Annotated in this window: 94 protein-coding genes, 1 tRNA gene and 2 pseudogenes (2 of these 97 cut by a window edge); 50 read left to right on the top strand and 47 right to left on the bottom strand. The window is 55.8% G+C overall.

Features of this window, described 5'->3' with window-relative positions:
• Positions 1–154, top strand: the 3' portion of a protein-coding gene (locus Q0Y21_RS17350; protein ID WP_297798142.1) for a hypothetical protein. It extends 212 nt beyond the left edge of the window; the window shows 154 of its 366 coding nt (coding positions 213–366); its start codon lies beyond the left edge, outside the window; the stop codon is at positions 152–154.
• Between the two features lie 8 nt (positions 155–162).
• On the opposite strand, the gene Q0Y21_RS17355 is transcribed toward Q0Y21_RS17350, so the two are convergent.
• Positions 163–2,919, bottom strand: a complete 2,757-nt coding sequence (locus Q0Y21_RS17355) for a transporter substrate-binding domain-containing protein (RefSeq protein ID WP_297798511.1) — start codon at positions 2,917–2,919, stop codon at positions 163–165.
• A 138-nt stretch (positions 2,920–3,057) separates the two neighbouring features.
• Between Q0Y21_RS17355 and Q0Y21_RS17360 the strand changes: the two genes are divergently transcribed.
• A complete protein-coding gene (locus Q0Y21_RS17360) occupies positions 3,058–3,291 on the top strand; it encodes a DUF2789 domain-containing protein (protein WP_297798144.1) in 234 nt (77 codons plus the stop codon).
• Here the strand turns inward: Q0Y21_RS17360 and Q0Y21_RS17365 are convergent.
• The 7 genes from Q0Y21_RS17365 to Q0Y21_RS17395 all read right to left on the bottom strand — a co-directional run bounded on the left by Q0Y21_RS17365 (position 3,257) and on the right by Q0Y21_RS17395 (position 11,862).
• Positions 3,257–4,744, bottom strand: a complete 1,488-nt coding sequence (locus Q0Y21_RS17365; protein ID WP_297798146.1) for a GGDEF domain-containing protein — start codon at positions 4,742–4,744, stop codon at positions 3,257–3,259. The genes Q0Y21_RS17360 and Q0Y21_RS17365 overlap by 35 nt on opposite strands.
• Before the next feature lie 33 nt (positions 4,745–4,777).
• Positions 4,778–5,731, bottom strand: a complete 954-nt coding sequence (xerC, locus tag Q0Y21_RS17370; protein WP_297798512.1) for a tyrosine recombinase XerC — start codon at positions 5,729–5,731, stop codon at positions 4,778–4,780.
• 20 nt (positions 5,732–5,751) lie between these two features.
• On the bottom strand, positions 5,752–6,498 hold the full coding sequence (locus Q0Y21_RS17375) for a DUF484 family protein (RefSeq protein WP_297798148.1): 747 nt from the start codon (positions 6,496–6,498) through the stop codon (positions 5,752–5,754).
• Between the two features lie 16 nt (positions 6,499–6,514).
• Positions 6,515–7,447 carry a diaminopimelate epimerase gene (gene dapF / locus Q0Y21_RS17380; protein WP_297798149.1) on the bottom strand — a complete coding sequence of 311 codons (933 nt, stop codon included), beginning with the start codon at positions 7,445–7,447 and terminating at the stop codon, positions 6,515–6,517.
• Positions 7,448–7,455: 8 nt separating this feature from the next.
• Positions 7,456–8,706, bottom strand: a complete 1,251-nt coding sequence (lysA, locus tag Q0Y21_RS17385; RefSeq protein WP_297798151.1) for a diaminopimelate decarboxylase — start codon at positions 8,704–8,706, stop codon at positions 7,456–7,458.
• 32 nt (positions 8,707–8,738) lie between these two features.
• Positions 8,739–8,915: a lipoprotein gene (locus Q0Y21_RS17390; protein ID WP_297798153.1), complete on the bottom strand. Its 177-nt coding sequence runs from the start codon at positions 8,913–8,915 to the stop codon at positions 8,739–8,741.
• A gap of 88 nt (positions 8,916–9,003) precedes the next feature.
• Positions 9,004–11,862 (bottom strand): class I adenylate cyclase, encoded by a 2,859-nt coding sequence (locus Q0Y21_RS17395; protein ID WP_297798155.1) that lies wholly within the window; start codon positions 11,860–11,862, stop codon positions 9,004–9,006.
• A gap of 132 nt (positions 11,863–11,994) precedes the next feature.
• Between Q0Y21_RS17395 and Q0Y21_RS17400 the strand changes: the two genes are divergently transcribed.
• A complete protein-coding gene (locus Q0Y21_RS17400; RefSeq protein WP_297798157.1) occupies positions 11,995–14,442 on the top strand; it encodes an EAL domain-containing protein in 2,448 nt (815 codons plus the stop codon).
• Between the two features lie 25 nt (positions 14,443–14,467).
• On the opposite strand, the gene argH is transcribed toward Q0Y21_RS17400, so the two are convergent.
• A complete protein-coding gene (gene argH / locus Q0Y21_RS17405) occupies positions 14,468–15,874 on the bottom strand; it encodes an argininosuccinate lyase (protein WP_297798159.1) in 1,407 nt (468 codons plus the stop codon).
• A 126-nt stretch (positions 15,875–16,000) separates the two neighbouring features.
• Here argH and Q0Y21_RS17410 point away from each other — a divergent pair, with 126 nt between their 5' ends.
• The 6 genes from Q0Y21_RS17410 (at position 16,001) to Q0Y21_RS17435 (ending at position 22,023) form a co-directional block, all read left to right on the top strand.
• Complete coding sequence (locus Q0Y21_RS17410) at positions 16,001–17,074, top strand: sensor histidine kinase (RefSeq protein ID WP_297798161.1); 1,074 nt, start codon at positions 16,001–16,003, stop codon at positions 17,072–17,074.
• Positions 17,071–17,832, top strand: a complete 762-nt coding sequence (locus tag Q0Y21_RS17415) for a LytTR family DNA-binding domain-containing protein (protein ID WP_297798163.1) — start codon at positions 17,071–17,073, stop codon at positions 17,830–17,832. Before Q0Y21_RS17410 ends, Q0Y21_RS17415 begins: the two co-directional genes overlap by 4 nt.
• A gap of 105 nt (positions 17,833–17,937) precedes the next feature.
• Positions 17,938–18,879, top strand: a complete 942-nt coding sequence (gene hemC / locus Q0Y21_RS17420; RefSeq protein WP_297798165.1) for a hydroxymethylbilane synthase — start codon at positions 17,938–17,940, stop codon at positions 18,877–18,879.
• Positions 18,860–19,645 carry a uroporphyrinogen-III synthase gene (locus Q0Y21_RS17425; RefSeq protein ID WP_297798167.1) on the top strand — a complete coding sequence of 262 codons (786 nt, stop codon included), beginning with the start codon at positions 18,860–18,862 and terminating at the stop codon, positions 19,643–19,645. The genes hemC and Q0Y21_RS17425 overlap by 20 nt, the downstream gene beginning before the upstream one ends.
• A gap of 27 nt (positions 19,646–19,672) precedes the next feature.
• Entirely contained in the window at positions 19,673–20,788 is a 1,116-nt protein-coding gene (locus tag Q0Y21_RS17430) for a uroporphyrinogen-III C-methyltransferase (RefSeq protein ID WP_297798169.1), read from the top strand.
• Positions 20,785–22,023 (top strand): heme biosynthesis HemY N-terminal domain-containing protein, encoded by a 1,239-nt coding sequence (locus Q0Y21_RS17435; protein WP_297798171.1) that lies wholly within the window; start codon positions 20,785–20,787, stop codon positions 22,021–22,023. Before Q0Y21_RS17430 ends, Q0Y21_RS17435 begins: the two co-directional genes overlap by 4 nt.
• A gap of 2 nt (positions 22,024–22,025) precedes the next feature.
• Here Q0Y21_RS17435 and Q0Y21_RS17440 read toward each other — a convergent pair whose 3' ends face one another.
• From Q0Y21_RS17440 to rho, 3 genes are all read right to left on the bottom strand, one after another.
• Complete coding sequence (locus Q0Y21_RS17440; RefSeq protein WP_297798173.1) at positions 22,026–23,018, bottom strand: 2Fe-2S iron-sulfur cluster-binding protein; 993 nt, start codon at positions 23,016–23,018, stop codon at positions 22,026–22,028.
• A gap of 13 nt (positions 23,019–23,031) precedes the next feature.
• A complete protein-coding gene (gene ubiD, locus Q0Y21_RS17445) occupies positions 23,032–24,519 on the bottom strand; it encodes a 4-hydroxy-3-polyprenylbenzoate decarboxylase (RefSeq protein ID WP_297798175.1) in 1,488 nt (495 codons plus the stop codon).
• Between the two features lie 203 nt (positions 24,520–24,722).
• Entirely contained in the window at positions 24,723–25,985 is a 1,263-nt protein-coding gene (gene rho / locus Q0Y21_RS17450; RefSeq protein WP_297798177.1) for a transcription termination factor Rho, read from the bottom strand.
• A 366-nt stretch (positions 25,986–26,351) separates the two neighbouring features.
• Between rho and moaB the strand changes: the two genes are divergently transcribed.
• From moaB to Q0Y21_RS17470, 4 genes are read left to right on the top strand one after another with little or no spacing between them, the layout of a single operon-like run.
• Complete coding sequence (moaB, locus tag Q0Y21_RS17455; protein ID WP_297798179.1) at positions 26,352–26,924, top strand: molybdenum cofactor biosynthesis protein B; 573 nt, start codon at positions 26,352–26,354, stop codon at positions 26,922–26,924.
• Positions 26,925–26,926: 2 nt separating this feature from the next.
• A complete protein-coding gene (gene glp, locus Q0Y21_RS17460) occupies positions 26,927–28,141 on the top strand; it encodes a gephyrin-like molybdotransferase Glp (RefSeq protein ID WP_297798181.1) in 1,215 nt (404 codons plus the stop codon).
• Between the two features lie 2 nt (positions 28,142–28,143).
• Positions 28,144–28,407, top strand: a complete 264-nt coding sequence (gene moaD / locus Q0Y21_RS17465) for a molybdopterin converting factor subunit 1 (protein ID WP_297798183.1) — start codon at positions 28,144–28,146, stop codon at positions 28,405–28,407.
• A 1-nt stretch (position 28,408) separates the two neighbouring features.
• Positions 28,409–28,867 (top strand): molybdenum cofactor biosynthesis protein MoaE, encoded by a 459-nt coding sequence (locus Q0Y21_RS17470; protein WP_297798185.1) that lies wholly within the window; start codon positions 28,409–28,411, stop codon positions 28,865–28,867.
• Between the two features lie 141 nt (positions 28,868–29,008).
• On the opposite strand, the gene mobA is transcribed toward Q0Y21_RS17470, so the two are convergent.
• Both mobA and trxA read right to left on the bottom strand, forming a co-directional pair.
• Entirely contained in the window at positions 29,009–29,632 is a 624-nt protein-coding gene (gene mobA / locus Q0Y21_RS17475) for a molybdenum cofactor guanylyltransferase MobA (RefSeq protein ID WP_297798187.1), read from the bottom strand.
• Positions 29,633–29,687: 55 nt separating this feature from the next.
• Positions 29,688–30,014 (bottom strand): thioredoxin TrxA, encoded by a 327-nt coding sequence (gene trxA / locus Q0Y21_RS17480; protein ID WP_297798189.1) that lies wholly within the window; start codon positions 30,012–30,014, stop codon positions 29,688–29,690.
• A 319-nt stretch (positions 30,015–30,333) separates the two neighbouring features.
• Between trxA and ppx the strand changes: the two genes are divergently transcribed.
• Positions 30,334–31,863, top strand: coding sequence for an exopolyphosphatase (gene ppx / locus Q0Y21_RS17485; RefSeq protein ID WP_297798191.1), 1,530 nt, complete (start codon positions 30,334–30,336; stop codon positions 31,861–31,863).
• Here the strand turns inward: ppx and Q0Y21_RS17490 are convergent.
• Complete coding sequence (locus tag Q0Y21_RS17490) at positions 31,860–33,824, bottom strand: ATP-binding cassette domain-containing protein (RefSeq protein WP_297798193.1); 1,965 nt, start codon at positions 33,822–33,824, stop codon at positions 31,860–31,862. The two genes, ppx and Q0Y21_RS17490, sit on opposite strands and share 4 nt — an antisense overlap.
• Positions 33,825–33,872: 48 nt before the next feature.
• Here Q0Y21_RS17490 and Q0Y21_RS17495 point away from each other — a divergent pair, with 48 nt between their 5' ends.
• From Q0Y21_RS17495 to Q0Y21_RS17505, 3 genes are all read left to right on the top strand, one after another.
• On the top strand, positions 33,873–34,400 hold the full coding sequence (locus Q0Y21_RS17495) for a TIGR02444 family protein (protein WP_297798195.1): 528 nt from the start codon (positions 33,873–33,875) through the stop codon (positions 34,398–34,400).
• Entirely contained in the window at positions 34,397–34,789 is a 393-nt protein-coding gene (locus Q0Y21_RS17500; RefSeq protein WP_297798197.1) for a DUF4124 domain-containing protein, read from the top strand. Before Q0Y21_RS17495 ends, Q0Y21_RS17500 begins: the two co-directional genes overlap by 4 nt.
• Positions 34,790–34,916: 127 nt before the next feature.
• Positions 34,917–35,624 (top strand): FKBP-type peptidyl-prolyl cis-trans isomerase, encoded by a 708-nt coding sequence (locus Q0Y21_RS17505; RefSeq protein WP_297798199.1) that lies wholly within the window; start codon positions 34,917–34,919, stop codon positions 35,622–35,624.
• A 74-nt stretch (positions 35,625–35,698) separates the two neighbouring features.
• Here the strand turns inward: Q0Y21_RS17505 and rsd are convergent, their stop codons facing one another.
• Together rsd and Q0Y21_RS17515 are read right to left on the bottom strand one after the other, a co-directional pair.
• Entirely contained in the window at positions 35,699–36,181 is a 483-nt protein-coding gene (gene rsd, locus Q0Y21_RS17510; protein WP_297798201.1) for a sigma D regulator, read from the bottom strand.
• 99 nt (positions 36,182–36,280) lie between these two features.
• Positions 36,281–36,787, bottom strand: a complete 507-nt coding sequence (locus Q0Y21_RS17515; protein WP_297798203.1) for a disulfide bond formation protein B — start codon at positions 36,785–36,787, stop codon at positions 36,281–36,283.
• A 164-nt stretch (positions 36,788–36,951) separates the two neighbouring features.
• Here Q0Y21_RS17515 and Q0Y21_RS17520 point away from each other — a divergent pair, with 164 nt between their 5' ends.
• Positions 36,952–37,395 (top strand): flagellar basal body-associated FliL family protein, encoded by a 444-nt coding sequence (locus Q0Y21_RS17520; protein ID WP_297798205.1) that lies wholly within the window; start codon positions 36,952–36,954, stop codon positions 37,393–37,395.
• A gap of 22 nt (positions 37,396–37,417) precedes the next feature.
• Here the strand turns inward: Q0Y21_RS17520 and Q0Y21_RS17525 are convergent, their stop codons facing one another.
• From Q0Y21_RS17525 to Q0Y21_RS17540, 4 genes are all read right to left on the bottom strand, one after another.
• Complete coding sequence (locus tag Q0Y21_RS17525) at positions 37,418–37,633, bottom strand: hypothetical protein (RefSeq protein WP_297798207.1); 216 nt, start codon at positions 37,631–37,633, stop codon at positions 37,418–37,420.
• 182 nt (positions 37,634–37,815) lie between these two features.
• Positions 37,816–39,369, bottom strand: a complete 1,554-nt coding sequence (gshA, locus tag Q0Y21_RS17530) for a glutamate--cysteine ligase (protein ID WP_297798209.1) — start codon at positions 39,367–39,369, stop codon at positions 37,816–37,818.
• 73 nt (positions 39,370–39,442) lie between these two features.
• Positions 39,443–41,785, bottom strand: coding sequence for a Tex family protein (locus tag Q0Y21_RS17535; protein ID WP_297798211.1), 2,343 nt, complete (start codon positions 41,783–41,785; stop codon positions 39,443–39,445).
• Positions 41,786–41,832: 47 nt separating this feature from the next.
• The gene (locus Q0Y21_RS17540; protein WP_366517699.1) at positions 41,833–43,569 is read right to left on the bottom strand and encodes an EAL domain-containing protein; all 1,737 of its coding nucleotides are present in this window, start codon (positions 43,567–43,569) and stop codon (positions 41,833–41,835) included.
• A gap of 99 nt (positions 43,570–43,668) precedes the next feature.
• Between Q0Y21_RS17540 and rep the strand changes: the two genes are divergently transcribed.
• From rep to Q0Y21_RS17565, 5 genes are all read left to right on the top strand, one after another.
• Entirely contained in the window at positions 43,669–45,687 is a 2,019-nt protein-coding gene (rep, locus tag Q0Y21_RS17545; RefSeq protein WP_297798214.1) for a DNA helicase Rep, read from the top strand.
• Between the two features lie 108 nt (positions 45,688–45,795).
• A complete protein-coding gene (locus Q0Y21_RS17550) occupies positions 45,796–48,027 on the top strand; it encodes a galactose oxidase early set domain-containing protein (protein WP_297798216.1) in 2,232 nt (743 codons plus the stop codon).
• 50 nt (positions 48,028–48,077) lie between these two features.
• Complete coding sequence (locus Q0Y21_RS17555) at positions 48,078–48,611, top strand: hypothetical protein (protein WP_297798218.1); 534 nt, start codon at positions 48,078–48,080, stop codon at positions 48,609–48,611.
• Between the two features lie 210 nt (positions 48,612–48,821).
• Entirely contained in the window at positions 48,822–51,119 is a 2,298-nt protein-coding gene (locus tag Q0Y21_RS17560) for a galactose oxidase-like domain-containing protein (RefSeq protein WP_297798219.1), read from the top strand.
• 10 nt (positions 51,120–51,129) lie between these two features.
• Positions 51,130–51,693: a hypothetical protein gene (locus tag Q0Y21_RS17565; RefSeq protein WP_297798221.1), complete on the top strand. Its 564-nt coding sequence runs from the start codon at positions 51,130–51,132 to the stop codon at positions 51,691–51,693.
• Positions 51,694–51,749: 56 nt separating this feature from the next.
• Here Q0Y21_RS17565 and Q0Y21_RS17570 read toward each other — a convergent pair whose 3' ends face one another.
• Complete coding sequence (locus tag Q0Y21_RS17570; RefSeq protein WP_297798223.1) at positions 51,750–52,163, bottom strand: c-type cytochrome; 414 nt, start codon at positions 52,161–52,163, stop codon at positions 51,750–51,752.
• Positions 52,164–52,360: 197 nt separating this feature from the next.
• On the opposite strand from Q0Y21_RS17570, the gene Q0Y21_RS17575 reads away from it, so the two are divergent.
• Positions 52,361–52,693: a hypothetical protein gene (locus Q0Y21_RS17575; RefSeq protein ID WP_297798225.1), complete on the top strand. Its 333-nt coding sequence runs from the start codon at positions 52,361–52,363 to the stop codon at positions 52,691–52,693.
• 15 nt (positions 52,694–52,708) lie between these two features.
• A complete protein-coding gene (locus Q0Y21_RS17580) occupies positions 52,709–53,845 on the top strand; it encodes a phospholipase A (RefSeq protein WP_297798227.1) in 1,137 nt (378 codons plus the stop codon).
• Positions 53,846–54,023: 178 nt separating this feature from the next.
• Here Q0Y21_RS17580 and Q0Y21_RS17585 read toward each other — a convergent pair whose 3' ends face one another.
• The 3 genes from Q0Y21_RS17585 to Q0Y21_RS17595 form a co-directional block, all read right to left on the bottom strand.
• Positions 54,024–55,382, bottom strand: a complete 1,359-nt coding sequence (locus tag Q0Y21_RS17585) for a phosphomannomutase (RefSeq protein ID WP_297798229.1) — start codon at positions 55,380–55,382, stop codon at positions 54,024–54,026.
• 9 nt (positions 55,383–55,391) lie between these two features.
• The gene (bfr, locus tag Q0Y21_RS17590; RefSeq protein WP_297798231.1) at positions 55,392–55,868 is read right to left on the bottom strand and encodes a bacterioferritin; all 477 of its coding nucleotides are present in this window, start codon (positions 55,866–55,868) and stop codon (positions 55,392–55,394) included.
• A 98-nt stretch (positions 55,869–55,966) separates the two neighbouring features.
• Positions 55,967–56,173, bottom strand: coding sequence for a bacterioferritin-associated ferredoxin (locus Q0Y21_RS17595; RefSeq protein WP_012139146.1), 207 nt, complete (start codon positions 56,171–56,173; stop codon positions 55,967–55,969).
• Positions 56,174–56,348: 175 nt separating this feature from the next.
• Between Q0Y21_RS17595 and Q0Y21_RS17600 the strand changes: the two genes are divergently transcribed.
• From Q0Y21_RS17600 to Q0Y21_RS17635, 8 genes are all read left to right on the top strand, one after another.
• Positions 56,349–56,891, top strand: coding sequence for a YaeQ family protein (locus Q0Y21_RS17600; RefSeq protein ID WP_297798233.1), 543 nt, complete (start codon positions 56,349–56,351; stop codon positions 56,889–56,891).
• A 203-nt stretch (positions 56,892–57,094) separates the two neighbouring features.
• On the top strand, positions 57,095–58,279 hold the full coding sequence (locus Q0Y21_RS17605) for a thiamine pyrophosphate-dependent dehydrogenase E1 component subunit alpha (RefSeq protein ID WP_297798235.1): 1,185 nt from the start codon (positions 57,095–57,097) through the stop codon (positions 58,277–58,279).
• 1 nt (position 58,280) lies between these two features.
• Positions 58,281–59,258: a transketolase C-terminal domain-containing protein gene (locus Q0Y21_RS17610; RefSeq protein ID WP_297798237.1), complete on the top strand. Its 978-nt coding sequence runs from the start codon at positions 58,281–58,283 to the stop codon at positions 59,256–59,258.
• A gap of 26 nt (positions 59,259–59,284) precedes the next feature.
• The gene (locus tag Q0Y21_RS17615) at positions 59,285–60,883 is read left to right on the top strand and encodes a dihydrolipoyllysine-residue acetyltransferase (protein WP_297798238.1); all 1,599 of its coding nucleotides are present in this window, start codon (positions 59,285–59,287) and stop codon (positions 60,881–60,883) included.
• A gap of 9 nt (positions 60,884–60,892) precedes the next feature.
• The gene (locus tag Q0Y21_RS17620) at positions 60,893–62,737 is read left to right on the top strand and encodes a protein kinase (protein ID WP_297798240.1); all 1,845 of its coding nucleotides are present in this window, start codon (positions 60,893–60,895) and stop codon (positions 62,735–62,737) included.
• 206 nt (positions 62,738–62,943) lie between these two features.
• Positions 62,944–63,020, top strand: a tRNA-Arg gene (locus Q0Y21_RS17625).
• Positions 63,021–63,536: 516 nt separating this feature from the next.
• Positions 63,537–64,160, top strand: coding sequence for a hypothetical protein (locus tag Q0Y21_RS17630; protein ID WP_297798242.1), 624 nt, complete (start codon positions 63,537–63,539; stop codon positions 64,158–64,160).
• A 1-nt stretch (position 64,161) separates the two neighbouring features.
• Positions 64,162–65,325, top strand: coding sequence for an XRE family transcriptional regulator (locus tag Q0Y21_RS17635; protein ID WP_297798244.1), 1,164 nt, complete (start codon positions 64,162–64,164; stop codon positions 65,323–65,325).
• A 305-nt stretch (positions 65,326–65,630) separates the two neighbouring features.
• On the opposite strand, the gene Q0Y21_RS17640 is transcribed toward Q0Y21_RS17635, so the two are convergent.
• The 8 genes from Q0Y21_RS17640 to Q0Y21_RS17675 all read right to left on the bottom strand — a co-directional run bounded on the left by Q0Y21_RS17640 (position 65,631) and on the right by Q0Y21_RS17675 (position 78,698).
• Positions 65,631–66,539, bottom strand: a complete 909-nt coding sequence (locus tag Q0Y21_RS17640) for a type II toxin-antitoxin system PemK/MazF family toxin (RefSeq protein ID WP_297798246.1) — start codon at positions 66,537–66,539, stop codon at positions 65,631–65,633.
• 310 nt (positions 66,540–66,849) lie between these two features.
• Positions 66,850–69,870 (bottom strand): type I restriction endonuclease subunit R, encoded by a 3,021-nt coding sequence (locus Q0Y21_RS17645; protein ID WP_297798249.1) that lies wholly within the window; start codon positions 69,868–69,870, stop codon positions 66,850–66,852.
• A 7-nt stretch (positions 69,871–69,877) separates the two neighbouring features.
• Positions 69,878–71,977 carry a DUF262 domain-containing protein gene (locus Q0Y21_RS17650; RefSeq protein WP_297798251.1) on the bottom strand — a complete coding sequence of 700 codons (2,100 nt, stop codon included), beginning with the start codon at positions 71,975–71,977 and terminating at the stop codon, positions 69,878–69,880.
• Positions 71,974–73,836 carry a DUF262 domain-containing protein gene (locus Q0Y21_RS17655; RefSeq protein ID WP_297798253.1) on the bottom strand — a complete coding sequence of 621 codons (1,863 nt, stop codon included), beginning with the start codon at positions 73,834–73,836 and terminating at the stop codon, positions 71,974–71,976. The genes Q0Y21_RS17650 and Q0Y21_RS17655 overlap by 4 nt, the downstream gene beginning before the upstream one ends.
• The gene (locus tag Q0Y21_RS17660) at positions 73,796–75,037 is read right to left on the bottom strand and encodes a restriction endonuclease subunit S (RefSeq protein WP_297798255.1); all 1,242 of its coding nucleotides are present in this window, start codon (positions 75,035–75,037) and stop codon (positions 73,796–73,798) included. Before Q0Y21_RS17660 ends, Q0Y21_RS17655 begins: the two co-directional genes overlap by 41 nt.
• On the bottom strand, positions 75,030–77,429 hold the full coding sequence (locus tag Q0Y21_RS17665; RefSeq protein WP_297798257.1) for a class I SAM-dependent DNA methyltransferase: 2,400 nt from the start codon (positions 77,427–77,429) through the stop codon (positions 75,030–75,032). Before Q0Y21_RS17665 ends, Q0Y21_RS17660 begins: the two co-directional genes overlap by 8 nt.
• Positions 77,430–77,546: 117 nt before the next feature.
• Positions 77,547–78,461, bottom strand: a complete 915-nt coding sequence (locus tag Q0Y21_RS17670) for a restriction endonuclease (RefSeq protein ID WP_297798259.1) — start codon at positions 78,459–78,461, stop codon at positions 77,547–77,549.
• Positions 78,462–78,491: 30 nt separating this feature from the next.
• Positions 78,492–78,698 (bottom strand): helix-turn-helix transcriptional regulator, encoded by a 207-nt coding sequence (locus Q0Y21_RS17675; protein WP_064229038.1) that lies wholly within the window; start codon positions 78,696–78,698, stop codon positions 78,492–78,494.
• 151 nt (positions 78,699–78,849) lie between these two features.
• Between Q0Y21_RS17675 and Q0Y21_RS17680 the strand changes: the two genes are divergently transcribed.
• From Q0Y21_RS17680 to Q0Y21_RS17690, 3 genes are read left to right on the top strand one after another with little or no spacing between them, the layout of a single operon-like run.
• Positions 78,850–79,086, top strand: coding sequence for a hypothetical protein (locus Q0Y21_RS17680; RefSeq protein WP_035232406.1), 237 nt, complete (start codon positions 78,850–78,852; stop codon positions 79,084–79,086).
• On the top strand, positions 79,079–80,287 hold the full coding sequence (locus tag Q0Y21_RS17685; RefSeq protein WP_297798263.1) for a DUF3596 domain-containing protein: 1,209 nt from the start codon (positions 79,079–79,081) through the stop codon (positions 80,285–80,287). The genes Q0Y21_RS17680 and Q0Y21_RS17685 overlap by 8 nt, the downstream gene beginning before the upstream one ends.
• Entirely contained in the window at positions 80,277–80,570 is a 294-nt protein-coding gene (locus tag Q0Y21_RS17690; protein WP_035232409.1) for a hypothetical protein, read from the top strand. Before Q0Y21_RS17685 ends, Q0Y21_RS17690 begins: the two co-directional genes overlap by 11 nt.
• A 303-nt stretch (positions 80,571–80,873) precedes the next feature.
• Here Q0Y21_RS17690 and Q0Y21_RS17695 read toward each other — a convergent pair whose 3' ends face one another.
• From Q0Y21_RS17695 to Q0Y21_RS17705, 3 genes are all read right to left on the bottom strand, one after another.
• The gene (locus Q0Y21_RS17695; protein WP_297798268.1) at positions 80,874–83,825 is read right to left on the bottom strand and encodes a hypothetical protein; all 2,952 of its coding nucleotides are present in this window, start codon (positions 83,823–83,825) and stop codon (positions 80,874–80,876) included.
• Between the two features lie 403 nt (positions 83,826–84,228).
• Positions 84,229–86,586: a hypothetical protein gene (locus Q0Y21_RS17700; protein WP_297798270.1), complete on the bottom strand. Its 2,358-nt coding sequence runs from the start codon at positions 86,584–86,586 to the stop codon at positions 84,229–84,231.
• Positions 86,586–87,830 (bottom strand): hypothetical protein, encoded by a 1,245-nt coding sequence (locus Q0Y21_RS17705; protein WP_297798272.1) that lies wholly within the window; start codon positions 87,828–87,830, stop codon positions 86,586–86,588. The genes Q0Y21_RS17700 and Q0Y21_RS17705 overlap by 1 nt, the downstream gene beginning before the upstream one ends.
• 538 nt (positions 87,831–88,368) lie before the next feature.
• On the opposite strand from Q0Y21_RS17705, the gene Q0Y21_RS17710 reads away from it, so the two are divergent.
• Genes Q0Y21_RS17710 through Q0Y21_RS17725 form a run of 4 tightly spaced genes read left to right on the top strand, consistent with a single transcriptional unit; the run spans position 88,369 to position 90,346 of the window.
• Entirely contained in the window at positions 88,369–88,974 is a 606-nt protein-coding gene (locus Q0Y21_RS17710) for a 3'-5' exonuclease (RefSeq protein WP_297798274.1), read from the top strand.
• A complete protein-coding gene (locus Q0Y21_RS17715; protein WP_248185267.1) occupies positions 88,971–89,603 on the top strand; it encodes a metallophosphatase domain-containing protein in 633 nt (210 codons plus the stop codon). Before Q0Y21_RS17710 ends, Q0Y21_RS17715 begins: the two co-directional genes overlap by 4 nt.
• Before the next feature lie 28 nt (positions 89,604–89,631).
• Complete coding sequence (locus Q0Y21_RS17720) at positions 89,632–89,871, top strand: hypothetical protein (RefSeq protein WP_058091254.1); 240 nt, start codon at positions 89,632–89,634, stop codon at positions 89,869–89,871.
• A 4-nt stretch (positions 89,872–89,875) separates the two neighbouring features.
• On the top strand, positions 89,876–90,346 hold the full coding sequence (locus tag Q0Y21_RS17725; protein ID WP_082780611.1) for a nucleotidyltransferase domain-containing protein: 471 nt from the start codon (positions 89,876–89,878) through the stop codon (positions 90,344–90,346).
• A gap of 39 nt (positions 90,347–90,385) precedes the next feature.
• Here Q0Y21_RS17725 and Q0Y21_RS17730 read toward each other — a convergent pair whose 3' ends face one another.
• The 4 genes from Q0Y21_RS17730 to Q0Y21_RS17745 all read right to left on the bottom strand — a co-directional run bounded on the left by Q0Y21_RS17730 (position 90,386) and on the right by Q0Y21_RS17745 (position 92,622).
• Positions 90,386–91,087: a metallophosphoesterase gene (locus Q0Y21_RS17730; protein WP_058091253.1), complete on the bottom strand. Its 702-nt coding sequence runs from the start codon at positions 91,085–91,087 to the stop codon at positions 90,386–90,388.
• A gap of 27 nt (positions 91,088–91,114) precedes the next feature.
• A complete protein-coding gene (locus Q0Y21_RS17735; protein ID WP_058091252.1) occupies positions 91,115–91,912 on the bottom strand; it encodes a metallophosphoesterase in 798 nt (265 codons plus the stop codon).
• A 93-nt stretch (positions 91,913–92,005) separates the two neighbouring features.
• Positions 92,006–92,383, bottom strand: a complete 378-nt coding sequence (locus tag Q0Y21_RS17740; protein ID WP_058091251.1) for an antitoxin Xre-like helix-turn-helix domain-containing protein — start codon at positions 92,381–92,383, stop codon at positions 92,006–92,008.
• Positions 92,383–92,622: a hypothetical protein gene (locus Q0Y21_RS17745; RefSeq protein ID WP_022990735.1), complete on the bottom strand. Its 240-nt coding sequence runs from the start codon at positions 92,620–92,622 to the stop codon at positions 92,383–92,385. Before Q0Y21_RS17745 ends, Q0Y21_RS17740 begins: the two co-directional genes overlap by 1 nt.
• Before the next feature lie 593 nt (positions 92,623–93,215).
• On the opposite strand from Q0Y21_RS17745, the gene Q0Y21_RS17750 reads away from it, so the two are divergent.
• The 3 genes and pseudogenes from Q0Y21_RS17750 to secD all read left to right on the top strand — a co-directional run bounded on the left by Q0Y21_RS17750 (position 93,216) and on the right by secD (position 97,773).
• On the top strand, positions 93,216–94,148 hold the full coding sequence (locus Q0Y21_RS17750) for a calcium/sodium antiporter (protein WP_197463860.1): 933 nt from the start codon (positions 93,216–93,218) through the stop codon (positions 94,146–94,148).
• A 333-nt stretch (positions 94,149–94,481) separates the two neighbouring features.
• A pseudogene (locus Q0Y21_RS17755) lies at positions 94,482–94,733 on the top strand (transposase domain-containing protein); the annotation flags it as partial.
• A 517-nt stretch (positions 94,734–95,250) separates the two neighbouring features.
• Positions 95,251–97,773, top strand: coding sequence for a protein translocase subunit SecD (gene secD / locus Q0Y21_RS17760; protein ID WP_058091248.1), 2,523 nt, complete (start codon positions 95,251–95,253; stop codon positions 97,771–97,773).
• Between the two features lie 168 nt (positions 97,774–97,941).
• On the opposite strand, the gene Q0Y21_RS17765 is transcribed toward secD, so the two are convergent.
• From Q0Y21_RS17765 to Q0Y21_RS17775, 3 genes are all read right to left on the bottom strand, one after another.
• Positions 97,942–98,208: an EAL domain-containing protein gene (locus tag Q0Y21_RS17765; protein ID WP_081496573.1), complete on the bottom strand. Its 267-nt coding sequence runs from the start codon at positions 98,206–98,208 to the stop codon at positions 97,942–97,944.
• A 133-nt stretch (positions 98,209–98,341) separates the two neighbouring features.
• Positions 98,342–99,502: an FAD-dependent oxidoreductase gene (locus Q0Y21_RS17770; RefSeq protein ID WP_041654924.1), complete on the bottom strand. Its 1,161-nt coding sequence runs from the start codon at positions 99,500–99,502 to the stop codon at positions 98,342–98,344.
• 32 nt (positions 99,503–99,534) lie between these two features.
• On the bottom strand, positions 99,535–102,153 hold the full coding sequence (locus Q0Y21_RS17775) for a LuxR C-terminal-related transcriptional regulator (protein WP_058091247.1): 2,619 nt from the start codon (positions 102,151–102,153) through the stop codon (positions 99,535–99,537).
• Between the two features lie 222 nt (positions 102,154–102,375).
• Here Q0Y21_RS17775 and Q0Y21_RS17780 point away from each other — a divergent pair, with 222 nt between their 5' ends.
• From Q0Y21_RS17780 to Q0Y21_RS17810, 7 genes and pseudogenes are all read left to right on the top strand, one after another.
• Positions 102,376–103,599 (top strand): alkane 1-monooxygenase, encoded by a 1,224-nt coding sequence (locus Q0Y21_RS17780; protein ID WP_197463861.1) that lies wholly within the window; start codon positions 102,376–102,378, stop codon positions 103,597–103,599.
• A gap of 137 nt (positions 103,600–103,736) precedes the next feature.
• Positions 103,737–103,886 (top strand): annotated as a pseudogene (locus tag Q0Y21_RS17785) (rubredoxin); the annotation flags it as partial.
• Positions 103,887–103,919: 33 nt separating this feature from the next.
• Positions 103,920–104,255 carry a rubredoxin gene (locus tag Q0Y21_RS18500; protein ID WP_345799565.1) on the top strand — a complete coding sequence of 112 codons (336 nt, stop codon included), beginning with the start codon at positions 103,920–103,922 and terminating at the stop codon, positions 104,253–104,255.
• A gap of 51 nt (positions 104,256–104,306) precedes the next feature.
• Positions 104,307–105,761: an aldehyde dehydrogenase family protein gene (locus tag Q0Y21_RS17795; RefSeq protein WP_058091245.1), complete on the top strand. Its 1,455-nt coding sequence runs from the start codon at positions 104,307–104,309 to the stop codon at positions 105,759–105,761.
• Between the two features lie 27 nt (positions 105,762–105,788).
• The gene (locus Q0Y21_RS17800; RefSeq protein ID WP_058091244.1) at positions 105,789–107,387 is read left to right on the top strand and encodes a choline dehydrogenase; all 1,599 of its coding nucleotides are present in this window, start codon (positions 105,789–105,791) and stop codon (positions 107,385–107,387) included.
• 37 nt (positions 107,388–107,424) lie between these two features.
• Positions 107,425–109,110 (top strand): long-chain fatty acid--CoA ligase, encoded by a 1,686-nt coding sequence (locus Q0Y21_RS17805; RefSeq protein WP_236040830.1) that lies wholly within the window; start codon positions 107,425–107,427, stop codon positions 109,108–109,110.
• An 84-nt stretch (positions 109,111–109,194) separates the two neighbouring features.
• Positions 109,195–109,866: an OmpW family outer membrane protein gene (locus Q0Y21_RS17810; protein ID WP_008170303.1), complete on the top strand. Its 672-nt coding sequence runs from the start codon at positions 109,195–109,197 to the stop codon at positions 109,864–109,866.
• An 832-nt stretch (positions 109,867–110,698) separates the two neighbouring features.
• Here the strand turns inward: Q0Y21_RS17810 and Q0Y21_RS17815 are convergent.
• The 4 genes from Q0Y21_RS17815 to Q0Y21_RS17830 form a co-directional block, all read right to left on the bottom strand.
• Positions 110,699–111,949, bottom strand: coding sequence for an FAD-dependent oxidoreductase (locus tag Q0Y21_RS17815; protein WP_091642696.1), 1,251 nt, complete (start codon positions 111,947–111,949; stop codon positions 110,699–110,701).
• Between the two features lie 88 nt (positions 111,950–112,037).
• Positions 112,038–113,675: a choline dehydrogenase gene (locus Q0Y21_RS17820; RefSeq protein ID WP_227663913.1), complete on the bottom strand. Its 1,638-nt coding sequence runs from the start codon at positions 113,673–113,675 to the stop codon at positions 112,038–112,040.
• Between the two features lie 17 nt (positions 113,676–113,692).
• Positions 113,693–115,105, bottom strand: a complete 1,413-nt coding sequence (locus Q0Y21_RS17825; protein WP_297798297.1) for a cytochrome P450 — start codon at positions 115,103–115,105, stop codon at positions 113,693–113,695.
• A 14-nt stretch (positions 115,106–115,119) separates the two neighbouring features.
• A protein-coding gene (locus Q0Y21_RS17830; RefSeq protein ID WP_008170311.1) for a 2Fe-2S iron-sulfur cluster-binding protein crosses the window boundary here: on the bottom strand, positions 115,120–115,343 show its 3' portion. The gene runs 97 nt beyond the window's last position; only the last 224 of its 321 coding nucleotides appear in the window; the start codon falls outside the window, past its right edge — the gene reads right to left on this strand; it ends in the stop codon at positions 115,120–115,122.

Below are 115,343 nucleotides of genomic sequence, written 5' to 3' on the forward strand. Positions count from 1 at the left end.
CAGTCCCGCTAACGACGAGCAACTTCAGGCAAGTGTTCACAAGGTGTGCATGACGTTGCTGAAGAACCGGGACCTGATTCAGAACTTGTCCGACTCAGGCTACGACATGGTCTCCGTCGCCTTTGATCGCCGTTCACAGTTTGACTGCCTGTAACCGAAAACCTACTCCCGGCCCAGCAGCCTGGGAAATGCCTCCAGTGCGCTGTTCACTGCATCAAGGTTGAAAGCTTCGACATCGGCCAGCAACTTTTCGCCGTAACGGGTTACCGACGGTGAACGGAAACGTTCGCCCCACGCCAGGACACGCTTGGCAAAGTCGCGCATCTGCTCGGGGTCGCCACTCTCCCTGACCGCTTCCCACTCATCGCCAAAATCGCGGGCCAACTGCTCCCGCAACCAGCCTCGCTCCTGCATGCTCAGGGTCTGGGCCAGCAAGCGCTCGGACTCTTCCGGCTCACTCTCATCATCAGCCTGCTCAACCGTCGCCTCAACACGGGGCAGTGTCACCGTGAATGTGGAGCCTTTGTCCGGCTCACTCTCCACAGTAAGCTCTCCCCCCATCATCCGCGCCAGTTTGCGGCTGATGGCCAGGCCCAGCCCGGTACCACCATAGCGGCGACTGTTCTGCCCCTCCTGTTGTTCGAACGCATCAAAAATCCGTTCCAGCTGGTCCGCCGGAATACCGATCCCGGTATCCCGGACTGTGACCTCCAGCCGATACACCTTTCTGCCTTCCTCGCCGGTTCCTGACTTTTGCCGGGCATCGGATACCGGGATCGCCGTGGCGCGCACGGTCACCCCACCTTCGTGCGTAAACTTGATGGCATTACCTACCAGGTTGAACAACACCTGGCGCAGGCGGGTTTCATCCAGCATCATGGCCGCGGGCATCTTTGAATCCACACTGACTTCCAGGGTAATGCCCTGTTCCCGTGCCCTTAGATCGAATATGTGACGGACATCGCCCAATAGCCGGCGTACCGATACCGCAGAATAATCCAGGCGCATTTTCCCGGCCTCGATTCTGGACAGATCCAGAATGTCATTGATCAGCATCAGCAGGCTCCTGCTGCCGGCACGGATGGCATCCAGGTAATTCCGCTGCTGCGGGTCTTTCACGCTGTCGCTCAGCAGGTCGCTGTATCCGATGACGGCATTCATCGGGGTACGAATTTCATGGGACATATTGGCCAGGAACTCACTCTTGGCCAGGCTGGCAGTCTCGGCTTCCCGCGCCAGCCGCTCCGCCTCGAGCTTGGCCGCGCGTAACTCGTCCTCACTGCGGCGCAGCGCATTCTCGGAGCGTATCCGCTCGTCCACCTCCCGCGAGAGTTTGCGGTTCCAGTAGAGGAAAATCAGCACCACCACCAGTGCAATACCGACCACCCGCCGTACCACCGTGTAATCCGTTGCCTGCTCAATATCCAGATGAATCCAGCGGTTGTAGATGGCTTCGGTCTCCGCCGCGTCCAGGCTGCCCAGAGCTTTATTGAGAATGCGCTGCAGCTCCGGTCGGTCCTTGCTGACCGCCAGGCTCAACTCATACTGATACGGGGTGATACTGGTGATTCGCAGGTTCGACAGTCCCAGACGCGCGACCGTGTAGCTCACGGCCGGGATGTGGGTCACCATGACATCCAGATCGCCATTGGACAGCGACAGCAGACCATCCTCCACGTTGTCCATCGGGTACAGGTCGAGATCCGGATGGTTGATCAACAGAAAGTCGTGGGCGGCATGACGGTTGACCACCCCCACCCTTTCCGATCGAAGCTCCCGAAGATCGCCGATAAAGCGTCCATCGTCACGAATGACGAGGGCGACGGGTACGGTGAGGTAGGTGCGGGTAAACAGGAAATCGTTACTACGCCGGGGCGTGCGGTTGAAGGCAGGCAGTATGTCCACCTCGCCATCCTGAAGCTGTTTTTCCGCCTCGATTATGTCCGACGTTTCCTCGCGCTGAAAACGGACATTCAACTGGCTCTCCAGCCGGGATACCAGGTCCGGCACCAGCCCCGAGGACCGGCCATCCTGGGTAAACTCGAACGGCGGCCAGTCGTCACGAAAGGCGACTCGCAAATTGGGGTTTCGCTTCAGCCAGTCCTTCTCGTTACTGGACAGCGCAATGCCGTCTTTGATCGCAACTGGCAGATCGGTCTGCAACCATGACTGGCGAATGGTGCGATGCTCATTATGGCTGATAGCCGCCACAGCGCGATTGAGAACCCTCAGCAATTGCTCGTTGTCCGAGTCAACCTCGAGTACAACATCAACCGGCTTCTGATCCAGCAGCAGGGCAAGTCCGATGCCGTTGATCATTGCCGATTGCAGATAATCGGATACGACCGGAACCGGGCCAAGAAAGGCATCGGCCTGACCAGACAGCACCATGCTGACGGCTTCGCCGATACTCGCCACGGGAACCGGAGTGAAGCTGTCCACCGGGTCCAGTAACAGGTACTGGTTACTGTCTTCCGCAATCAGGGCGATCCGACTGTCCTCCAGATCCGACAGCGTTCGGATACCGGCATCCCCGGCACTGACAAACAAACCGTAAGTCAGGCTCATCAGCGGTGCAGTTACGGATCGACCTTCAGGGTCGGGCTGCCTCGGACTGCGGGCCACCAGTCGCGCGTCCAGACTGCCAGCGTCAAACTGCGCCGCTATCGCCGTCGTACTGGCGGAGACCGGTACCATCTCCACCCCTAACTTGTCTGACAGCCGCTCCAGATAATCAATGTAGATGCCCGCCAGCACCCCATCGCCGGTGTCAAAGACCAGGGGGATCTGGCCACCGGACAGCCCCACCTGGAACTGATCCTGCGTCGACAGCCATTCCAGGTCCTTGGCCCCGAGAACAGGAGCCGGCGATTGCTGCGGAGGGTCCGCCAGCAATGGCGTCGCCGCCCAAAGACACATTAAAAACAACAAACCCTGCAAGGCGGCCTTCACTGGATATCCTCAACGGTTCCGCTAAAGTTTAAAGGAGCCTCAGAACAATACCTGCAAATCTCCCGGATTTCATTCAAGCGTAAGCAATGCAAGGAGACGACAGAGATGGATACCAGCAAGCACACATTCAGCACACTGTTCGAACAGCTTGGACTAGCCTCTGACAGCGCCAGCATTGAGGATTTTATCTCCAGGTATTCGCCCCTGCCCTCGGAAGTTGCGCTGCAGGATGCACCGTTCTGGTCGGAGAGTCAGGCCCAGTTTCTGGAGGAAGGGCTGGAAGACGATTCTGACTGGGCCGAAATCATTGACGAGCTTGATGCCCGGATGCGGCACTGACACCCTCAACCTCAATCGCAAGGCGGACCTGGTTTCTCCCTGCGTCTTTCGCGGCGTACAATGCCCTGTCCGCCCGATCAAATAACGTTTCTTCAGTATCGCCATCTTCAAGGGTGGCGACGCCAGCCGAGAAGGTGATTGTTACGGGCTCACCCTGGAAATGAAATGGCAGCGCAGCAATGTAGCCTCGCAGATCGTCAAGCACACGTTTGGCATCTTCCGCTGAGGTTTCCGGTAACAGCAAAACAAACTCTTCGCCACCAAAACGGGAAATGAAATCTGTGGTTCTGAGCCGCTTCTGACACTCCCTCGCCACCATCTGAAGGACCCTGTCACCGGCCTTGTGACCGAATGAATCATTCACCCGTTTGAACAGGTCGATATCCAGCACCGCAATCCTCACCGGTTGACGGTAACGCTGCCAGCGGCTGTATTCAAAGCCCAGGCGCTCCTGCCAGGCCTCACGGTTGGGCAATTGGGTTAACAGATCGGTGAGCGCTCTTGCCCGCTCTTCCCGAATCTGCTCCCTCATTTGCTCTGAATTTGCCTCCACCGCAGCCAGCTTTTCCTGCATCACCTCCAATTGCTGCGAATAACTCTTCTCCCGCTCCGACTCCTGTTCCCGGAAACGCTCGACCACACCGCCGATCGTCTCCAGGTGCATCGTCACGGAAAGTTTCAGTTCCTTGAAGTCGGCGAAGGAATCGATCTTTCGACCGAAAGTTTCCAGCTCCCGCCGGATTTCGCGATCCAGTTCCCTGGAGGCGTCCATACGCCCTTCCTGGGCGTTTGACTGATTCTGGAAATGCTGACGCAGGGATACCAGCCGCTCATCGAGCTTCTTGAGAAAGGCCTCAAACTCCCTTTGACTGCGGGTAATCGCGGCAATAACCAGATCAGCCACACTGTTGAGCCCCTCCCTCAACACGTCCCAGCTTTCACTTTCCAACAAGGACTTCTGAAGCTGGCGGGCCCGGGCTTCAGCGGCCGGCTCAAGGGTGACCTGGTATATCATCTGCCCCAACAGCTGCCCGACCCGCCGGGCAATCCGTAGCCTCTGGGCGTGAATGGTTGCCAGATCGTTTTCATCGCCAACAGTGACGGTCGGGGAAGGTTCAGAATCAGAAGGTACATCAACAGTCTTCCGGGATTGATAAAACCGGCCGTTGCCAGACCTGGCTTTCGGTGAATCATCATCCAGAAGCGTGACCTGGCGATCAATCTGCTCCTGAAGGGAACGCCATTTCTCAAGGTCCAGGTTACCTTTACGCAGATCCTTGCGCACCCGAATCAGCAATCGGTCAAGCTCGGGGGTCTGACCCTCTGAGGCAAGACAGGTGCGCACCAGCATCCGCTCAAGGGAATTCCTTTCCGCTTTCCACAGTTGCTCCCGTTGTTCTGATGATTCAAGTTCCTGAAGGTACTTGTCCTTCCAGGACCGATCCGAAGCCATTGGGCTCTCCTGAATAGTGAACGTTCAAACCTTTCAAGGGTCTGCGTGAGCTGGCCAGGCATCATCCCTGTCTGGCCCATCACGACGACGGGCCCGGGGGTGACTCTGGTCATACACGCGAGCCAAATGCTGGAAATCAAGATGAGTATAGACCTGTGTGGTGGAGATGTCCGCATGGCCCAGCAATTCCTGAACCGCACGCAGATCGCCACTGGATTCCAGCAGATGACTGGCAAACGAATGGCGTAGCATATGCGGATTCAGCCGCTGCTCAGCACCCTTGACCAGGCCCCAGCGACTCAGGCGGGACTGAATGCTGCGGTTGCTGAGTCGCCCACCCCGCTGACTGACAAACAGGGCCGGCTCCGACTCCGCGGCAAGCCCGGCGCGAACCGACAGCCATGCACGCAAGGCCGTCAGGGCCTTACGACCAACCGGCAAGACACGTTCCTTGCTGCCCTTCCCCAGCACACGGATTTCCCCACCCTGATGATCCACAGAGCTCAGGTCCAGTCCGGCAAGCTCGGACAATCGCAAACCCGAGGAGTACATCAACTCGAACATGCACAGATCACGGACTTCCAGAGGGTCGTCGGGATTGGCGTCCAACAGATGGTTAAGCTGATCCACATCGGCCACCTTCGGCAGCCGGCGGCCGGATTTTGGCGCACGGATATCAACCGCCGGATTATCCCGAACCTTTTTTTCCCGCAGAAGATACTGGTAGCAGCGACGGATCGCCGAAAGATGCCGGGCAATACTGCGGCCACTCAGCCCCCCGCGACTGAGCCATGCCACATAACGGCGCATGTCGTGGCTGGTGACGTCAGCCCAATCATCAACCTGATGCGTCATTAACCAGGCGCCAAAACGTGTCATGTCCTGCTGGTAACTGTCACAGGTGCGGGGAGAATGTCGCGTTTCCGAAGACAGATGACGAAGGAAGTCCGCGAGCGGCGCGGACAGGGAATCAGATAAATCCACCAACTCCCCGGAAACGGTCACGGTCAGCGCGACTCCGCAACCACACCGGCCACTGGGGGCGCACTGGTGTGACGCTGCACGATCGGTGGCAACAGACGACTCAGGGTGTCACTGATGTAGGTAAGGAAGAGCGATCCCATGCTCTGGTCAAAGTAGCCCTGTTCACAACTGCCTACCGCAAAGACACCCAGCAGTTCATCGTGACGCAGCGGCACCAGGGCCACCGAGGCAATGGGCTCCTCCCGGTCGGGGAACAGGAAATTCCGCTCGGATTCGCGGAACTGGCCACACACCGCACGCTCGCCATCCAGCAGGCTACCCAGACGCTCCTTGGCCTGTGCCGGTGGCACCACATGCAAGGCCCCCTGAGACGCGAGCGACAATTCCGAATCGGTAAACAGGATCACCGACGCCGCATCAAGACCGAAGTCACCCCGGATGCTGTCATCAATGGCGGAAGCCATATCATTGAGGTTACGAGCCTCAATCACCTGCATCAGCAGGCGCTTGCTCTTTTCAAACAGGCGGTCGTTGTGGCGGGCGATAGAGACCAGTTCCACCAGCTCCCGCCTCAGCGTATCCCGCTGTTCACGAAACAGGTGAACCTGGCGTTCCACCAGTGAAATGGCTCGACCACTGTCGTGGGGCAGGGTCAGGCTGCGCAGGAGCTCATCCTGTTCAACAAAAAAGTCGGGATGGGCACGAAGGTACTCCGCGACCTGTTCCCCGGTGAGCTCCTCGGCCTTCTGCTGGGCCGTTTGTTCTGTCATGCTGATCTCCTGATCGTCAGGACCTTGGTTTTGCCGGTCGACTACCTTTACGACGCCGCCCGGAACTGTCTCCGGGCAGACGAATCTGGCCTTCAAACACACTGGCCGCAGGGCCTTCCATCATAACAGGGGTCCCCTCCCCCTGCCATTCGATGATCAGCTTGCCCCCACGTAACTCGATCTCCACCCGGGAATCCAGCAGCCCCCGCAAGCACCCGACAACGACCGCTGCACATGCCCCGCTACCGCATGCCAGGGTTTCACCTGAACCACGCTCGAACACCCGCAAGCGGGCGTGGCTGCGATCAATGACCTGCAGAAAACCAATATTGGCGCGGGCCGGAAAGCGGGGATGATTCTCCAGCTTCGGCCCGAGGGTTTCCACCGGTGCGCTGTCGACATCGTCCACCACCAGGACGCCATGGGGATTGCCCAGGGAAACGGCACTGAGCTCGACAATCTGGCCATCCACCTCAACCGTGTAGATGTCCTTACGGCGATCAGCGGCGAACGGGATGGCAGGCGGATTCAGCTCAGGCACCCCCATATTGACCATCACCAGGCCATCACGACCAACCCTCAGCTCAATCACGCCTTTGGCGGTCTGGACCCGGATTACCCGCTTGTTGGTCAGGCGCTGATCGCGGACAAAACGGGCAAAACAACGGGCGCCATTGCCACACTGTTCCACTTCCGAGCCGTCGCTGTTAAAGATCCGATAGCGAAAATCCACGTCCGGCAACCCCGGGGGTTCGACGACCAGCAGTTGGTCAAAACCAATCCCGAAATTGCGGTCCGCCAGCTCCCGAATCATGTCCGGACGCAGCCGGAACGGCTGGCTGATGGCATCCACGACCATGAAGTCGTTACCCAAACCGTGCATTTTGGTAAATCGCATCAATGGCCCCTGCCCACGGCGGGTATGATTCGTATCATCACGCTTGCCCATCGCCGCATTCATCCTGGCAGACAGCTTTCAGGAGCGAGCTGGTCTTCAAGGGTTTCGCGGCGACGAACGACATGCACCTGATCGCCATCCACCATGATTTCCGGTGGCCGGTTGCGGCTATTGTAGTTGGAGCTCATCACAAAGCCGTAGGCACCCGCGGATCGAACCGCCAGCAAGTCTCCCGCCTGCAGACGCAGTTTGCGGTCCTTGCCGAGGAAATCACCCGTCTCACAGACAGGGCCAACCAGATCCCAGGCTTTTTCCTCGCCGTCCTGGCGGGGCACCGCCGGGATGATTGCCTGCCAGGCACTGTAGAGTGCCGGACGGATCAGGTCGTTCATGGCGGCATCGATGATGGCAAAATTACGATGATCTGTGCATTTCAGGAATTCCACCCGGGCCAGCATGATACCGGCATTGGCCGCAATTGAACGGCCGGGTTCCAGTACCAGCTCGAGATCACGGTCGCCCAGGCGCTCGGCCAGTGCCTTAACGTAATCCGACGGCTGCGGTGGCTGCTCCTGGTCGTAGGTAACCCCCAGGCCGCCGCCCATATCGAGGTGACGAATGGCAATGCCCTGCTCCGCCAGCGCATCAATCAGCGAAAGCACCCGGTCCAGCGCATCCAGGAACGGCGACACCGTGGTCAGCTGTGACCCGATGTGGCAATCCACGCCAATCACATTCAGGTTGGGCATGGCCGCAGCGCGAGCATAAACCTCGGGCGCCTCGGTAATATCAATACCGAACTTGTTTTCCTTCAGGCCCGTCGAGATGTAGGGATGGGTGCCGGCGTCCACATCCGGATTCACCCGCAAAGAAACCGGCGCCTGCTTGCCCAGCTCTCCCGCCACCGTGTTGAGGCGGTCCAGCTCGGTATCCGACTCCACGTTGAAACAGCGCACGCCAACCTCCAGCGCCCGCCTCATTTCCCATTCCTGCTTACCCACGCCAGAGAACACCACGTTGGCCGGGTCACCTCCGGCGTGAATCACCCGCTCCAGCTCACCAGCCGAAACTATGTCAAAACCGGCACCGAGGCGGGCCAATACGTTCAGCACAGCCAGATTGCTGTTGGCCTTTACCGCATAACACACCAGATGCGGGCGACCCTTGAGCGCATCGTCGTAGGCCCGGTAATGGCGCTCGAGTGTGGCGCGGGAATACACATACGTCGGGGTCCCGAAACGCTCTGCAATTTCGCTGACCGGTACGTCCTCGGCGTAAAGCTCGCCGTTGCGATAGTTAAAATGGTCCATGAAAGTCCTGATTCTGTTGACGGGGCAATGGGTCAGCGGGCCGACGGCTTTTCATCCTGACGGCTGTCCGGGCCATTGTTCCGGCCTTCCCCGACGGCCTCCGCCGCCGCTTCATCCGGCACTTCCCGGTACAATGGTCCTTTCTGGCCACAACCGGCCATTACGCTGACCAGTACCAGCCCGACACTCACTGTTTTCCATGTCTGCACGGAACTTGCCCCTGTTTGAGATATGCGCGCAGTATACCTGACTCAGCTACCAACGGGCGAGACTGCCCGGGGCGCCTCGGTATAACTTCTAAGCCATCAAATGACGATTGAGGGATGCTTCCAGTGACGACCGGTAATACAAATACTGCGTGGTCTGTATGTCCTGCTGATACAGGTGCGGATCCAGATCATGGGGCAGGTGCACATCCGTCAGGTAAACCGGGTAGGTTTCACCGGTCTGGCGTAACGAACGAATATAGTGAGCCACCGCGGGAATCAGCTGGTCCCCGTATTCCTGTACGCTGAACTCCTGATCGCCACAGAAGATATCGAACCGCAGGTGCTGGTCACCTTCCTGAACGCCAATCGCCTGCACCTCGAGCCCGGGCAGGGTCACACTGGTATCTTCGTCGAACCGTCTTTCCGCTTTCCACTGCCCATCCCGGTACACCACCTCGTAACAGTGGATGCCGGCGATCCCTACCGGACTGTCCAGTTGGCGCAGTTGGCGTCGCTCCACGAGATTGTCCAGAAACCGTAACAGCGGCACCAGCAGGTAACGCCGATTGCTGTAGCCCTGATCCCAGATGAAAATCGAGCCCCGCTCGTCCACCACCCACAGCTTTGCGCGATTGCCGACCACCCGGAAGAAAACCTGAATACTTGCCGGCTCACTGGCCTGACACACAGCACGCAGGGGCTGATCATCCAGCATCGCATGGCGGTCAAACACTACCGGCACGTACCGCTCCTGCGGTCGGGCCAACTGCTCTATCAACGCTTCCGCGCTGCCCAGTGCGACAAAACCGGGTTCGATGCCGCTGAACTGCAGCAGGAAATAGCGCCGGTCCATCTCAATGACGTATCGCAGCGGGTGGGGCCCGACGCCTCCGGCGAAGAAATGGCGCAGAACGTCGGAAAAAAGCTCCTGAACCCGGCGAGCAATAGCCGCCCCGTGCCCACTTTTATAACTGTGCACCTGGATCTCTGGCAGATCCGCCGGCGCAGACGCCACTGACGCCAGCACGTTCTTGAGGCACTGGATCAGGGTGTCACCGGAAGCGTAGTGCTGCAAACTGACTTCGTGCCAGCTGTTCAGGGCCACCTGGTCAATAGTCGCCACCAGATTGTCACGACCCCCGCTGAAGCCGAGGGAATCGTGGCGGGCACTGAGCTTGTGCAACCCCCGCTCGGTCAGGTGAGCCTGGGGATCCACGCCCACATTGACAAACAACAGGTTCCGCAGGGGTTTGACGCCACGGGACAACGCCTCCCGGCTGGCGGGTGCCAGGGGAAACGGAATAAAGGCTGCCAGTGCATCCAGCATCTCCCTCAGCTCGGCCACTGACGCGGTACTGGTACCCGACCTCACATTCAGCCGGGTTGTTCGTGTCAGCAAACCGTTACAGTAACACCACAACATCAGCTCAGTGAGATTACCGGTGCGGCGGATCACCGGTTGCCAGAAGGCATCGGACGGATCCTCCAGGTCCCGGTAAAGCAGCCAACCGTCCTGCCCCGGCATCTCCCCCTGCCCGGACTGATGATGAAACGCCAGATTCTCCTCCCCCAGGGACGGTGCCAGCCCGGGGTTGATCAGTTCGATCTTGCCGGCCTTGCGCTGAAACGCAGCGTAGAGCTTACGACCCAGCAGGTTCATATCGTTGCTGCTGATCGCCGCTCGGGTGCCGTGCTCCCGGGCCAGTCGCGATAGCAGACGGTAACTGTGAGTCAGCTCGGACACGATGGTTCGCCGCAACGTCATGACGTCCTCGGCACGCCATTGGTGACGATTATCCAGGTTTCTCAATACCGCCGGGGACCAGCCCCATTCATCCACCAGTTGCTGCAGCAGTCTTACCCGCCAGTTGTCTACGCCCTGCTCGGTGCGTGATAACGGCAGGCCGGCTTTGAGGTACAAGCTGCGGCGCACCAGATCCAGTCTCTGGGGCGCTTCCATGGCTAACAGCCAGCGCTCCAGACGCTGATACAGCAATATATATGGATCCAGTCGGTCAGCTCTGGCTTCACCGTCATACACGGCGGCTTTGAACACCCGCGACAACAGGGGCTGCTCACTGTCCAGGGCATAACATTCCGTCAGCAACAGTTTGAGGATCGATTTCCAGGGAGCATCCATCCCCTTGTACAGCTGCCATACCCCGGCGCCCAGAAACTCTTCCGGGGGAACCGACGGCACGGCCCCGAAATCGATGTAGTCGCTCCCCTTGATGAAACGACAATCAACCAGTTGCCGGGCACACGCTTCGTAGTTCTCCTCTTCACTGGCCGGAATCAGCCACCACAGCGGGTAACAGCCACCCAAGTGGATACTGGTGCGGTAAAACTCATCCAGCAGCAGGTAATGCTGGGCACTGCCACAGTTCTCCCCCGTCACTTCTGCGCGTTGCCGCCCGGCTCGCCAGTCTTCTACAGAGAACACGAACACATGCAACTCCACACCGAAGCTGGCAGCCCAGGCCGAAAGCTTGTCCGCCTTGCGCTCCAGACACTGCACATTCCGCGCTGACAGATCACTGCGATGACACAGCCAGACGTCCAGATCACTGGCCACCGAATGCCCCAGGGTCCCGGGGCTGCCCATCAAGAACAACGCTTCCAGGTCCGGTTTCCTTTTTCCTTCGTCCTTCAGGGAGAATGCTCGCGCCAGTCGGCGGGCGGCGTTCAGTGTCGGCGCGGACGGTTTATAGTGGCTGAGGCCATAGGGGCAATCCCTGTCCAGGTACCCGGGCAGGGAAGGATGATTAAGGTGGAACACCAACGGCAACACATCCAGCACCACCTGCTGTCGATAGGTCAGGGCCGAGTGCGCCCGCTCCCAGCGTTGTTGATTGAGCGCGATGAACCGATCCCTCAGCCGTCGCAGAGTTTTTCGGTCAATACCCTCTTCAAAATCCAGGGTGATAGGGGGATTGTGGGTGCTCAAGGCGGCTCCGCGAGAGAGGTTCTTTCCGTTGTCATTATCAGTATGATGGACGCATCGTGGCAAAACCGGCAAAAAAATAAAAGCGGGTGTTTCTGTACACTCCCGTAGCAAAACTGGCTGAGGCTCCCCGTCGTGAAAGAATTCTTTATCCGTCGTTATCGCTCAGACAATCCCCTGGCAGCGGATCGTCGCACCCTGGTCCGCATAGACGACGAGGGTGTGGTGACGTCAGCAGACCAGAGCGCAGAAGTGGTGCTCGGTTACGATTCCAGCGAGCTCGAGGGCCAGCCGGTGCATCGCATTCTTGCCGCGCGGCAGGACGATCCTTTTGCCCCAGCCAACCGGCACCGCATGGAAAGCGGGGAACCGGTGCTGATCACCTTCCGTCACAAGGAAGGTTTCTTTTTTACCGCAAGCCTCAGTCTCCGGATCGACGTCAAGGACTCGGACCAGGCCGCCAGCGCCTATATCTCACTGCGAGACACCGCGCCCATGGACCATCAGTTGATGCGTCTGGCGGAATCCTCCGCTGACTTCGGTATCTGGGAGCTGGATATCCGCAACAACAACCTGACCTGGACCGACGGACTCTACACCCTGCTCGAACTCCGTCCCGGCGCCGACATCACCCCGGAGCAGGCCCTGTTCTACTGCCAGACCGGCCAGAACCGTATACGCGCCCTGTTCCGACGCTGCATTCGCTGCGGGCAGCCGTTTTCCGCCAGCTTCGACCTGCTGACAGCGAAACAGCAGTACCGCCGGGTAGAGATCACCGGCAAAGCCATCGTGCGAGAACATGGGCGCATCCACAAGATCGGCGGCACAGTGGTTGACCACACCAGTACGATGCGCAAAGAGCAGGCTCGCCGGCAGTCAGAGCAGCTTTTGGCGGCCACTGCCAACGCCACCAACGATCTGGTCGCCAGCGTGGACCGGCAGTTGAATCTCGTTTACTTCAACCAGGCCTTCAGCCGTCAGTTCGCGTATACCTTCGGCCAGCTGCCTCGCCCCGGCGGAAACCTGATCAAACTGCTGCAGGAGTATCCCAACGAGCGTCGATTGATTGAACGGCTGTGGAACCGCGCACTGGAGCGGGACGGCTTTGTGGTGGAAATGCCCCTGGCCCAACAAAACCGTGACCTCCCGGTTTATGAATTTCATTTCCAGCGGGTGGTCAACGAACACGGCGAAGTGACCGGCGCGGTGCACGTGGGCAAGGACATCAGTTCCAGGCTCAACCAGGCGTCCAGCCGGGAATACCGCATTCACCATGACCCGATCACCGGCCTGATGAATCGCAAGGCCTTTACTGAGCGACTCGGACGACTGATCAGGCCGCCGCGGCGCGAAAATACCATTGACTCGCTGCTGTATCTCGATCTGGATGACTTTGAACTCATCAACAAAGAGGCAGGCGGCGGCACTTGTGACCGCTACCTGCGAGAGCTCGCCAGCAACCTCGGCGTCAGAGTGCGCCAGCGTGATGCCCTGGCGCGGCTGTCCGGGGACACCTTCGCCCTACTGATTGAAAGCTGCCCCGAAGCCCAGGCCCGCAAGATTGCCGACAGCATTCTGGAACTGATCGGCAGCTTCAACTTCGACTGGCAGGGCAATCAGTTACAAACCACCGCCAGCGGCGGACTGTTGATCCTGGCCGAAGACACGCCCGACGATCCGGAGCAGTTGCTGAGTCAGGCCGCGGACCTGTGCCACACGGCCAAAACCTCCGGGCGCAATCGTATACACGCCGCCCAGGCCATCGCCCCTGGTCCGGAAGACGGTGTTGCCAGCCAACGGGTGGCGCAGATTCGCAGCGCCCTGGACAACAAACAGCTGATTCTCGAGTACCAGGCACTTCGGCCCGTGGCCAGTGCAACCTGGGGCGAGCACATTGAAATCCTGTCACGGATTCCGGGGAAAACATCAGATCAACCTGCCCTGCAACCGGCGGAGTTCCTGCCGGTTGCGGAACGCTTTGACCTGACCAAGCAGCTGGACCGCCAGGTCATTCAACAGACCATGCAGTGGCTTGCCGACCATCAGCTGCTGGAACCCCGGCTGAAATACTGTGGCTTCAACCTCTCCCTGGCCAGCGTGCTGGACGACACGTTCGCCGATTTCATGACATCGATCCTGACCGGCTCACCCTTCGCCGCAGAGTGCTTCTGCCTGGAAATCCGCGAATCCCACGCCACTCAATACCCGGACGATGTAGCGGTCTTGTGCGATGCCCTGCACCGGGTCGGCTGCCGGGTGGCACTGGATGGCGCTGGCGCGTCAGTGGAAAGCTATAGTCTGGCGGCAAAGCTGCCGGTGGATATCATCAAACTGGATCGCAAGATGATGCAGCACCTTCACGATGATCCGGTGCAGCAGGTGATGGTGGAGGCCTTGCACAAGATCGCCGAAGCGGCTGGCAAGACCACCGTCGCCACGTTTATCGAGAGCGACGACACGCTACGCAAGGTGCGCACACTGGGCATTCACTACGGGCAGGGTTTCCGGCTATACCCGCCACGACCTCTAGATGAGCTGAAACCCGCCACCGTGGATCTGAGTACCGGGCGAATCGGCGGCTGATCCACCGATTCCTCCCGATACCGGATTACCCTTGCTTGCGGGCCCTCGCGACGGCCGCACGGACCTGATCCGGCGCGGTACCACCCAGGTGATCCCGGGCCTGCACCGAACCCTCCAGGGTCAGCACATCGAACACATCCTCGCCGATGACGTCCGAGAAACGCGCCAGTTCTTCCAGGGTCATATCCGACAGGTCGCGGTTTTCGGCGACACCAAAGGCGACTGCCTTGCCGACGATTTCGTGGGCATCGCGGAACGCCACGCCTTTCTTGACCAGATAATCCGCCAGATCGGTGGCCGTGGAGAATCCACGCTTGGCCGCTACCCGCATGTTGTCGGCCTTGGCACGAATGGCCGGAATCATGTCGGCGTAGGCCTTGAGACAGCCCTTGATGGTATCGACAGTATCGAACAGCGGTTCCTTGTCTTCCTGGTTGTCCTTGTTGTAGGCCAGAGGCTGGCTCTTCATCAGGGTCAGCAGGCTAATCAGGTGACCATTGACCCGACCGGTCTTGCCACGGACCAGCTCCGGCACGTCCGGATTCTTCTTCTGGGGCATGATGGAAGAACCAGTACAAAAACGATCCGGCAGGTCGATGAAGTCGAACTGGGCGGAGGTCCACAGCACCAGTTCCTCGCTGAAGCGGGACAGGTGGGTCATCAGCAACGCCGCAAAGCTGCAGAACTCGATGGCAAAATCCCGGTCACTGACCGAATCCAGGGAGTTCTCGGTCGGGCGATCAAAGCCCAGCAGTCGCGCAGTCATGGCACGGTCGATCGGGTAGGTGGTGCCGGCCAGCGCGGCGGCGCCCAGCGGCATGACATTGACCCGCTTGCGGCAGTCCTGCAGACGCTCGCCATCCCGTACCAGCATTTCGTACCAGGCCAGCAAGTGGTGGCCGAAGGTCACCGGCTGAGCGGTTTGCAGGTGGGTAAACCCGGGCATGATGGTGTCGGCCTCGCGCTCAGCCAGGTCCAGCAGGCCGGTTTTCAGCCGGGTAAGTTCCTCGGCGATTACATCAATCTCGTCGCGCAGGTACAGGCGGATGTCCGTGGCAACCTGGTCGTTGCGGCTGCGGCCGGTGTGGAGCTTCTTGCCGGTAATACCAATCCGGTCGGTCAGGCGTGCCTCAATGTTCATGTGCACATCTTCCAGGCTGACGGACCATTCAAAGGTGCCCGCCTCGATATCGGCCTTGACGCCCTTCAGTCCCTCAATGATGCTGTCCCGCTCTTCCACGGTCAGCACACCCACCTCCGCCAGCATGGTGGCGTGGGCAATGGAGCCGGTGATGTCGTGATGGTAAAGGCGCTGGTCAAAGCCAACGGACGCGGTGAAGCGCTCAACAAAGGCGTCGGTCGGCTCACTGAAGCGACCGCCCCAGGGTTTTTCGGAGCTTGTGCTCTGGTCAGACTTTTTCTGATCCGTCATGGTCTATCTTTCCTGCTGACAGCCCGGCATTATTTCGCGGGGTGAATGAAGAGGTGAATAAGTTGGTCGCGGGATTATAACATTCCGGTGCGTTCTGTTGCGCGCCCTGTTCAGGAAAGAGGTTTGATGGCAGCACCACGCAAAAGCAGCGAATTCTATGTGCCGGACCTGTGCCGTGTGCGGGCCGTGTTCATGCTGCTGATTACCAGCGAACTGATGGTGCTGGTACTTTCCATTGTGCAGGCGAAAGCAGACTGGATTGACTGGAACTACTTTGGCCTCCTGTCCCTCTTCGTGCAATGGACGGTACTCACCAGTGCCGCGCTTATCTGCCTGCTGCGCAGCTGGCTGGCACAACTGAGTGTTACCCGTGCCACCCTCGCGATGGTCATTATTGTCTTGCTGGACGTGCTTGCGTTTGGCCTGTTCGCCGACGGAGTTCTCTACCCGCAACCCGGCGTCAGTGGCTGGCAGGGGATTGCCAAGAAGCTGTTGCTGGCGCTGCTCATTACGCTGATGGTACTGCGCTATTTCTACCTGCAGCATCAGTGGCAGCAGCAGCGGGAAGCGGAAATGCAGGCGCGCCTGGCCGCCCTGCAGGCGCGGATACACCCCCACTTCCTGTTCAACAGCATGAACACCATTGCCAGTCTGATTGCCGTTAACCCGGACCGGGCCGAGGACGCAGTGCTGGACCTGTCGGAACTGTTTCGCGCCAGCCTGCGGGCCGGTGACCGCCTGATTCCGCTGAAAGACGAGCTGGATCTGTGTCGGCGCTACCTGGATATTGAGGGTTTACGACTCGGCGACAGGCTGACAATGCAATGGGATATTGCACCGGACCTGGAGAAGCAGGCCATCCCGCCCCTGACGTTGCAGCCATTGCTGGAGAACGCCATCTACCATGGCATCCAGCCACGCCCCGACGGCGGCACCGTGACGCTGGAAGCGTCCAGCCGTGGACCCTTCGTCTATATCATGGTGCAAAACCCGCGGCCCGAATCCGCCATCAGCAAGCACGATGGCAACCGCATGGCCCTTGCCAATATCCAGTCGAGGCTGCAGGCTCTGTTTGGTGACGAGGCGGTACTGAAACACAGCCAGCAGAACGACGTATACACGGTTACCCTGAGGCTGCCCCGCAGGAGCGCCAACCACTCTGCCGGGCCAGACATCGAAGGATCACGAAAAGGATCATGACTGCCACAGCCCCAACCATTCGCAAGGTACTCATCGCCGACGACGAGCCCCTGGCCCGTGACCGGCTGCGGCGACTGATTCAGGACATTCCCGGCTACACGGTATGCGGCGAGGCTGCGGACGGCGACAGCACCCTGCGCCAGGTCGCGGAGCTGGACCCGGACATCCTGTTACTGGACATCCGTATGCCGGGCACCGATGGCATGGATGCGGCAACCGCTATCAATCAACTGGACCAGCCGCCTGCCATCATTTTCTGCACCGCCTACGACCATTACGCCATCAAGGCCTTCGATGTCAGCGCTGCGGCGTACCTGCTCAAACCCGTCCGCCGCGAAGCGCTGAGTGAAGCCCTTGCCCGTTCCGGCCAGGTCAATCGCGTCCAGCAGCAAACCCTTGCTGCCCGCGATGCCGAGGATAGTGGCCAACTCGCCATCAAAACCCATCGCGGCACCGAGCTTATCGATATCGGGGCAATCCTCTACTGCGAGGCGGACCAGAAATACGTCACCATTCACCACACCAGGGGCGAGATCGTCTCCGACTACACCCTGAAAGAACTGGAGCAAAGCCACCCGAAGTCATTGCTGCGCATTCACCGTCATACCCTGGTGGGGGTTGGCTTCATCCAGGCCCTGACCCGCGATGGGCATGGCCACAGCTCGGTTGTTTTACGGGACGGGCTGGGGCAATTGCCAGTCAGCCGCCGCCATACCAGCGCGGTCCGGCAATGGTTGCAGGAGCATCAACCCGGTTGATGCTGACCACGAACACAGGTCAGGGCAGCACGGTGCCGTGGCGGGACTTTTTCGTCGCTTCAAGGTAACCTTGAGCAACATTTTTTCAAACCGGCAACGTTCATCATGTCAAAACGAACTCTGCGTATCGCGACCCGCAGCAGTGCCCTGGCACTGTGGCAGGCCGAATTCATCAAATCCGAACTGGAACGGCTCCACGACAACATTTCCGTGGAACTGATCAAGATAAAAACCCAGGGCGACAAGATCCTCGACGTCCCCCTGGCCAAGATCGGCGGCAAGGGCCTGTTCGTAAAGGAACTGGAAGAGGCCATGCTCGATGGCCGGGCAGACCTGGCGGTGCATTCCATGAAGGATGTCCCCATGGAGTTTCCGGAAGGCCTCGATCTGGTCGCCATTTGCGAACGGGAAGACCCGACCGACGCGTTTGTCAGCAACCACCACGACAACGTCGACGCCCTGCCCCAGGCTGCCGTGGTGGGCACTGCCAGCCTGCGCCGCGAAGCCCAGTTGCGGGCCTATCGCCCTGATCTGCAAATCCGCGTTTTGCGGGGCAACGTCAACACCCGGCTGGCTAAACTGGACGCCGGCGAGTACGACGCCATTGTCCTGGCGAGCTCGGGCCTGAAGCGCCTGGGTTTCCACGACCGCATCCGCTACTGCCTGCCGGATTCCGTGTCACTGCCCGCCGTCGGGCAGGGCGCCCTGGGCATCGAGTGCCGCGTGAGTGATTCCGAACTGCTGGCCATGCTGGCGCCGCTGAACCATCAGGACACTTCGGATCGTGTCAGAGCCGAACGGGCCCTTAACCGGCGCCTGCAAGGCGGCTGCCAGGTGCCCATCGCGGCCTATGCCTTGCTGGAAGACAAGGACACAGTCTGGCTGAGAGGTCTGGTCGGGGCTGTTGATGGCACCCGGGTTTTCCGCGTTGAAGGGCGGGCCCCAAGGGCCGAGGGCGAACGCCTTGGCCGGGAACTGGCCGAGGATCTCCTGGCCATGGGCGCTGACAAGGTACTGGCTGAGATCTATGGCCACACGCCAACCTGATCCCCGCTCCCTGGCCGGCCGGCGAATCCTGATTTGCCGGCCGGAGCCCGAAGCCTCCCGGCTGGCCCAGTGCTTCCGCGAAGCCGGTGCCGATGTCCGGGTACTGCCGTTAATCGGGCGGGAACCTTTACCGGAAACCCCGGAAACCCGCACCCTCATCCAGAATCTCGATCACTACTCCCACGTTATCGCTGTGAGCCCCTATGCCGCCTCCCTGTTCATGGCGCTGGCCGACAACTGGTGGCCCCAGCTTCCCATGGGGATTCGCTGGTACGGCGTGGGTCGGGGTACCGCAGCGGTGCTGGCCCGCCACGGTCTCAGCCCCCGCATGCCAAGTAATGGCTGGACCAGCGAGGCACTGCTGGCACTGCCCTCGCTACAACGAATCAGCGAAGAAAGGGTCCTGCTGGTGCGGGGCGAGGAAGGGCGAGAACTGATCCACCAGACGCTCAGTGATCGGGGTGCCAGAGTTGACGTATTACCCTTGTATCGGCGGTATCAGCCACACCACGATGCCACCACACTGGACAAAGCCCTGCTATGCTTCTTACCGGAGGCTGTGATCACGCTGTCAGGGGAGACATTGAACAATCTCATCGCACTGAGTAAGAATACCGGCCATAATCTGAATAAAACATTGCTGGTGGTCCCTGCCAGCCGGGTCGCTGAACAGGCCCGTCAGGCCGGGCTGAACAGAACCTGTATACCGGAAAGCCTTGCCGACAACGACATCGTGGCAACCGTCGCAGAAGAACTCGACGGCTGAGGGTTGCCCCGTAAATACCAAGTAAGGATGCCTGTGACTGAATCAAATACACAACTGCCTGCCGCCATCCCTCAGGATAAGCCCGCTCAGAAGAAGCTCTGGCCCCTGTGGCTGATATCACTGATTGCCCTTGCCCTGATCATCGCACTCGCCCTCTGGAGCTGGCAGCAATGGAATGACGGCCAGGCATTGCAGCAGAGGCTGGAGAATTTGAGTAGCGACGTGTCCCGGCTCGACAGCCAGTATGGCGCACGGGGCAGCGAACAGAGCCAGAGGATCCAGGCACTGGAAGACAAGCTGGCCGATCAGCGGGAGCTGCTTGCGACTCAGCAGCGCCAGATTGATCATAACGCCAGGGAACTGCTGGAAGCCGGTAACCGCACCCGTACCGACTGGCTGCTGGCCGAAGCCGAATACCTGCTGAGGGTTGCCAACCAGAGACTGCTTATCGAAAAAGACATCCGGGGCGCGCTGGCGGCACTGGAAGCCGGCGACGATGTGCTCAAGGAATCAGACGACATCGGCGTCTACCCGGTACGGCAGCAACTGGCCAAAGAAATCCTCGCCCTCAAGGGCATCGCCGATGTGGATCGCACTGGCCTCTACCTGACCCTGGAAGCCGCCATCGACAGCGTTAACCGACTGACAGACGATGCTCTGGTCAATGAACGGGCGCCAGGATTTGTCACCACTGCAGATGCAGCCCTTGGCGACAATCGCGAAGGCGAACCCGGCCTGCTCAGCCAGGGCTGGACCAAGGTCAAGAACACGCTGGCGAACGTGGTTGTCGTTCGCCGCCTGGACGAGCCCGTCAAGCCCCTGCTCTCTCCCGATCAGAGCGCCTACGCCCGCCTCAACCTGCAACTGATGCTGGAGGAAGCGGAGATGGCCGTACTTCGGGGCCACCAGGAGCTCTACGACCGCGCACTAACCAAAGCCGGTAACGCTATTACCGACTGGTACGACAACACCAACCCGCAGGTAGCTGCGCTCACCCAGACCCTGGGCGAACTTCAGGCCCGGAACATCGACCCGCAGCTGCCAGACATCAGCCGTTCACTGGAGCTGCTGAAAGCCCGGCTGGAAGGACGCCAGAGCACGCTCCCCAACGCCGCCGATGAGGAAGAGGAGAGCGAATCATGATTCGCCTCCTGCTGATCGTACTTGTTGCACTGCTGATCGGTACCGCCCTGTCCATGGGGCTCGAATACGACCTTGGCTATATCCGCATCAGCCTGGGGCATTACCTGATCGAGACCAATTTCTGGGTTGGGCTGGCCCTGCTCGTGGCGCTGGTGGTGCTTTCGGTACTCACCATCAATCTGATACGCCGTTTCCGCCAGGGGACAGGCCTGATGGCTGGCTGGCTTGCCCGCGGCAACCAGCGACGGGCCCGTCGCCGCACCACCCAGGGACTGCTGGCGCTGGCCGAGGGCAACTGGCCCCGGGCCCGCAAGCTGCTGACATCCTCCGCCAATCATGCCGACACCCCGCTGATCAACTATCTGGCGGCGGCACAGGCCGCGTTCGAGTCGGGCGACCATGACGCCGTCGATGAGCTGCTGCGGGCAGCATTCGAAAGCACCCCGGGTTCAGACATGGCCGTGGGAATTACCCAGGCCCAACTGCAACTGGCGGGCAACCGGCTTGAGCAGGCACTCGCGACCCTGGTCCGTCTCCGCAAACAGGCGCCGAATCACCCCTTCGTGCTGAAACTGCTGAAAAACACCTACCTGCGACTGGAGGACTGGCGCGAACTGTCAAAGCTGCTGCCGGAAATGCGCAAGCGCAACCTCCTCGCCTCGGACGAAGTGGAAACACTGGAACGCAGGGTCTGGCAAAACCTGCTGCAACGGGCCGCGGAAGACTGCCGCCGCCAGACCGGCGCGGACTCGGCATCACTCGAACCCCTGACCCGGCTGTGGGACGAGTTACCCGGCGTGCTGCGTCGGGATGAGCACACCATTCGCGAATACGCCCGCCTGCTTGCCGCCCTCGGTGACGAGGCCCAGTCGGAGACTCTTCTGAGGAAGGTGCTGCGCAATCACTGGAGTGACGAACTGATCAACCTGTACGGTCGCGTGAAGGGCAAAAAGCCCGACGAACAGCTGCTAATCGCCGAACAGTGGCTGAAAGACCGGCCCAACAACGCCGAGCTGCTGCTGGCACTGGGGCGCCTGAGCCTGAGAAACGAACTGTGGGGCAAAGCCAGGGAGTATTTCGAGACCAGTCTGCATTTGCGCCGCAGTCGCGAGACCCTGGCGGAACTGAGCCGGCTCAATGCCCATATGGGCGAAGAGGACACCAGTGTGAAGCTGTTGATGCAGGGGCTGCTGAAGGACAACGAATTGCCCGATCTGCCGATGCCGAAGGCCTGACATCAGGCCCTCGGCGCGTACTCCAAGACATCGGAGAAAAACGCCGCTTCCGGCAAACCCGCTTCAATCAGCGCGTCCATTAGCGTATACACCATCGTCGGTGACCCGCTGGCATGCACTTCCACGTTCTTCCAGTCCATGCCCGACGCGAGAACCGCCCGCACCAGCTGGTCGTGATGGCCGGCCCAATCGTTATCCTCGTCATCGCCCACTACGGGAAGAAACGTAAACGGCGGCCACTCCTGCTCCCATTTCTGGGCCAGACCGCGCAGGTACATGTCTTCGTGGCGGCGCACGCCCCAGTAGAGCTTGACCGGTTGCCCGTAGCTGGTGGTCCTGAGATAGTCCACCAGACTTTTCATCTGGGCAAACCCGGTGCCGGCCGCTACCAGCAGCAACGGTTTCTCCGGAGCCGCTGCCAGGCAAGCCTTACCGTGGGGAAGTTCCACCGTGACATCGTTACCCGAGGTCAGCGCCTCAATCACCTTTTGCGCCGACACCCAGTCCGGCGAGGCCTGGATATGCAGCTCAATGTTCGCTTCGGACGGGCTGCTGGCGATGGAGAAGTAGCAGGGCTCGGCATCCGGCAGATTCACGGACAGGTACTGACCGGCGTGAAATGAGAGTTCTCGACGGCGAGGCAGCTGAAGCTCGACCCGGTAGACGTCGTGGCTGATGGAACGAACGTCCACCACCTTTGCCTGGTACTTGCGAGGCTGATTGGTTCCTGCTGCCATAACGGCGTTAATCTCCAGTTCCAGGTCCCCGAGCGCGAGGGTTCTGCACATCATCAGTCGCTCGTTGACCGTAATCGTCTGTTGGTTGCGGGTGTTCAGTGCGCTGCCAGCCAGTAGCCGGGCTTCGCAGATTTCACACACCCCATTGCGGCAGGCGGCGGGCACGGCAATGCCCGCATCGGCTGCGGCATCGAGCAAGTTTGTCTCCGGACTGACCGAATAGACCAGTCCGGACGGTTTCAGGACAACCCGATACACATCGTTGTTCCTATCACTCGGGGCGATCCGGCGCAGTTTCAATCCCCAGGCTGTCCCAGAGGTCATCCACCCGCTGTTTGACCTCGTCGGTCATGGTGATCGGCGTGCCCCACTCACGATCGGTTTCACCGGGCCACTTATTGGTCGCATCCATGCCCATCTTCGAGCCAAGGCCGGACACCGGCGATGCGAAGTCCAGATAATCAATCGGCGTGCTCTCTACCATCGTGGTGTCACGGGCCGGGTCCATCCGGGTAGTCATCGCCCAGATAACATCCTTCCAGTCACGGGCATTCACATCATCGTCCGTGACAATCACGAACTTGGTGTACATGAACTGCCGCAAAAAGGACCATACCCCCATCATCACCCGTTTGGCATGGCCTGGGTACTGTTTCTTCATGGTCACCACTGCAAGGCGGTAGGAACAGCCTTCCGGGGGCAGATAGAAGTCCACAATCTCCGGAAACTGCTTCTGCAGAATCGGGATAAACACTTCGTTCAGTGCCACCCCGAGAATCGCCGGCTCATCGGGCGGGCGACCGGTGTAGGTACTGTGATAGATCGGATCCTTGCGGTGGGTAATCCGCTCCACGGTAAACACCGGGAACTGGTCCACTTCGTTATAGTAGCCGGTGTGATCCCCGAACGGCCCTTCCGGCGCCATGTCGTCCGGATAGATAAACCCTTCCAGCACGATCTCGGCACTGGCCGGCACCTGCAGGTCACTGAGACCACACTTGACCAGCTCGGTGCGGCTGCCCCGCAACAGGCCCGCAAAGGCGTATTCGGACAGGCTATCGGGCACCGGGGTCACAGCGCCCAGAATGGTGGCCGGATCGGCGCCCAGCGCAACCGCCACAGGATAGGGCTGGCCCGGATTGGCTTTCTGGAACTCCTGAAAGTCCAGCGCCCCACCGCGATGACTGAGCCAACGCATAATCAGCCGGTTACGACCAATCACCTGCTGACGGTAGATCCCAAGATTCTGGCGCTCCTTATGGGGGCCACGGGTGATCACCAGCGGCCAGGTCACCAACGGACCGGCATCCCCGGGCCAGCAGTGCTGAACCGGAATCTGGTAAAGGTCCACCTGATCCTTCTCGACCACCACATCCTGACAGGGCGCGGAACGCAGCACCTTGGGACTCATACGCATGACCTGCCGGAACAACGGCAGTTTTTCAATGGCGTCCTTGAATCCCTTGGGAGGATCCGGCTCCTTCAGAAAGGCCAGAAGTTTGCCAATCTCCCTAAGCGCGGTGACATCGTCCTGCCCCATGCCCAACGCCACCCGCTTCGGCGTGCCAAACAGGTTGGCCAGCACCGGCATGTCGTAACCTTTCGGGTTTTCGAACAACAACGCCGGACCGCCCGCCCGCAGGGTGCGGTCACAGATTTCAGTCATTTCCAGATGGGGATCAACTTCAACGCTGATGCGTTTTAGCTCGCCCAGCTTTTCCAGCTGACCGATAAAATCTCTAAGATCGTTGTATTTCATTCGGTGCTCCGTTCGCGCTTCTGATACTACGGAGGTAAGCTCCTGGCGGACTATTATTCGGAGGCCGGAACGAGGTGTGGGACAGGCGGGGCCAAAACATTCAAGGAAACCACGTTTCCCCGTTTTGGCCCCGCCTGTCCCACACCTCATCCCTCAAGCTTAAAGGACTACACCGGGCAATGGTGTGAGCCTTAAGACCGTAATCAACGACGCTTCATGGACTGGAAGAACTCATCGTTGGTCTTGGTGTCTCTCAGCTTATCCAGCAGGAACTCGATGGCAGCTGTATCGTCGTCCATCGAGTGCAGCAGCTTGCGCAGAATCCAGACACGTTGGATATCCGCTTCAGACATCAGCAGGTCTTCGCGACGGGTGCCGGAGCTGCGGATATTAATGGCAGGATAGGTACGCTTCTCGGCAATTTTGCGATCCAGATGGATCTCCATGTTGCCGGTGCCCTTGAACTCCTCGTAGATCACCTCGTCCATCTTGGAACCGGTGTTTACCAGTGCCGTGGCAAGGATAGTCAGGCTGCCGCCCTCTTCCACGTTACGGGCCGCACCGAAGAAACGCTTGGGCTTCTCGAGAGCGTGGGCGTCCACACCACCGGTCAGTACCTTACCGGAGGACGGGATCACGGTATTGTAGGCACGGGCCAGACGGGTAATGGAGTCCAGCAGGATCACCACGTCTTTCTTGTGCTCGACCAGGCGCTTGGCCTTTTCGATCACCATTTCTGCCACCTGCACGTGACGGGCCGGCGGCTCGTCAAAGGTGGAAGCAATGACCTCACCGCGCACGGTACGCTGCATTTCCGTCACTTCCTCCGGGCGCTCGTCGATGAGCAGTACCATGACATGGCACTCCGGGTTGTTACGGGTGATGGACTGGGCAATGCTTTGCATCAGCAGCGTCTTACCCGCCTTGGGCGGGGACACGATCAGGCCACGCTGGCCCTTGCCGATCGGTGCCACCAGGTCCAGAACCCGGGAAGAGAGATCCTCGGTGCTGCCGTTACCGGCTTCAAGCATGAGGCGTTCGTCCGGGAACAGCGGCGTCAGGTTCTCGAACAGAATCTTGTTGCGGGCATTGTCCGGCTTGTCGAAGTTAATCTCGTTAACTTTCAGCAGGGCAAAGTAGCGCTCGCCGTCTTTGGGCGGGCGAATCTTGCCGGCAACGGTGTCACCAGTCCGCAGGTTGAAGCGGCGAATCTGGCTCGGCGACACGTAGATATCGTCGGGTCCGGCAAGGTATGAGGCATCGGCGGAACGGAGGAAGCCGAAACCATCCTGCAGAATCTCCAGTACGCCATCACCATAGATGTCTTCGCCGCTTTTGGCATGCTTCTTCAGGATCGTGAAGATGACATCCTGTTTGCGCGAACGAGCCAGGTTATCGAGGCCCATCTCTTGCGCAATATCGAGCAATTCGGGCACGGATTTCTGCTTGAGTTCAGTAAGGTTCATAGGTTGTTAGATTTTCGGAATGGAAGTAAACGAATATTGGAATGACAGGAATGCCCCTGAACGAGTTGGTCGGATGCTAGTTGAACTTGGTGCTGGCCAGATGGAGCAACCGGTATAGATGAAAGCCGGAAAAGTACTGAAGCCAGAGACAGGAAGAACAACCGTTCGCCGGGCAACAGGGATAATCGACCACCTGACCCGTGTATGTCAAGTGATGCTGACCAAATTTACGCCAATTGCCATGCCCGGAACGGAAAAATACCACCTTAATCACCCTTCTCCCTCTGAAGGAATACCCCCCTTCCATTCACCTGCTGCTCCGGGGATACTGGCCACAATCAGTGATTTAACCTGCGGAGTAACACCATGAGCAGCGAGAAAACCAGCGAACTCAAACCCCTGAACATTGCCATCCTGACAGTATCCGATACCCGTGGTGCCAATGAGGATACGTCCGGCCAGTTTCTGGAGGACTGCGTTGTTGAGGCAGGACACCAATTGATCGCGCGCCGCATTCTCCCGGACGATGTCTATCTGGTTCGTGCGCTGATGTCCGGCTGGATTGCCGACCCGGAGGTGCATGCCATTATCATTACCGGCGGGACCGGTTTCCATGAACGCGACAGCACCCCCGAAGCCGTGATGCCATTACTGGACAAGACCATAGATGGCTTTGGCGAGGAGTTCCGCCGGCTGTCGGCGGCGGAGATCGGCACCTCTACCATTCAGTCCCGCGCCTTTGGCGGACTGGCCAACCATACGGTCATTTTCTGCCTGCCCGGATCGACCGGCGCTTGTCGCACCGGCTGGAACGGCATCCTGAGCACCCAACTGGACAGTCGTCACGGCCCCTGCAACTTCTCGGCACTGACCCTGCGCAAACCGGACCGCCCTCATCATCGGCTGCATGAAAAAATTGGCGAGCGGGGGCAACGATAACTATGGCGGTTCAACACTTAACGCCAGTCGAAGACGCGATTTCGCAAATATTGGACCAGGCAACGGCGCTGACCGGATCGGAACCCGTACCGTTGGCCGATAGCCTTGGCAGGGTGCTGGCAGACGATCACTACGTGCCGGCGGATGTGCCGCCCGCAGACAACAGTGCAGTGGATGGTTACGCCCTGAGAACACAGGATTTCGTGGCCGATCAGCCTTTACCGCTGTCAGCCCGTGTTCCTGCGGGGCAGGCCCCGGAGGCCATTGCCCCCGGCACCGCCGTTCGCATCTTTACCGGCTCGGAGATTCCACAGGGCGCCAACGCGGTGGTTATGCAGGAGCGGGTGGAGGTGACCGATGCCGGCGTTGTCATTGGCGCCGATGTCAGCGACGGCCAGAACATTCGCCGCCGTGGACAGGATTTGACTCAGGGTGACCTGGCGCTGGCACGGGGCACCCGCATCCGTCCCCAGGAGATGGGGCTGCTGGCTTCCATGGGCGTCGCCCGTGTGCCGGTACTGCCCCGCCTGAAAGTGGCCATCCTGAGCACGGGCGATGAACTGGTTGAACCGGGAGTCCCTCTCAAGCCCGGACAGATCTACAACACCAACCGCTTCACCCTCCTAGGCTTGCTGGCTGAAACCGGTTGTGACGTAGTGTTGTGTGAAACGCTCCGGGACACCCGGGAAGCCACGCAGGCAACCCTGAAGCGCGCGGCCAGCGAAGCCGACCTGGTAATTACCAGCGGTGGCGTCTCGGTGGGCGAGGAAGACCACGTGCGGGCGGTACTGGAAGAATCCGGCGAGCTGTCCCTTTGGCGCATGGCCATCAAACCGGGCAAGCCACTGGCCTTTGGTTCGATCGAGGGCACGCCGGTTCTGGGCCTTCCGGGCAACCCGGCGGCGGTGCTGGTCACTTTCCTGGTGGTGGGGATTCCCTATATCCGCAAACGCCAGGGCGTCACGGATTATCGTGTTTCCGGTGAACAGCTGCCAGCGGCTTTCAAGGTGGACTCTGCCTCCATTCGCAAGGAGTTTGTCCGGGCGCGAAAGGAGGTCCATGGGCAGCGGGTGGAAGTGGCGGCCTACCCGAACCAGAGTTCCGGCATGCTGAGTTCCGCCTGCTGGGCTGACGGGCTGGCGGTGGTGCCAGAGAACACAACCGTCACCCCCGGTGATATGATAACTTATTATTCCTTTGCAGAACTTCTGGGGTGACCATGGGAAACGAAAACACACTGACCGTTCGTTTCTTCGCCCGCCTGCGGGAGGAGCTGGCGACCGACAGCCTTACGCTGCCGGTACGCCCCGACACCTCAGCCGGCCAGGTGCTGTCTGAACTGGCAGCGAAAGGCGGACCGTGGGCTCAGCTGGATGGCAGGCAACCGGTGATGATTGCCGTTAACCAGGCGATGGCCAAACCGGAAACACGGCTCAAGGCGGGGGATGAGGTGGCTTTTTTCCCGCCGGTGACAGGAGGCTGACATGGATCATTCCGTCTCTGTGCAACAGGAGGATTTCGACGCTGCCACGGAGTACCAGGCGCTACGGGGCAGCGATGCTGGCACGGGTGCGATTGCGACGTTTACCGGTCTGGTGCGGGATAGTGGCGATCTGCAAGGCGTGACGGGGCTGTTTCTGGAGCATTACCCGGGGATGACGGAGCGGGTGATCGAGGATCTGATCGAGCAGGCGGCCGAGCGCTGGGATGTGCGCAAGGCCCGGGTGGTTCATCGGGTGGGTGAGCTGGCGCTGTGCGATCAGATTGTGTTTGTGGGGGTGTGCAGTGCCCACCGGAGCGATGCCTTTGCGGCCTGCGCGTTCATTATGGATGCCTTGAAGACGTCGGCGCCGTTCTGGAAGAAGGAGATGACGGAATCCGGGGAGCACTGGGTTGAGCAGAAGGACGCTGATCTGGCTCGTAGTCAGAGTTGGGAATTGTAGGTTCCTGCAGGCCTCATATTGGAGTGCGTCGACCGGTAACTAATGCGGGTGGGTGGTTCCGAAAAACGCTTTGAATACGTCCGTGTACGCTTGGGCTCCGCCATCCATGGCTCCGCACATTTTCGGAACCACCCACCCGCATTAGCGCCCTACTTCTGAGTTATCTTCAAGATCTTCCGGGCGGTTTCTGTTCTTGAACGCCTGGGCCGCATCGTCGCATTTCACTTTTACCGCTCCAGCCAGCTCGGCGAAAACCATCACTCTGCGGTTGCCTTCCTGCAACTGCTTTTCCAGTAACGGCGCCAACGTTACCGGGTAGACGCCGTGCAGCGGATGCGCCCTGCCCTCGCATTCGGCGACGACGGGATGTTTCGGAGCTTTCTGCCAGGCATCCACCAGGCAGGACAGGACCTCGGGAGTGATTTGCGGCGTGTCACAGGGGCAGACCAGTACGGCGTCAGCATCTATGGCTGCGGCTTGTTTCAGGCCGGTTAGCAGGCCTGCCAGGGGGCCCTGGCCACGAATGGAGTCGTCATCTTCGAAGACCTGATCCGGGGCAAGCTGTCGGTAGTCTTCCAGGGAGCGGTTGGCGCTGATCAAGACGGGGCTGGCGACGGCTGTGAGGACATCGTATACCCAGGCGGCCATGGGGCGGCCGTTCCAGGGGATCATGCCTTTGTCGCGGCCTCCGAGGCGGCGGCCTTCGCCTCCGGCCAGGAGCAGGCCGGCGATATGTTTGCGGTCACTGTGTTTTGTCATGGCCATAAAAAACCGCCCGTGAACGCTGGTTCAGGGGCGGCTTCGGGCGTCCGGTCAGCAATCAGAGGTTGCTGTCCAGGAAGGCCGCCAGCTGGGACTTGGACAGTGCGCCCACTTTGGTGGCGTCCACGTTGCCGTTCTTGAACAGCATCAGGGTGGGAATACCGCGGATGTTGAACTTGGGCGGAGTCTGTTCGTTTTCGTCGATGTTCAGCTTGCAGATTTTCAGCTTGCCGTCGTACTCTTCGGCGATCTCTTCCAGTACCGGAGCGATCATTTTGCAAGGGCCGCACCACTCTGCCCAGTAATCCACCAGTACAGGTACGTCAGACTGCAGGACGTCCTGCTCAAAAGATGCGTCAGTTACGTTTACGATATTTCCGCTCATTACCATTTCCTGATTCAGGCACGTCTCGCTCTCAATACCAGGTGACTACCACCTGGATACCATACGGCCCATGCCGCGGCGATCGGTGCTGTTGAACGTTGCTGAAGGCTGCAATCTGTTCAAATAGCAGCCGTTCACCCTCATCTCAATACGCCATACTTTACGCGATTGATCAGCTGTCTGTGAAGCGGTTCTGCCCCTCTCTCGGTTTCCCGCTATACTGACGGGGACTAAAATTCGATGGCGACCATTACTGACAGGTCCGCCGGAATTCGCTTATAGTACCGGCACCGGTAACGCCTAGAGGAATTCTTCACACGTGACGGCTACCCCCTCTGCCGAATCCAACACCACGTCGCCCGAGTTGCTCGCGGCTATCGACATGGGCTCCAACAGTTTCCATATGGTGGTTGCCCGGCTGGTCCACGGTGAGATACGTACCCTGGAGAAAATGGGCGAGAAGGTTCAGCTCGGCGCTGGCCTTGATGAGCGCAATCGTTTGACCGAGGAAGCCCAGCAACGTGCGCTGGCCTGTCTGGGCCGGTTTGCCCAGCGTCTTCGGGGCATGCCGCCCGAGGCGGTGCAGGTTGTCGGCACCAATGCACTTCGGGTCGCTCGCAATGCCCACGAATTCATGACCCGCGCGGAGGATGCCCTGGGCTATCCGGTGGAGATTATCGCCGGGCGTGAAGAGGCCCGCCTGATTTACCTTGGCGTATCCCACACCCTGTCTGACGATGCAGGCCGGCGGCTGGTGATTGATATCGGCGGCGGTAGCACTGAATTTATTATCGGCGAGCGGTTTGAACCCCAGGAACTGGAAAGCCTTCACATGGGCTGTGTATCCTTTCGCAACCGTTACTTTGCGGACGGCAAAATCACCCGGCGCCAGATGGACAAAGCCATCACCCATGCTGAACAGGAATTGCTGAACATTCGCCAGCATTTCCGCACTGTGGGCTGGCAGAGTTCCGTTGGTTCCTCCGGCTCGATCAAGGCGATTGCCAGCGTGCTGGCGACCCTGAAGATCACCAATGGCACGATTACCCTGGATGCGATGAATGAATTACGTCAGCGCCTGATCGACATGGGAAAGGTCGAGAAGCTGGCGGACCTGGGGGTGCGCAGCGACCGCCAGAGCATTTTCCCGGCCGGCTTCGCGATTCTGATGGGGGCCTTCCAGTCGTTGAAGATTGAGGAAATGACGTTTGCCGAGGGCGCCCTCCGGGAAGGACTGCTTTACGACATCGTCGGGCGTATCCAGCATGAGGACGTGCGAGAGCGAACGATTGCCGCGCTGCAGGAGCGTTATCACGTGGACCAGGCCCATGGTCGTGCTGTGGAAGACACCACCATTGCAGCCTGGGATCAGGTCGCGGACGCCTGGGCACTCCGCACTGCACCGGACGAAGAGGTGCTGCGGTGGGCCTGCCGCCTGCATGAGATCGGCCTGACCATCTCCCACAGCCAGTACCACAAACACGGTGCCTACCTGTTGCGCTACTCGGATCTGCCCGGTTTCAGCCAGCAATTCCAGCGGGATCTGGCCACTCTGGTCAGGGGCCATCGCCGCAAGTTCTCCAGCGCCATTTTCGAGGGGCTCGACCCCGAGGACATTCCGCGACTGCGTTATCTCTGTGTGCTTGTGCGTCTCGGGGTATTGCTCCAGCATCCCAGGAACATGGAAGCGCCACCGGCCTTCCAACTCCACGCCGGCGAGAACCGGCTGACAATCGAGTTTCCCGAGGACTGGTTCAGGGAGCGCCCGCTCACCCTGGCCGATCTGGAAAATGAACGGGACTACCTGGCGAAGCAGGGGTTCAAGCTGGAACTGGTTTCCGACGCCTAGGCAACCAGTTCCGCTTCCAGGCTCTCCACGGTTTCACTGATCTCCAGCCACTGGGCTTCCACGTCTTCCAGGCGATCCTTGAACTGTGCCTGTTGCCCCAAAAGCTCCTTCAGCTTCTGTTTGCCCCCGTCCTGATACAGGTCCGGCGCCGACAGGTCGGCCTCCAGAGTCGAGAGTTTCTGGTGAAGCTGCTCCATTTCCTTTTCCAGCACGGACTGCTGCTTGCGGTAGGGACTCAGCTTCTGCCGGATCGCGGCCTCGGCGCGCTTCCGCGCCTTGCGGTCCTCGGCACTCTCTCCAGCCACTCCAGCCCCATTCCCACCGACCCCATCTGCCGGTGCCGCAGCTCCGCTCTGTTGCGGTTCCCGTCTGGGCGGCTCGGATTCATCCTTGCGACGATCCGCCAGCCAGCGCTCATAGTCTTCCAGATCGCCGTCGTATTCCGCCACCCGGCCATCATTAACCAGCCAGAACTCATCCACGGTGTTTCGCAGCAGGTGACGGTCGTGAGACACCACCACAATCGCGCCAGAAAAATTCTGCAACGCCATGGTCAGCGCCTGACGCATCTCCAGATCCAGATGGTTGGTGGGCTCATCCAACAGCAACAGGTTCGGCTTCTGCCACGCGATCACCGCCAGGGCGACACGAGCCTTCTCGCCACCAGAAAAAGAGCGAATAGCGCTCAGTGCTTCGTCCCCATGGAAGTCAAAACCACCGAGAAAGTTACGGATACTCTGCTCGGACGCTTTTGGTGACAACCTCTGGAGATGCAGGAACGGGCTGGCGTTCAGGTCCAGAGATTCCAACTGGTGCTGGGCAAAATAACCAACAGCCAGGTTCTCACCGGCGGTACGCTCACCCGCCAGCAGGGTGGCCTGCCCCCGCAGCGCATCCATCAGGGTCGATTTACCGGCACCGTTGGGACCAAGTAAACCGATCCGGCTTCCGGGCAGCAGCGACAGATTAATACCGTTCAGAATCACCGTGTCTCCGTAGCCGGCGGCACCATGACGAATCGACAGCAACGGGCTGGACACCTTATCCGCTACCGGAAACTCGAAGCTGAACGGTGAATCGACATGCGCCGGTGCAATTTTCTCCATGCGCTCAAGCGCCTTGACCCGGCTCTGGGCCTGACGGGCCTTGGTGGCCTTGGCCTTGAACCGGTCGATAAAACGCTGAATCTCGGCAATCCTGGCCTGCTGGCGCTCAAAACCGGCCTGCTGTTGCGCCAGGCGCTCACTACGCTGCCCCTCGAATGCTGAGTAATTACCCGTATAGAGTTCCAGTTTACGGCGGTCAAAATGAACCACATGGGTCGCAACCCGATCCATGAAATCGCGGTCATGGGAGATAAAAAGCAAAGTGCCACTGTACCTGCGCAGCCAGTTCTCGAGCCACAGGCAGGCATCCAGATCCAGGTGGTTGGTGGGCTCGTCCAGCAACAACAGATCGGACGGCCTCATCAGTGCCTGGGCCAGGTTCAGACGGATTCGCCAACCGCCGGAAAACGCCGACACTGGCCGCTCGGTGTCGGCATCGGAGAAACCCAGCCCTCGCAGCAGAATGTCCGCCCGGCGTGGTGCAGACCAGGCCTCGTGCACATCAAGCTCACCGTGGATACGGGCCTGGGCATGGTCATCCCCATTGCGTTCTGCCTCGGCGAGCTCCCGCTCCATCCGGCGCAGGTCGTGGTCACCATCCAGCACGAAATCACGGGCACTTCGCCCGGATGCCTCAACCTCCTGGGCCATATGGGCAATGCGACACCCACCGGGGAGTGACACACTTCCCTGCTCGGGGGAAAGTTGCCCCAGCAAAAGCTGGAACAGACTGGATTTGCCCGCGCCGTTGGCACCTACGATGGCAACCCGCTGGCCAGGCTGAATGGTGAGGCTGACGGTGTCTAGCAACCAGACACCGCCTCGTTGTAGACTGAGATCGGTTATCGTTAGCATGTGCTCATTTTATCAGGGTACGCTTTACAAGGAAGACACAGGGCCACAATGCAGGACAAGCGGGTACAGCTGCCATCAGAAATGGAACCGGATACCCCACTTTGGCGTTTTGCCTTGGTATTCTGGAAATATCCGGGCATTGAATCGACGTGCCTGGCCTTACAAGGCAAAGGGTGGAACGTTACACAGATTCTGGGCGCCTGCTGGCTTACCATTACGGGCCATAAATACAGTGGCTATGAGAGCGATACGGTAACAGAGTGGCGCAGCCATGTAACCGAGCCGTTGCGCTCAGCCCGGAAATTTATGCCCCGACATAACCCGGTGACTGAAAGCCTGCGCGCCAGTATCGCCACAAACGAGCTGGAAGCGGAGCGGATTGAGCTGGCATTGACTTATCAAAGCCTTGCCAATACTCAATCAGAGAGCGCCGGCGCGTATGAAACTGAACACCTGGCCCGCACCAATCTTGAAGCGGCAGCACCGGAGACGGTTATGGATATGGAAACCGGACAATTGCTCGACGCCCTTACCCGCAGTTTGATGGCCTTTTCAGCCGGAGCACAAGGGGAATGATGATGAAATGGCTCATCCGTCTCGCCTTTCCGGCGCTTGGCGTTCTGCTCGTGCTGATGTTTTTCGGGCTTAACGAGCCTGAACCACAGACCGTCGAGAGCGCCCCCGAGCAAGCATCCAACGCAGAGATTCCGGCTTTTGAGGGCTTGGTACCGTCCCCGATTCCTGTTGAAGGCCCCGACATTGTCTTCAAGTGGCAGGACAGTGATGGTAGCTGGCACTATGCAGACCAGCCTCCCGAGAATGGCCCGTGGAATGCTCTGGCGATTGAGCGTCAAAGCAATGGCGACGCGCACCCGACCGAGCCAGCGCCGGAAACCGACTGGCAGTCCCCCTACAGCGCCCCCTTCTCCCTGGCGCCGTCCACACCGAGCAATAGCGGCAGCTGAGTTTTCGGCCACTTTCTTAACACATGTTCAGTGGCATCTGACTACAGAACCCGTTACCTTTCCCAATTTCAGATAAACACAATACGGGGAGCCTCAAGACTCCCCACCCACAAAATAGGACTCTGCAATGAAGAAAATGCTGCTCGCACTGGCAGTGACCGGCATCGTCGCCGGCTGCTCCACGCAAACCGAATCAAAGAAAGACCCGAGCCTGGACTCCACCGACCAGAAGGTCAGTTATGGCATGGGGCTGGTGCTCGGTGAGCGCATGAAGAACGACCTGCCGGACCTGCAAATGGAACAGTTCCTCCAGGGGATTGAGCACGGCCATCAAGGTGATGAGGAAGCGAACCGGATGAGCCGTGAAGAAATCCAGGAGGCGCTGATGGCTTATCAGCAGCAACTCCAGGAACGGCAAAATGAACAGCAGGAAGAGCTGGCCCAGAAGAACAGCGAAGCCGGTGAAGCGTTTCTCGCGGAGAATGCACAGCGGGAAGGTGTTGAAACCACGGATTCCGGCCTGCAGTACGAAATCCTGGAAGAAGGCGATGGCGACAAGCCAGGCGAAAATGACCGGGTGAAAGTTCACTACACCGGTGAACTGCTGTCTGGAGAGGTCTTTGACAGTTCCCGCGAGCGTGGCGAGCCGGTCACCTTTGGCCTGAATCAGGTGATTCCAGGCTGGACCGAGGGTCTTCAGCTGATGAACGAAGGCAGCCGCGTGAAGCTGTACATTCCTTCAGACCTTGCCTATGGGCCAGGCGGAAACCACAGCATCGGGCCCAACGAAACCCTGGTGTTTGATGTGGAACTGATCGAGGTGAACCCGGAATAAACCGGCCCCTCTGTGGATACAGACTGCAGCCTCTTCTACAGAGGCTGCAGGTCTATCCCGTTTCCCTGAAAGCCTCAGGCAGAGGACATGACCTTGTCTGCGTGTACGTTATGCAGATGTTCAATCAGGTAATCTTCCATCTCGAACCGGCTTTCCAGAATTTCTCCCAGCTCGGACAGTTGATCGAATAATTCCCGGACATCGCTCTCACTGAGTGACTTACCATCCAGGCGATCATTGAAATTCAACGCCGTCTCGGTGGTCTGTGCAATTCGCGGATATAACTTGGCGGCCAGTTCCAGCCCACCGTCATTGAATTCCCTGGCTTCCTGAATTAGCTGCTCATAGATTTCAAAATGACCGGCGGATACATAGTCCACCAACACCTCGCAGAGCCGGACAAACTTTTCCCGCAGGGCTTCCGTTTGGGAAAAATCACTTTCTCCGGACAACTCACAGTAGTGCACCAACAGCTCCTGGCGCTCCTTCAGCCAGCGATCAATCAGCTCGCTGACGCCACCCCAACGCTCCCTGGCATTACGGCAATTTTCCAACATGACGCCTTTCTCCAGTTACCTGACATACCCGGTGTCGGTTTCAATTTTTCTTATGTCGAGACTCAAGGTACCCCATGCCCATAGCAGGCCGCAACCGTTTCAGCCTCTACTCCACTCAGACCTTTTGCCAGTACCAAACAGCATCACAAGCCCCGCTACGACCAATAGCGAGAAGAACACCGCGGTCCATCCCGGAATGCTCAAACCGAGGAATCGCCAGACCACTTCCGCACAGTCGCCAGTGCCCCGGAAAGCGGTGGTCAGCACCTCGGTCAGGGGCAGGACATCCAGCATGTAGTCCACGGACGGGCCACATGCTGGCACCTGATCCTCGGGCAGGCTCTGTAGCCACAACTGCCGTCCGGCCACCGTCAGCCCGGAACCAGCGGTGATTGCCAGTAACAGGCCATACAGGCGAACACCGACATCTTGCGGATTGTGCAGCACCGCCAGCAGGCTCACCAGCCCGGCTCCCATAAACCCGAAGCGCTGGAGCCAGCATAATGGACAGGGCTCCAGCCCCATGACATGTTCCATGTAAAAAGCCACGCCCAGCAGCGCGGCACACACAACAAAGATTACTGAAAACACCAGTCTGGAAGTCAAATGTACACCTCGGGAATGACACTCAGCCCCTCGCCCCCGCCCACAATTGGGCAAGGTGTCAGCGAATGCTGCAAGAGGCTACCGGGCCTGTTATTCTGCGAAAACCAGGCGGTTATCGCCGTTGCTTCGTCACTAAACCCTAAACCATAGTGAACTTCAAGCCTATGACACTCCAGCTAAAACGTTTTTTTCTGATCCTGCTGTGCCTGCTTCCAGCGATTCCTGCCGCCGTGGCCGCCCAGGAGCAAGAAGAGGAAACGGAAGCAGCCGAGGAAGCCACCATCACCGACTACATCGAAATGGACCCACCGTTTGTCACCCACGTCGGAGAACCTGGCGATAAACTCACCTACCTGAAGGCCTCGGTGACAATTCGTGCGTCGCGTGAGAGCACTCGCCCCGCCGTGGAGACTCACATGCCCAGGCTAAGGCACGAACTGGTGATGTTGTTCGGGGAACAGACCGACGCTGACCGGCTGGCAACCGGTGATGGCCAGGCCGCCCTGAGGGATGAGGCCAAAAAGCGGATAAACGCAGTGCTGGCCGAGCAGCAGACCGGCGAATCCATTACCGGCGTTCTGTTTACGGAATTTGTCGTACAGAAATAGGCAGGCAGCCTGGACGCGCAGCTCAGGCAATCCAGGAAAACAGGTCGTCGCTGGCGACCACCTGCTCACGGGCAGCCACGCTGGCGTCTTCCCAGCCGGCCTCCCAGGCAGCAATAACCACCTCACTGCGGTAGGGGCAGCGGCTTAGCTCCATGCCCATTGACGCCGCCATATAGCCATGGCGGTAGGCCTTGTTTAGAGATTTCACATCCCAGCCCAGCTTGGTCTCTCTGTTCATGCCAGCTCTCCCTGTTCCCTGACTGCCGCGCTCTCAAAGCACTTTGAACGCACTCACCACACACCATCAACGATGACGCCGCTGCATAAAGTTAGCAGCAGGCGTCAGAATCCGACAGATGTTTGTTCACTTTTTGTGCGGCAGGTCCGACTCCGGCGTGAAGCGGTTCCAGGCATCTGCAATCAGGAGCTGAGGTAATCCTCCAGAAACTCGGCAAAAGGCAGAGTGTCTTCCGACTCCATTCTCGCCTGTTCATCCAGGGATTCCGCACTCATGCGTTCAAAGTCCGCCATGGCGGTCTCACCGAATGATTCGTCACGCAGTGTCTGCTGATGCTGACGGGAGATTTCCTGGACCCATTCCCGGTGGCCGAGACCGGATTGCGACATGGCCTCCGTCACCCGTGCAGAGGGAATCAGGCGGGGTGACGACAGTTTCTCCTGCTGAGCCTGGAGTGCTCGACGATACGCATCGCCACCGGTCCAGCTGTCGAGCTGATCCGCCAGCGGTTCCAGCTCCGACAGCAGGCTGCCAGCCGCTTCACCCACCGGGGTTTTACGTCCTTTACGGCACAGTGCGAGCTCAACGTTGCGGCCATGGGCCACCACGTCCTTGTAATTGTCATCGAGTCGCTCACATTCGCTGTCGTCAATGCGGGGACTGTCCGCCAACAGACAGTCGAGCAGGAACAGATCGAGAAAATCGATCTGGCTTTCCGTAACACCCACTGGAGAGAACGGGTCCAGGTCCAGGCAGCGTACCTCAATGTACTCCACGCCCCGTGCCTCCAACGCCTGTATCGGCTTTTCCTCGCGCTCGGTGGTCCGTTTGGGGCGCACCGCGCTGTAATACTCGTTCTCGATCTGCAACACGCTGGTATTGATCTGGATAAACTCGTCGCCACGGCGGGTACCAATGGCTTCGTATGCCGGCCACGGGGTATGGATCGCCCGATCCAGTGTCCGGGTATAGGTGCTCAGTTCATTAAAACAGATATTCAGCGATGACTGGGCGTTGTTGTGATAACCCAGATCCCCCATCCGCAATGACGTGGCATCCGGTCCGTGCCAGGTGTTGTCATTAAAGCGGGCGAGATCATGTTTCACTCCGGCCACAAAGCTGGCATCAAGCGCGGGCGATGCCCCGAACAGCAACATCAGCAACCAGCTGCGGCGACGGAAATTCCGGATCAGCCAGAAATACTGGTCTGACTTGAAATCCTTCATGCTCTGCTGGTTGCCCAGGGCCTGCTGCCACAGCGACCAGAAGCCGTCCGGCAGTGACAGATTGTAGTGAGCGCCGGCGATGCTTTGCATCATCCTGCCATAACGCACAGCCAGCCCCTGGCGGTAAACGTGCTTGAGGCGACCAATATTGGACGTACCGTATTCCGCGATGGGGATACTGGCGTCGCCATCCAGCTCGCAGGGCATGCTCGCCGCCCAGAACACCTCATCCCCCAGGTTCTGCTGCACAAACCGGTGCACATCCCGCAACGACGAGAGCAGGCCGCCAGTGCTGTTGCACACAGGAGTAATCAGCTCCAGCAAAGCTTCGGAGTAGTCCGTGGTGATCCGCGGGTGGGTCAGTGCAGACCCCAGGGCCCTGGGGTGCGGGGTTTGTGCGATAAAGCCGTTGCGGTCAACCCGCAGACCTTCCTTTTCCACCCCTTTCAGGAAACCGCCCCAATCGTTGGCCGAAAATTGATGGAAGATGTGATGGCGGGATTCAGCCATGAATGACTCCTGCTAAAGCGGGTACACGCCTCGTGAGCGGTACCCACCTGTGGAATGGGTATCGGCGCGCCGGTTAACGGCCGTCTTTCCGGGCCGACGCCAGCGCCTGAGCCAGCGCTCCGGCCATGGCGCCCTGCTGGGGCTTCTGGCCACCCTGGGCGCGATTATTACGTCCACCAGGCCGGCTATCACCCCGGCCACGACTCGCCGAATCACCGGATTTGCTGTCCGTTTTCTCGCCCGGCTGGTCATCCATACGCATGGACAGGGCAATCCGTTTGCGGGGGATGTCCACATCCATCACTTTGACCTTGACGATGTCCCCGGCCTTCACCACCTCACGCGGGTCCTTTACAAACGTATTGGACAGCGCAGAGATGTGTACCAGACCATCCTGATGCACCCCGATATCTACAAACGCCCCGAAATTGGTGACGTTGGTGACCGAGCCTTCCAGAACCATACCCGGCTTGAGATCACTCAGGGTTTCCACCCCTTCTTCAAAACTGGCAAACCGGAATTCCGGGCGCGGATCACGACCAGGCTTCTCCAGTTCGGAAATAATATCCTTAATCGTCGGCAGACCAAACTGTTCGGTGACGTAGTCCTTGGGATTCAGTGACCTCAGGAAGGCCGCATCGCCGATGATGTTCTCCACCTTGCGGTTGTTTTTCGCCGCAATGGCTTCCACCACACCGTAGGCTTCCGGGTGAACGGACGACCGGTCCAGCGGATTTTCACCGCTGGCAATTCTCAGGAAGCCAGCAGCCTGCTCAAAGGTACGATCGCCCAGGCGGGAGACTTTCAACAACTGCTTACGGTTGTGGAAGACACCGTTCTGATTGCGGAAATCGACGATATTCTGGGCAATGCTCTGGTTAAGCCCGGACACCCTTGCCAACAGGGGCACAGACGCCGTATTCAGGTCCACACCAACGCCGTTTACACAGTCTTCCACCACCGCATCCAGACTACGGGCCAGCTGCACCTGGGAGACATCGTGCTGGTACTGCCCCACCCCGATGGACTTGGGCTCGATCTTCACCAGCTCGGCCAGCGGATCCTGCAGGCGACGGGCAATAGAGACCGCACCCCGGACCGTCACATCCAGATCCGGCAGCTCCTTCGAGGCAAACTCGGACGCAGAGTAAATGGATGCACCGGATTCGCTCACCACAATTCTGGCCAGCTTCAGCTCAGGGTATTTCTTGCACAGATCCGCCACCAGCTTCTCGGTTTCACGGGAGGCGGTGCCGTTGCCAATCGCAATCAGCTCGATCTTGTACTCACGGCACCAGGCAGCCAGCTGCTCAATGGAGCGCTCCCACTGGTTTTTGGGGGCATGGGGGAAAATCGCACCGTGACCGACCACCTGACTGGTGCCATCGATGACCGCCACCTTGACGCCGGTGCGCAACCCCGGATCCAGACCCAGCGTTGGGCGCGGGCCGGCCGGCGCCAGCAGCAACAGGTCCTTGAGGTTGTTGGCAAACACGTTGATGGCTTCGGTCTCCGCCGCTTCTCTTACCTGGGCCATCAGATCGGTTTCAATCTGGGTCGACAGTTTCACCCGCCAGGTCCAGCGCACCACGTCCGACAACCACTTATCGGCAGGGCGGCCGTTATCACGGATGTTCCAGCGCGCGGCAATACGCTGTTCCGCCGGATGGGGCTGTCGGCGATCACCGTCAGCGTCACCCACCACAATGGAATACCCCAGGATTCCCTCGTTGCGGCCACGCAGAATCGCCAGGGCACGGTGGGAGGGTACTTTTTTCAGAGGTTCGACGTGATCAAAGTAGTCGCGGAACTTGGCGCCTTCGTTTTCCTTGCCCTCGATTACCGTGACCTTGAGCTGACCGTCCTGCCAGATGAAATCCCGCAAATCGCCCAGCAGCTCGGCATCCTCGGCGAAACGCTCCATCAGGATGTAGCGTGCGCCGTCCAGCGCAGCCTTGGTATCCGCCACGCCGGCTTCAGCGTTGACGTAGGTGCCAGCGGTAGTTTCCGGGTCCAGGGTCGGGTCGTCGTAGAGGGCGTCCGCCAGTGGCTCGAGGCCGGCCTCTTTGGCTATCTGGGCCTTGGTACGGCGCTTGGGCTTGTAGGGAAGGTACAGGTCTTCCAGGCGGTTCTTGGTATCCGCCTCGTTGATGCTGGCGCGCAGCTCATCCGTCAGCTTGCCCTGCTCTTCGATGCTGTTGAGGATCGTGGATCGGCGGTCTTCCAACTCACGCAGATAACGCAGGCGTTCTTCCAGATTACGCAGCTGACTGTCATCCAGCGATCCGGTGACCTCTTTCCGGTAGCGGGCAATAAATGGAACGGTGGCACCCTCATCCAACAGGGCGACAGTGGCATTAACCTGTTGCTCGCGTACGCCGAGCTCTTCGGCGATGCGCCTGGAGATACTGTTCATGCAACCTCTGTGATGCTTTCTGGATCAAAGCGCAAAGGTACAGCGGCTTACCGCTGCAGGCAAGCGGCCTGGCCACGGCTGGTCAGGAATTGCACAAGATCACCCCAGGGCATGGGACGAGCGTAGTAATAACCCTGAATCTCATCGCAATGTTGTTGGCGCAAGAATTCCAGTTGCCCCTCGGTCTCTACACCCTCGGCCACCACGCTGATCTGCAGGCTGTGGGCCAGACTGATAATGGCGCGGATGATGTGCTCGGCGTCGGCGGAATGGCCCAGATCCTGGACAAAGGACTTATCGATCTTGACCAGGGAAATGGGCAGATGCTGAAGGTTGCTGAGGGACGAGAACCCGGTACCGAAATCGTCCAGGGCGAAACTGATACCCAACTGGTTGAGCTCACGCAGGCAGCGCTGCGCGTATTCGGGATCGTGCATCATTGCGCTTTCCGTCAGCTCCAGCTCCAGCAGACTGGTATCAATGTTGGCATTGAAAATAATGCGAAAGATGGTTTCCGTCATCTTGCGATCGTGGAACTGGCGAAACGACAGGTTAACCGCAAACACCAGCCCCGGGAAGCCCAGCTCTGCCGCTTCCTGCAGGCGCTTGCAGGCCTGCTCAATCACCCAGTACCCGATCGGCACGATCAGGCCACTGCGTTCAGCCACCGGAATAAATTCCTCCGGCGACACCAGCCCGCGTTCGGGATGATTCCAGCGCAGGAGGCACTCCATCCCGCGGACTTCTTCGGTCGCCAGGTCAATGCGTGGCTGATAGTAAAGCTCCAGTTCCTTGCCCCTGAGCGCGTTGCGCAGATCTGCCTCCAGCCGCAGCTGGTAACCGGCAGTGATGTGCAGTTGCCGGTCGTAAAAGCGGTAGCTGGTGCCCGGATCGCGCTTGGCTTCGAACATTGCCCGATTGGCCCGGCGCATCAGATTTTCCGGAGTATCCCCCGCTTCGGGGTAGGTCGCCACTCCCAGACTGGCGCTGACCACTACATTCTGGCCATCCACAGTGACCGGATCATTCAGGGCATTGACCACTTTGCGAATGATCTGGGTAATGTCGAGGGAGTCTTCCACCTTCTCGACAATGATTGCCAGCTCATCGCCACCGATACGCATCAGCGAGTCCACACGACGGAGACTGTGACGTAATCGTTCTGCCAGCTTCAGTAGCAGAGAATCACTTTTCTGGTACCCGAAGGATTCGTTAAAGCTGCGAAAATCATCCAGATTAAGGTGCAGCAGGGCCAATCGGTGGCCACCCCGCTCTGCCCGCAGCAGAGCCTGCTGAAGCCGGTCAAAGAACAGATCCCGATTGATAACGCCGCTGGCCACCGCACGACCGAAATGGCCCGTGGCGGATGCCGCCAGCTGCTCCCGGTACCACAGGCATTTCACGGCCCGGGTCAGGCTCAAGGCGTCCAGTGCCTGGCGACACAGGTAGTCGGCCGCCCCATTGGCGATTAACTCGGGAGCGCGCTCGGCGCTCGGGTCCGCACTGAGGGCGAGCACGGACTTGTCGTTACTGGCGGCATTGAGATACTGCAGGAATGAGGCTTCGGAATCCCCGTGGAACACACAGTCCCAAAGAATAATGTCGAAATGCGTGTTGCGGATCAGGTCATCACAGTCGATCAGATCCGGACACCAGACCATGTCCGGCACCAGCTCACGATCGCGGCAAAGCAGTGACTCCAGCCACAGAAAATCCGCGTATTCCGGCGTCAGTACCAGCAAGCGTACCTGGCCGGAACTCATTGTTTCCATTGGCAGTGTCATTAAGGGCGCCCGATTTCCATGATGAACCACATCCGTCCTACATAGGATAGCCGATAGATCATCAAGGTACAGCAACTCTCGCTGGTGTAGAATGCGCGCATGAACAAACTCAACCCCCGACAGCATGAAGCGGTACGCTATGCCGACGGCCCTTTGCTGGTTCTGGCCGGCGCGGGCAGCGGCAAAACCAGCGTGATCACCCGCAAAATAGCCTATCTGATTGAACAGCTGGGCATTCCGGGCCGCCATATTGCCGCCGTCACCTTCACCAACAAGGCTGCCCGTGAGATGAAAGAGCGGGTCGGCAAGATCGTGGACCGGAAACAGACCCGTGGTCTGATCGTGTCCACCTTCCACAATCTCGGACTGAACATGATCCGGGAGGAACACCCGCATCTGGGGTATCACCCCGGCTTTTCGATTTTTGATGCCGAGGATGCCAAGGCATTGTTACAGGATCTGATGATGCGGGAAGCCAGCGCTGACGCCGGTGATGAGCTTTCCGACGTTCAGATGACCATCTCTTCCTGGAAAAACGCGATGCGCGGGCCGGAAGAAGCCTGGAGCAAGGCGGCGGATGAACGCGAGCAACGCATTGCCCTCATCTACAAGCGCTACAACGAGTATCTCAAGGCGTACAACGCCGTCGATTTCGATGACCTGATCCTGCTGCCGGTGCAACTGTTCCGCAGCCATCCGGACGTACTTGAGAAATGGCGACGCAAGATCCGCTACATGCTGGTGGACGAGTACCAGGACACCAACGTGTGCCAGTACGAACTGGTCAAACTATTGGTCGCCCAGCGGGCTGCCTTTACGGTGGTCGGGGACGACGACCAGTCCATCTACGCCTGGCGTGGCGCACGACCGGAGAACCTGGCGCAGCTCAAGGAAGATTTTCCCAGCCTGAAAATCGTCAAACTGGAACAAAACTATCGTTCCACCGGGCGAATTCTCCGTAGCGCCAACACGGTAATCGCCAACAACCCCCACGTGTTCGAGAAAGCCCTGTGGAGTGATCACACCATTGGCGAGGAACTCCGCGTCGTCCGTTGTCGCAGCGAAGATGCAGAAGCCGACCGCGTGGCCACCGAAATTCTCGACCAGAAGCTGAAAAAGGGCCTGGCCTTCAAGGACTTCGCGGTACTCTACCGGGGCAATCACCAGGCGCGGCTGCTGGAAATGAAGCTGCAGGCCTATCAGATTCCCTATCGTATCTCCGGCGGCCAGTCGTTCTTCTCAAAAAACGAGATCAAGGACGCCATGTCCTATCTGCGGCTGCTGATCAATCCGGATGACGATGCGGCGTTCCTGCGAGTGGTTAACGTGCCGCGCCGGGAAATCGGGCCGCGGACGCTCGAACAGCTCAGCCACTACGCCCGCGCCCGCAACGTCAGCCTGTTCAAGGCGCTGGGCGATATGGGGGCGGAAACCCACGTTACCGAGAAGGGCCTGGACCGCCTGAGGCGCTTTGCCCACTGGGTCGACTACATCTGCGAGCGCCTGCACCGGGAAGACCCGATACCGGTGATCAAACAGCTGTTTACCGACATCGAATACGAAGAATGGTTGCACCAGCACTCCGGCACGCCCAAACAGGCGGAACGCCGCATGCAGAACATCTGGTACCTGGTGGAATCGATCCAGCGCATGCTCGATGACGGCAAGGGCACCGCCGATGAGCTCGGCATCGAGGATGCCATCAGCAAGCTGATTCTCCGGGACATGATGGAACAGCGGGAAGAAGACGACGACAGCGACAAGGTCCAGCTGCTCACCCTGCACGCCTCAAAGGGCCTGGAATTTCCCCACGTCTTCATCATGGGGCTGGAAGAGGAAATCCTGCCCCACCGCGCCAGCATTGAAGAGGGCAACATCGAGGAGGAGCGACGGCTGATGTACGTGGGCATCACCCGTGCCCGGGAGACTCTGACCCTCACCTACGCTGCCCAACGCAAACAGTACGGTGAAAAAATCGAAACCATCCCCAGCCGTTTCCTTGATGAATTACCGGAAGCAGACCTGAAATGGGAAGGTCTGGGCGACCTCGATGTCGAGGCCAACCAGAAAAAAGGCAAAGCCACCCTGAGCGCTCTGCTCGGCGATCTGGAACATTAAATTTCACATTTTTTCACATTTAATGAATCTCAATTGAAACCTGATCCGTACTCCGGGAGGGACCAAAAATTGGCCCCTTTTGCACAATAACAAGATCAGGAGAACACAATGTCCCGATTACCCAACCGTTTTCTGACTGCGACCGGCTCCTTACTGCTGCTCACAGCCGGACCGGCGTCCGTCAACGCAGACCTTCTCGGCGGTCTGCTGGACGGATCATCAGATGACACCACTGTAGAATCGAGCGAACCAACCCTTCAGGATGGTTACGATCCAAAAGGTCGTTTCAGTGACCCCTTCGCTGAGCCAACCATCATGGTCGACGGCAAGGCGGTCGAAACCGACGAAAAATGCATTCCCCGCGCAGACGGCACGGACGAATGCAAACCAGCAGCCGGCACCATGGCACTGCTCAAGGACGGTCGCCTGCTTTACCTGAATGCCCTGGAGGGCACAGAGAACGTCGAGTTATCCATCGTCAAAGAATTTGGCCAAGTGTCCGTCAACGACCAGTCGCGTGTTCTGTCACTCGACAAGAAAGATTCTCCATCCTGGCTCAAGCCCTCACCGCTGGATGCCGGCGCTAACCCTGACGGCAACGACAGCGAAACCCTGCTGGACGGCACCCTTTCCGATGCCGACGACACCAGCAAGAACGACGGTGCGCTGTTCTGCTCCGACGTTATCGGCCTGGCCAATGGCAATGTCATGGCCGTTGGCGGCACCGACTATTACACAGAGGCGGGCGTGGTTGAGCTCGAGGGCATCAAGAATTCGCGAATTTTTGACGAAGAGACCAACACCTGGAGCCAGAGTGGCGATATGACCTACGGACGCTGGTATCCCTCGGTCGTTACCATGGGCAGCGGTGAACTGTTTGTGGCAAGTGGTGTCACCAAGCTGATCAAGCCGGTTTACCCGGAAGACCCGCTTAACAGCGGCCGTAACGTGGTACAGACGGAAACCTATAATCCGTGCGCCGGCGCCTGGACGCAAAACCCGTCAACCGCCGATCGTTCGCTGCCGCTGTACCCGCGGATGCACCTGCTACCCAATGGCCACGTCTTCTACAATGCTGGTGGCCAGGCGTTCAATCCGTTCGGTCAGGGTTACGATCAGGCGCTGTGGAACATTGCCGCCAGCTTCAATCCCGAAACCCAGAGCTGGACCGATATCGGTTATGCCGGCCTGCCCCTGCGCCTGGACGAAGCGGGTCTTGCCGAGCTGAGCAGCACGCTGAATATCACGAACGCCTCCCTGGATCAGGCCTCGTCCCTGCTTGACGGCGTCATCGAATCACCTACGGATCTGCTGGAAAGCGGTGCCGACCTCGACGTTACTGAGGATGACCTGAAAATGGCCATTGCTGGCGGTATGCGCGGTTCCACCTCATCCACCATGCTGCCGCTGAAACCCAATGCCGATGGCACCTATACGGATGTTGAACTGCTGACCGCCGGTGGTGTTCCGAGCTACGCTCTGCTGACCAATCCGGGCGGCTACCTGCCCACGGACCAGAGTCGCATCGACCTGATCTCCACCAACGGCGATGAGATTGACTATGAATCGCGCCTGACCAGCCCCCTGAACCAGCCCCGCTGGTACGGAACCAATGTCCTGATGCCGGACGGCAGCGTGATGATCTTCAGTGGCGGTGACCGGGACGGTGTTGCAGCCCCGGGTCTGGAAGGCCCTATCCGGACCGCTGAGCGTTTCGATCCGGAAACCAGCACCTGGACCGAGATGGCCATGGGTAATCGTGCCCGCACCTATCACAACACGGCCGTGTTGATGCAGGACGGCCGGGTGATGATTGCCGGGCACTCGCCCATCAACACCGCGTACTTGACCTTCGTCGACCTCCAGGACTTCGGGCTGGCGCCTTATGACGGCCGGGACCCGAGTTTCGAGATCTACACACCACCTTATGCCATGCGCAATGATCGCCCGGTTATCAAGAGCGCACCGCGCAATCTGACGATTGGCGACCGCTTCAACGTCACCGTCGACCAGGCCGATGAGATCGACAAGGCTCTGTTGATTCGGCGCACGGTCATGACCCACCTGGTTGACAGCGACCAGCGAGCAGTCGAACTGGTACTGGAGCATAAGCCGGGCAACAAAGTGACTCTGACCATGCCAGACAATCACAATGTGGTGCCTGCTGGCGAGTACATGCTTTTCGTCAGTAAGGACACTGAGGAAGGACGCGTTCCGTCCGAATCCGCGCCGATCACAGTCGTCAACGAAAGCCTTGAATGCATGGCTCCCGCAGACGACTCGGACACGACAACCACCACTGAGGATGGAATCATCGAGTCAACACTCGCGATTCTGTAAATCTGATCTCAGGGAGTTACAGGATGAAAAGTGAACATACTGGAACAACCTTGACTACCCTGATTTTGTCCTGTCTGGTCCTCCTGTCAGCCCCCGGGCTGGCAGGAGCGCACGGTGCGCCAGAAGTGGACGAAGTCCCCGAAGGTTTCATCAAGGCCAGCATTACCAGCCAACCGGCAATTCAGGGTCTCAACGCCTTGATACTGGACGCGCCACGGCCCGGCATCATGCTTCGATACGAGGGAGACGACCGCTTGACGGTGCTCGGCACGGAGGGCGAGCAGTTTCTGAGATTTACCAGGGATGCGATCGAGGTGAATGTTGCAAGCCCCAGCTGGAAAGGCCTGCCTAATGCACCAAAGCTCGCGGAAACTGAGGTCGTCCAGCCGGATCATCCGTCCGGACAGCCATCATGGGTAACTCTTTCGCGGTCCGGCAGCTTTGGCTGGCTCGACCCTCGCCTCAACGAGCTGCACGCTGGCGATCATCAGAAAGGTCCACGTGCCTGGTCGATTGCCATCGAAACCGCCGAGGGCAGGACCGATCACATCAGTGGAGAGTTAACTTTCCATCCCATTCCATAAAATGCGGACTAGTTTCCGCCACTTAATATAAGGCCTCCGCAAAGCGGAGGCTTTTTCGTTTCGACACCCACCATACAATTGTCCTACAATTAATCAAAAAACTGACGAACAGTTGAAACCATTTTTGCTCTTCCAACGTAAGGGATATGGAAGGCTGGTCTAACAGGCCGCCCTTCCCTTACTGACAAAAACAACATCGAGGAGCACAGGATGAACTGGAACCAGAATCTGTTATACCGACATATGGCCCTCGCCATGGGCACCCTGGCCTTGTCAGCCTGCGGTGGCGGTTCCTCAGGAGATGACAGCGCATCATCGGAACCTGCGCAGAACCAACAGGAAACGGCGGTTGCCGGGGACGCGGCCGCCCAGTCGACATTCAAGGACAACTATTCCCCGGTTGGCGCTTTCAGCGAGCCGTTTGCCGAGCCCACAATCATTGTTGACGGCGAGACCGTAGAGACTGACGAGAAGTGTGTTACCAATGCTGAAGGCCTGCAGGAATGCAAGCCCGCGGCTGGCACCATGGCTCTCCTCGAGGACGGCCGCCTGCTTTATCTGAACGCTCTGGAAGGCACCGAGAATGTGGAGCTTTCCATTGTAGCCGAGTTCGGCGAAGTGTCGGTAAACGATCAGAGCCGGGTCCTGTCCCTGGGCGAAGACGACGAGCCTCAGTGGCTCAAGCCCAGCCCGCTTCGTGCAGGTGCGAACCCCGATGGCGCCGACAGCGAAACCTTGTTCAACAACACGCCGCTGGCTGTGCTGGATGGATTGCTGGACACCGCTGACAACACCGCCAAGAATGATGGTGCTCTGTTCTGTTCAGACGTTATCGGCATGGCCGATGGCAGCGTACTGGCCGTCGGCGGTACCGACTACTATTCCGAGCCGGGCGTCGATGGCCTGCCCCTTGGCGTCGCTGAACTGGAAGGCGTCAAGAATTCCCGTATTTTCCACGCCGAAACCAACAGCTGGCTGCAAAGCGGGGACATGACGTATGGTCGCTGGTACCCGTCCCTGGTGACCCTGCCAGACAGCAAAGTTCTGGTTGCCAGTGGCGTTGAAAAACTGATCAAGCCGGTTTATCCGAGCGATCCGCTGAACAGCGGCCGTAACATTGTCCAGACCGAAGTCTACGACCCCTGCACCGGCACCTGGAGTGTGAACCCTTCCACCGCAGATCGTTCGCTGCCACTGTATCCGCGCATGCACCTGCTGCCTAACGGCCATGTGCTTTATAACGCCGGTGGCCAGGCCTTCAACCCCTTCGGTCAGGGCTACGATCAGGCACTTTGGAACATTGTGGCTACTTTCAACCCGGATACCCAGAGCTGGACCGACATCGGCTATGCCGGTTTACCTCTGAAACTGGATGAGATCGGTCTGGGAGAACTCAGCAGCACCCTGAACCTTACTAACCTGTCACAGGAGCAAGGCTCTTCACTGCTCGGAGATGTTCTGAACTCAGCTGAAGATCTTATGACCGCAGCCAGCGAGCTGAACGTGGATGAAGAAACCCTTAAATCCGCCATTGGTGGTGGCATGCGCGGGTCCACTTCATCCACCATGCTTCCGCTGAAGCCCAACGAGAACGGCGAATATACCGATGCCGAATTCCTCACTGCCGGCGGTATACCCAGCTATGCTCTGCTCACTAACCCGGGTGGCTACCTGCCCACAGATCAGAGCCGGATCGACACCGTACGCACCAATGGCGACGAGGTCGACTATGAGTCCCGCCTTACCGGATCCCTGAACCAACCACGCTGGTACGGCACCAATGTGCTCATGCCTGATGGCTCGGTCATGGTATTCAGCGGCGGAGACCGCGACGGGGTGGTATTGCCTGGTCTGGAAGGCGCCATCAGGACTGCCGAGCGGTTCGATCCTGAGACCAACACCTGGACCGAAATGGCGACCGGCATTCGCCAGCGCACCTACCACAACACGGCTGTGTTGCTGCCTGATGGTCGGGTCATGGTCGCCGGCCACTCTCCGATCAACACCGGCTACCTGAGCTTTACCGACCTGTCAGACCTCGGCTTCGCGCCATACGACGGTCGGGACCCGAGCTTTGAAATCTACACACCACCTTACGCCATGCGGAACGATCGCCCGGAAATTCTCTCGGCGCCGAAATCCCTGATGCCTGGCGACGAATTCACCATCCAGGTGGACCAGGCAGAAGACATCGACAAGGTGCTGTTGATTCGTCGGACGGTCATGACGCACGTGGTCGACAGCGATCAACGCGCCATCGAGCTTCCGGTTCAAGGCCGCAATGGTCGTAGCATCCGGCTGAAGATGCCGGAAACCAGTAACGTTGCTCCTGCCGGCGTATACATGCTGTTCGCCAGCAAGGATACCGAAGAAGGCCGTGTGCCGTCGGTCTCTGTCCCGATCACCGTGAAGACCGCTGGTTCTCTGCAGTGTAGCGGCGACACCCAGTTGGCGGACAACACCAACGACGATAGCAACCTGCTCGACAGTGTTGTTGGCCAGTTCTGAAGGAGCAAAGATGAAACGCACAGACTTTCGTCACATACGGTTCGTCAGTCTGGCTATGTTGATGGCGGGCACAACGCTGATAAGCGTTGTGCCCGGGCAAAGTAACGCGCATCAACCTCCGAGTGCCGAAGGCACTCCGGAGGGCATTGTGCGGGCCAGCGTCCTCCAAGAGGGGGGTGTTGAAGCCATGGGCGTGACCATACTGGATGCACCCAAGCCAGCCATCATGGTCAGTTACAGAGGGGAGGAAGTGCTGACGGTTTTCGACAGTGAAAACCAACCTTTCCTGAGATTCCACCGTGACCGCGTTGAGGCCAGTACCCAAAGCAGCCTCTGGGAGGCGGTCACTCATAGCCAGGACACTGCGCCCGAGGGTGACCCGTCCTGGGTTCAGGTGTCGGGCTCGGGCACCTTTGGCTGGGTGGATCCGCGATTGTCAGCCGGACACATTGATCCGGACGCAACGACCGAATGGCGCATTCCAATCAGGCAAGGGCAGCAGGCGATGTCGGCCATCACAGGACGGCTTTCCTGGCGACCTTTGACCGCCAACGTCGTTCCTACCCACCGATAAACTAAAAAGCCCCGCTAAGGCGGGGCTTTTTAGTTAATTCTTTCGTGCTGATCGACTCATTGACTCTCAGACACCAGGTACTCTACCGCAGCCTCGATTTCCTCATCGGGACAATTGCTACAGCCACCTTTGGCAGGCATGGCGTTAAAGCCGTTAATAGCATGATCTACCAGGGTTTCTAACCCTTTATCGATACGGGAGCTCCAGGCGGCAGTATCACCCTTTTTCGGTGCACCGGCTGCGCCGGTGTCATGGCACGCCATACAGACCGCGCTGTAAACTTCATCTCCAGAACGAGGTCCCGAGCTGGCTTCTTCAACAGGCGCTGATGCGGATCCGCAATCGTCGCCCTGCACACAAACCTCACCCACCGGGGCGATGCGTGCACGGATTTCGTCTTCAACACTTGCCATTACGGCACCCGCTGTCAGGCCAAAGCCAAGCAATACAGCAGCCAGGACTCTCTTCATCTTCACAATGCACCTCGCATTTGAGCGTTATAATAATCAGTCGCCGCATTATAGCGACTGCGGCCAGGCAAAAAAACCAAAGTGCAAAATCGGCGGTTGATTTCAAGCATTTTAATTGCCGTTTCGTAAGCATTAGAGCCCGGGGAAGCTATTCCGGGTAACATAGGAACCGACCACACATCGCGGAATACTGGATTATGCGACAACTCGAGCAAGCCCCCCATCCACTTCGCAAGCCTCTACTGATACTGGAATTTTCCGCGCTTGCAGTGTTACTGATCTCCATGGCCTGGTTTTCCGGACGCGTTGACGATGACGCCACTCTCAATCCCGCGTGGCTGCTGATCCCTGCCCTTGCAAGCCTGGCGGTGTTTTGTAGCTTTATCGGGCTGATGTACCTGCGCTGGGTTGCCGCCGCGCAGGCCGATAAAAAGACGCGCCACAAGATCGTTTTCTCGTTGCTCGCCCTCACGCTTATTGGAGTCTGGTTATACGGCATCATTAATACCTGGATCAGCCTTAACGCCTAATGAGGAATAGCGGATATGGATACATCCCGCGGCGCTTCGTCCCGATTTAACTTCACGCTCATCCCGCTCGCCGCAGCCTGCCTGCTACCTGCCCTGGTGCATGGTCAGTCTGATGAAAAACCCCCGACAGCGGATGGGCTGACCCTGGATGACTGCGCACTGATTGACGACGGCATTCAGCGCCTCGCCTGCTACGACAGCATCAACGCTCCTGAGAAGGCGCAGGATAAAGCCGGAACAGAAGAAACGCGACAAGCACAAGAAGCCACCGAGACTCTCGAATATGACGAGTCCGCCGACATCGCGGAGGGTGAAGCGGAGGACGAGAATCGAGGCGTTATGGCCGCACTGGTCAAGCGCTACACGGCAACAGAAAAAGCAATTTTTTCCTTCTCTGGCAGCTTTGTGGGCCACCGCCCGACTTACATCCTGCCTTTCACCTGGGTGGACACACCGAATGAGGTACCTGTCAGTCCGCGACTGGGAGAAAGCCCCTACGATCACGCCATCGACAACAAGGAAGCCAAGTATCAGATCAGTTTCAAGGTGCCCTTGCTGACGGGTATTCTGGATGATCGTACGACGCTCTGGTTTGGCTACACCCAACAATCCTTCTGGCAGGTGTACAACACTGATGATTCCGCGCCTTTCCGGGAAACTAACTTTGAACCGGAGGTTTTTCTTCGCTATCAGGCAGATTATGACATCGGGCCCGGCACCCTCAGCGGGTTCACAGTAGGCCTTAACCACCAGTCCAACGGGCAGTCTGAGCCCCGCTCCCGAAGCTGGAACCGGATTATCGGCTCAATCGGGTACAGTTATGATCGCTGGCTGTTTCATGTGCAGCCCTGGTATCGACTGCCGGAGCGTGATAGCAAGGATGACAACCCTGACATTGAACGATTTGTTGGCCACGCGGACTATCTGGCGGTCTACAAGCTGACCGAGGACCGCACGCTTTCCATGAAGCTGCGTAACAATCTGCGCTCTGAGGATAACAAGACGTCGGTGGAGTTTGGTTACAGCTTTCCGATGGGGGATACCCTCCGGGGGTTCTTCCAGTACTACAACGGTTATGGGGAGAGCCTGATTGACTACAACGAGAGGATTCAGAGGGTCGGCATTGGCATTATGCTGAATGACTGGCTTTGAGCTTTGGGGATCGGAGCCAAGCCGGGGTGCCGGCGAACCTGTCTGAAACACGCTGTGAATACATCCCTGTACGCTTGGCTCCGCCATCCATGGCTCCGCACAGTTTCAGACAGGTTCACCGGCACCCCGGCTCCACACTCCACGAATAGCCTTCTTTGCTCAGCCCAGAATTTTTGAACTAGCCTTCGCTATTCAAACGCTCCATTTCCGCGAGAAGCTCTTCGGTTTTCGCCTTCATCAAGGGAATATCACCGCGAGATTCAACGTTCAGGCGAACGACCGGTTCGGTGTTGGACATCCGCAGGTTGAAGCGCCAGTCGTCGAACTCCACGCTCACGCCGTCCACGTGGCTGACGCTTTTGGCATCGGCGCTGTAGGCGGTTTCGATGGCGGAGATGACTTTGGGGGGATCGGCGATGGTGCGGTTGATCTCGCCGCTGGCCGGGTAGGCTTCAATCCGGGCATCGATCAGTGAGGAAAACGGCTGACCGGACTGGCACAGGCGTTCTGCCACCAGCAACCAGGGGATCATACCGCTGTCGCAGTAGGCGAAGTCGCGGAAATAGTGGTGGGCGCTCATTTCGCCACCGTATACCGCGTCCTCATCGCGCATGCGCTGTTTGATGAAGGCGTGGCCGGTTTTGCTTTCGATGGCTTCGCCACCGGCCGCTTTCACCAGATCAAGGGTATTCCAGGTCAGACGCGGGTCGTGGATGACCTTGCCGCCGCCGGTCTTGCGGAGGAACTGGTCCGCCAGCAGGCCAACGATGTAGTAGCCCTCGATGAATCGACCATTCTCGTCGAAGAAGAAGCAGCGGTCGTAGTCGCCATCCCAGGCGATTCCCATGGCGGCTCCGTTGGCCTTCACGGCTTCCGCAGTGGCAGCCCGGTTTTCCTCGAGGATGGGATTGGGTACGCCGTTCGGGAAGTGACCATCCGGCTGGTGGTGTACCTTGATGAACTCAAATGGCAGGTGCTTCTCCAGCTGGTCAATCACCAGACCCGCGCCACCATTGCCGGCGTTTACCACGATTTTCAGCGGCTTGAGTGCAGCGGCATCAATGTAGCCCAGAAGGTGATCGATATACGCACCCATGGCCTCCAGGGGCTCATACCTGCCCTGAACCGGTGCGTCCGCAAACGGTTCCGGGACACGGTCGCGGATATCATTGAGGCCGTTGTCGGAGCTGATGGGCCGGGATTCGGGCCCAACCATTTTCATGCCATTGTGATCTTTCGGGTTGTGGCTGGCGGTTACCATGATGCCGCCATCCATCTTGTAGTGACTGGTGGCGAAATAGACCTGCTCGGTACCGCACAGGCCAATATCAAACACATCCGCGCCGGCCGCCATCAAGCCTGAACTGAGTGCTTCCGATATTTCGGGGCTCGACAGACGGATGTCGTAACCGACAATTACCTTTTTGGCACCGGTCACTTCCACATAGGCTCTGCCAATACGCTCGGCCAGTGTCGGGTTGAGTTGATCCGGCACGCGGCCACGCAGGTCATAGGCTTTAAAACAGGACAGATCCATTGTCTGGCGTTACTCCGCAGCAGAAGATTGCAGTTGAATGTAATTCTGAATACCCATCTGGCCGATCATTTCCAGCTGTGTTTCCAGCCAGTCAATGTGCTCCTCTTCGCTGTCCAGGATATGGCGGAACAGCGCTCGACTGGTGTAGTCCTGGACGGACTCACAATGAACGATGGCTTCCTTCAGATCCGCATGTGCCGTCAGTTCCAGCTTCAGGTCGCAGGACAGCATCTCTTCGACATTCTCGCCAACCAGAAGCTTGTTCAGATCCTGCAGGTTGGGAAGGCCTTCCAGGAACAGGATGCGCTCAATCAGCACATCGGCGTGCTTCATTTCGTCAATGGATTCTTCGTATTCCTTGGCTGCCAGTTTGGTGATGCCCCAATCTTTGTACATCTTGGCATGCAGGTAATACTGGTTAATTGCGGTGAGCTCGTTGCCAAGTACTTTATTCAGGAACTGGATGACTTTCTTGTCGCCTTTCATGACGTTTCTCCTTGCTTGGATGTGCGATCCGTACAAGGATAGCCCTTCCTCCGGGGAGAAAAAATCACAAATGGGAAATGATTGCAGCAAGCCCCCGATCAGGCGGGCTGGGCGAGCATGTTTGCCATGGCCAGATAATCCGGAGTACGGCTTTCACGCAGAATTTCCCGTGCGGTACAGGCGCAACGGCCACACTGGGTTCCAACGCCCAGTTCCTTGCCAAGCTGGCGCATGGAACTGACGCCGTTATCGGCAGCTTCCCGAATTTCCCGGTCTGTTACACCATGACAAAGGCATACGTACATATTAGTCACTCAAAGTCCCGATGAAAGGTACTGATAATTATTGTCATTTGCATGCGGCTTTGCAACCCCTTCGAGTGATTTTTGTGCAAATAGATGTACCAACTGCCTCTCAGAACCCGGCCATTTGCTTTACACTGCCCACATATCAGCAGACAAAACGACCACGGGAAGCTCAATGGCGCTCAAGGCAACCATCTTCAAGGCAACACTCAACATCGCCGACATGGACCGGCATTACTATGGTGATCACCATCTCACCATTGCCCGGCACCCGTCGGAAACCGATGAGCGCATGATGATTCGTCTGCTGGCATTCGTACTGAACGCCAGCGAACACCTGGAGTTCACCAAGGGCATCAGCACCGACGACGAGCCGGACCTGTGGCAAAAAAGCCTGAGCGATGAAATCGAGCTGTGGATCGAGCTCGGCCTGCCCGACGAGAGCCGCCTGCGTAAAGCCTGCAACCGGGCGGACCAGGTTATCCTGTACACCTACGGTGGCCGTGCCGTGCCCCTGTGGTGGGAAAAACATCATGGCAAGCTGAGCCGCTTCAATAACCTCACCATCATCGACCTGCCCCAGGAAGACACCGAAGCACTCGCCAGCCTGGCCGAACGCGGCATGAACCTGCAGTGCACGATCCAGGACGGAGAAGTGAATATCGGTAACGAAGAAACCCTGGTCAGCATCACACCTGCCCCTCTCTATCCCGAATAATCATTAACTTACCAGCAGATGGCACATGTGAAGGCCAAAATCTGCACACCAGGTCTACCCGAAAGCCGCAGTTTACGTTAAGGTAAACAGCAAGTAGCACTGACAGGGTCACACCAGATCCTGCCGGATTGACTACAATGACATCATCGACACCCCCACAAGGGGTGTTTTGTTCCTCAGGCCAACACCCCAGGAAGAGGATTATGACAACAACAAAATCGAAAGTTGTTTACTCCCCGGTCTTTACCGACGGTGCGGAATTCCGAATTCCCACCTTCAAGCTATTGAAGCAGGACGGCTCGCTCTACAAGGGCGCCAAAGCGCCAAAACTCGATAAAGAGAAAGCCCTGCGTATCTACCGTTCGATGGTTACCACCCGGATTCTCGATGAACGCATGCTCGCCGCCCAGCGACAGGGGCGCCTGAGCTTCTACATGCAGTGCACCGGCGAAGAAGCCGCCGTGATCGGCAGTACCGCTGCGCTGGACGACGCCGACATGATCATGGCGCAGTATCGGGAGCAAGGCTCCCTGGTCTATCGCGGCTTCACCATCGATGAGTTCATGAATCAGCTGTTCGGCAATGAACTGGACTATGGCAAGGGGCGCCAGATGCCCGTTCACTACGGTTCCAGCAAGCTGAACTACATGACCATTTCATCGCCCCTGGCGACGCAGATTCCCCAGGCCACCGGTTACGCCTATGGCCAGAAAATGGCGGGCGAGGGTCATTGCACCATTACCTACTTCGGTGAAGGCGCCGCATCGGAAGGTGACTTCCACGCCGCCCTGAACATGGCGGCCGTCCATCGCGTGCCGGTGATTTTCCTGTGCCGCAACAACGGCTACGCCATTTCCACCCCGGCCGCCGAACAATTCGCCGCCGATGGTGTTGCACCCCGCGCCTACGGCTACAAGATGGACGTGATCCGGGTGGATGGTAACGACATCCTGGCCATGTACGAAGCCACCAGGGCAGCACGCAGCCTGGCGGTGGAGCACAATCGCCCCGTGTTGATCGAAGCCATGAGCTATCGCCTGGCTGCACACTCCTCTTCCGACGACCCTTCCGGCTATCGCAGCAAGGACGAGGAAGCCGTGTGGCGTGAGAAAGATCCGATTCTGCGTATGCGACTCTGGCTCGAAAGCAAGAAGTGGTGGAGCGAGGACGACGAGAAACAGCTCCAGGAGAACATGCGCCGCGAAGTGCTGGAAACCATGAAACGGGCACAGAAGCGGCCACCACCTCCGCTTGATTCGCTGGTCAGCGACGTCTACGACGAGGTGCCACCAGCCCTCGCCGATCAGTTCGAAAAGCTCAAGGCCCATATCCGCCGGCATCCCGACGCCTATCCGAAGAGCGCCGAACACGCCAAGGGAGGGGCTTGAGATGACCAAGATGAATATGCTCCAGGCCATCAACAATGCCCTCGACACCGCCATGGCCGCCAACGAGCGGGTGCTGTGTTTCGGTGAGGATGTCGGCGTTTTCGGCGGCGTTTTCCGTGCCACCAGCAACCTGCAACAGAAGTACGGCAAGGCCCGCTGCTTCAACACACCGCTGGTGGAACAGGGCATCATCGGCTTCGCCAACGGTCTGGCAGCGCAGGGTTCCGTACCGGTGGCCGAGATACAGTTCGCGGATTACATCTTCCCCGCCTTCGACCAGATCGTGAACGAGTCCGCCAAGTTCCGCTACCGCTCCGGCGACCTGTTCAATGTTGGCGGGCTGACCATACGTGCGCCCTATGGTGGCGGCATTGCCGGTGGGCTTTACCACTCGCAATCGCCAGAAGCCTACTTTGCCCATACGCCGGGCCTGAAGATTGTGGTTCCGCGCAATCCTCACCAGGCCAAGGGCCTGCTGCTGGGTGCAATTCATGATCCCAACCCCACCCTGTTCTTCGAGCCCAAGCGGCTCTACCGCGCCTCGGTGGGTGAGGTACCGGACGAAGACTACCGGCTGCCGCTGGGCGAAGCCGAAGTCCTCAAGGAAGGCACAGATATTACCGTGCTGGGCTGGGGCGCGCAGATGGAAGTGATCGAACACGCCGTCGAAATGGCGGAGAAAGAAGGCATTTCCTGTGAAGTCATCGACCTTAGAACCATCCTGCCGTGGGATGTGGAAACCGTCGCCAACTCGGTGCTCAAGACCGGGCGCCTGGTGGTGACCCACGAAGCCCCGCTGACCGGCGGTTTCGCCGGCGAAATTGCGGCGACGATACAGGAGCGTTGCTTCCTGTACCTGGAGTCCCCGATCGCTCGGGTCACCGGGATGGACACTCCGTTCCCGCTGGTGCTGGAAAAAGAGCACCTGCCCAATCACCTGAAGGTCTATGAGGCCATCAGGTCGAGCGTGGAATTCTAGGTTGATATCAGGACAGGAGAGCAATCATGAGTGATTTTATACTGCCCGATATCGGCGAAGGTATCGTGGAGTGCGAACTGGTCAAGTGGCTGGTCGCCGAAGGGGACATCATCGAAGAGGACCAGCCCGTCGCCGAGGTAATGACCGACAAGGCGCTGGTGGAAATTCCGGCCCCCTACAAGGGCAAGGTAACTCGCCTTTACCATAAGGAGGGCGACATCGCGAAGGTCCACGCACCGCTTTTTGAGCTGGTGGAAGAAGGTGGCGACAGCGAACAGGCCGCCGCCCCTCAAACCCAGCCATCTGAAACCGTTAACGAGACGCCGGCATCACCGGAATCCTCCGACACCAACAGTGCAGCGACTGACGACGCCACCGAGGACTTCATCCTCCCGGACATCGGGGAAGGCATCGTCGAGTGTGAGGTGGTGGAATGGCGCGTGGCCGAAGGCGATGAGATCGAGGAAGACCAGCCGGTGGTGGATGTCATGACCGACAAGGCGATGGTCGAGATCACCGCGCCCAAGGCCGGCCGTGTCACCAAACTCTATCACCAGCAGCAGGAGATGGCCCGGGTACACTCCCCCCTGTTTGCGTTTATTCCCCGCGAACGTGATGAGCCTGCCGACGCAAAAGCCACATCAACGCCGGCACCGGAACCCGCAACGGCGACGGCCAAACCGGTCGCTACGGGCAAGCGGCAGCGCATTCCCGCCAGCCCCGCCGTGCGTCGTCTGGTGCGGGAGCATGACGTGAACCTGGCGGACATCGCCGGTTCCGGCAAGGATGGCCGGGTGCTGAAGGCCGATGTACTGGCCCACCTCGACAAGCCCGCAGCGCCTGCACAGGGCCAGACAAGTGCTGGTGAATCACAGCCAGCCAGTACCGGCAGTGCGCGCAGACAACCGGAGGGTGAGCAGGAAGTCCGGGTCGAGCCGATCCGCGGCATCAAAGCCGCGATGGCCCGCAGCATGGTGGCGTCGGCGACCACCATTCCTCACTTCATCTACAGTGAGGACATTGATGTCACCGACCTGCTGAAACTGCGGGAGCAGCTCAAACCGGAGGCCGAAGCCAGTGGCTCACGGCTGACGCTGATGCCTTTCTTCATGAAAGCCATGGCCCTGGCGGTTCAGGAATTCCCGGTGCTCAACAGCCGTCTCAACGACGACGTCACGGAGATTCACTACCTGTCCCAGTGCAATATCGGCATGGCGGTTGACAGCAAGGCGGGCCTGATGGTTCCCAACGTGAAGGGTGTGGAGAGCCGCACCCTGCTGGGGGTTGCCGATGAAGTGGCGCGCCTGACCGAGGCGGCCCGTTCAGGCCGTGTCAGCCAGGAAGACCTCAAGGGCGGCACCATTACCATCTCCAACATCGGCGCACTGGGTGGCACTTATGCCGCCCCCATTATCAACGCGCCGGAAGTGGCGATTGTGGCCCTGGGCCGCACCCAGAAACTGCCCCGCTTCGACGCCAATGGCCAGGTGGTGGAACGGTCTATCCTGACCGTGAGCTGGGCGGGTGACCATCGCATCATCGACGGCGGCACCATTGCGCGTTTCTGCAATCGCTGGAAAGGCTATCTGGAATCGCCGCAATCGATGCTATTGCATCTGGGCTGACGGGACATCATGGCGCAGAAGACACAGCTGCAGCAGTTCTACATACCTGAAGAGCAGTCGATCTACCTGCTCAGCCATGACGATGCCAAGAAGCTCAAGGACTGGGTGGCGCTCTGTGCCACCCAGCTCCGCCAACTGGGTTACCGGGACATCGAACTGATCGGCAAGGGCGCCTACGGCTTTGTGTTTGCAGGTCGCCTGCCAAGCCAGGACGGCACCGGCCCCGAACACGTCTTCAAGTTCACCCGTATCAACCTGCCACAACACCTGCAGGACCGCCTCGAGGACGAAGCCTTCATTCTCGAGCAGGTCCGCCACCCGCGGGTGCCGCGACTGATCGCCTACCAGCGGGCACGCAATCAGCCTATCCTGGTCATGGAACGGGCAGCTGGCATTAATCTGGAAGAAGTGTCACTGCGTGAAGGCCGCCTGAAACCGCGGCTGATCATACGAATCGCCGACCAGCTTGCGGACATCCTGCGCAACCTGCGTCGCGAGAACGGCCCCGCCGGACGCCCCATTGTGCACGGCGACATCAAACCGTCGAACCTGGTGTTCGACGCCAACACCGAAAACATCGCCCTGATCGACTGGGGCTCGTCGGTGTTTGCGCAGCTCGATGCCAACCAGCAGTTCATCACCAGCAATGTCATGGAGCTGATGTCCGACAACCTGCAACAGACCAACGCGCGGCTGGGGGATGTCTACTTCATCGGCGACGAACAGCTGAACGGCGGCCTGTCGTCCCCCCGCTTCGACGAACAGGGCGCCGCCGGAACCCTCTATGCGCTGGCCTCCGGCCAGTCGTGCCGGTTCGGACACCAGGCGATTCCCGCCAGCTCCCTTGGACTGCCCATGGAATTCGCCCGCATGCTCGACGGCATGCTGGCCCCGGATCCGGAAACCCGTCGACGGGCCGGTGACTACTACCTGAAAGAAATGCCGAGAATGGCGCGCACCGTGATGATCGACCTGCCGGAACCGCCCGTGGCCCCGCTGGTGCCAGTGTGGACACGACCATCAGATCATGAAATCGACACCGTGGTGTACAGTTCCCGCAAGTCCTTCCTGCGACAGGAAGGCGCCCCCGAAACCCTCAACGACGTTAACGATGTGCAGCTGGACCGTTACTACAAAAACTTCATGCAGGGCATGGGTGAGACCGAAAAGGCGTTTCTGGCCGCCGTCAGCCGGCTGGGGCGATACCCTGTTGAAGGTGGTCTTGCCGTACGCTGGGAGAGCGACGGTGTCTACATCGACACCTCACTGAACCTGCACGACCCGAGCCTCAAGGCGGCCTTCGTCAGGGCCGTCAACAACATGGTGTACCTGGCCCAGGCCATCTACCGTCAGGGCATCTTCAAAAGCTGCCTGTTCAATGCGCGAAACACCCTGCACATCGATCGCGACGAACCGGATCAGCCCTTCGTGATCGAGCCGGGCATGCAATTGAAATACGAGGTCAGCGCGGCGCCGGAAGTGGAAGACGAATCCCGGGTGCATTCCTACTTCGAGGATGGCCCCGACCCGGAGGAATTCCTGGTACTGCCCCAGACCATCATCAATGCGCTGGAGTCCCTCAACGACATTCACCACACCGGCATGATCATCTTCGAAGCGCTTCCCCGCCACCTCAAGATCCACAGCCACTACCGGCTGCTGGATCCGGACCGTGAAGGCGAGTTCAGTCAGCTTCTGAGCGAGATTCTGTCAGCGGTGGACCAGATCACCGGCCTCGGCGTCTCCGGCTTCATGAAAATGCCCTACAAGGACACCCGTTTCTTCCCTCACATCGAACGGCTGCCCGAACGTTACTACCCCAGAAATCCCAGGGCCGAAGCAGACTCAGCGTGAATCCACGCCATCGCAGCAAAGATACCAGGAGGGCTGGACAGAACACCTCTTCACACGTAAGATTGCGCACTCGAAATTAACGCACCAAGCGATTGATTTCTTCCGCCCGTAGCTCAGCTGGATAGAGCGTTGCCCTCCGGAGGCAAGGGTCACTGAAAAAATCCGGAACCGAAGGCAACGGTCAAACACGCCAACTTTGTTGAAGACCGCCCGTAGCTCAGCTGGATAGAGCGCCGCCCTCCGGAGGCGGAGGTCAGAGGTTCGAATCCTCTCGGGCGGGCCATTTCAATGCAAATTCAGCAAGTTACACACCTGAAATTTCTGAACACTCCTTTACCTCGCAAATTACTTCTGAATAAACTTCCAACTAGGCAGTGACTTTTGCCCCGCTTGTGAAATTTTACTATTTGGCACATAAATCTGAGCCTGTGTCCAAATTGTGTCCATGGTGTGTCCACGGCTTTCGGGACGTTTTTCTCAGTCTGAAATAACTGACCTTTGCACAGAAACCGAAAGCTCCTAACTTGGACACAGAAAACGACCAGAAAAAGTCCCTCTGGTAGACCCCCTATAGAGCTGCCATAGCCCTCGATGTAAATGCTTGTCCTACGCCTTTGGTAAACCGGCGAGAACTTCTCTGGAGATGCTCAATCCGACGCCAGATCTTGGATGTCCCCTCAACGAAATCTTCGGGCTCTGGCACGCGGATAGTTCCATCACGCCATTACTCTTCTTGTTTTTTAACCTCATTTGAGGTATAAAAACAGGAAGACTAGAGTTCCGCCCCGGAGGCAACCTCATGCACAACCTTTTACACACTGAAGAGAATGCTGTAGATCGACTGTCCCAACTTGGGATTCAGTTACCTGTCCTTAGAGAATCCGTCTGGCAGGGATACCTGGCAAGATCTCGCACTACGGCCAATCATCCGAGTATCTCTCGCGGGATCATCATGTGGGCAGAAACCGTTGCCGTATTACGGGAACAGCTAAGGCCTGAGGGGTGGAGGAAATCAGATAAAGGCAACTATGAGCTCACGGTGAACGACGAAAACGCTTTGGCTATCGTTGTCACCACCGGAGATGATGCAACCGGTATGGTCGGGCCGACGCCTTCAAATAAGTGTCCAAAGGGAATTAATACTGCTGAAGCGATTGAAGCCAACAATCAGTTGGATATGTTCAGTGAGTTGTTGCAAGCGATAGAGGAAAACCAAGGGCTCACGACTTGGGTACTTTTGATGCATTTGGCTGCCAACGAAGTACGCTGTGAACTTTCCCTTCCATCTAGCATTTCCAATGGAAAAATCAATGGTTGGAAGGAACGGATTGTTCTGCCGAGTATGCCGTTAGATGACGATTCGGTCCAAATCGATCTTCCTGACTTGCCCGATATAGAAGTACCAATTAAGAAAAAGGCATAGCATGTTCAACAATACTCGTTTTGCCCTCGCAAGAAAGCGCAGAGGCCTTACAAAGCGGGCATTGGCTAAGGAAGTTAATGTGACAGATCGGTCAATCACTGCTTATGAGAGTGGCCAGACCGTGCCTGAAAACCACACAGTCGACAAGATCGCGAATGCGCTCAGGTTTCCGGTCGAATTTTTCTTTGCTGATGATGTAGAAGAGCTCCCCGTCGAGGTGGCAAGCTTTCGTGCGCTTACCAAAATGACGGCCTCTAAAAGGGATATTGCTTTATCGGCGGGTGCTGTGGCACTTCTCTTGAACCGCTGGATTGAAGGCAAGTTTGATTTGCCTTCACCTGATTTTCCTGAGGATTACAGAATTGCGTCAAATGTAGATTCAAAAATTGATGCCGGCCAAAGATCGTCTGAGGATGACCAATATCCAGGTCTCGGGCAGAAAAATGATCCTGAATCCGCAGCCGAAATGCTGCGTCGATACTGGGATCTAGGCGAGCTTCCAATTAAAAGCATGATCGCTTTACTTGAATCCAAGGGCGTTCGTGTATTTTCTCTATCCGTTGATGCTAGAGAAGTCGATGCCTTCTCCATGTGGTATGGCGATATTCCTTTTGTCTTTCTCAACACAAAGAAAACAGCGGAACGATGCCGGTTTGATGCCGCACACGAATTGGGCCATTTGGTAATGCACCGACACGGCGCACCGCAAGGTCAAGAAGCAGAGAAGGAAGCTAACTCTTTTGCATCAGCGTTTCTAATGCCCAGGAGAAGTGTGTTGGCAAATGCCCCAAGAACAGCGACGCTAAAGAGCCTTATCTCCCATAAAAAATACTGGAACGTCTCTGCCGCAGCCCTTAACTACCGGCTTCACTCACTGAATTTAACATCGGACTGGACCTATCGAACACTGTGTATTGACTTGGCTAAATTAGGCCGGGATCACGAGCCCGAGCCATCACCATTCGAAACATCGCAGGTGCTCAAGAAGGTTTTTGCCAGCCTGCGCGAGGATGGAATCTCGAAAATTGACGTTGCCAGAGAACTATTGATTGAACCGGAAGAACTGGATGAGCTTACATTTGGCCTGATGTTGAATGCCTTGAGTGGTAATTCGCCAACCAATTTTTCTGACAGATCCAAGCCTAGTTTGAGGCTAGTTAAATAGCTAATTTCACTATGCTACTTGGGAGGTAGTTTGGCTGTCGCCCAACAATCTCAAACCTTTAGGCTACGATATGATTTTTTCCTCTCAGGCCAGAGCTGACCTGCCTCCAATCACTCGGCCGCTTTATGCCCAAAAAAAAACCGACCAAGAGGTCGGTTTTTTTACTTTACGTTGTATCATTAGTGCTCAGCACAAGCTAAACAGCATATGCCTCCTACTAGTCGCGGTGGTGGGCTGATACGACCTTGGCACCGCCATGTAAGGAATACTATGTGAACGACTCCCTACTGTCAACATCTTACCACTCAATCCAAGAGAGCTTTCAGGGCATCCTCAGGATCGCCCTCCAACCCATACTGTTTCGAGACCTCCCCTATTATTTCTAGAAGTCGAGTCATTCGGTCCTCCAGGCCTTTCTTTGCATCTCTGAGATCCTCTTTTGTCGTCAAGAGGGCGCCACGCTCATGCTTTAGCTGGCTATGAGACTGTTTTAAAGCTTCGAAGTCAGCCACTACGTCGCTCCCATAGTGCCTTGCGAGCCGGAGCTTCATCTCAGCCTTATCATCGGAACAAAGCTTAAAGGCGAAACAAGTAACAGGAAACGAATTGCCTTTAAGCATTGGGGGATAAACCCGATATGAAGATACTGTCTGAATCATGCGAGGAAGAGTTCGACACGTTCTCTCGGTGTATTTAGCGTGCAATTTTGCAAAGGATTCTTTTGATATTTCCATACTTTCTGGGTCACCAGAATTCGGAGAGGTGGTCAAAGGCATGACTTGAATTCGGTCACCGTTCACCGATAGAACAATACATGGCCGTTTTTTGTACAATTCGCTAGGAAGGTGAGAGGCTGAGCATAAAACGCTTTGACCCAGCTGTCCTTGTGAATCGATCGCAGATACTTTGTGCCCAAAATCAACTTCAACTATGTTAAAGCGAGTAACTATTTTATTAGGAGATGAGCTACCCTTTGACGCCATCAATCCTATTGAATCCGTGTGCTTTACCTCTGCAAGACTAATATCGATTTCAGACTCAGCGAATTGAATACCTTCAACTTTCCACGATATGTTACCGTCGCCACTAAAGCTCTTAATAATGAACGTCTCAGCGGCATTCTCATCATGATATGGAATCAGCACCTCATTGAAATCTGTATATTTTACCTCGCCTAGAGCACAGTCATCTTGTTTCCAGAAACGGACCTTCATAATTTAGAACTTCACCCCAGAGATTTGTTTGTCAATCAGCAGACGCGACACAGAGCGATTTTACATGCCAGATAATGAGAAACTAGAAGCCAGCGTAGCAATACGGCTACATTTCACCCGGCCCCACAGATTTTGGACGACTAATCAAGTTTCTAACCTCAGCTTCTTGGTCCCCACTCCCAAAGACGCATAGCATATACGACGCTAGCCTAACCTGTTTTTTAGAAACGAGAGCATAAATTATGATCAACCGGCAATGTAAAGCTTGAGCCAACAATCTAGATTTCTAGCCGCTAACTGACCTCGCTCTTTAACCTATTAAGTTTCGCAAGCTTTGCTGCATTGATGACTTGAACGCGCCATCGCTGGCAACCAAGCGATAAAGCTCCAGGTCCTGCCTTCGACGCTCCAGCATTACTTCCTCAAAAATTTTCTCAAATGCCAGTGCCCGGTTATCCGCATCCTGGTTGTTACGGTACTTGGTTTCGAAATCAGGATGATCCTGAATATTCTTCATAATGCTCAGAAACTTTACCCGTTGCTCTTCGGGCGTAGCCTCCCATCCTTGAAACCAGCGCTCATTGAAGTTCTGAATAATCTGATCCAGAGGGTCTTTTTCATCTTCGCCCCCATGGGTGCCACGCGGATTGGGGTTTGTAGGGTCCAGCTCCGAGCCCGTCTCATCCAGACCAATACCGTGATTCAGTTTTACGCGCTCAAGTCCGTAAGAGGAGAGATCGACGGATTCCAACAAGGCATCTATCTGGTCAGCATCCTTGTCTTTGATCTTGAGTTTGGGAATCAGGAACTTCAGGAACCAAAACAACTTCTCCCAAGCCACCACCTCGTACGGCATAATCGACGCCATCTGACCGTAAATCTTAACAAACTGCTTAGCCTTGATCTTGAAGTCGGCCTTCCCCTCATCCTCTAGATCCAGTTCGTTATTGAACCTATCAGCAGACGTATCAATGATCGGGCTCAACTTTTGGGCGTCAGCATTGTCAAAATACAGTGCAACGAATTCCTCCACATCAGGCCAATCAAAGACCCCCACTTCCTCCAGATTATCCTTCAGTTCGTGAAGAACATTCACATCCGTTGCCTGCGAAAGGCTGGTGGCGGTGTAAAAGGGATCAAACGCAGCCTTGATATCATCCACCGAATTAAAGAAATCCAGAATGAAAAGGTCCTCGGTCTTCTTGCCTAATTTGGGCGCGGAGCGATTCAGTCGTGAAAGCGCCTGCACAGCCAACACTCCTTGTAGCTTTTTATCCACATACATAGTGGAGAGCTTTGGCTGATCAAAACCTGTCAGGTATTTGTTGGCCACTACCAACAGGCGGTAGTTATCCTTGTCGAAGTATTCCCGCGTTTCAGATTCCGCAAACCCGTTCATATCCGCTTCGGTGTACTCAATACCATCGACCTCCTTGGTGCCGGAGAAGGCGATCAGCACTTTGATCGGGGCTCCCCTTGAAGCTAGGACGCAGGAAATGGCTTGGTAATAACGAATAGCCGCCTCAATATTCTGAGTAATCACCATACCCTTGGCTTTGCCCTTCAGGCGCTTAGTGTTGATCACCTGTGGAATGAAGTGATCAAGCATGATCTCCGCTTTCGCTGCAATAGTCTGTGGGTGCCGCTCCACGTAGGCTCTAAGCTTCTTCTGTGCCTTCGCCGTATCAAATAACGGGTTGTCCTCAATAGACTTCTGGATCTCGTAATAGCTGCGGTACGTGGTGTAATTCGCGAGCACATCCAGGATAAAACCTTCCTCAATGGCCTGCTTCATTGAGTAGAGATGAAAAGGATGAAAACTGCCATCTGATTGAGGCTGGCCAAACTTTTCCAAAGTACTGTTCTTGGGAGTCGCGGTGAATGCAAAGTAGGAGGCATTGCCCCGCATTTTCCTCAGCTGCATGGCTTCCAAGATTTTGTCTTGGGGATCTTGATCTGGCTCTTCAGCCGCTGCTCGGCCCATGACCTGATTCATCTTTCCGTGTGCAGCACCATCCTGGGACCCATGTGCCTCATCAATAACCACGGCAAAGCGTTTGTCGCTCATGTCTTCGATGCCATCAATAATGAACGGAAATTTCTGGATGGTAGTTATGATGATCTTTTTACCTTGCTCCAGGGACCGTTTCAGATCGGCCGACTTGAATGCCGGAGCAATGATGTTCTTAACCTCCGAGAAGTCCCGAATATTTTCCCGTAGCTGCTTGTCCAGCAATCGACGATCGGTCACCACGATGACCGAATCAAACAACGGTACCTCAATACCTTTGGCGCCAGGAACATTGGCCGCTATTGGATAGGTTTCTATTAGCTGATAAGCCGCCCAGGTAATGGAGTTGGACTTACCAGAACCTGCAGAATGCTGGATCAGGTAGCTCTGGCCTACCCCATGCTCTCCGGTGTGGGCTATGAGCTTACGAACCACATCAAGCTGGTGATATCGAGGGAAAAACAGCGTTCGCTTATTCAATGCCAGTTTGCTGGTGCCATCCAATCGTACGAAATGCTGAATGATATTGGCAATGCTATTGCGGCTGAACACCTCTTCCCACAGATAAGCTGTTTTATGGCCATCAGGGTTGGGCGGATTGCCTGCCCCATAGTTATGGCCCTTATTGAACGGCAGAAAGAAGGTACTTTGGCCGGCCAATTTGGTTGTCATATAGACTTCGTCGGTGTCTAAGGTCATATGGACCAGACACCGACCAAATTGAAGCAACGTCTGGCTGGTATCCCTATCCTGCCGGTATTGCTTCTGGCCATGGTATCGAGCGGTCTGTCCGGTCCAGGGGTTTTTCAATTCCAGGGTGGCGAAAGGCAAGCCATTCAGGAAGAGCACCATATCAATCTCTTCCAGAGTATTGGTCATGGAGTACCGAACTTGCCTAGTGCTGCTAAAGATATTTTCTTCGAAATTCTGCTTAACTCGGTCGGAGCTGCTCGCCAATGGCGCGGGATACATCAGGTGAACGTGGACGTCCTCAATATCCAGACCTCGCTTCAGCAGATGCAGCGTGCCGTACTTTTTTGCCAGCTTATCGAATCGGTCCAAAATTCGGGTTTGCCAGTTGTCATAACGATCCTTCAGGCGCGTGATCTCCTCCTCCTGCGTGTTTTCGAGAAACTGCAACAGAAAGCGAGTGTCTACCGCATAGCGCGCATTGAAGTCTCCGGCCTGACCTAGCCGGTAGCCATGGTGCTGACTGAATGGTACGACTTCACGAACGCCCCGCTGTTCTTCCAGGCAAGTGCCGGTGAGATACTTTTCGATGCTGGCTTCCAGCGCACGTTCGTTCGTTTGGCTGACCATTACCTAATCACCGCCTTTCATTCGTTTGTGCTTCGGCTGGAAGCATTTCTGAAAGTTTCCTCGGGTTACCACCTTTGAAGTCGCCCTTGGTGCTTCTAAATACTTTCTTGTGCGGAAACACCTCATCTGGGGGATTTTCACTGCCGTCCCCAATCGCAATGGAGTTACCCTGGCTCCACATTGATTCACGCAGAAAGTGGTTGTACCAGAGTAGCTGAGATCGCAGGTCTGCTGCACTTGGGTTTGGCGAGTATTGCTCACGCTTTAGGGCAAGCATTGTCGAAACGTCCTTGCCCGATTCAATCAGGTCGCTCAAAAAGTGGCGAAAAATATCGTTCTGAGGTTTCCCCAAGATAGGTGCTCCACGAATGATGGACTTCCAGTCATCGAACTTATAGTTCTCGTAGTACCACGGCGTTTTCCGTTGCCAATAATCACCGTAGTGAAGTAGCAGACTTTGAAGTTCCTTATTATTCGAGGAGTCATCAGGGAAACACCTAAGGAAGGCGTCTCTAATCGATCTCACCTTATCGATTGATAGGTCAGCATCGAACTTTACAAGGTGAGTGATGTTAATAGCGCCCACATCGGACCCATCTAAGTTTAATGGGTGGTCTTCGAGCTCCCAAAGAATAGATTCGGCTTCACGACGTTTTTCGGCGCCGCCAATCGCTCTCAACCAACTTTCGCGCTCGTATTCTTCATGCGACTCGTCTCTCGTGACAAAGCCATCTTTCAGAAGATTTTCTACGCTGTCTTTTACCTGCTGGGCTGCTCGAACGTAATTGTGGAAGCGAAGATAGAAGGGCCTCAGATTCCGATATAGCTGTTCCAAATCCACTTCGCTATCAAGCGCAGATACGACCCAGTGCAAGACTCCCCAGGCTAAAACCATGCGATTGGTCTCAGGGGAGAAGGTTTCAGGTCTACGGTAGTCAATGAACCAATCGGTTGCGTCCTGGTTCCATATTGACCAAAGCTCTATCAAACATTTGTCGACCCAATCTGAGTAACTGTATAAAGCTTGGAATTCGGCCCTATGATCATCAAGGAATTCCAGCGCCTTAACGTACTTTTCAATATCATCCAGGTCGAGCATATTCGAAAGCACAGAAACCGGGGTTTTCCGACCACCTCGCTTTTCGGACACGATGTATTCTCTGTCGCCCATTAGATATTGTTTCAGCGCTGCGATGCAGAAAATGAAGCCGTTAAATCCCTTGTCGGCATTGAGGCTACCCTGTTTTGCACCAAGCTTTCGGTGCCTCCAAAAAAGATCCTGCCAATGCTCCCATCTCTTTCCCCAGTCATTCTTTTGGGAATCTGTAGGAATGTGCGATAACAATTCAGCCTTCAGGTTCTCATTGCTTTGGACCTGTTCTCCCCGGGCATTCAAATAGATATAAAGGTTCTCACCTTGCGCACTGATGTTGGTATCGAAGTACCAGAACTCCGTATGATTCTGAACGTAATCAAAAAACTCCATCTCTGACAGTTTCGCAGACTCAAGCCAACTGGAAATTGACTTCAGATTACTGAGCATCGTCCGGATACTTACATCTTCGTTATAAGCATCGAGATACCAAGCTTGATCCTCTATCTCGACTTCTGGATTCTCAAGCAACATTTCTACGATGGCGCTGAGAAAGTGACTGGTCGCATCGCGAACCCGATAATCAAGTAAGGGGTGCCCTTCTCTGCAATAGTATTTTGTGAAGGTCTCCTCCTGATCACATCGGCTGGCTAGAACCAATAGTAGGAGAAACAAGCTTGTTATTCGCTGTTGTCCGTCGATCAGGAAATATCGACCTTGGTACTGCTCATCACTGTAGGCATAGATGAAGCCAATATTGGCCGAGAAATTTCGCTTGCGGAAAAACTCCTCAAAATCTTTTTGTAAGAGAGCACCAGAATCGCTACGGGTGTCGACATCAATCTCCGGAATATCAGCGTCCTGACATTTACGAAACTCCTCGGCGATCGAAGACAAAAATCCAAGAAGCTGATCTTCTTGCCAAACATAATCCCGCTGTATTTCAGGAACGATAAGCTGGTCAACATACCGGTTAACAAAGAGCTCTTTAAAACTGTACTTCCCTGCCCTCATAGCTCCTCTCTTTCCGTGATAGCCCGCAATGACTTGCCGATGTGCTTAGAGTGGACAGAGATATCGCGCGCAGTCCAATTCTCCAAATCGTCCGTCAGTCCGCGAATCATCTTGGAGAAAACATCGAAGGTGTGCTTGGGAACGAAGCTGCCCGCTTGAATACGACGCAGGATGGCCTGGCGCTTGTCATGGAAGAATCCATTACCTAAGGCACTGTTATCCTTGCGCGCCAAAAGACAAATGTTGCCAATTTTATTGATGCAGTCTGTAGCTTCAAGCGCGGTCTCGTATATCTTGCGCTGATCAGTGTCTCTCACTGTCAGTTGGAGTACTTCTTCCACTTCTTCACTAACAGTTCCTGAGCTACTCGATTCAACGAGCAATTGCCGAATGTTATCTTTCTGATTTTCAGACAGCACTTGCCCCTTTCCTTCCGGGGTTTGGGGGAAAATATGTTCCAAAGACCAGTCTTGATTATGAAAAGCGCCAAAATCAAAACGCCCTGAGTTGCCGCCGCCTGGAAATACGCTCAGGGCCAACAAGACCGCATGAATTCTGTCGTCGTCCTCCCCGTACCTTAATGACTCAACGGCGGCCAACTCTTCTTCCTTTACGCCTAATTTTAAGAGGACACGTTCGTCTAACCATGTTCGCAGTGCTGTTTTAGTTGGATGGTCAAAGCACTTCTTGAGGAACGCGAGCCCGGTGTCTCCGCTATTCTTCACAAAGCGACAGAAACCAATTCTTCGATAGAAAGCATCGTTCTCAAAAAAATCCGACAATCGCTGATAAACTCTGATTAGAGCGTCAAAAGCAACACTGGCGTCGCTGACCTGATTGAAAAAATCAAAGAGTGGGTAGCCGGGTTTATTCTGCAGTGACCGCGGACTGGCCAAACCCTGCAGGTCCATTGCACAAAGCGTAAGCAGCTGGTGCATACCATCCTCAGCCTCGCGAAAATAGAAGCGGCGAATATCGGACCGCCGAGCCCAGCTCTGTATTTTCTCCCAGTCTTTTCCGAGACCGAGCCGGGTTTCCATGACTTCCCTGAAGTGGCTCTCGGCGTTTTTGACGCGTTTTCGACCAGCGCGAGTAATTAGCAGCCCTTTAACTAGCTCTACCTCAGTAAGAGGAACTTTATTGCTATTGAGATTCCGGAAAACGGTCTCACTCTGGATGTGAGGCTCGACAGAATTGACAATGACCTTTACCGATTCCTTGATATAACTAACAAACGACTTTAGAGCCTCAGTATCATCAAGGTAGATCTCCCGAAAGTCATCGCACTCTCTGAGCGCTCCGTGCAAGTAAAAGATATCCTGACGGTCTAACTCCGGCGACTCTGAAATGAGTGTACTCCAACTCAATTCAGCCAGTTCAAGCACCCGCTCAGACGGGTAGATATTCTTGTCAAAAAAATTCTCGCGCACCGCATAATGGAGCTTATCAGTCACGGGATTCGAGCCTTCGCTTGATGCATGATCTAACCGAGCACTGAGTATCGAAAATAGAATTGAGAGGGTCGTAAGGCGCTGCTGGCCATCAATCACCTCCAGGCAGTTAATCTCACTCCCGTTCTTTTCCAGCCGCTTCCGCTTAACAGTGATGTATTGGAGGTAGTATTCCGGTTCCTGCTTCTCGAAAGCGGAGAAAAGGTCCTCAAGTAAAACCGGCACTGGACCACCTGGCTCTGAGGACCATTTATAGCCCCGTTGATAAGCAGGAATGTGGTAACAACTTGCCTCGTACTGAGAAAGACAGCCAGAGCTGGTTTCTGCGTTGTATACATCCTTGAGGCTAAAAATGAGTTCTTTCATATCAGACCAGCGTTTCTTCTTTTTCTTTTTGCCCGACAGCACCTGGCACCTTGATCTTGCCACTGACGGCGCTATTGATCAGGGTCTTTTTGTATTCTTTGAGTTTAGTAATTTGCTGGGCCAGCAAATCCATTGCCTTGTCGAGTTTCTCGGACTCAGTCGTGATGAACCCGACAATCTCCGTTTGCTCAGATTTTGGAGGGAGCGGCACTCTCAATGAGCCAAAGCGATCGAAGTAAAGCCTCAGACGCATTTCCATGATGCCGCGAGATCGTTTCTTTAATTCAGCTGTACACAGCTTCGTTCGAAAAAGGTAATGATAATATTGGCCATCAATATCTGCGACTGGGCGCAGAATGTCATAAGCTGGGCTCGTAACTCCCTCGTACTCAGATAGACCGATTGCCCCCATCCATGCCAATAGCTTGTTAACTATAAAATCACCTCTCCGAACCAACCAGTAATCATCAGTAGTTGATGCCTTGTTACCTTTTTCCTCTAGATCTTTGCGAGGTCTAACTCCAATATCGGTGTATATCGAAAGGAGCTCATGGTCATGACGCTTTCCTGATAACTCCATCACAAGCCGGAAAATACTCTTTACTCTTCGGAGCTCCCAATGCTCCGGAACCACCCCAATCCAATCCTCACCGGAATCCCGCATAGGCGCATCCGGATTCAGGCCACGGATGACAGCATTCTGGATTAGCATTTGTTTGCGTTCCTTTAGGAGGGCAATTTGTTGTTCCTTAGTGCGGATTGCATTCTCAATCTGAACAATTTTTTCATCCAAAAACCTTGCGATTGCGATCTGCTCGTTCTTTGGAGGTACTGCGAACGCATGATTCAACAAGTCGGACTGAGTCATGCTTGGCAATGCGGTTGATGTGGAATAAAAAGAAAAGGGAATGGTTGTGGCAAGATAGTAAAAATATTTCGCATATGCGGCTCTTTTGCACACCGCATAAAACATCGTATCTACAGTCCAAAACTTCCCTTTTACATACAGAGGCTTATCTATTGTACCTTTCCTGCCAAGCAAAACAGCTTCACCGTCATACAGGTATGTAGAAGCCCAAGCAAACTGCCCGCCTGAGCCAATTACAGGAAAACCTTGATCCGACTGAACATGCTTGTAATCGAGACCGTTATTGATGTCAGCAAGATATTTGAGGCGCGTGACGACCCAGTGATTCGGGTAGTCAGAAGTATGAATTTCCGGCAAACCTGAGGTTTCAGTCACTTTCTACTCCCGAAACATCTTCAACGCCAATTCCCAATATTTCCGCAATCACCCCCTCAGCCTCACGTTCCAGCATCACAATATCCTTGGCTACGTCTTCCATGCTCCGCAATGGCTGGTGCTTGTAGAAGTATTTGTTGAAGCTGATTTCATAGCCAATTTTGACTGAATCTAGATTAATCCAGGCTTCAGCTACGTGGGGTTTCACTTCCTCTAGGAAAAAATCGTGAATATCGTCCACTAGCGGAATGCTCTCGCTGTCCCGCAGGTCGGTGTTGGATTCGTAGGTGATGTATTCACCGGGTTTTCCGATGGGATAATACCCAAAATCCGGCAGGTCGACCTGCTGGCAGCCAAGGTGGCTCAAAAGGCTGCCCAGTTTATCGCCGGTCAGTTTTTCGACTTTGCGGGTAACCTTCTCTGCGCTTTCGTCATACCAGCTTACGGCATTGAGGATCTGGTTCTTGTCGCTCGCTCCGGGCTTGATGCCGGATTCCTTCGCCAGAGTTTTCAACTCCTGATCGACCAGATTCTTGAACTGGTTGTAGTCCCGGTGGGTGTCGGTACCTATGGTCTCCATCAGGTAATTGGCGATCTTGACCAGTGTGGCGTGCTTTTTCCAAGTATCCGGGCTTAGCAGCTTTTTGCGTTGCTTGGTATTGAGGTTGAGGTCTCGCTCCTCACACCACTTGAGGATGTCTTTTTCATGGGCTTTGAGCGTGCCGGGCTCGTAAACGGCAGCGCCCCACTGCTGGAAGATCCACTCCATGGGTTCGCGCAGGGATTTGTCGAAGCGCAGGGTTTCGATGTGTTCCTGGCTGAACTGGGCCATGCGACGGTCCGGGCGTTCGATGGTAACTTTGTGATAGCCGAAGTCCCGGTTGTCGAACACCTGAGCAGCAATGCCGTCGCCACCTGCCGGGCGATCAATATTGGTCATGTTCAGGTAGATATCGGTGATTTCGGTGATGTGTTCCGGTGAGAACTCGCAGTTCTTGTTACCCAGGTTCTTGCGCAGCTTTCGGTACAACAGGCTGGCATCGATAAGCTGAACCTTGCCCTGTTGATGCTCAGGCTTGTTATTAGACAGCAGCCAGATGTAGGTGGTGATGCCTGTGTTGTAGAACAGATTATTGGGTAGCTGGATGATAGCTTCCAGCAAATCGTTTTCAATGATGTGGCGACGGATGTTGCTCTCACCACTGCCGGCATCGCCGGTAAACAAACTGGAGCCGTTGTGGACCGAAGCGATACGAGAGCCCACAGCGCCCTCACCCAACGGTTTCATCTTGCCGATCATTTCCATCAGGAATAGGAGCTGACCATCGCTTGAACGTGGTGTGGCATCTACAGTTTCTTTAGTGCCCCAGTAGTCCTCCAGGGTGACTTTGAAGCGCTGGTCGAGTACATCACCCCCATCCTTGATGAACTTCTGCTCGCCGCTCCAGCTCTTGCCGTAAGGTGGGTTCGATAGCATGAAGTCGAACCGAGTACCGGCAAACTCGTCGGTGGAAAGGGTAGAACCCGGACGAATGTTGGCCGGGTTGTTGCCTTTGATCATCATGTCGGATTTGCAGATGGCGTAGGTTTCGTCGTTGATTTCCTTGCCATACAGGTGAATGTCCCGATGGGTATCCGAGTTCGGGTACTTCTCGTCAATAAAGTTCTGGGATTCCGTGAGCATACCCCCGCTGCCGCAGGCAGGATCGTAGATGGTCATCACCGGAGGAAGGTTGTCTTTGACCGAATCAAACACCAGGTGGGTCATCAGTTCAATCACTTCTCGCGGGGTAAAGTGCTCCCCGGCTTCTTCGTTGTTCTCTTCATTGAACTTGCGTATCAGTTCTTCGAATACATAGCCCATACCCAGATTGGTCAGTGCGGGCAGACGGTTGCCGTCCGGGTCTTCAGCCTCGTGCGGCGTGAGGTTGATGGTGGGTGAGGTGAACTTTTCCAGAACATCCAGCAGCACGTCTTTGCTGGCCATGTGACGCATCTGGGATTTCAGGTTGAACTTAGTGATTATTTCTTTGACGTTGCTGCTGTAGCCGTCCAGGTATTCTTCCACGTTGGCGAGGAGGATTTGCTGGTTGTTGGTGGCAGTTTTGAACAGTTTGGTCAGCGTCCATTTGCTGGTGTTGTGGAACACGTAGCCAGATACTGACCTCAAGGCATTTTCATCGAGCTCGACAAGCTTCATTTCGTTTTGCTGGAACGCGAGCTCTTCCATCACCGCATCCTTGCTGGGCTCAAGCAAAGCATCCAGGCGGCGAAGCACCACCATAGGTAGGATCACATCGCGGTATTTGCCCCGCACGTAGACATCTCGAAGGCAGTCATCGGCAATGGACCAGATGAAGGAGACCAGTTTGTTATGGACTGCTTGGTTCACTAAAATACTCCAGAAATTGATCAGATGATGCGCGGACCATAAACGCTACCGAAAAAACACTCCACCCTTACACTTGCTACCGCCAGCTACAGCTTTTTAGGGTGAGGGCTGCCTTAACTACTCTTCTATGAAGTAATCGATATCTACCTGCTTAACCTCATAAACATCCTTCACATGAACGCCAAGATTATTCTCGATCATTAACTGAGCCAGCTCCCGACCGTCGATCAGGACGACTTTCATATCCAGGCCAGCTGCAGCTTCTCGAGCTCCAGCGGAAAAATCAGACGTAGTCAGAAACACTCCTTTGCGCGCACGCTGCCTGGTCAAAGCACCGATAAATTTGTCGATTTCGGGGCGATGTACCGTATTGGCCCAGCGCTTGGCTTGGAGGTAAATAGTATCCAGACCAAGTTTGTCTTCCTTGATGATTCCGTCAATTCCATCATCGTTGGTCGTTTGTGTGGCTTGTCCTGCCTCTTTCCTGGAACCGCCATAGCCCATTGAGATCATTAAATCGACGACCAGGGTTTCGAAAAAAGAGGGTGATGCTTTGCGGATGCTATCCAGTACTTCGTCAGCAAGGTTTTCCATCAAAGACTGGTGAGCCGATGCAAGCTGCTCGTCGGGCGTGGTCTCTTCAATGGTGTCGTCCACCGGCTTCAAGGCATCGGTGACAGGTTTTGGTTTCTGGGTATGGAAATCATGGAATTCGGGAAACTGTTTTAACCATGCAACACTGATTCGCTCCGGCCCCTTGGATAGCGCATCCTGGCCACGGTCCGTGATCTGCACCATCCCTCTTTCCGGAATTGTTAGAAGTCCAGCCTTATTGAGGTATGTCCTTGCCCAACCCACCCGGTTATTGATTACCGTTTGATTGCCCGATGGCAGACGCTCTTTCCGCTCTTCCTCAGACAGCTGAAATGCTACTTTCACAGCCTCGCGTACATCGGCCAAAGCCCGGGGCTCCCCGTCGCTGACTGCTTGAAGAACCGGACGCATGACTGACTGGAAATCAGGTATCGCCATTGCCTGCACTACTCCCTGCCAGAACTTTGCTTACTGCTCGTCTACAAACTCGAACAAATCACCAACGTCACAGCCCAGATATCGGCACAGAGCTTCAATAGTTTCGAGCTCCACACGACTCGCTGTCTCGTGATAAAGCCGAGTGACGGTGCCCCGGTTAACTCCAGTTTCTCTCGCCACATCAACAATCTTGAGCTTCTTCTCACCCATCAGTTTGGATAGATGGCACTTAATCATTTGGCCCACCAAAGAACAAATTAACCCGCAGGAGATCAAAAAGACTTGCAAAAGGTCTTTATGAGTGCATAATGATCTTCAGGAGGACATTTTGAAGCGCTAACAGCGCACCATGTTCTCCAGCACCAAACCATAGCAGAGGTGAATTGTTATGTCACAAGAGTATCTGACCACCGAAGAGCTCGCTCAACGCATCAAATACGATGTTCGGACCATCCGTGAACGGCTGAAGGATTCCGTGCTGCTTGAGGGCATCCATTATTTCCGCCCCTTTGGCGGCCGAAAGATTCTCTATATCTGGGAGAAAGTCGAGCAAGACATGTTTGACCAGGCCAGCAGCACTGTGTTTGCCGTGCCGATGGCACGGGGAGGTGTGTGCCGTGGGTAAGATTGTAGAGCGGCCAGAGACTGGCAAATTGTTCTTTGACTTCCGCTACCGGGACAAACGCTGCCGAGAGCAAACCGCTCTTGATAACACGCCCGCAAATCGGAAAAAACTCGAGGCGATTCTCAAACGAATCGAAGCGGAAATCACACTGGGTACGTTCGAGTACCACAAATATTTCCCAAACAGCCCCAAAGCCCAGGAGTTTACGCGGCAAGCAGAGCTCCGGCGTTCTCACGAAGCACACGACACGCCGTTGTTCTGTGAGTTTTGTGAAACCTGGATGGATGAGATGCGGGTGCAGTGGCGAAAGTCACACATCACCACCATCGAAGGAACCCTGAGGAACTACCTGATCCCGGAGTTTGGGGAGAAGGAGGTTGGCCACATCACCAGGCAGGAAATTCTTTCGTTCCGGGCGTCACTCGCCAAAGTAGAAACCCGGAGCAAAAAGCCACTTTCCGCCAGCCGTATTAACCGCATCATGACGCCTTTGCGCATGATTCTGGGAGAGGCAGCCAACCGCTTTGAGTTTACCTCACCCTACCAGGGGATCAAATCACTGAAGGTGCCCCGGTCCGATGTAGAGCCGTTTTCACTGGAGGAGGTTCGTCTGATTCTCGCCACGGTTCGGGCGGATTTCAGGAACTACTACACCGTTCGCTTCTTTACCGGTCTTCGGACCGGCGAGATCGACGGCTTGCAGTGGGATTGCGTCGACTTTCAGCGCCGGCAGATTCTGGTTCGCCAGGCATTGGTGAACGGGGAAATCGAGCAAACCAAAACCGATGGCAGCTACCGCCACATTGAAATGCCTCAACTCGTCTACGATGCCCTCAATGACCAGCGCAAGGCTACCGGAAACAAGAGCTTTGTGTTCTGCAACCGTGAAGGAAACCCGCTTAACCACAACAACGTCACCAAACGGGTGTGGTATCCCCTGCTCAGCCATCTGGGCCTACGAAAGCGCCGGCCGTACCAGACCCGCCACACTGCCGCCACGTTGTGGCTGGCCGCTGGCGAGAACCCGGAATGGATTGCCCGGCAGATGGGGCACACTACGACCGAAATGCTGTTCCGGGTTTATAGCCGGTATGTGCCGAACCTGACCCGTCGGGATGGTTCTGCGTTTGAGCGGCTGTTGATTAATGAGTTCGAGGCCAAGGTGACACCGGAAGAGGAGGCAACAAGCGATGAGGTCTGAGCTGATGTTATTGGCGGCCATGCCGTTGAACCGTCTGATACCTGCCGAACGGCGCACCGTTCGTAATCTGGCTAGCAGCCTGTGTGTGGCCATGGGCATCCTGCAAGAGGGCTGTCATCTGGTGGCCATCCTTGGTCTGGGAGGAGAACGCACCAACCAGGAGGCGATGGAAACCTGGGTGTACTGCGAACTCGTTAAGCAGAATCTGGAAGCGGGCCGTGACTCTCTTCCAATGCTGATCAACCGGCTTCAGGAACTGGAGCATGAATGGAGGACATACTAATGGCCAATCCGGCGATTGACACTGCGGGCCTTCATCTAGCCTTTTGGAGGGATCAGTTTACGGTTCTCGGAGTGCATCCGTTCCAGTCAGCTCGCACTCAGAAAACCATTTATCAACTAACCCTGCACTGCCGCGGACGACAGGTGAAGGCTTATCTCGCGCAGGCTCAGGCAGTTCAGACTGGCGTACCGGTATTAGGCAACCGAGTGACCGCCAGCCTGAAGCTGCTGAGATTTCCTTCGGGAGGCCGCCTGATCGTGGAGTCGTTAGATCTTTCCTCCAACACTCAATAGCGTGAACATCTTAGCCAGGGACGGCGCCCTTCTCACTTTCATCATCCAGCGTGTCAGCATCAAAGCTCCCGTCTCGGAAACTCTCAGGCACTGCGTCGTACAGCACACACCCGGTGAACACCACAAACCGAATGGTGGGCCAAAGGTATTTGCCAAGCTTGTGCGGGGCTTTCCAATCAAAGCTGACATTGCCATGCTTAGGGATTCTTATGTCCTCGGCCGGCCGGATAATGATGGCATTTTGCGCAACACCCAAGCTCTGTCCCCAGAACTTTAAAGCTGCTTTTCTGTTCTCTTCTTTGACCGTCAGCGTAATAGTAGCCCTTGCTCCGAGGCGAAACTTCTTCATCAGAGCCATAAAGGCAATCTGCCTTGACCTTCCCAGGGGCCGGAGCGGAGCCTTACTCCGCTGCACGCTCTCGGCTGCTGCGATAAGCGCTCGTCGCCCAGACTCCGGATCTTCAGCCATCCAGTCAGACAACCATTTGAAGAACTGCATACACTCCTGAAACGCGGATTTCGATTGGGGAGGGCTGATGTAGGTCGGCAATTCCGGTGCCCGAAAGATCAGCGTAAAGGCCTTATACAATTCTGTGTTAGCTAGCTCTGATTTCGGTCTCAACGAAAAACTCAACCGAATGCCAAGCTTTCGAGTCGGTGAGGGTGTTCCGGTCATGCCAGTAGAGCTGTTCATCAGCAACGCCGAGCGCTCATACCACTGCTGCACGATCGGCAAGTCCAGATCCAACTGGGCCGCCGTTTTCTCCAATGCCACAGGCAGGGGCTCATGAAGCTGCGCCTGCGTCCGAATGAAAACCTGGCACGAAACCCGATACGGCAGCAGCGGATTGACGTCTTCAGACACCCGGTTTACAACGGGTGGCAATTCCTTCTTTTTATCGCTGATTTTCGGAAGCGCCATCAGGCCTTTCGCAGGTATTCGAGCCACAGCTGCCAATATTATTCCGGGTGTCACTCGGTCCTTTAGCTGTGCACGGTGCCGGAATCGTTCAAGTGCACCTGACGTTTTGTCTAGAAGCGCTTGCTGCTGTGCAATCGTGTAAGACCGATCATCGCTAAGCAAGTACTGGCGAAGTGCGAGATCCAGCAGGTGGGTGTAGCTTTTTAGGGTCACCCTTTCACTCGAATGGCCCATCCACTGAGCCAGCTGAGAAAGCGGCCGCCAGGCGTTAGCGACTCCAGCATTTACCGTGTTGCCTGAGCCGTGCACGGCTGGCATGAGTTCTACGTCATTCGACCGAACCCAAGTTTCCGGCAAGAGGTCAAAAGGTTTGCGCTCCAGCAATCGCAGCAAGGTCAGCGTTGCAAAACTGTGTCTCAGATGGTGAAAACGTATATTTTCATCACCCGACACGGATCTGAGTAGGGCCGTCAGCCCATCAAACGCCCATTTTTCCTGGATTCGAAAGGTTCCGCTGACTGGATCTTCGAACAAGGCGTCACGCGCCTCATCGTTGGCGCGCCGCAACTTGCGCCCATTCACAAACCCGGTCAACCACTCCAGTTCATCTCCGGTTAAAAGCAAGCGTAAAGGAAGTCGGCGGATTGCCGCGTCCGACTTTACGCCGGCAATTTTGGTGGGACGTACGAGCAGCTCGGGATCGTTAACGGTAGGATCCCCGAGGCCATGGAAATCTCCGTATTGCCGGGCCCAACACTCGGTTCGCCGAAGCCCACAACGGAACCCCATAATCAACAGGGCCAGCTGTATTCCCGCCAGCTCATCGTCGGCACGAGCCAACAAAAAGCTCTTTGCCCGGTGATACTCCAGAGGCGTCAGTATTGCCGCGTCGACGCCATAGCCTGAGCCCTCCTCCATTGGGATACGAGGCATTCCGTAATATCGGTGAAGAAATTCGTGCCACTCGGATAATGTCTGTCTGAGTGCTCCACCGTTACCGGGAAAGCCGCTCACCACCGTCTCATAGATCGATTGCCACTCATCCGAGTCCAGGCTTTCAGGGTTCGGAATGTCAGTTGCATAGGGCAGCAAAAGTTCCAGGTGTTGAAGATTGCGAATCTTTTGCTGCAAGGCCGGTGACACACTCTCGTCGGTTCTCAGAAGCGCTCGAACGTAGTGACACATCAACTGCACCAGAATGGAGCACCCCTTCTCTTCTGCAATTTTGTCGAGCGTTTTGAACACCTCCGCTTTCGTTGCCAATACATCCCTCCGTTGCCTTTCCGTCCTGGCCCCCTGGGCGGTCAACGCTTCAGATGCCAGGAACCGCACCCGCTTCATCAGACGTTTGAAAAATGGTTTTTGGTCGATCAACGGGAATTCAGGAACGATGAGAGCCGGAGAGCCGACCATCTCGTTCTCACGTTCGGCCTGAGATGCTTGCGGTGCAGGTTGGACCACCGTCCCACCGGTCAACAATCGCATCCAGTTAGACAATGGCAAAGAAGCGCCCAGGTCAGGTGTTCGGGCGTAGTGAACCAGGCAGCCTGGCGCGACCATGATCAGGTTTGCCTCGGCAACCGCAAAAACATGCAACGGCCGGTTCAAGGTAATCCGGTTTGCCTCAATGAGCCCACCGACAAAGCGTTTCAGCAGCTCCTCATCCGGAGACGCCTTACCTTTTACCTCATTTACCTCTGGCCAATTGCTGCCCCAGCGCAGGTACCAGCGTCGAAGCAGCAGTTCGGTGATAGGCGCCAGAATGACCCTACGGCAGGTGTCGGTTGAGGGACGGGTACGCCCGCCAAGCGAGGTCGATTCCAATTCCAGCCATGTGTAATCACCGGCGCTACCGGCACCCTGCCGGATCGCCTCACTCAGCCGGTTGAACCATCGACGCGCGGTAACGCCACTATGAAAAACCAGGCTGTACAGTAACTCACCAGCGTCCCTCTCCATGGCCTCTTCGGCTTGCAGCTCAGGAGCGGCACTTTCCAGGCTGGCCAGGAACGCATCATTGATCTGATCGTAGTCGGCCAATCGGGCTCCCATGTCAGGGGTGGTAAACGAGGAAAACATCTGGACGCTCTGCACAGGCATCGGGACAGGGAGCTGCCAACCCCGGGTTTTCACCCCTTCCTCCAACAGTTTCACGAGGTAGTACTGCCGGTCCTTGACCGCCCGACCTTCAACGGTTTGACAGGTATTGTCGATCAGCAGGGCAACCTCTTCGGCTGTCATCGTCAATCCTCGCTGGCCGCTTGCCAGCTCCGGGTGGTGCTCTCGCAGATAATCCCGGACCGCCTCCAGGTGGCCGAGTTTCTCGGCGTTTCGATTATTGGCCCGGTACTCGGAGCCCACTGAGGGTCCTTGGTTTCGCGCTGACAGCCTCTTCTTCAACGCATCAATCGGTTTATTTAATGGCTCAAACACTGCTTTATCATCACGCATCAAGACCTACCTCCACCTCGAATCCCAACTCATCCAAAAACGCCGCTGTTGCCGGCACAATCCGATTCTTCATCTCGAAAAGATCGAGCGATGAGAACTTGGCGAGAGGCTCAGTCCCCACGCCCCAGTGCCCCATGAAGACGTCGACCAGATAACCTGGAACCCCCTGGTCACGCAGGAAGCCTCTCAGGGTGTGCCGGCTGACGTTCAGGGGCCACGGAAACGTCCATTGAATTTCATCCGCCAATCGTTTTGGGGTGGCGAACTCTGACTGGAGTTTCGCATCAAGAAAAACGAAGCAGGTTTCAATGGGAGCTTCGACTCCTACCTCATTCAGGCGCAGCTTCATGTGCTGCCGGTGCGTCTCATAGCGGCGAAGCTGTTCAATAACGACCTCCGGCAGGTAAACCAGGCGAGAGTGGCCGAGATTATCATCGACCTTGTCCGCGATGATCACGAATCCCCGGCGTTCGTTGAACTCGTATGGATGGGCGATCGGATCGCGAACGGCCCGAAAACCGGTCGACCACATAACCTGCAGGATGGCGTACGCTGTAAACAGATTATGAAATCTTCGGATGTTGGCCCTGGAGTAGGCCGTTTTACGGTATTCGGCAATCTGCGCTCGCAATCGGCTTACGACGTCTCGCATGACCTCCAGACGCACGCAAAATGGAGAACCCACTCTCGGCAAACCGAAATCGAGGTTGGCAGGAGCCATCGACGGCGACGAGAGCCCCAGGTTCACCAGCCAGGTATTCACGACATCGACATAATCCGCCGCCAACGTCTCAACCGCCCGGGTGTGGTAGTAGAGGTTTGCCGATTGCCCGGTGGGTAGCGTGCGCCCGGTCACCAGGCTCGCATCCACCGTATCCGTGGTTTGATGAATCAACCCCTCAAACACGCAGGTCTGAATTCGTTTCAGGGTAATCCTCGAACCAGTGCTCTTATTGATTTTTTTGATCTCAATCGCAATCTCCTCAGCCACAGACTCAGTTGAAAGATTTTTCGCGAAAAGAATCCCGGACTTCTTTCGTACTCGCCTGGCAGCAGATTCCACCCGCGGCCCGAGAATCTGCCAGTACGCATCCGGAATCGGTGCGATAAACTGATTTTCCGTGCTCTCCATGTGGGGCGCCCACTCAGCCTCCAATTTTCGGCGCTCTGGAGGCTCCGGAACGGCGCTGGCCCAGGCCTGATCATCTCTGATGAGGTAAATTCTCTCGGGGTCGGTAAACGTTTTCGGTAATTGAGAGCGGTTCTGGACGACCAGTGTCCTCGAGATAGATTCCAGAGGACGACCAGTGAGGAGAACCAGCAGGACATGTAGGCGCGTATTTTCAGAACCCAGCCTGTTCTCAAACAGGGCTCTCAGGACCAGTCCCCGCTCATATTCATTCAGGCTTTCCCAGCGACCTGGCAGAAAACTGTTCGAACGTCGGTAGGCTGCCCGCTTCGGTTGCAGTTTTCTGAGTCCAGTGGAGGGAGTTTCACCACGTTCGGTACTCAGGGCGGCTCCACGCTCTGAGATCAGAACGCTCTCACTCATCAATTCCTCGGGCGCATTGCCGGCGGCGTGGTGCTCCTTACGCGCTCGCTCCGAGTCCTGAGGCAAAGTGATATGAACCGAACGCTCCCGGCCACCCTCTACCTCCGAGTCGACATCGGCGGACAAAGGCTGCCAATCACCGGTTCTTTTTATTTCCCTGTGTTCTGTTTTTTGTTTGTCAGACTGGTAAGTAATAAACCGTCCTTCACCCAGATAAAATTTGAAAAATCGTTGCAGTTCATCGAGGTAACGTCTGTCCTGCTCGTCAAACTGCCGTTGATCCAAGTGCTCATTGACTCGGGCAAAGTGCTTCTCAAAGCGCTCTACATCGCCCGTGCACTTCGGCACCTTCGCCAAAGCCAATTCCGATAAGAGCCGCATGGCACGCCAAGCGCCCTCAACCCGTTTATCGAAAAACGACTTTTCAGACGGCACCAGTTCCTGTCGCCAAGCACTCGCGGTGTTGATGACGTATGCCGCAACCTGAAGCCTTTTCTCCGAGCACTCGTCACTTTCCGCGAGGGCACGTAACCCCGCATGCTGCGGATACTCACCAACCAGTCCGCGAATTCCCTGACGGTCAGGGGCAAGTTCCTCGTATTTTGTTTCTACAGCGGCAGATCCCAGCCATTCCAGGAATGCATCCGAACCTTCGATCGGCTGCGAAATTTGATCAAATGCCTTCACAAGACGTGGCAGCAGGGTTGCGATGCGGTCCATCGCTAGCCAATCGGGCCGAGGTTGCACGATCTCATTAAGAAGCGCCTCGGGGTTTCCTGAGTTAAATTTCAATGCCATCACGCGACCTCCGCGTCGTTGAGGAGAAGGCGGAGTTGAGACTTCGCCGTTAAATAGCCTTTGAGGTATTTCGCCAGAATCTTGAGGTGCCGCCGTTCGGCCTTGCTGTCAGGGTTACCGTCGTCACACTTTTGAGATGTGTCCTGAACTTTGTGGAGCAGACTTTCAGCGTTGGGCGAGAACGGCGCTAACTGTCCGATGGTGTCGAGTGACAACGCCGAAATAGCGGCCCAGATGTTCTTCGGATTGGAAAACTGTTTGAGGAGACTGTCGCTATGGAGCTCGTTCAGCCACTCGATACAAGAGGCAGTGAGCATCGCGCAGAGCTGCATACGTAACCCCGACGCGCTTTCTTCTGCCGCCTGTTGCCACAGATTCGTGAAATGGGGCTTGACCGCGTCGAGGACTTTTGATGCCGGGGCATCCTCAGCTACATCATCGGGTTGCACAGTTCCATCGTTACCCTGTCCCAACAGTTCTACCTGGCGTAGGGCATCGCTCAGGTAGTCAGGGACAGCTGGCGCCGAGCTCTCGAGGCCTGGCTGTTCAGAGCCGGAGGCTAGTAGGTGCTCAAACGTTGAGAGGGTGCGTGTGTCCAGAATGACGAGTTTGATATCAGTCCCTGACGTTCTAGCCACCGCCTCAGAAACACCCTCTTCCAAGTCGGGGTGATCAACCTCACTCAGCGCGTCATGGTCAACTTCAGGCTCCTCGCTTTCGTCCGGCGGAAGTAAGTGCCGTGCAAGCCCGGGAACGAGAACCGGTTCCTCATCCTGGATTCTGAGCTTGCGGCTGATGCCGGCGAACTCCTCCAGCCCAACTCGAGTGTTGAGAGAAGGCGAGATCCAACGGCGCTCTTCATCGGAAAGATTGGCCCAGAGTCGAAGAAAAGCATTATGCGAGCCCAACCCGAAAAGCAACGCTGCCAGTAACCGCGAAACCTGCTGGTTTTCAGCTTCTCGGTGCTTCCATACGAGAACCTGAACCTTCTTATCTGGAGCGAATTCTTTCAGGAGCACAGCTACGTGCGCGTTTCCGACGACACGGTAATCGCCCCGCCTGATTTCGCAGACCGAAACGGGATAGTGATTCGCGACCGCTAGCAGCGCGTCCTCAGTGAGGAGTTCGGGCCTACGCAGCCCCGAGTAGGAGCCGAGGATCACGTCCTCAACCTCGGTATCTAACCGTTCAATTTTGAGTTGCGCAACGCGTAAAAATTTTAGGGTTCGCTTGGTTCCGGTCACGTTCTGCTCCTAAGTGAATGCAATCGACATCAGGGGCATTCCCGACCGTTGCCCCTCGATCATTCGTTTTTTAGGAGTATCACTGCCTCAGAAAGTGCGCAAGCACGCAGTCTGTCAAAAAAACGAGCCGTTTCATAAAGTTAGGAGGCGTTAAGCCTACCATTGATCATAGCGCGACCATTTTTTGTGGGGTTGTTTTTTGTACAACCTGCTAATTTATAAGATTTTTTGCTTGGAGCGTAAATTTCACCGTTACGCAGATACGAACACGAGTATGAGCTGAGGCCGTTTCGGTAAATACGTACAAGAATGTGTGTTTTCCGGCTCGACTATCGAAAATCACAGGAGAATTGACCGCAAGGCGAGCTCTCCCGTGCGGCAAATTTAACGAGGAAACCAAGAAATCATCGTTTGTGAGGTGTCGCCCTCAGGCGCTATTAACTCCGGTAAACTAGACCTACGAATCAAGAAAAGTGAGTCTATAGGTGAGCGGAATATCCGCTTTTAAGATACCAAGCCGAGTACCCGGGCGAGAAAAATGCGTGACGAAACGATCCTTGTTGTGGACCTTGAGGCGACCTGTTGGGAAGACCAGACGACACCCGCAGGTGATGCTCAGAGTGTCAACAACATGGAGATCATTGAAGTCGGGTGTGCCCTCGCCACTCGGAAAGGAAGCCTGCTGGATGCCCGCTCGTTTTTGGTCAGGCCAATCCGGAATCCTGAGCTGAGCAGCTTCTGCTCCGAGCTAACCGGAATCACTCAATCAATGGTAGATGCCGCACCCACTTTCCCCGAGGCGATTGCGGCGATGGATGACTGGCTGGGTGATCTGCCGGACGATTTCATCTGGTGCAGTTGGGGTAACTATGATCGCTTGCATCTGGAAGCCCAAAGCCTGCTGGACGGGGCGCAGCCAGCTATTCTGGCTCGCCCTCACCTGAACCTGAAACGAATTTGGCGACGCACTACCGGCCAGAAGAGAAAGAACGGTCTGGCCAGCGCTTTGGCTTTTCATAATCTCGCCTTTGAGGGCAGCCACCATCGGGGCGTGGATGATGCTCGGAACATTGTCCGGTTGCTGCCGTTTATGAAATGGTCATTAGAGTCCGAGTTACTGACATCACCGGAGAGGACGGTATGAAATTAATCTGTATTTCAGATACCCATAGCCTACACCGTCGAATTCCGGATATTCCCGATGGCGACGTGCTGATCCATGCCGGTGACAGTCTGGGCCAGGGCACGCTGGAAAATATTGAAGACCTCAACGAGTGGCTCGGAACGCTGCCGCACCGGCATAAGATTGTGATTGCCGGCAACCACGACTGGGCATTCCAGGAAAGCCCAGAATTGGCACGGCAGGCACTGACGAATGCCATTTACCTGGAAGACAGTGGTGTCGAGATCGAGGGCGTTCGGTTTTGGGGTTCACCCTGGACGCCCACCTTTATGGATTGGGCGTTTATGCTGGAGCGCGGTGAGCCGCTACACCAGAAATGGCAGCTCATTCCGGACAATACCGATGTGCTGATCACCCACGGACCACCGAAAGGCATTGGTGATGAGGCAAACCTCGGATTCAAATGCCAGAATGTTGGCTGCATTGACTTGCTTGACCGAATCCAGCAACTCTCACTCAAAGCGCACATTTTTGGTCATATCCATGAAGGCTATGGGGAGTATCAGAAGGGGCAAACGACGTTGATCAATGCCAGCACCTGCACCGCTCGGTATGAGCCACGGAACGCGCCGATTGTGATAGAAGTTTGAAGCGGTCAAATTTGACCGGGGAGTCGAAATGACCGCAGAAGAGCTGATAACGCAACTACAAAAGTCCCCGCCGGAGACGCCAGTGCTGGTCGAGGGCTACGAAACCGGATTTGATGAAATTGTCGAGCTCACCCCCGAAGAAGTTGTTCGCTACCGGCATGCTCAGGAGTGGGATGGCGAATACCAGGCGCTAGACAGATTCTCCAATCCAGAATCCGGAGTGCTGCAAGCCGCGGTGATCCGGGGACGTAGAGGCCATCGAAGGTAAGGCCATGAAGGATAAGAAATCGTACAGCTTGAGTGACCTGGTGGCACAGTGTGACCCCGACGCGCCCATGCCAGAGACGCTCCGAGAGTGGGATCAGGCTGCGCCGGTTGGCTTGGAACAGGTCGTTATGGGTGACCAAGTGGATATTCGGGAGGCGGTGCTGGTTTTTGGCGAAAAACTGGCTGGCCGGTTCGATGCAGTTCAGCTGATCCTGTTTGGTAGCCGGGCCCGTGGTGATTATCACGACGAAAGCGATGCCGATGTAGCCGTTGTTTTGGCCGGACAGCCTGGGGATTTTGTGGACACCAAGCTGGAGATGGCGGGCCTGGCGTTTGAAGTGCTTTTGGATACCGGCGTGTTGATTCAGGCCTTGCCGGTCTGGGAGCGTGAATGGGCCAACCCGCAGGGCTACTCCAACCCAGAACTACTCGAAAACATTGTCAGGGACGGCATTGTGCTTTGGCGTGCCGGATAACTGCGCCGCAAACCTCGCATACTGATACTGTCGTAAAAATTAACCACCTCGCTGTACTTGCGCCACTCTTTCCAGCACACGATGAGCCGGCATCAACGGCACCTGACCGGTTCTCGCCAGAACATCAATCCAGATCTGGTTCCCGCGCTGAATGATCTCAGCAGTCCCGATGTGGCCTGACACCACGGCCGTGATACCCGAAATGGTTTGATTTTTTCCTTGGGCCCGGTTCCAGGGCCAGGTGCATTCAATGGCAAAACGCTCGGAGAAGGGTGTGTCCTGAACGGTTCGCCAATCATCGAAGGGGCTTTGAGCATGTACCAGCCCGAGCTGTCCGCTCTCGCACTCCAGCGTCATGGTGAGCGGCAACTGGTAGCGACACTGGGTTGCCAAATTTTTGTAAGAGGTTTCATCCAGAGTCGCAGCCCAGCCACCGCCCATCCCCCGGTGCTTGTATCGGTTGCGGTTATCCTCAGCGCCGGCGATAAACATCAGCTCATGGTTACCTATCACGCTGTATACCCAGTCGGTGTCCAGAACCCACTCCAGGAGAGCCCGGGATTCTGGGCCACGATCAATGGTGTCTCCCGGCAGAAACAGACGATCAGCCGCTTTGTTGAATCCAGCACCCGACAACGCGGTTTGCAGAGCCTCGAACTCGCCATGCAGGTCACCACAAACCCAGTCCACCCCGACAGGATTGGTCGCAAAAAAGCGGTGTGGAGTCAGTCGCATGCTCATCGAATCGTCACTCCTACGCCTAATCGTTCACCCACCGTCAACCTCCGGCAGAACCACCACGACCCGCCCATCGACATTCAAAGCCTGACCCTCACCCAGAGAAATCAGCCAGGGCCAGCCCCACCGAGTATGGCCGAACACGGTGAGCCCTTGAAATCCGGTTTCGAGCGACAGCGCTACCCCAGGATCACCCCGACGATCCGCCCGTTCCGGGTCGGTTGGGCCTTGATGGAGTAGCAGGATATCCGGGACTTGATCGGTCACCGACTCTAGTGCGGTCAGGAAATCGTCCTCGGTTCGCCGTTGGTTGCGATTCGGATTGCCCGCGATACCGCTGACGCCACCGATGTTCAGGTTGCCCAACACCCCAACCACCTCGCCATCCAGGAGGGTGGTGTTGTCTGGAAGCGCCTCGGGGTACTCCATCTGGTCGTGGTTCCCCAGGACGCCGACAACTTCGGGCGTGACCTCAGAAAACGCCTGGAACACCTCATCTACCGTTCCAGTACCGCCCCTTTTGTGGCAGTCGGGATAGTCGTACAGGTCGCCGCAAAGAAACACCGCGTCGGGAGCCGGAATGACACCTTCCCGAGACAATGCCGAAAGTGCCTCAGCCACAGGTACGCCGAGCAGCCGATTCTGACTGCCGGCTTCTCGCCCCTGGAGATCAGAGGTCAGCACAAGACTCTTCACATGACTCGGAAGGCCGGTGGCATAGGCTCGATAAAACGGCAGGCGATTATGCAGAGGCACACCGGCAGAGCCGCTGGTGCGGTGCGGCAAGGTGAAAAAGGGGTTCAGGTCGATCCGGGTGATCCTTAGCATGGAAAGCCTCTCGAACTGGCTCCGTATTTCCTACCACTCAAACAAAAAAGGTGACCAAACTGACCGCCCAAAATCTTGGTCGACGGGGGCTGGTTACCCCGCCCGCTTTGCATCAAAGTAGCGTCGAGTTTCCATGAGGTGCTTCATGGAGCCTTGCGCCATAAAGTCTAGGGCTGACGCTCCAAGGAAGGGAGGCTCACTGGTTTCCAGTCGAACCCGACGATTGGCGCGTTCGGCCGTTGGATACATGATCCTCAGGGATTCGTAGATGCCCAGGATGTAGCTGATGCGCTCCAGGGTATCCTGCGAGAGCGTTACGTGTGGCAACGTCTCATACTTGGCCAGCGTGCTCCGGGACACACCGCCGAGCAACTGCATCATCTCTATCTGGGTGCAGTCCCATTCGCGACAGATACCAAAAAAGCCTTTGAGAGCCACATGCCCTCTAGTTTTTTCGTCATCGAGGGCCATTATGTTCGTCCATCCTTGGGCTGCTCTCGATCTTCCACAAAGTCGTCACTGACGCCTTCAGAGTCGAACCACTCGTCCCAAACCGGATCGGTTGGTCGCTCGTAGCCTTTGACTGTCCCCTTTAGGCGTTCCAGAGGTGTAAGCTCCTGAGGGAGCGGCTCGGCCAGCTCGTCAGCATGGGCGGTGTGGGCATCTAGGCCGTCCAGGAGTTCTTTTTCGGTTGGGCGTTTGGTCTTCATGGCACACTCTCCGCAATCACAAGCAGGCCAACTCCGGGGCAGTGGGCTGCAGATAGTATGACTTTACCACCCGAACGAAGCGAGCTACATAGCCGCACTCGCCCAGTGGGGGCAGCCATTCGTCGGGGCCTTTGGCTCCCTTGCTCAGGCTCGCCTTGACCGGCAAAAGATTAACCGGATCATTGGCTATGGACCGGCGCTTCTGGCCAAGCCATTCTCTGGCTCCGCGATCCCAAACCCAGGCCAGCGGCACAACATGTTTTGTGCCCTCAAGGAACAAGCTTTTGGTACACGGTATGGTCGCAAAGCGAACATTCAGGCGGATAGACCAGCACTCACCTTTGGAGAAATTCAGCCTCTTTTTTGGCATGTCCGCAGTAATGGGGTAGAACCCATGATCTAACCTGAAAGTATCAGTTTTGCCGTTGCCAACTACAGTGCTGTTTTCGTCGTTATTCCGGCGCCCGGTATACGAGCGGGCTGAACAGACACGGCAACAGCTTTTGTGTAAGGTAACCGACGATTGGACACAGAACGAGCCGTGATTAAGCCCCCAGTAATATAAGTGGTCGATCAAATTGCTAGCCAACCTTGTGTATATCGCGTTCGCACTTGTCCTCCTTTTCGTTGGGGCAGAGGGCCTTGTCAGGGGCAGTTCATCACTGGCACTGCGGGCGGGTCTCAATCGCCTGATGGTGGGCTTGACCATCGTTGCATTTGGAACCAGCTCACCGGAACTGGTGGTAAGCGTGGAAGCTGCGCTTTCCAACCAGGGAGATATCTCGGTGGGCAATGTGGTGGGCTCAAATATTTTCAATATTGCTGTGATTCTTGGAATAACAGCATTGGTGTGCCCTATTCCGGTTCACCGCCAGGTTATCAAGATAGACGCTCCTGTCGCCCTGGGAGTCGCCCTCCTGTTGGTTTTGCTACTACTGAACCAAACTCTCAGCCGCCTTGAGGGCGTGCTTCTGTTTTCAGGAATTGTCGCCTACACATGGATGAGCGTCATTTTGGCCCGCAGAGAACCTCCCCCCGCCAGTGCGGATGAGGAAAACATTCTGGCAGTCAATACATCACGTCATTGGTGTGTCGATATTGCTCTGATCCTGGTTGGGCTGGCGATTCTTGTGGCTGGCTCCCGCCTACTGGTTGAGAATTCTGTGGCATTGGCGGTCAGTTTCGGAATCAGTGAAGCGGTGATCGGTCTGACGATTGTCGCGGCGGGGACCAGCATGCCGGAATTGGCAACCTCGCTGGTTGCAGCTTTCCGAAAGCAGCCTGACATCGCAATAGGCAATATCGTTGGCTCCAATATATTCAACGTCCTTGGAATACTGGGGGTGGCGTCGATTGTTTCGCCTATAGAAGCACCCGGGATTTCGACTCTGGATTACGGAGTGATGATTCTCTTTACGGTTTTGCTGATCCCGCTTCTGTATACAGGGCGCATGCTGCACCGGGTAGAGGGTGCTGTGCTGCTGGCGCTGTATTTCGGTTATCTTTTTCTCCTCTGGCCCGACTGATGGCCGAACAGGTGACTACGGATCGACGGCATGCCTAAAACAAGTTGAATCGCGTCACGGTGGACTTTCATTGGAGCTGAGCGTGTAAATCAGTTTTATCCACAGCAGGATAAGCCAGCCCCGGTGACCATCTACCTCTTAGAGTACGATCTTGCTGAAAAATCGTTCAATCCACTTTAACCGGGTCGTCGGCAAGGGAAAGTCGGCCCCGACTGAGCAATGGGAATATTGAGTTATTAAAAGGTGCGAGCCCTCGGCCTACATTTAAGGAGATAGAGAAGACCGGCGGTCGCAAAGCGGACATTCAATCATATTGGAGCAGATTCACTTTTTGGCTTTCTTTCTAGTAGTCAGCGTGCTGCTGCTGTTATGACACTGATCCAGCCAGCAAAGCTGAACGGGCATGATCCCTATGCCTACCTGAAGGGTGTGCTGACTCGACTGCCGACGCAGAAGAACACTGCCATCGTCGAGCTATTGCCCCACAACTGGAAGCCGACTATTTCCGACAAGGTATGGTGGCTTGACGCTGACGCTACTCCATCCTCCAACCCTGCCAGGCAACTTCTTCAACCGGCCACATAAACTCGTTGACTTCGGTTAGTCCGCGTTTCAAGATTCATTCGACATTTTGAGATAGCAGCATGACCAACGACAATCACCCTCTCCCTCGCGGACGGTTCCAAGTGCCTCTTGTAGTGCTTTCACTACTGGCATTGCTGCTTGTCTTTATCTCCTCAATTACCCACCAGCAAGCCTCAGCTACTAAGGCCAACCATGGTTTTATCGGAACCGTGGATCATCTGGTTGTTGCGAGTCATAACGAGTCCATCAGGGTACTAGGTGGCAATTCTGAGAACGATGCCGCAGTGGGTGGTGATCCGGACCTTTCCGACTGGTGGCCTGCCAGTCCGATGGTGCTAGGCGTCGGTCTTTGCCGCAGTAACTGCATCATCACCGCAGGAGCGGGACATCCCCCTGCATCTCCTCGTTTTTTAATCCCGCTTCTTCGCGCACCCCCTCTGGCGTAGTCCTCCGCTTTATCATGGCTGTGCATCTGGGCAGTCATACCGGTTAGTGAAGTTTTCTTCGAGGATTACCCATGAAATCGTTGCATACACGGGCCGTCGTTTACGGCCTGGTGATTGTGCTCGGGTTGTTGAGTGCGTTGCCGAACCTTCTTTCCCCTACAATGTCCGGGAAGCTCCCGGATTGGTACCAGCAGAATACGGTCTCCCTGGGGCTTGACCTTCAAGGTGGCTCACACCTGCTTCTGGAAGCGGATATCCAGGAACTGTTTGCCAGCGAGCACGAAGCGATGGCCGGCGAGTTGACCAACTCCCTGCGTGAAGCGGACATTCGATACGGGCGCATCCAGATGACTGATAGAGGCATCGAGCTACCGGTGCGCCAGCCCGAACGGGTGTCTGAAGCAGCCAGCCTTGCTCGAAAACTGGCAACGGATACTCCGGATGGCACGCGTCGGTTCGACGTTGATATCAACGGCGGACGGCTGGTGCTGACGCTGACCGAGTCCTGGCGTGCAGGTATTTCCCGAGATGCGGTGGAGCGAAGCCTGGAGGTAGTCAGACGGCGACTGGATGAAACCGGACTGGTGGAGCCCAGCATCACTCGCCAGGGTAGTGACGGCATTCTGGTACAAATGCCGGGCGTCGCCGACCCGAGCGAGATTCGTGAATTGCTCGGTACCACCGCGAAAATGACGTTTCACTGGGCAGCCCGGGCAACGGCGGAGGAAGATATCGCAACCATTATTCTGCCGGGTGCCTACGAAGACAGAGACTACAAACTGGAAGAACGGGTTGCCATAGCAGGCGAGCACATCCGTGACGCACGCATGGCTTTCAATCCGGATACCAACGAGCCGGTGGTCAATTTCAAACTGGATGACAAGGGTGCCCGGCTGTTTGGGGATATGACCCGGAACAACATTGGCCGGCCCCTAGCCATTGTACTGGATGGTGAAGTGATTACAGCGCCGGTAATCCGCAGCGCCATTGGCGCTAGTGGAGAGATCAGCGGTGGATTTACCACAACAGAAGCCAGTAACCTGGCTCTGCTACTGCGAGCTGGTGCCTTGCCCGTGCCCCTGTATGTGGTCGAGGAACGTACCGTGGGCCCTGACTTGGGCAGTGACGCCATCGCCATGGGGCTGACCACCGGTTTGCTGGGCGCAGCCATGGTGATTGCCTTCATGATCGGGCTTTATGGACGTTGGGGACTAATTGCCTGTGTCGGGTTGACGGTGAATATTGGGCTGGTGTTCGGGATATTGAGCTTGCTGGGGGCTACCCTGACTCTGCCAGGTATTGCTGGAATTATCCTCACCATTGGCATGGCGGTGGATGCCAATATTCTGATTAACGAGCGTATCCGTGAAGAATCCCGCCAGGGCAAGCCTGCCTGGATGGCCCTCCGAGAGGGGTTCGGCAAGGCCTACAGAACGATTCTGGATTCCAACTTCACGACACTGATCGCGGTCAGCCTGTTGTTCCTGTTTGGCAGCGGGCCGGTCCGGGGCTTTGCCGTCACAATCGGCATAGGCCTGGTAACGTCGTTGTTTACGGCAATAGCGGTCACCCGCCTGATCATGGAGTGGCGCATCCGGGGCCGTGCACGGGAACCGTTAGTGATTTCTGGCATAGCCCTGCTTGACCGCCTGAGTGAGCGGGGCGTGAACTTCATGCGCGGTCGCGTGATCGGTCTCATGGTATCGGCGGTGTTCTCCATTGCGGCAATCGCTCTGTTTGTGCAGCCGGGACTGAAATACGGCGTCGATTTTACCGGCGGTACGGTAGTGGAGGTACAGGCCCAGGGAGTCACTGTTGATAAGTTGAGAACCACGCTTCAGGCGAAAGACCTAGAGGACGCCGCCATTCAGGAAGCAGGCGCGGATGGGCGCTTCCTTATTCGCCTGCCAGCAGAGCAAGGAGTACCGGGGGCGACCGCGGAGCAAGTGGCATTGCTCAAAACCGCTGTTACCTCTGTCGAGCCAACGGCGGAATTCCCGAAAGTGGATATGGTAGGGCCTAAAGTCAGCGGTGGCTTTAGTGATGCCACCATTCTGGCTATTCTGTTGGCCGGTGTTGGTATGTTGGCGTACCTATGGTTCCGATTCGAGTCCCATTTCGCCTGGGCCGCCACACTGACCATTGCGCTGGATCTCACCAAAACCATCGGTTTCTTCGCCCTCGCCGGCGTGGAGTTCAACCTGACGGCAGTTGCGGCACTGCTCGCGCTTATGGGATATTCGGTCAACGATAAGGTGGTAGTGTTTGACCGCATCCGGGAAAACATCCGCAAGACGCCGGACCGCCCCATGCTGGAACTGCTGAACGATAGTATTTCATCGACGCTTACCCGCACTGTGTTTACCTCGGTAACGACCTTTCTGGCGCTGCTACCCATGGGCATTGCGGGTGGAGCCGCCGTTGCGAGTTTTGCCTTGCCCATGCTGTTCGGAATTGTAATTGGCACCAGCTCCTCGGTCTTTATCGCGTCGCCAATCCTTTATTATCTGGGGCAGCGACGGTCGAGGAAAGGGCTTGCTCAGTTGCGGCCGACTGCCGAGGAAATTCGCAAGGAACTGGAACTCATACCCTAGGGAGGTTACTGATGCCAGGGCAGACGCGTTTACAAAGGGGGATGATGAATGTTCGCCATTGTTTAGGTGCCCCTGGTCGCAAAGCGAACGTTCAGATGGTGCGATAACGCCGGCGCACACTAAGCGTTCGGTGATCCCAAATTGATTCGATGACCACCATCGGGCCAATTAAACCCAGTCAGTAACTTGTAGGTACTCCTCGCACCTTTTGACTGAGAGCGGCTTAGCATATAGATAGCCTTGTCCCGCATCACAGCCAAGGATTCGGAGATGGTTTTCTTGCTCTTTGGTCTCAATTCCCTCGGCCAGTACATCGAGTCCTAGGCTATGTCCCATCTGAATAATCGCTTTGGCAATTGCTCCACTTTCCTGGTCGTTAGGTAAGCCCCGGGTGAATGACTGGTCACTGTGGCCATCACAGCTGGGCTGGGCGATTCTGTATCTCCTGCTCTACAGCAGAGCTTGTGGGAGGGCCAGAATCCCCCTGCAGCTGGATATGCTCAGTCACGAGGCTCGACACATAGAAATCTCAGAGATGAGAATGAGTTGCATCCCATCTCGCTTACACTTACCCGGAGAGAGCTTTAGATAGCTTGGCTTGCCGGGTGGGAAGATTGACCGTTTCAGCTGCGATCATCCGGTCTCCGGAAAAGAGCCAGAATTCACAGGCATTGTCACTCTCTGTGGGACGCCGCTGAATTCGGTCGTATCCAGTGGCGATTCCAATACACTGGACTTTCATGCCGTTGAGATCTGACCAAAAACGAGGAGGAGAGGCAGGCGGAGACGGTTTACCACAAATATGAGCCGCCGCAATTTGTGCTTGAAGCATGGCATTGTGAATAGTTTCTATTCGGATGGGTGTATTGGTGGAAACGTTGACGGCTTTAGCGCAATCTCCGATCGCAAATATGTCAGGGTCAGAGCTACGCATGCCGCTGTCTACTATAATACCACCGTCGCAATCCAGGTTTGCGTCTTGCGCAAGTTCAGCATTGGGGATGGCTCCTATACCGATAACAACGACGTCTGCGGGTTTCGTAGTGCCGTCGGACAAACGGATACCGGAAACTCGGTCTCCCTCAGTGAGAATCTGGTTGACGCTAGCATTGAAGTAGAACATTACGCCGGCGGAGGCCATGCGGTTTCTGACAAAATTACTTGTTAATGGTGACGCTACTCGACACATCGCTCGGCTGTTGGCCTCAAACACAGAGACTTGTTTTCCCTGTAGATTGGCAGCGGAGGCGACTTCAAGCCCGATAACACCCGCGCCGAGAATGGCCACCTTCTCGCATTCCGGGGCTAACAGGGCATTACGTAATGCGGCGGAGTGGTCAAGATTCCTGAGATAGAAAACATTTTTTGCGCTCTCACCAGGTAAATCAATAGGACGTGGCCTCGCTCCTGTTGCCAAAATCAGCGTGTCGTATTTAATTTTCCTGCCGCCTTGAATCACTACTTGCTTTGCCGATCGTTCAAGCGCTATTACTTTACCGCCTTGTTCAAATTCAACTTTGTTGTCCCGAAAGAAATTAGGAGAACGGATCGGAGTTGGCGAGGGCAACTCATCTGAGGTCAAATAGGCTTTGGACAACGGGGGACGCTGGTAAGGCAGCGTGTTTTCCTCGCCCAAAATGGTAATCGTTCCGTCGAATCCATTCTGGCGGAGAGCCTCTGCGGCGGTCAGGCTGGCTATTCCAGCGCCAATGATAACTATTTTTTGCATATTCGCTCGATTCCTCTTTTGTTTTTGTAGCACTATAAAAGTCCGCGCAGTCGAGCTTCAGTGACTGCCTGAACCCGGTTGGTTACTTTAAGTTCGCTGAAAATCTTCTTCATATGCCATTTGACGGTATCCTCCGTCACGAGAAGCCGTTCAGCGATCTCTCTGTTGGTCATTCCGTTGCTTACGCATTTCAACAGAGAAATCTGCTTTATCGTGATAGTTGAGTGGGCATTGCCGGGCACAGGTGGCACGCTGGAGTCTTCTATTCTGACATCGGGATCCTTCGTAGCTTTAGCTTCAGAGTCGTCTGGCAGATCGTTAAAAAGATCCTGAGCAAGGGGGCTAAGAGAAAGTAGCGCTTCTTTGATCCAGAGCCGTGTGAAGTGACAGTTCAAATGTTCCGAAAGTAGGTTTGCATCAAGAATCATGCGCTTCGCCGATTTTGATGAGCCGAGGGCAAACGCTGCCAGGGCCTGACAATAGTGGGCGGCGATCCTGGTTCTAGCGTCTGAAATTGCGCTGGCGCTTTGTAGTGCTTGTTTGGCATATTTTTCGGCGACACCAAACTGTTTCCCAAGCCGTAGTCTATACATTGAGGTTACCAGGGCCATACGTGCTTGAATGGCCTGGTTTTGATTTGGCAGGAACGTCAGCTCACATTCATCGGGGAGTATGGGTGGACCCAATTCCTCGTTGTTCAGGAGAGTAAACTCAGCTAACTGAACTTTAGTCAGGATATTTAGACGAGAGAGCTCTCGCTCGCAGGAGGCTAAGCGGGATTGTTCCAACAAGGCCATGGCTCTATCTCGGAACCCTTGGTGGTACAGAAAACGGCTGTAGGCCTGTGTACACCCCCACAGAATATCTGTAACGCCATAGTTCAAAGCGAAATCGAACGAAGCCTGTGCAGATTCCTGGGTAACCAGGTGATGGTTCTGTTCGTGCAGGATTTGTAACTCAAGGGTGCCAAACATTTTATTTAAAAAAGTTTTTGGCACCTGAATCTTTTCTGCTGTTTTATTCGCCTGGATCAACACACTCATTGCTCGGGCGATGTCACCCTTGAACAGTTCAGCCTGAATTTCTGCAGTTTTAAGCCAGATAAAAGCGTAATGTTGATTGGATGACTGGATGGCCACAGCCGCTCGATGGGACAATCGCTCCAACTCTTCAAAATGGCGTCCACTGGAGGCAATGAATGCCTGGCAAGTAAGTGCTGCGCCTTTGCCAACCATGTTACGGTCGCCAAAGGCGTCTATCCATTTTTGACAGAGAACCTGACTCTCCAGTAATTCATCCTGTGTAGCTTTGCCTATCGCATTAACCAATTCCCGCCATCCTTCCTCATCAAGATTGCTCGCCCCCCTGGAGCTCGGATGAAGCGAACTAGCCAGTATTTCGTCTGCTTGACGAGCTTGTTGGCTGAAATACAAAATCCACGCGTAACCTATGCTCAAGGCGGCAATTTTTTTTATCGTGCGAGCCGGTACTTTTCCAAACCAGGTGCGAAGTACTTCGATTTCACCCTGTCTGAGTGCCACGTCCAGGATAATGCTGTCACTTACGACGCGAGCCCATCGATGGTCACTGGCTTCCAGAGCTGCATTGATTGAATGGAGGTACTCTCCCCTACGCCAATGCCAGAACGCGACCCGTTTCAGTACATACGAGCGACGTTCTCGTTGGGTGGTGTTAAATAAACTACGCAAATACTCTCGCAGCACAGGGTGCATATCCATACGATCAGCAGAAGTCCCGGTGGGAGCTAAAAGAGCATAATGTTCGTTAAGAAACGTAATTTCCCGGTCGGCCTCTTCTGTCTTATAGACATAGCCATAGCATTCAGCGCTGATTACTTCGAGCATCGCTGCATTGCAAAGAAAGGTCCTCGTACTATTGGGTAACGCAGTTAAGAGGTTGTCCCTGAAATACGAGCGAGTTTCCGGCCAAGTCGCTGCGGGGAGATTTGGGTTTGGGGTTCGGCACATAAGCCTGACAAGTGCTGGCCATCCACCGGTCGCTTTTATGATGTTGCTGGCTTCGGGGCCACCCATACCAGATAATTCACTAACCTCCTCTTCTGTAAATACAAGTTCATCAGCACCATACGTTACAACACCCGCCATCATAGACAAACGTGGCAACGCCCCGACGCGACTCGGTGCAATGAAAAATTTCACATTGCTCGGTGTTTCACAGATTAAATCCTCAATCAAATCCGCGGTATGTTTAGCCTCGCCAACCCCATCAAGGCAAATTCTTATCGTCTTTTTTGCATTACACAGTGCGTTTCGAAGAACTTCGATGGTGTCGATGTCACTTTTTATCATGCGCCAGGATTCAACTCCTTCGAGTTGATATAAAACTAACGCTGCAAACAAACTGCCATTAACGTCACATGAGTCAGGGCACGACCGGGTATTGATATAAACGGCGCTCTCACGTTCCAGTTCGCGAGTGTTTGCTGCCAAGGCCACTTGTACAGATTTTCCATAGCCTGGCGGGGCCCGATACAGAACTACCTTTGATTCAGGCGTAGCAGAAGGCCTCAGGCAATAGCGGTCTAAACACCCTTGAGTAATGAAATACTGACGAGCCCACATCCTTTCAGACATCCTCCGACACCAGTCTTCCAAGCTATGGCGGGTCATGACAATCCGATCTCCTGCTTCGTCTCCCCGAAACGCGAGGGCGCTATGGGGTGAAAGCATATTGATAGATGTCTAGTGCGAAAACTACCCCTTAGAGTAGTTGTTTGATCTCCGGTTCTGGCCAAACCTGTTCATGCCTACAACTTGTCCGTTCACCTGAGGGACTCGGTGTTCGCACAATGTAGAAAAATGATCAAGCTGAAAAACAATAAGGTGATCCTAATGTCAATGTCAGAAAATGTCTTAACAACAGAGTCTCTTCAGAGAGACCCTGATGCCGAAGGTTATGTGGACAGAAAACGCCACCTGTGGGTCCTTTCTGTGCTGTGGCCAGCGACGCCTCTTATTGGCCTTTATTTGGTATCCCAGACTGGATGGAGCATTTGGTACGGATTGGTGTTGATCCTTTGGTATGGCGCAGTTCCCTTGATTGATGCCATGTTTGGAGAGGATTTTTCAAACCCCCCTGAGTCGGCTGTGCCTCGGCTTGAACAGGATCGTTACTATCGGGTACTGACCTACTTGACGGTTCCTATTCACTATGCCGCCTTGATTGTCAGTGCCTGGTGGGTATCCACGCAACCAATGAGTGTTTTCGAGTTTCTGGCATTGGCCCTTTCCCTGGGAATCGTGAATGGCCTGGCTCTGAACACAGGCCACGAACTTGGCCATAAAAAAGAAACGTTTGACCGTTGGATGGCGAAGCTTGTCCTCGCCGTGGTCGGATATGGTCATTTCTTCATTGAGCACAATAAGGGGCATCACCGTGATGTGGCTACGCCGATGGACCCGGCGACATCCCGCATGGGTGAGTCCATTTACTCATTCTCACTGCGTGAAATTCCCGGTGCTTTCAAGCGGGCATGGGATTTAGAGGAACAGCGCCTCAGTCGTTGTGGAAAAAGTGTCTGGAGCCTGGAGAACGAAGTTCTTCAGCCTATGATTTTGACCGCTGTGCTTTATGCGGGATTGCTGGCGTTTTTTGGCCCGTTAATGCTGATCTTTTTGCCCATTCAAATGGCCTTTGGCTGGTGGCAGCTGACCAGCGCCAACTACATTGAGCATTACGGATTGCTGCGCGAGAAGATGTCGGATGGACGTTATGAGCGTCAACAACCGCACCACTCATGGAACTCAAACCATATTATGTCGAACCTGATTCTGTTTCATTTGCAACGACATTCCGACCATCACGCCCATCCTACAAGGTCCTATCAATCGCTTCGCGACTTCAAAGACCTGCCTTCCTTACCATCGGGATATCCCGGGATGTTCCTGGCCGCAATGTTTCCCTCATGGTTTCGTTCGATAATGGACCACCGGGTGCTGGATTGGGCTAAAGGAGATCTCGATAAGATTCAGATTCAACCCGGCAAGCGTGAATTCTATGAGCGTAAATTTGGTGGGACTGATTCTGAATCAGTCGATACCGCCGCGGCTAAATGATCGGCTAATCGGAACTTATATACCTCGTTTACTTTATTTACGTTGCAGAAAAAGAGCCTCTGACGTGCACCTGAAAGAGGGTGCGCGTCGGGCGCTACCAAAACAAAGACAATAATATCGTTTGAAAGGTGCTCTAGATGGCTAAATATCAATGCCCTGATTGTGGTTATGTATACGACGAAGTGGTTGGTGATCCGCACGAAGGCTTTCCTGCAGGAACGACATGGGAAAAAATTCCTGAAGACTGGTCCTGTCCAGACTGTGCCGTCAGGGATAAGGTTGACTTCGTTGCGCTTCAAGAAGCGAACCCGGAACTTTCGGTGTCCGCAACCAATACAGCGGTCCGCCCTGCCAGCCAAGCTAAGACCGAGGGAGCATCGCAGAAAGCAACGGGCGCATCTACTCCTTCAGCTAAAAATAAAACAAAGCCCAAAGCGAAACCCAAGCCTAACTCTTCAAAATCGCCGAAAGACTCGACTCAAAAAGATACCTATCGGAAGTGGGTCTGCATCACTTGCGGCCATATCTACGATGAAGCTCTCGGAGATGAAGCCGAAGGCTTCCCTGCCGGCACTCGTTTTGAAGATATTCCAGACGATTGGTGCTGTCCGGACTGTGGTGCCACAAAAGAGGACTATGTCCTCTATGAAGACTAGTAATCCGATTGAAAATAACAACAGTCTCGTTCGGCAAGAGGTGATTTTATAATGCAGATTGCTAGTCTGGCGGAGGTTGGGGTGACCAATGTGTCAACCAGCGATACGATTGATTCAACGTTCGCGGCCCTACAGCGGGCACAACTTGCGCGTCGCGGAAGCTTTACCTTGGAGGCTCGAATAGCGCAGCTCGACCAGCTGCGGGATTCAATTAAACGCCACGAATCAAACATCATTGCGGCTTGCGCGGCGGACTTTCGAAAACCCGCTCCAGAAGTCAAATTAACTGAACTCCTGCCGGTGCTTCAGGAAATTCGACACACTAAAAAACACTTGCGTAAATGGATGCGTCCGAAGCGAGTGGCTGCATCCGTTGGTGTTCTGGGCACGAAATCTTATGTTCGGCCAGAACCAAAGGGAGTGTGCCTGATTATTGCACCGTGGAATTATCCGCTCAATCTTGCGCTCGGGCCTCTCGTCTCAGCGTTGGCTGCAGGGAACGGAGCCATCATTAAACCCTCGGAAATGACACCACATACCTCAAAGGTGATTGCCAACATTGTCGCCGAAACCTTCCCTCCCGATCTGGTTTCCGTGATTGAGGGTGATGCCGCGGTAGCGCAGAAACTGTTGGCCTTACCCTTCGACCACATATTCTTCACGGGCAGTCCTGCGGTAGGCAAGGTGGTCATGGAGGCTGCCGCCACGAACCTTTCCTCAGTGACGCTGGAATTGGGGGGTAAGTCCCCGACCATTGTTGGCCCAGATGCCAACATAAAGAGGGCTGCAAGAAACATTGTCTGGGGTAAGTTTGCCAATAATGGACAGACCTGTATCGCCCCAGATCATGTTTTTGTGCACGTTAATATCGCAGATCAATTCAATGAAGCACTTAAAACGGAAATTGGGCGAGTCTATGGAAAAACACCAGAAGCCCAGAAATCGACCGCCGACTATTGCCGGATTGTAAATCGACGTCATTTCCAGCGAGTTTCAAACCTGATAGATGATGCCAAAAACAAAGGTGCAAGAGTCTTTGAGGGCGGTGTTACAGATGCTGAAGAGAATTTTATTGCTCCGACGTTGATTTCAAATGTATCCAGCGACATGGATATTTCACGTGAGGAGTTATTCGGCCCGATCTTACCCGTTATTGAATTCGACGATATTGATCTGGTTATCAAGAAAATCAACGATAACCCTAAACCGCTTGCGCTTTACATATTCGACAAAAACGAGTCTTTTGCCACGGATATTATCGAGCGAACGAGCTCCGGCGCTGTAGGAGTCAACCTTACAGTTGTGCATTTTCTACATCCGGGTCTGCCGTTTGGTGGAGTTAATAATTCCGGGATAGGGGCGGCACACGGTGAATACGGTTTCCGCGCTTTTTCGCATGAAAAGGCGTTGATGGAGGATAAACATTCTCTTATGCATCTTCTTTTTCCACCCTATACAGCCTGGGTCCGGCGTCTTATAGAGGCTGCTGTTCGTATTCTGGGCTGAGCATAATCAAATAATAAGAGAGTTATTATGTACGATTACATTATTGTCGGTGCGGGATCGGCGGGCTGTGTATTGGCCAATCGGCTTACGGCGGACTCTTCAAAGCGAGTAGCGTTGCTAGAAGCGGGCCCAAAGGATAAAAATCCACTCATACATATGCCTATAGGTATAGCACTCCTTTCCAATAGTAAAAAGCTGAATTGGGCTCTTGAAACCGAACCTCAAGAACATCTAAAGGAGCGCCGCCTGTTTTGGCCTCGTGGGAAAACACTTGGCGGGTCCTCTTCTATCAACGCCATGGTCTATATCAGAGGTCACAAAGCCGATTATGACCACTGGGGTCAAGTTGCCGGGACAGACCTCTGGGGATGGGATCGCGCTTTAAAATTGTTTCGTCGACTGGAAGATAATAAACGTTTTGGCGCAGATTCTTACCATGGGGAGGGCGGTGAGCTCACCGTAAGTGAACTCAAATCAGTCAATCCGTTGAGTCGAGATTTTGTTCGAGCGGCACCTCATGTAGAGCTCCCGATAAACACGGACTTTAATGGAGAGACGCAAGAGGGATTGGGACTCTACCAGGTGACACAAAAAAATGGTCGCCGTTGGAGTTCAGCGCAGGCATTTCTGCGTGTCGCGGAGAACCGGCCTAATCTTGATGTGCTAACGGACGCGCGGGTAACCCGGGTGGTAATGGACGGTAAGCGGGCAGTCGGCGTGACACTGAACCAGGGGGGCGAATATCGCCAGCTTAGACTCAATAACGGCGGTGAAGTCATATTGTCTGGTGGTGCGGTTAATTCACCACAACTACTTATGCTTTCGGGAATCGGTGATAGCGAAGAGCTTGGAAAACACGGGATCCCCCTTGTGCATCATCTCCCTGAGGTCGGCCAGAATCTGGTTGATCATTTGGATATTACGATCATGCACGCGGCGAACTCACGTTTGCCCATTGGCGTTGCTCCCAGTTTCCTGTTTCGGGGCGTGAGCGCATTATTCTCATATATCTTTGCGCGACGTGGATTTCTTACCAGTAATGTTGCCGAGTCCGGAGGCTTTGTTAAATCCGAGCGCTCGTGCGAACGGCCAAATGTGCAATTCCACTTTTTGCCAACTTACCTGAAGGATCATGGACGAAAAGTGATGGCCGGGTATGGGTACACCTTGCATATTTGCGATCTAATGCCCAGAAGCCGCGGTTTTATAGGTCTCAAAAGCCCTGACCCATTGGCCGACCCGTTGATTCAACCCAATTATCTCAGTAACCCCGAAGACATCAAAACAATGATCTCGGCCGTTAAATTTGGACGACGGATACTCGGGGCACCAACAATGGCTTTACATAGTAAACGAGAAATTAAGCCCGGAAACTCGGTGTCTTCGGACGGTCAGATTGCGGACTTTATCCGGGAAAATGCAGAGACTATTTACCACCCCGTTGGCACTTGTCGTATGGGCGCGGATCCGGATTCAGTCGTTGATCCGGAATTAAAAGTCAGAGGGATTGAAGGGCTAAGAGTTGTCGATGCCTCGATAATGCCCAGTTTGGTTGCCGGTAACACCAACGCACCCACCATGATGATTGCCGAAAATGCAGCCGACATCCTCTTGGGAAATGTTTAGGTTCAAACCCGGATTATGCCTTCTACATTGGACCTTAATGACGCCAGATACTCGCGTCAACCAACTACAAAAACGACAGGAGATAAACGTGCTTGGCCAAATGATGAACATGGAGCTCACCGTGAATTCCTTGATCGACCATGCTGCTCGCTACCATGGAGACGCTGAGATTGTGTCGATAGGAACGGATGGAAATCCCAGTCGATCTGACTGGGCAACTGTTTCGGAGCGGTCGCGACAACTTGCGTCAGCGCTTCGAACGGCAGGCTATGTCCAGGGGGATCGGTGCGCGACCATTTGTTGGAATAACGTGGGGCACCTGGAATGTTACCTTGGCATCTCTGGTGGCGGGATGGTGTGTCACACCATTAACCCGCGACTGTTTCCAGAACAACTCGTTTACGTTATCAACAATGCTCAAGACAAAGTCATATTCTTTGACAAAACGTTCCTTCCCATTGTTTCAAATATCCGAGACCGACTGGAGACGGTTGAGAAATTTGTATTGATGTCCGAACCGGACGAAGAAATTGCAGCGCAATTTCCAGGATTGTTGTTTTATGAAGAGTTTCTCCAGCGAGGAACGCCTAACGCGAATTGGCCTGAAATCGCCGAAAACCAGGCTTCAAGCCTCTGCTATACATCGGGCACCACTGGAAATCCCAAAGGGGTGCTCTATTCACACCGCTCCACCGTTCTGCACGCGCTGGTAGCTGCTCAACCCGACGCACTGAATTTATCGGCACGGGACGTGGTGATGCCGGTTGTTCCTATGTTTCACGTAAATGCGTGGGGGGTACCCTACATTACGGCGATGGTTGGAGCCAAACTGGTGTTGCCTGGTCCTGGCCTGGATGGACAAAGTTTGGTCAAGCTGATCGATTCAGAAAGCGTAACGATTGCGCTGGGTGTGCCTACAATTTGGCAGGGACTTCTCTCGGCTTTGGACGAGCTTGGCTCCTCGGCACAGTCGCTTAAACGGACGGTGATAGGGGGTAGCGCTTGTCCGCCCTCAATGATGTCGGAGTTTCGTGGTAAGTATGGCGTAGAAGTTGTCCATGCATGGGGAATGACAGAAACATCACCGATCGGAACCGTCAATGCACTGCTGTCGAAACACAATACTCTTTCGGAGGAAGGAAGAAACAAAATCCGTGAAAGCCAGGGACGGCCTCCCTACGGGGTGCAGCTCAAAATTGTGGGTGAAGACGGCCATCAACTGCCCGAAGATGGCATTGCTCAGGGAAATCTCCGCATCCGTGGTCATTGGGTGGTAGCCGATTACTTCGGTGTTGAACCAAATCAGACTCTTGAGGAAGACGGTTGGTTCGAGACAGGTGATGTTGCTTCGATCAATGATGATGGATTTATGACAATACGTGACCGCTCAAAAGATATTATTAAATCTGGTGGTGAATGGATATCTACAGTCGAATTGGAGGGAATCGCAATGGGCCATTCTGCCATCAATGAAGCTGCCGTAGTGGCGGCCTCCCATGATAAATGGGACGAACGACCGATCCTGTTGGCAGTAAAAATACCCGACGCAAATATTACTGAGGAGGAACTTCTTGCTCATTATCAAGGGAAAGTCGCCAAGTGGCAGATCCCGGATCGCGCGATCTTTGTGGAAGGATTGCCACGCAATGCCACTGGGAAAGTATTAAAAAACAAGCTGCGTTCTGAGTATGGGGAAGTATTAGTCAATAAACCGGCAAGCTAGCTTCAATGAGTGGCATTTGTGTTACGAAAAATTGCAGTTTTACCTAAAGCCAATTTGTTTTAATACCAAAAAGGATAATAAAAAATGAAACCTAAAATAATTAGTAAAGTCTCGTTAGTGGCGTTCCTTTTACTTTCACTTGCTGCGAGCCTGGCCAACGCTCAATCTGAGCCGGTTTACAGTAGAGGCGACTGGGTGGTTGGGCTGAATGCCACTAGAGTTCTAACCGATGAAGATTTGCGATCAGCCTCTGCGGGGAGTGCCCCCGTTCCAAATTCCAACCTGTCTATTAACAACGATACGACCGTATCATTCGACGTGTCGTATTTTCTGAGTAATCAGCTGGCATTTAACATTTTTGGCGGCATTCCCGCTAGTGCGGACCTCCAGGGCGAAGAGTCTCTCTCCGGTCTTTTTCTTGGTCAAACAGATTATGGTCCGGTAATTCTTTCGCTTCAGTATCATGTTTTGACGGGTAGCAACTTCTCTCCGTACTTTGGAGCGGGTGTAGGACGGATTCTCTTTTTAGATGAGAAGGATCGCGCACTAACCGACTTCGACGTCGAAGATACATGGGCCCCTGCGGTTCAGGCTGGTTTTCGCTGGAGGATACACAATAACTGGTCGGCAAATTTTGACGTTAGATATGCACCCTTCGAGGCGGATATCACCGGTAACCTGGGCCCGGCCCCTGTTCAGGCAAAAGTGGAAGTGGACCCCACTATCGTGAGCATCGGTGTTGCATATCGCTTTTAAATGCCAAGTATACCAACCGTCTGCATTTGCTGGTCGCTTTCAGCAACCTGCTGATTGATAAAAAACCTGCAGCGTAAGACCAATGCGCCCCTTTTCCGCCAAGATTGCGGAAAAGGGGCAAAAACCAGCGGTTATTCAGATCTTCCTTAGGTATATAGCCCCAGCCTTATGCATCATTTAAAGGTCTCGTATCGTTTAGTCGAGTAGTATATAGCCATCAGGACCGGCACGTCCTTACTATAGAAAACCTTTTCAGTAGTCCCGCAAGTTTCATTTAATCGAGCAAGTGTCTTAACATTAATACCGCTCGTAACTATCGGTTCTTGATGTCCACCATCAATAAGCCGGAATCTTACTGTGTTTGATTTACACACCGCTTGAAGCTTGCAGTCTGAAAAGCCCTGTCTTGGCTGCCACCACCCATCCGCATGAAAAAGCATATGCTCAGATGAACCAAAACAAGAGGTCGACACCGAATGGGCGATGTTGCTTATGAAGGATTGAGTGATCGGAACCTCTACCCATAATGGCCGATAGAGACTTCGCTTTATCTTTGTGGATAAAATCAAGTTCATATTTTCGTCGGTAATTGCAAGGTGAGGTTATTAGTGGGATATATAGAGAATTATTTCACCGCTATGGTGCTCTCGGTTTACCAGAGCAACAGTAATGTGTCTGGCTACGGGAAATTCCGCCGGTTGTGGCTCACGCATTCTTTGCGCTCACTGAAAGCTGTCGGTCGTAGGATATGATATCCATAGGCCGTATGAGTTGTGCATTGCTTTCGCAATTTTGGGCAAACTAAGGGCACAGCTCTACTCGGTCGTCAATTTCAATTTATGGACTGACCGCTCACCAAGGACTTCAGTTCAATATCCGGATCCTTCAACATTTCAGGATTGACCTGCCTGCGTTGTTGAACGAGGGTCTTGCCGACCATAAAAGCGATGGGCAGGTTAACCGCATCAACAGCAATGACACAGCCGTCGCGGAGATAAAACACCGCAAATCCCTTGTCTTCCGGGCTTCCGCGCAGCACACGCTGATCATGATATTGCGACAACCCCACCATCTGCAGACGCACGTCATACTGGTTCGACCAGAACCATGGAGCGCTATTATAGGGTTTCTTCTCGCCCATCAGGGTTGCCGCCACTGTCCGGGCCTGATCAACCGCGTTGGCGACAGATTCAAGGCGCTGCATCTTCTCGAAGAAAAGATTCCGGTGGCGGGTACAGTCGCCGATCGCCAGGATGGCTGGATCTTCTGTGCGGGTAAACTCGTCAACAATAATGCCGTCATCACAGGGCAGGCCGGCGGCCTCAGCCAGGGCGGTTTCTGGCGCCACACCCACTGAAACGAGCACTATGTCGGCCGGTACAGTGCCGCCGCTCGCCAATGTCACGCCAGCCACATGCCCCTGATCGCTAGCTTCGAAACCGGTTACCGCCGTGTTCAGGCGTAGATCCACGCCAGCGTTACTGTGTTTGGTGTAAAAAAACTCCGACATTTCCGGGCCTGTTACACGCTGCATAAGACGCTCGGCCGCTTCCAGTACCGTGACATCAACGCCTTTTTTGGTAGCGCTGGATGCCACTTCAAGGCCAATGTAACCACCACCCACGATGACCAAGCGTTTCCCCGGAACCAGTTGTTCACGCAGGGCATCCGAGTCAGCTATGTCATGTAGGTAATGAATGCCCTTCAAGTCAGCCCCGGGTGCGTTCAGGCGTCGAACGTGTGACCCCGTGGCCAGGACCAGTCGATCGTATTTCAATGTGCTCTGGTCCGACAAACTGATGGTCTTGTTGTCCCGATCAATTTGTTCGGCACGTACACCGAGCCGCAACTGATGGCCGGCGTTCTCGTACACCGAGCGCGGCTTGAGGTACAGCGACTCCTGATCCACCTCGCCTGCCAGGTAGTTCTTGGACAGGGGCGGCCGCTGATAGGGTGGATGTGGCTCTTCGCCCACCAGGACCACTTCATGTTGATATTTCTTTTGCAGCAAGGTTGTCAGGAGCGCACCTGCTGCGTGCCCGCCGCCAACGATGACTGTCGTCTCTTTCTGTTGGTTTGCCATAGCCTGTCTCTTTCTACTGTTCTTTGGAATCAGATTGATCAGAAGTCCAGATGCCAACTGAGCCCTGTGACGCCCGCGCGCGCGGAGCTCAGCCGACCATCTCCCCGGCATCCTCAAGTATCATCGCGGCACCTTTCTCGCCGATCATGGTTGCCGGCTGATTGGTGTTTCCGCCGACCAGCGTCGGCATGATGGAGGCATCGACCACCCGCAGGCATTGCAGGCCATGCACGCGCAGGCGCGGATCGACCACCGCCATCGGATCAACACCCATCTTGCAGGTGCCAACCGGGTGGTACGCTGATTCACCGCTGCGCCGTACCCATGCGGCGAGATCGTCGTCATTCTGCAGCGCCGGCCCGGGCAAGACCTCAACCTCGTGGTGCGGGGCAAACGCCGCCTGCGCCAGGATCTTGCGCACCAGGTGGACACCGCGCACCAGTCGCTCGACATCGGCGGACTCGGCCATGTAGTTGGGGTCGATCAGCGGCGCGGCAAACGGGTCGGCACTGTGCAGACCGACGCGCCCGCGCGACGACGGCCTGAGCCCGTAGATCATCACCGCGTAGCCATAACCGCTCATCGCGGTCTTCAGGTCTCGCCCGTGATCGTCGTACAGCATTGGCGCGAAGTGCAGCTGCAGGTCGGGTACCGGCTCCTCGGGCCGGGAGCGGATGAACCCGCCGGCCTCGGCGCCGTTGCTCGACAGCACGCCCCGCCGGCCGCTCAGATACGTCAGAGCGCCCCACAGCCCCTTGAGCCAGTAACTCGGATGCATCGAGATGCTTTGGCGGCTGCGGGCGCTGACGCGCACGAACACGTCGATATGATCCTGAAGATTCTGCCCGACGCCCCCCAACGCATGGCGCAGTTCTATGCCATGCCGGGACAGTTCCTCCCGCGGACCGATCCCGGACAGCATCAGCAGTTGCGGCGAGTTGAACGCGCCGCCGCAGAGCACAACTTCGCGCCCGGCACGGACCTGCGTCAGCCCCTTTGTATCGCGGTATTCGACACCGGTGGCGCGGGTGTCTTCGAGTAGCACCCGGGTGACATACGCGCCGCTGCAAACCGTCAGGTTGGAACGCGCCGTGGCGGGTTCGAGATAGGCCCGCGCGTTGCTACAGCGTGTGCCGTCTTTCTGGTAGGCGTAGTAGAAGCCCACGCCCTCCTGCTCACTGCCGTTGAAATCTGTATTGAGCCGGTACTTTGCCTGGGTCGCCGCCTCGACAAACGCCGTGCTCAGCGGATTGGTATAGCGGCGCTCGGCAACGTTCAGCGGACCACCCTGACCATGAAATTCTGCCTCATTCGGCGTAAGTTTGGGCTCGAAATGTTCCGATCGGCGGAAGTAGGGCAACACCTCGGCGTATGACCACCCTTTGCACCCCAGCCGTGCCCACTCGTCGTAGTCCCGGGCATGCCCGCGAATATAGACCTGCGCGTTCATGCCGCTGGAACCGCCAAGCATCTTGCCCCGCGGCTGAAAAAGCGCCCGGTCGTGCATGTGACGCTGCGGTTCGGTATTGAACTGCCAGTTGTAGCGGCGGCTGAACATTAGCTGCAGGAAACCCAGCGGCATGTTCACGAAAGGGTTGCGGCGGCTCTCCGGACCGGCTTCAAGCAGCAGCACAGAATGGCGACCGCTCTCCGACAGGCGGCTGGCGACAGCACATCCGGCCGAGCCCGCGCCAACCACGACATAGTCAAATTGTTCGGTCGTCATCCTGGTTAGCCTGTTCATTAACTTTTTGGTGTCAGCTGGACCATCAGCTCCGAATAGCCCCGCACGAAGTTGGACTGCACGCGCTCCGGCTCGCCGACGACTTCGATCTTGTCAAAGCGTTTGAGAATCTCTTCCCATAGGATACGCAGTTGCAATTCGGCCAGGCGGTTGCCCATGCAACGGTGAACACCGTAGCCAAATGACATATGGTTTCGTGCGTCCTTGCGATCGATAATGAAGTGATCGGGGTCCTCGAACTTGCGCTCGTCACGGTTGCCCGAGGCGTACCACATCACAACGCGATCGCCCTTTTTGATGGTCTGGCCGCCCAGCTCAACATCTTGCTTGGCGACTCGGCGCATATAGGCCAGCGGCGTTTGCCAGCGGATGATTTCCGACACCATGTTCGGAATCAGTTCCGGTTTTGCCTTCAGTTTTTCGAACTCCTTTGGGAATTCGTTCATGGCCACCAGGCCACCACTCATTGAGTTGCGAGTGGTATCATTGCCGCCAACGATAAGCAGCGTCAGATTGCCGATAAACTCCATCGGGCGATTGATCAGATCTTTGGTGTCGTCGTTGCTCTGTAGCAGGCTGATCAAATCGAAACCGGGCTCTTCGCCCGCCGCGCGGCGCGCTTCCTTATCCCTCCAGAGCCTGGAGAAGGACCAGGCCATGTCAGCCGCGTCGTCAAACATGATCTCTTCTTCGGCATACTCGCCGCCGGTTGCCGATGCTGCCCCGGCCATCCGATCCGACCACTCAACCAGCTTGTGACGTTCCTCGTAAGGAAAATCCAGAAGGGTTGCGAGCATGCGACCGGTGAGTTCCTTCGATACAGTGGGCACCCAGTTGAAGGGCTGGCCCAGAGGCAGGCTGTCAAGCACATCGCCGGTACGCGATCGGATCAGCTCCTCCATTTCCTTCAGGTTCTTCGGTGCCACCACGCCTTGAACCGAGCTGCGCTGCACATCGTGTTTTGGCGGATCCATGGCTATGAACATTTCCACCGACAGCCCCTCTGGAGGGTCGCCTAATATGATTTGCGGCTCGGCGGAAAACAGGTCGTGACTCTTGTCTACGAACATGATGTCCTCAAAGCGAGTCACCGACCAAAAGGGGCCGAAGGGGCTGTTCTTCTGGTAATGCGCCGGAGCCTCATCGCGCAACCGTTTGAAATAGGCGCGCCACTGATCCTGCCGATACAAAAATGGATTGCTGACATCGATGTCCTCAAGGGCCAGCGTGTTAACGTCCGGGATGACTGATTCAACAAATTCGGGCACCGGCCGGCGTGGGCCGAAGGCCTTCTTCTTGGCGCCCATTAACAGTTTCAGCCCCTGGATCTGCCTGTGCATCGGCACCACCCTGGAGGTAGCATTAATCACTCGGGACTGAATGTCGTCAAATGTTTTGGACAGTGTTGGCATGCGTCCTCCTATGATCACATCTGGAACTCGGGTAAATGCACGGTCATGCCGTCCATTTCATCAGTAATGACCACCTGGCAGCCCAGGCGCGAAGTGCTTGCCCGCTCCGGGGTCATTGACAGCATTTGCTCTTCCTCACCACCAGGCGTACCTGTCTTTCTGAACCAATCGTCCGAGACGATCACGTGGCAGGTACCACAGGCACACTCTCCCCCACAATCCCCGTCAATACCGGGAA

Origin of the sequence: uncultured Marinobacter sp., from assembly GCF_947259545.1 — a bacterium.
GTDB lineage: Bacteria > Pseudomonadota > Gammaproteobacteria > Pseudomonadales > Oleiphilaceae > Marinobacter.

Excerpts from the sequence above, each read along its gene's own strand:
- Q0Y21_RS17355 (WP_297798511.1), bottom strand. The coding sequence starts at position 2,919 with ATGTGTCTTTGGGCGGCGACGCCATTGCTGGCGGACCCTCCGCAGCAA.
- Q0Y21_RS17360 (WP_297798144.1), top strand. The coding sequence starts at position 3,058 with ATGGATACCAGCAAGCACACATTCAGCACACTGTTCGAACAGCTTGGA.
- Q0Y21_RS17365 (WP_297798146.1), bottom strand. The coding sequence starts at position 4,744 with ATGGCTTCGGATCGGTCCTGGAAGGACAAGTACCTTCAGGAACTTGAA.
- Q0Y21_RS17375 (WP_297798148.1), bottom strand. The coding sequence starts at position 6,498 with ATGACAGAACAAACGGCCCAGCAGAAGGCCGAGGAGCTCACCGGGGAA.
- dapF (WP_297798149.1), bottom strand. The coding sequence starts at position 7,447 with ATGGGCAAGCGTGATGATACGAATCATACCCGCCGTGGGCAGGGGCCA.
- lysA (WP_297798151.1), bottom strand. The coding sequence starts at position 8,706 with ATGGACCATTTTAACTATCGCAACGGCGAGCTTTACGCCGAGGACGTA.
- argH (WP_297798159.1), bottom strand. The coding sequence starts at position 15,874 with ATGACGGATCAGAAAAAGTCTGACCAGAGCACAAGCTCCGAAAAACCC.
- Q0Y21_RS17410 (WP_297798161.1), top strand. The coding sequence starts at position 16,001 with ATGGCAGCACCACGCAAAAGCAGCGAATTCTATGTGCCGGACCTGTGC.
- Q0Y21_RS17415 (WP_297798163.1), top strand. The coding sequence starts at position 17,071 with ATGACTGCCACAGCCCCAACCATTCGCAAGGTACTCATCGCCGACGAC.
- hemC (WP_297798165.1), top strand. The coding sequence starts at position 17,938 with ATGTCAAAACGAACTCTGCGTATCGCGACCCGCAGCAGTGCCCTGGCA.
- Q0Y21_RS17425 (WP_297798167.1), top strand. The coding sequence starts at position 18,860 with ATGGCCACACGCCAACCTGATCCCCGCTCCCTGGCCGGCCGGCGAATC.
- Q0Y21_RS17430 (WP_297798169.1), top strand. The coding sequence starts at position 19,673 with ATGCCTGTGACTGAATCAAATACACAACTGCCTGCCGCCATCCCTCAG.
- Q0Y21_RS17435 (WP_297798171.1), top strand. The coding sequence starts at position 20,785 with ATGATTCGCCTCCTGCTGATCGTACTTGTTGCACTGCTGATCGGTACC.
- ubiD (WP_297798175.1), bottom strand. The coding sequence starts at position 24,519 with ATGAAATACAACGATCTTAGAGATTTTATCGGTCAGCTGGAAAAGCTG.
- rho (WP_297798177.1), bottom strand. The coding sequence starts at position 25,985 with ATGAACCTTACTGAACTCAAGCAGAAATCCGTGCCCGAATTGCTCGAT.
- moaB (WP_297798179.1), top strand. The coding sequence starts at position 26,352 with ATGAGCAGCGAGAAAACCAGCGAACTCAAACCCCTGAACATTGCCATC.
- glp (WP_297798181.1), top strand. The coding sequence starts at position 26,927 with ATGGCGGTTCAACACTTAACGCCAGTCGAAGACGCGATTTCGCAAATA.
- moaD (WP_297798183.1), top strand. The coding sequence starts at position 28,144 with ATGGGAAACGAAAACACACTGACCGTTCGTTTCTTCGCCCGCCTGCGG.
- Q0Y21_RS17470 (WP_297798185.1), top strand. The coding sequence starts at position 28,409 with ATGGATCATTCCGTCTCTGTGCAACAGGAGGATTTCGACGCTGCCACG.
- mobA (WP_297798187.1), bottom strand. The coding sequence starts at position 29,632 with ATGGCCATGACAAAACACAGTGACCGCAAACATATCGCCGGCCTGCTC.
- trxA (WP_297798189.1), bottom strand. The coding sequence starts at position 30,014 with ATGAGCGGAAATATCGTAAACGTAACTGACGCATCTTTTGAGCAGGAC.
- Q0Y21_RS17490 (WP_297798193.1), bottom strand. The coding sequence starts at position 33,824 with ATGCTAACGATAACCGATCTCAGTCTACAACGAGGCGGTGTCTGGTTG.
- Q0Y21_RS17495 (WP_297798195.1), top strand. The coding sequence starts at position 33,873 with ATGCAGGACAAGCGGGTACAGCTGCCATCAGAAATGGAACCGGATACC.
- Q0Y21_RS17500 (WP_297798197.1), top strand. The coding sequence starts at position 34,397 with ATGATGATGAAATGGCTCATCCGTCTCGCCTTTCCGGCGCTTGGCGTT.
- Q0Y21_RS17505 (WP_297798199.1), top strand. The coding sequence starts at position 34,917 with ATGAAGAAAATGCTGCTCGCACTGGCAGTGACCGGCATCGTCGCCGGC.
- rsd (WP_297798201.1), bottom strand. The coding sequence starts at position 36,181 with ATGTTGGAAAATTGCCGTAATGCCAGGGAGCGTTGGGGTGGCGTCAGC.
- Q0Y21_RS17520 (WP_297798205.1), top strand. The coding sequence starts at position 36,952 with ATGACACTCCAGCTAAAACGTTTTTTTCTGATCCTGCTGTGCCTGCTT.
- Q0Y21_RS17525 (WP_297798207.1), bottom strand. The coding sequence starts at position 37,633 with ATGAACAGAGAGACCAAGCTGGGCTGGGATGTGAAATCTCTAAACAAG.
- gshA (WP_297798209.1), bottom strand. The coding sequence starts at position 39,369 with ATGGCTGAATCCCGCCATCACATCTTCCATCAATTTTCGGCCAACGAT.
- Q0Y21_RS17535 (WP_297798211.1), bottom strand. The coding sequence starts at position 41,785 with ATGAACAGTATCTCCAGGCGCATCGCCGAAGAGCTCGGCGTACGCGAG.
- Q0Y21_RS17540 (WP_366517699.1), bottom strand. The coding sequence starts at position 43,569 with ATGACACTGCCAATGGAAACAATGAGTTCCGGCCAGGTACGCTTGCTG.
- rep (WP_297798214.1), top strand. The coding sequence starts at position 43,669 with ATGAACAAACTCAACCCCCGACAGCATGAAGCGGTACGCTATGCCGAC.
- Q0Y21_RS17550 (WP_297798216.1), top strand. The coding sequence starts at position 45,796 with ATGTCCCGATTACCCAACCGTTTTCTGACTGCGACCGGCTCCTTACTG.
- Q0Y21_RS17560 (WP_297798219.1), top strand. The coding sequence starts at position 48,822 with ATGAACTGGAACCAGAATCTGTTATACCGACATATGGCCCTCGCCATG.
- Q0Y21_RS17565 (WP_297798221.1), top strand. The coding sequence starts at position 51,130 with ATGAAACGCACAGACTTTCGTCACATACGGTTCGTCAGTCTGGCTATG.
- Q0Y21_RS17570 (WP_297798223.1), bottom strand. The coding sequence starts at position 52,163 with ATGAAGAGAGTCCTGGCTGCTGTATTGCTTGGCTTTGGCCTGACAGCG.
- Q0Y21_RS17575 (WP_297798225.1), top strand. The coding sequence starts at position 52,361 with ATGCGACAACTCGAGCAAGCCCCCCATCCACTTCGCAAGCCTCTACTG.
- Q0Y21_RS17580 (WP_297798227.1), top strand. The coding sequence starts at position 52,709 with ATGGATACATCCCGCGGCGCTTCGTCCCGATTTAACTTCACGCTCATC.
- Q0Y21_RS17585 (WP_297798229.1), bottom strand. The coding sequence starts at position 55,382 with ATGGATCTGTCCTGTTTTAAAGCCTATGACCTGCGTGGCCGCGTGCCG.
- bfr (WP_297798231.1), bottom strand. The coding sequence starts at position 55,868 with ATGAAAGGCGACAAGAAAGTCATCCAGTTCCTGAATAAAGTACTTGGC.
- Q0Y21_RS17595 (WP_012139146.1), bottom strand. The coding sequence starts at position 56,173 with ATGTACGTATGCCTTTGTCATGGTGTAACAGACCGGGAAATTCGGGAA.
- Q0Y21_RS17600 (WP_297798233.1), top strand. The coding sequence starts at position 56,349 with ATGGCGCTCAAGGCAACCATCTTCAAGGCAACACTCAACATCGCCGAC.
- Q0Y21_RS17605 (WP_297798235.1), top strand. The coding sequence starts at position 57,095 with ATGACAACAACAAAATCGAAAGTTGTTTACTCCCCGGTCTTTACCGAC.
- Q0Y21_RS17610 (WP_297798237.1), top strand. The coding sequence starts at position 58,281 with ATGACCAAGATGAATATGCTCCAGGCCATCAACAATGCCCTCGACACC.
- Q0Y21_RS17615 (WP_297798238.1), top strand. The coding sequence starts at position 59,285 with ATGAGTGATTTTATACTGCCCGATATCGGCGAAGGTATCGTGGAGTGC.
- Q0Y21_RS17620 (WP_297798240.1), top strand. The coding sequence starts at position 60,893 with ATGGCGCAGAAGACACAGCTGCAGCAGTTCTACATACCTGAAGAGCAG.
- Q0Y21_RS17630 (WP_297798242.1), top strand. The coding sequence starts at position 63,537 with ATGCACAACCTTTTACACACTGAAGAGAATGCTGTAGATCGACTGTCC.
- Q0Y21_RS17635 (WP_297798244.1), top strand. The coding sequence starts at position 64,162 with ATGTTCAACAATACTCGTTTTGCCCTCGCAAGAAAGCGCAGAGGCCTT.
- Q0Y21_RS17640 (WP_297798246.1), bottom strand. The coding sequence starts at position 66,539 with ATGAAGGTCCGTTTCTGGAAACAAGATGACTGTGCTCTAGGCGAGGTA.
- Q0Y21_RS17645 (WP_297798249.1), bottom strand. The coding sequence starts at position 69,870 with ATGGTCAGCCAAACGAACGAACGTGCGCTGGAAGCCAGCATCGAAAAG.
- Q0Y21_RS17650 (WP_297798251.1), bottom strand. The coding sequence starts at position 71,977 with ATGAGGGCAGGGAAGTACAGTTTTAAAGAGCTCTTTGTTAACCGGTAT.
- Q0Y21_RS17670 (WP_297798259.1), bottom strand. The coding sequence starts at position 78,461 with ATGGCGATACCTGATTTCCAGTCAGTCATGCGTCCGGTTCTTCAAGCA.
- Q0Y21_RS17675 (WP_064229038.1), bottom strand. The coding sequence starts at position 78,698 with ATGATTAAGTGCCATCTATCCAAACTGATGGGTGAGAAGAAGCTCAAG.
- Q0Y21_RS17680 (WP_035232406.1), top strand. The coding sequence starts at position 78,850 with ATGTCACAAGAGTATCTGACCACCGAAGAGCTCGCTCAACGCATCAAA.
- Q0Y21_RS17690 (WP_035232409.1), top strand. The coding sequence starts at position 80,277 with ATGAGGTCTGAGCTGATGTTATTGGCGGCCATGCCGTTGAACCGTCTG.
- Q0Y21_RS17700 (WP_297798270.1), bottom strand. The coding sequence starts at position 86,586 with ATGGCATTGAAATTTAACTCAGGAAACCCCGAGGCGCTTCTTAATGAG.
- Q0Y21_RS17710 (WP_297798274.1), top strand. The coding sequence starts at position 88,369 with ATGCGTGACGAAACGATCCTTGTTGTGGACCTTGAGGCGACCTGTTGG.
- Q0Y21_RS17715 (WP_248185267.1), top strand. The coding sequence starts at position 88,971 with ATGAAATTAATCTGTATTTCAGATACCCATAGCCTACACCGTCGAATT.
- Q0Y21_RS17720 (WP_058091254.1), top strand. The coding sequence starts at position 89,632 with ATGACCGCAGAAGAGCTGATAACGCAACTACAAAAGTCCCCGCCGGAG.
- Q0Y21_RS17725 (WP_082780611.1), top strand. The coding sequence starts at position 89,876 with ATGAAGGATAAGAAATCGTACAGCTTGAGTGACCTGGTGGCACAGTGT.
- Q0Y21_RS17730 (WP_058091253.1), bottom strand. The coding sequence starts at position 91,087 with ATGAGCATGCGACTGACTCCACACCGCTTTTTTGCGACCAATCCTGTC.
- Q0Y21_RS17735 (WP_058091252.1), bottom strand. The coding sequence starts at position 91,912 with ATGCTAAGGATCACCCGGATCGACCTGAACCCCTTTTTCACCTTGCCG.
- Q0Y21_RS17740 (WP_058091251.1), bottom strand. The coding sequence starts at position 92,383 with ATGGCCCTCGATGACGAAAAAACTAGAGGGCATGTGGCTCTCAAAGGC.
- Q0Y21_RS17745 (WP_022990735.1), bottom strand. The coding sequence starts at position 92,622 with ATGAAGACCAAACGCCCAACCGAAAAAGAACTCCTGGACGGCCTAGAT.
- secD (WP_058091248.1), top strand. The coding sequence starts at position 95,251 with ATGAAATCGTTGCATACACGGGCCGTCGTTTACGGCCTGGTGATTGTG.
- Q0Y21_RS17770 (WP_041654924.1), bottom strand. The coding sequence starts at position 99,502 with ATGCAAAAAATAGTTATCATTGGCGCTGGAATAGCCAGCCTGACCGCC.
- Q0Y21_RS17775 (WP_058091247.1), bottom strand. The coding sequence starts at position 102,153 with ATGACCCGCCATAGCTTGGAAGACTGGTGTCGGAGGATGTCTGAAAGG.
- Q0Y21_RS17780 (WP_197463861.1), top strand. The coding sequence starts at position 102,376 with ATGTCAATGTCAGAAAATGTCTTAACAACAGAGTCTCTTCAGAGAGAC.
- Q0Y21_RS17795 (WP_058091245.1), top strand. The coding sequence starts at position 104,307 with ATGCAGATTGCTAGTCTGGCGGAGGTTGGGGTGACCAATGTGTCAACC.
- Q0Y21_RS17800 (WP_058091244.1), top strand. The coding sequence starts at position 105,789 with ATGTACGATTACATTATTGTCGGTGCGGGATCGGCGGGCTGTGTATTG.
- Q0Y21_RS17805 (WP_236040830.1), top strand. The coding sequence starts at position 107,425 with ATGACGCCAGATACTCGCGTCAACCAACTACAAAAACGACAGGAGATA.
- Q0Y21_RS17810 (WP_008170303.1), top strand. The coding sequence starts at position 109,195 with ATGAAACCTAAAATAATTAGTAAAGTCTCGTTAGTGGCGTTCCTTTTA.
- Q0Y21_RS17815 (WP_091642696.1), bottom strand. The coding sequence starts at position 111,949 with ATGGCAAACCAACAGAAAGAGACGACAGTCATCGTTGGCGGCGGGCAC.
- Q0Y21_RS17820 (WP_227663913.1), bottom strand. The coding sequence starts at position 113,675 with ATGACGACCGAACAATTTGACTATGTCGTGGTTGGCGCGGGCTCGGCC.
- Q0Y21_RS17825 (WP_297798297.1), bottom strand. The coding sequence starts at position 115,105 with ATGCCAACACTGTCCAAAACATTTGACGACATTCAGTCCCGAGTGATT.